We start from the raw sequence: 100,892 nt of genomic DNA on the forward strand, positions 1-100,892 counted from the left end.
ACGAGTGCCTCGGCCCGCTCGACGATCTTGGCGGCGAGCTCGTCGGCGACCGACCGCTCGACCACGACGCGGCGGCACGCGCTGCACTTCTGGCCCGAGAGGCCGAAGGCCGAGCGCACGATGCCGCTGGCCGCGTCGTCCAGGTCGGCCGAGGCGGCGACGACGGCGACGTTCTGGCCGCCCATCTCGGCGAGCACGGGGCGGGGCAGGCCGTTCGGGCGGGGCGTCTCGACGAGCTGCCAGCCGACGGCCGACGAGCCGGTGAAGGCGATGCCGTCGACGTCCGTGGCGGCGAGCGCCTTGCCGGTCTCGGGACCGCCGTGGACGACGTTGAGCACGCCGGCCGGCAGGTGCTCGGCCAGGATGCGGGCGATGACCCCGCTGGAGCGCGGCGTCTTGTCCGACGGCTTGAGCACGACGGTGTTGCCGGTGACCAGGGCGGCGCTGGTCATGCCGACCAGCAGGGCGGCCGGGAAGTTGAACGGGGAGATGACGCCGAACACGCCGACCGGCACCAGGACGTCGTAGTTCTTCTCGGTCTCGGTCGACGTCTGCTGCACGGCGTAGCCGTCGTTGTCGGCCATGAGCTGCGTGTAGTGCGCGATCATGTCGAGCACCTCCTGCACCTCGCCGACGGCCTCGAGCCGGGTCTTGCCGGTCTCGGCCGAGACGATCGCGGAGATCTCCGGCACCTGCCCGGCCAGCTCGTCGCGCGCGGCGAGCAGCAGCGCGTTGCGCTCGGCGTAGGGGGTGCGGCGCCAGCCCTTGGCCGCGGCCTTGGCGGCGGCGACCGCCCGGTCGACCAGCGCGGCGTCGGCCTCGTGGGCCCGGCCCACGACGACGTCCACGAGGCACGGGTCGCGGCGCTCGACGGGCGCGCCCTCGAGCAGCTCCTGACCGTCGACCACGTGCGGCTCGACCGGGGCGTCGCCCTGGCGCGCCGCGCTCAGCGCAGCCTCGAACCGACGCTCCGTGTCGGCGTCCCCGAGGGTGGACGAGGAGTAGTCGATCTTCTGGCTCATGGCGTTCCTTCCGGTCCGGCGGCGATGTGACCGCGGTCATGCCCGCGCATCGAATGGCGTTAACATACACAACTATCTTTTTCCTGCCCAGACCTTCGCCGAAGTTCTCGTCGCGGTGGTTTCGATCGTGTTTCGACGGCGTTTCCGGTCTCGGGTCTCGCGGACGTGTGGTACCGGTCACGGCGGCACGGCTTCCCCACGAATTCTGCGAAGGGGCTGGTCAACTAAAACGACATACTTGTATGTTTACGCCCACGCGGCTGGAGCAGCCGGTCGACAGGGAGGAACGGGCAACGTGGCGGACAAGCGGGTCGTCGTCGTCGGCGGCGGAGTGGCGGGACTGTTCACGGCGTGGGACCTGGTGCGGGCCGGCGGCGTCGAGGTGGACGTCCTGGAGATGTCGCACCCCGGCGACGGGTCGTCCGGCCGGTCCGTCGGCATGGTCGAGACCCAGTACTTCGAGCCTGCGGACGTCGCCGTGCGTGCCTACGGCCGCGAGGTCTACAGCGCCCTGGTCGCCGAGCACGAGCTCACGTTCACCCACGGCGGGTACCTGCGGCTGGGCCGCACGGACGCCGACCTCGAGCGCTTCCGCGAGAGCATCGAGACGCAGCGCGCGGTCGGCATCGAGGACGCCGTCGTGCTCACCCCCGACGAGCTCGCGAAGCGCTGGGGCCACCTGGTCGTGGACGACCTGTCCGGCGGCCTGTTCGGCGCCTGGGACGGCTACGTCGACGGCTACGAGGTGTGCCAGGTGCTGGCCCGCCTGGTGCGCGCCGCCGGCGGACGCGTGCACACCGGCACCCGCCTGCTGGGGGCCGAGCGCCCCGACGCGTGGCGGCTGGAGACCACGCGCGGCGTCTTCGAGGCCGACGTCGTGGTCAACGCGGCCGGCTCGTGGGCCGGCCCGGTCGGCGAGCTGCTCGGCGCACCGGTGGCGCTGACCCCGCAGCTGCACGGCGCGGTGACGGTCGAGCTCGCGCACGACGTGCCGTTCACGCCGTTCATCATGGACTACATCCCCGGCTCGGGCGTCGAGGGCGTGTACTTCCGCTCCGAGCGCGCCGACCAGCTCATCGCCGGCCTGCACACCGAGGAGGCCATCGCGCCGACGGTCGACCCCGACGTCGCGCTCGGCAGCCTGCCGATGCCCGAGGTCGAGCGGATCATCGAGCTGCTGCTCCCCCGCCTGCACAACGTCGACGACATGGCGATCGGACGCAGCTGGACCGGCACGTACCCCATGACGTCCACCCTGTCGCCGCTCACCGGTCCGCACCCGGACCAGCCCTCGGTCGTGTACGCGGCCGGCGGCGGCGGCAACGGCATCCAGCTCGGCCCCGCGATCGCCCGCCATGCGGCCGACGCGATCCTCGAGCGTCCGGCCCCGTTCGGCGAGCACGCGCTCGCCTGGCAGGTCACCGCGGGCGCGGCCATCTGAGCCGCGCCGCCCCCTGATCGGCGGGGCGCAGGTGCGACCGCAGTTCCCCGACTGCGCGAGCCCTGCGTCCCGCCTCCCCACCTCCCGGCGTCCCTCACCCGAGCCCGGCTCCCCCGAGATGTGGACGCAGAAGCACCACGATCGTCAGGATCGTGGTGCTTTCGCGTCCACATCTCGCCGGAGGCGACGCGCGGTGAGGCTCTGGTGCTCCCGGTGGGACTCGAACCCACACTGCGACGGGTTTAAGCCGTCCGCCTCTGCCGATTGGGCTACGGGAGCGCGCGCGTCAGCCTAGTCAGCCGACGGCGTGCCCGGGTCGCCGACGAGCTCGCGCAGCGCGGCCACGTGCCCGCGGTACGCCGTGCGACCGGCCGGTGTGAGCGACAGCCACGTGCGCACCCGGCCCTTGCCGGTGGGCTTGGAGACCTTCACGTAGCCGGCGTCCTGCAGCACCTTCACGTGCTTGCTGACCACCGAGTCGGCCGCACCGAGCATGTCGCGCACGGCGCCGAACTCGGCCGACGCCGTCGCGTCCAGGAAGGCGCAGATCTTGAGCCGGTTCGGGGCGTGGACGACCTCGTCGAACTGCGCCGTCACGCCTGCTCCCGGATCGACTGGCGCAGCGCCTCGTCGAAGCGACGGCCGAGCACGACGGTGACCGGCACGAGCAGGGCGGCGAGCACGTACATCGGCCACACCGTGTCGGTCAGCCGCGGGACGATCGTGGCGGCCAGGGCGACGACGAACACCGAGCCGCCCATCGCGTACGACCAGCGGCGTGCCGGACCGTCGACCAGGCCGGTGACCCACATCCCGGTGGCGCGCCGGTACGCCTGGATGAGGAGCAGCACGGCCCCCAGGAAGACCACGAGGACGAGCAGGTCGAGCAGCGGGCCGCCGAGCGTGAGGCCCACGACGTACGCGGCGAGCAGCAGGCCGAGCGTCAGGTGGTACCACCACGGCGAGACCAGCCGGTCGGCCGCGGCGGCGCGGGCGGCGGAGACGTCCTGGAGCGGGTCAATGTTTTCCATGTCGGAAACTCAATCATGTTCCAACATGGAAAGTCAATCGTCAGCCGACCACGACGTCGGCCGGCTCCTCCCCCGCACGCAGCCGCGCGAGCTGGCCGCGCACGACCCGCTCGATCCGCGGACGCATCGCGGACGTCATGCCGCCGACGTGCGGGCTCACCAGCACGCCGGGCGCGGTCCACAACGGGTGGCCGGACGGCAGCGGCTCGGGGTCCCAGACGTCGGAGGCGAACCGCAGGCGCCCGGCCTCCGCCACGATCGCGTCGGTGTCGGCCACCTTGCCGCGCGCGACGTTCACGACCAGCGCCCCGTCGGGCAGCGCGGCGAGGAAGCCGGCGTCGACGAGGTGGTGCGTCGCCTCCGAGTACGGCACCGCGACCACCACGACGTCCACGGTGGGCAGCAGCGTGTGCAGCTCGTCGGTGCCGTGGACGTGGACGCCGTCCTCGTCCCGGGCCCGCGAGGCGACGCGCACGAGCTCGCAGCCGAAGCCGTCCAGCCGCGCCGCCACCTGCGTGCCGATGCCGCCGTGGCCCAGCAGCATGACGCGACGGTCGATGAGGCTGGACGTGAACGCCTTGCGCCACTCGCCCCGCTCCTGCTGGCGGACGTGCGAGGGCAGCTCGCGCAGGGCCGCGAGGGTGAGCGCCACGGCCAGCTCGGCGGTCGACTCCTCGTGGACGCCCACCGCGTTCGCGACCCGGCCACCGTCGCCGATCGCGTCGGCCACGCCGTCGTAGCCCAGCGACTGCAGCTGCACGAGCCCGATCCGCGACACGTCCAGGCGGGTGAACGCGTTCCCACCCCCGAGGTCGTACGGCCACACCACGAGGTCGAGGTGCCCGTCGGGCTGGTCGGCCTCGCGCGGGTCCCACACCACCAGCTCGGTGCCGGGCTCGTCGGCCAGCGACGCCAGCCAGGTCTCCTCGGGGACGCTCACGCGCAGGTCCGTCGTCGGTCCAGTCATGCCCCTGATGATGCCCGGGCCGGCCGCGTGTCACACCGCGTGCCCCTCGTGCGTCATCACAGTAGGAGCAGGCGCCCGCCTGACCGCACCGAACGAGGAGCCACCATGAAGACCATGACCTGCCGCCAGCTCGGCGGCCCCTGCGACCTGGCGCACACGGGCGAGACGGCCGACGACGTCATCCACGCCCAGGACAAGCACCTGCGCGAGGCGGTCAAGGCCGGCGACGCCGCGCACGAGCCCGCCCGCGAGGACATGAAGGGGCGCTGGCGCCACCCGAAGAGGTCGCTCGGCTGGTACCGCGACATGAAGAAGGCGTTCGCCGAGCTGCCGGCGGACTGACCCGCTCAGCCCTGCGCGCGGCGTGCGTCCCGTCCGCCCGGGCCGCCGTCGCGGCGGGGCCGGACGGTGGCCAGCAGCGACGGCTCGGCCCGGAACTCGATCCGGGTGACGACGCCGTCGGCGATGTCGAAGTCGAACACCACGCGCGCCTGCCCGCGGTCCATCCACGCCGCGGCGGCCCGGTCCGCGGCGAAGACCGGCAGCGCGGCGTGCGCGGAGCCGTCGAAGAACGCCGACACCTGCTCGCGCCCGACGATGCTGGTGGGCGTGCCGAGCGCGGCGGCGGCCGCGTCGGCGCCCACCACGACGTCGGGCGCGAGCAGCGCGACGAGCCGGTCGAGGTGCCCGCCCTTGGCGGCGGACAGGAACGCGTCCACGACCTCCCACCGCGGCGGGACGGACGTCGGCGCTGGCTCCGCGAGCTTCGCCCGGGCCCGCGACGCGAGCTTGCGGGCCGCGGCCGGGGACGTGTCGAGGACGGCGGCGACGGTGGCGAAGTCGTGGCCGAAGCTGTCGTGCAGGACGAACGCCACCCGCTCGTTGGGCGAGAGCCGGTCCAGGACGACGGACAGCGCCTCCCCCACCGAGTCGGCCAGCACGACGTCCTCGACCGGGTCGTCACCGGTGTCGGGGCCGTCCACCGGCTCCTCGGGCACCGGCACCTTGGCCCGCAGCCGGTCCAGGCACAGCCGGGTCGTCACCGTCGTCAGCCAGGCCGGGAGGCTCCCGACCTCCTGGTCGGTGCCGTGCAGGCGCAGCCACGACTGCTGGACGACGTCCTCGGCCTCGACCCGGTCGTCGAGCATGCGGGCGGCCAGGCGCACCAGGCGCGGGCGCTCGGCCTCGAACGCCTCGGCGTCCGCCGCCCGCTCGCTCACGGCGTCACCCGGACGAGCTCGACCTCGTCGGTCAGCCCGGCGAACCAGGGCTCGGACTCCACGAACGCGACGAGCGCGTCCGCGTCCGGCCCGTGAAGCACGACGTCGGTCGACTCCTCCTGCAGCTGCCAGGACTGGATGACGCCGACGCCGGACGCGTTCATCGGCCCGCGCATCTCGCCGAACGCCGCCATGAGGGTCTCGTTGCCGGGGACGTGGTCGTAGGCCAGCTCGGCGCGGACGTGCCCGTGCAGGCGGGCGACGACCACGGCGCACCGCCCGAACGGCGTCCGCTCGCCCGTGCGCAGGTCCTCGACGTACGAGCCGCGCGGCGCCCACGAGTCGTCGAGCACGTCAGCGACCAGCTCGACGAACCGGGGGTCGGTGCAGCGCACCTCGATGTCGACCGCCTTCACCCGCTCGTGGCCGTCGAGCAGCGTGCCGCCGCCGACCACCTTCGCCTTGACGCCCTCGGCGGCGAGCTCGTCCTCGATCGGGTCCTCGTACCAGTCGTCGCGGTGGACGGGCTGCACCCGCGCGGGCAGGTGGATCCGGTGGGTCGGGCGCCGGCGGCCGATCACGGCTGGTCCAGCGGAAGGACGAACGACAGCGCGATGCCGTCGAGGATGTCGTGCTCGCTGATGACCACCTCGTCGGTCTGCAGCGGCAGGTGCGAGAGCACCGAGTCGAGCACCAGCGCGCCGCCGCCGATGACGTCCGCGCGGCCCGGGTGCATGAACGGCAGGTCCCGCCGCTCGGCCACCGACATCGACGCCAGCGCCAGGCAGGCGCTGGCCAGCTCGGCGACGGGGATGCGCGCGCCGTGCAGCGCCTCGCTGTCGTAGCGGGGCAGCTCGAGCGCGTGCGCGGCCACCGTCGTGATGGTGCCGGCGACGCCGATGAGCGTCGTGACCGGCGGGTACTTCTCCAGCTCGCGGCCGATCAGCCGGTCGCAGGCGTCCAGGCAGGTGCCGATCTCGGCCAGCGTGGGCGGGTCGGCGTGCAGGAACCGCTCGGTCATGCGCACCGAGCCGATGTCATAGGACTCGCCCACGTCCGGGCCGAGCGGCTTGTCGCCCAGGACGAGCTCGGTCGAGCCACCACCGATGTCGAGCACCGCGCGCGAGCCGGGCGGCAGGCCCCAGGTCGCGCCGACGTACGAGAAGCGCGACTCGCTCAGGCCGGAGATGACCTCCGGACGCACGCCGATGACCCGCTCGACCCGCTGGCCGAACTCGGCCGAGTTGGTGGCGTCACGCGTCGCGGACGTCGCGCAGAAGCGGATCTTCTCGACGCCGTGGTCGGCGATGATCACCGCGTACTCCCGCAGCGCCGCGAGGGTGCGCTCGATCGCCTCCTCGGCCAGGAAGCCGGTGCGGTCGACCCCCTGCCCGAGGCGGACGATGCGCATCTCGCGGGCGAGGTCGGTCTTGGTGCCGTCGATGTCGACGTCCGCCACGAGCAGGCGGATCGAGTTCGTGCCGCAGTCGATCGCGGCGACACGCTGGGCATCGAGCATGGGGGCGAGCCTAGCGAAGGACGGCGGGGCCGCCCGTCGTCAGTCCTCGAGCATCCGGCTCTCGTCGAACGGACGCTCGCCGGCCAGGACGGCGTCGAGCCGCTCGCGGTCGACGGTGTGGGTCCAGTGCCCGACGAGGACGGTGGCCACCGAGTTGCCGGCGAAGTTCGTCAGCGCCCGCGCCTCGGACATGAAGCGGTCGATGCCGACGATGAGGCCGACGCCCTCGACCAGCTCCGGGCGGTGGGAGTTGAGACCGCCGGCGAGCGTCGCCAGGCCCGCGCCGGTGACGCCCGCGGCGCCCTTGGACGCGATGATCATGAACACCAGCAGCGAGACCTGCTCGCCGATCGACAGCGGCTTGCCCAAGGCGTCCGCGACGAAGATCGACGCCATCGTCAGGTAGATCGCGGTGCCGTCGAGGTTGAACGAGTAGCCGGTCGGCACCACGATGCCGACGGTCGACTGCGCCACCCCGGCGTGCTCCATCTTGGCGATCACCCGCGGCAGGGCCGACTCCGACGACGACGTCGACAGGATGAGCAGGAACTCCCGGCCCAGGTACCTGAACAGCTTGAAGATGTTGACCCGCGTGACCACCCACAGCAGCGAGCCGAGCACGCCGAAGACGAACAGCACGCAGGTGACGTAGAAGCCGATCATCACCGTCGCGAGGCTCTTGAGCGCGTCCACGCCGGTCGCACCGACGACCGCGGCCATGGCGCCGAACGCACCGATCGGGGCCAGCCACATGATCATCGCCAGCACCCGGAAGACGACCTTCTGGATGTAGCCGATGCCGACGAGCACCGGCTGGCCGGTCTCGCCCATCGCCTGCAGGGCGAAGCCCACCAGCAGGGCCACGAGCAGCGTCTGGAGCACCTCGCCGGACGTCAGCGCCGACACGAGCGTGTCCGGGATGATGCCGAGCAGGAACTCCCACGTGGTCTCGTTCTCGGCCACCTGTTCCGAGCCCGTGGCGGCGAGCTCGTCGCTGAGCTGCAACCCCTCCCCGGGGTCGAGCAGGTTGCCGACGATCAGGCCGATGGCCAGCGCGAACGTCGACATGGTCACGAAGTAGGCCAGGGCCAGGCCGCCGACCTTGCCCACCTGCGCGGCGCTGGCCACCGAGCCGACGCCGAGCACGATCGTGCAGAAGATGACCGGCGCGATCATCATCTTGATCAGCGCCACGAACAGGTCACCGAGCGGCTTGAGCTCCTGGGCGAACTCGGGCGCCACGAAGCCGAGCGTCACGCCCGCCACGACGGCGACGATGACGGCGATGTACAGGTAGTGCGTGCGGTCCTTGCGCTCGGTGCGCGTGGACGAGGTCTCGGCCGCGGTCATGGATCCCCCCGGATCGGCGTGTGTGGTCCGCGCCCATGGTGGACCCCGTCGGGGGTGACCGCGACTCGGCTACTCCTGCGCGTCCGGCTCCTGCGGACCGCACGGGGTACCGGCCCACCAGTCGCCGAGCAGCGCGAGCGTCTCGTCGCCGAGCGGGTTCACGCCGGGGCCGACGGCCAGGCTGTGGCCGACGAGGACGTGCAGGCACTTCACCCGCGTGGGCATGCCCCCGGCGGAGATGTCCTTGATCTCGGGCACGTGGCCCAGCGCCTCGCGCTCGGCCAGGTAGGACGTGTGGGCGGCGGCGTAGGCGGCGGCCAGGTCGGCGTCCTCGGTGAGCCGCTCGCTCATCTCGCGCATGAGGCCGGACGCCTCGAGGGTGCCGATCTCGCCCGCGAGCCGGTCGCAGGTGACGTAGTACAGCGTCGGGAACGGCGTGCCGTCGGGCAGGCGCGGCTCGGTCTTGACGACGTTCGGGTGGCCCGAGGGGCAGCGCGACGCGATCTCGACGATGCCACGCGGCACGCGTCCGAGCTGGCCCTGGATGGCCTCGATGTCGGCGGGGTCGATGGTGGTCACGACTTCTTCTTCAGCACCTTGTCGGGGTCGGAGGGCACGGGGGCGTCCTGCTTCACGTCCTGCGGGGGGACGTCGGCCTGCTCGACCGACGCCCAGAGCCGGGCCTGCCAGCTGTCGGGGGTCTCGTCGGGCGCGTCGTCGAGCTCGGCGACCTCGCCCTGCACCTCGCCGTCGGCCCCGATGACCCGGTAGCCGACCTCGCCGGGCATGACCCAGCCGAAGCGCGCCCGGGCCTGCTGCTCGACGTACGCCGGGTCCTCCCACCGGGCCTCGTCGTCGCGCAGCCGGGCGATGTCGGCCTTGGTCGTGGCGATCTGCGCCTTGGTCGACTGGATCTCCTGGCGCTGCTGCCACCAGGCGTTCAGGCTCGTCACGTACGAGGCGACGAGCAGCAGCACGACCGCGAGCAGGATGATCGCGCGGGTCGTGAAGCGGGCCGGGCGGGCCGGCGCGAGGGCCGGCTCCGCCGCGGTCGTCGGGGCGGCCGACGGCCCCGTGCGCGACCGGGCCGGCCGACGGCTCCGCGAGGGGCCGCGACCGGGTCCACGGTTCGACGACGGGGCCACCGGACTCACCTCAGAGCGACAGCCTCGGGAACGCCGTCGCGCCGGCGTAGGACGCCGCCGTGCCGAGCAGCTCCTCGATGCGCAGCAGCTGGTTGTACTTGGCCACACGGTCCGAGCGGGCGGGCGCGCCGGTCTTGATCTGGCCGCAGTTGGTGGCGACGGCGAGGTCGGCGATGGTGACGTCCTCGGTCTCGCCCGAGCGGTGGCTCATCATCGACGTGAAGCCGTGACGGTGGGCCAGCTCGACGGCGTCAAGCGTCTCGGTGAGCGAGCCGATCTGGTTGACCTTGACGAGCAGCGCGTTGGCGGCACCCTCGTTGATGCCGCGGGCCAGGCGCTCGACGTTGGTGACGAACAGGTCGTCGCCGACGAGCTGCACGCGGTCACCCAGGCGGTCGGTGAGGTTCACCCAGCCGGCCCAGTCCTCCTCGTCCAGCGGGTCCTCGATCGAGACGATCGGGTAGGCATCGACGAGTCCGGCGTAGTACTCGGCCATCTCCTCGGACGTCTTGAGCGCGCCCTCGAAGGTGTAGCCGCCCTCGCCGTGGAACTCGCTGGAGGCGACGTCCATGGCCAGCGCGATGTCGGTGCCCAGCGTCAGGCCGGCCTTCTCGACCGCCTTGGCGATGAGGTCGAGCGCGGCACGGTTCGACGAGAGGTTCGGCGCGAAGCCGCCCTCGTCGCCCAGGCCGGTGGACAGGCCGTCGGCCTTCAGCACCGACTTGAGCGCGTGGTAGACCTCCGCGCCCTGGCGCAGCGCCTCGGCGAAGGAGTCGGCACCGATCGGCGCGATCATGAACTCCTGCACGTCGACGTTGGAGTCGGCGTGGGCACCACCGTTGAGGATGTTCATCATCGGCACGGGCAGGACGTGCGCGTTGGCACCGCCGACGTAGCGGAACAGCGGCAGTCCGGCCGACTCCGCGGCGGCCTGGGCGGTCGCGAGCGAGACGCCGAGGATCGCGTTGGCGCCGAGGTTGGCCTTGTTCGGCGTGCCGTCGATGTCGAGCATCGCCTGGTCGAGCGAGCGCTGGTCGTCGGCGTCGAAGCCGACGAGCGCCTCGTTGAGGGTGGCGTTGACGTTCTCGACCGCCTTCAGCACGCCCTTGCCCAGGTAGCGGGCGCCGGCGTCGCGCAGCTCCACGGCCTCGAACTGGCCGGTCGACGCGCCCGACGGCACCGCCGCACGTCCGATCGTCCCGTCGTCGAGGGCGACCTCGACCTCGACGGTGGGGTTGCCTCGCGAGTCGAGGATCTCGCGGGCGCCTACGGCCTCGATGCTTGCCACGTGCTTCTCCTGGGGGTCGTCCGTCGGATGCGGCCCCAGCCTAGTCCTGCCACCTCGTTCTCCGAAGATGCCGCACCGCAGGCGCCGCGCCTGCCAGGGTGTGCGCGTGACTCCCTCGTCCGAGACCGTGCCCGCGCGCCGGCGCGTGCGCCTGTCCACCGTCGTCGTCGGCCTGCTCGTGCTGGCCCTCGTCGCCGTCTCCACCGGCTGGTGGTGGACGAGCCGCGCAGCGGCCGAGGTCGACGGCGTGCGGCTGCTGCCGTCGTCGCTCGTGTGCGACGACGGGCCGGTCCCGTTCGTCCCTGCTGAGCGGGACGACGAGCGGGGCGACGTGCCCGACCACCTGCCGGCGTACGTCGTGCAGCTCGAACGGGCCGACCGTTGCATGCTGACGATGCTCGTGCGCAACGAGGGCGAGCACGCTGTCCGCGTGCACGACATGTCGTCCTACCTCTTGGAGAAGGACGAGAGCAGCCAGCTCGGGCTCCTGGTGGACCGGGAGTCGCTGTCCGAGACGGCCCGGGGCCTGAAGGTCGTCATCGACTCGACGCTCGAGCCCGGTGACTCCCGCTTCATCGGCCTCCCGCTGCGCAGGGCGGCGCAGCCGTGTCGCTGGGGCGAGTCGACGTCGTGGATGCCGCTCGGGACGCTCGACGTGTCGCGGAAGGGCCAGCACGCGACGGTGCGGTCGGAGGGCGACATCACGACGGACGTGACGACTGCCGACTTCCGCGAGTTCTGCTCCTAGGCCAGCAGGTCGCGGACGCGCGAGCGGAGCGTTCCCTCGGGGTCGACCCCGGACCGCCGCGCCTCGGCGACGAGCGCCAGCAGCCGTGAGCCCAGGTCGTCACCGCCGACGTCCGGGTCGCCGAGCCGGCCGAGCACGGTGTCGGCGTAGGCCAGCGCGGGCAGCGCCCGTGGGACGCCCTCGTCGGGACGCGTGCGCTGCTTCTGGGCGGCCTTGATCGCCTCCCAGTTCGCGTCGATCTCCTCGACGCTGCTCACCTGCGCGTCACCGAACACGTGCGGGTTGCGGCTGACCAGCTTGGCGGTGATGCCGTCGGCGACGTCGTCGAGGTCCCAGCCGGCCGACTCGGCGGCGATGCGCGCGTGGAACACCACCTGCATGAGCAGGTCGCCGAGCTCCTCGCGCAGGTGGTCGCGGTCGCCGTCCTCGATCGTCTCGAGGGTCTCGTACGTCTCCTCGAGCAGGAACCGGGCCAGGCCCTCGTGGGTCTGCTGCTGCGTCCAGGGGCACTCGCGGCGCAGCCGGTCCATGACGTGCACGAGGTCGAGCACGTGCGCGCCCGGGACGTCGTAGGAGCCGACCAGCAGGTCGTCGGCGTCGACGGGCTCAGTGGTCAGGAAGACGACGTCGTGGTCGAGGTGGGCGGGCCGGTCGGCCACCTGCCGCACCCGGACGCCGGACTGGCGCACGGCGGCGACGTGCGGCGCCGAGAGGTCGTCGGCCAGCACCTCGCGCGCGGTGCGCAGCAGGTCCCAGGCCTCCGCGGTCAGCAGCCCGGGCGGGACACGCGGACTCAGCTGCAGGACGGGCACGGCGTCACTCGCAGCCGGTGACGGCCGGACGGTCGACGTCGCCGGCCTGCACGGACAGCGCACCGGTCGAGCCGGCCACCTGCAACGACTCGTCCAGGCCGAGCCGCGGGTCGACCTCGACGTCGCGGGTCGCGAGCTCGTCGGCGACGATCTCGCGCCCCTGCTCGCGAGCGACCTCCGGCGAGCCGGCGGGGGCACCGAGCGCCTCGAGCGTGGCGTAGAGCCGTCCGTTCAGCTCGGCCGCCTCGATCACCGCCCGGGTGTCGGCGTCCGGCAGCGCCTCGGCGAGCGCCTCACGGTCGGCGACCGGGACGATCCAGGCCGAGCGCGGCACGACGACGTCGCGCTGCTCGGCCAGGTCGCGGGCGACGTCGAGCGTGACGCGGTCGGCGAGCGCCTGCTGACGCAGCGCGACCGGGTCGGGCGTCGCGCCCTGCAGCGAGGTCAGCTCGCAGTAGGCGCGGGCGGTCGCATCGACGTCGTCGAAGCCGAACCGCTGGCCGTCGACGACCGCTGCGGCACCCGGATGGACCTGGGTGCAGGCAGCGAGAAGCAGTGCAGCCGGCGCCAGGCGCGCGGCACGTCGTACCCCCATGCCGCCGATGCTACTCACGAGTCGGCGCGCGCGGCCCCTTCCTTGGCCAGACGGGTGTGGTGACGGCCGTAGAACAGGTAGATCGCCAGGCCGACGACGAGCCAGACCAGGAACCGCAGCCAGGTCTCGACGGCCAGGTTCGTCATGAGCGCCACGCAGGCCAGCGCCGAGAGCACCGGGACGACCGGGACCCACGGGGTGCGGAAGGGACGCTTGAGGTCGGGCTTGGTGCGGCGCAGGACCAGCACCGCGACCGAGACGACCAGGAACGCGAAGAGCGTGCCGATCGAGACCATCTCGGCGAGCGTGTGGATCGGCACGAACGCGGCCAGCGCCGCGACACCGACGACGATGATGACCGTCAGCCGGACCGGCGTGTGGAAGGTCGGGTGCAGCTGGCCGAGCGAGCGCGGCAGCAGGCCGTCGCGGGCCAGGGCGTAGCCGATGCGGCCCATCGCGACGAGCTCGACCAGGATCACCGAGGTGAGACCGGCGACGGCGGCGATGCCGATGAGGATGCCGGCCCAGCCGAGGCCGACCTGCTTGAAGGCGTCCGAGATGGGCGCGCCCTCGCTGAGGTCGGAGTACTTGACCATGCCGGTCAGGACGATGCAGACGCCGACGTAGAGCAGGGTGCAGATGGCCAGGGTGCCGAGCAGGCCGCGCGGCATGTCCTTCTCGGGCTTCTCGGTCTCCTCGCCCAGGTTGGCGACGGCCTCGAAGCCGCTGTACGCGAAGAAGACGACGGCGGCGGCCACCAGCACGCCGGTGACGCCGAACGCCGTGGCGTCCGCGCCGGTCACCCACTGCCACAGCGGCTGCTGCAGGCCCGACGCGCTCTCCTCGGGCTTGGTCGAGGGCGGGACGACCGGGTCCCAGTTGGCGGCCTTGACGAAGAACGCGCCGACGCCGATCACGAACAGGCAGACGGCCACCTTGATGACGACCAGGGCGTTGGTGACCCACTTGGACTCGCGGATGCCGACTGCGGCGACCACGCCCAGCACCACGACGATGAACACGGCCCCGAGGTTGACGACGGAGTCCTCCTCGCCGAAGAAGGCTGGCGGAAGGTTGAAGACGTCCTGCAGGTAGCCGGACCAGCCGCGCGCCACCACCGCGGCACCGAGCGCGAACTCCAGGATCAGGTCCCAGGCGATGACCCACGCGGCCAGCTCGCCGATCGTCGAGTAGGCGTACGTGTACGAGCTGCCGGCCGTGGGGACGGCGGCGGCCAGCTCGGCGTAGCAGATGGCAGCCAGCATCGCGACGACGCCGGCGACCAGGAACGCGATGGTGATGGCCGGGCCGGCGTTGTTCTTGGCCTGCACGCCGGTGAGCGTGAAGATGCCCGTGCCGATCACGATGCCGATGCCGAACCCGATGAGGTCGGACGTGCCCAGGCGGCGCGACAGACGGGGTCCCTCGGACTCCGACATGGGGCCGTCGTCGGAGTTCTGCTCGACGACGTCGTCGATGTCCTTGGTGCGGAACAAGCCCGAAAATGCCATGGCGCACAACGTACGGGCGGCTCGCCCCCGCGCAACTCGGGCGCGATGGGCCGAGCCGCCCGCCGCGTGCGGGTCAGGCCGGGGCGTCCTCGCGGACCGGGACGATGGTGTCGACGACCGTGCGCACCCACTCGAGCAGCGGCCCGTCGCGCAGCGGCTGGCCGCCGACCGCGGCGGTGCGCGGACGCGGGACGAGCGCGACCTGTCCGGCCTTCTTGTACAGGCTCTTGGGGTACACGCGGTTCAGCCGCAGCTGCATCGACTCGGGCAGGTCGAGGTTGGCGAAGCGGACGTTCGAGCCCGCCGACGTCACCTCGGTGATGCCGGCCTGGCGCAGCCGGACCCGCAGGCGCGCGACGTCCAGCAGCGTGCCGACCGACTCCGGCGGCTCGCCGTAGCGGTCGACCAGCTCCTCGCGCAGCGCCGTGACGTCGTCCTCGGTGCGGACGTCGGCCAGGCGCTTGTACATCTCCAGGCGCAGGCGCTCGCTGGGCACGTAGTCGTGCGGCAGGTGGGCCTCGATCGGCAGCTCGATCTTGACCTCGGGCTCGGGCTCGCCCTCGCCGCGGAACTCCGCGACGGCCTCGCCCACGAGCCGGATGTACAGGTCGAACCCGACGTCGGCGATGTGGCCGGACTGCTCGCCGCCGAGCAGGTTGCCGGCGCCGCGGATCTCCAGGTCCTTCATGGCCACGGCCATGCCGCCGCCCAGCTCGGAGTGCTGGGCGATGGTCGCCAGCCGGTCGTGCGCCGTCTCGCTGAGCGGCTTCTCCGGCGGGTACAGGAAGTAGGCGTAGGCGCGCTCGCGCGAGCGTCCGACGCGGCCGCGCAGCTGGTGCAGCTGGCTCAGGCCGAGGGTGTCGGCGCGCTCGATGATCATGGTGTTGGCGTTGGACACGTCCAGGCCCGACTCCACGATCGTGGTGCACACCAGCACGTCGTAGCGCTTCTCCCAGAAGTCGACCATGACCTGCTCGAGCTGGGTCTCGCTCATCTGGCCGTGCGCCGCGGCCACGCGGGCCTCGGGCACGAGCTCCTTGAGCCGCGCGACCGCCTTGTCGATGCTCTGCACCCGGTTGTGGATGAAGAACGCCTGGCCCTCGCGCAGCAGCTCGCGCCGGATGGCGGCGATGACCTGCCTGTCCTCGTACGGGCCGACGAAGCTCAGCACCGGGTGACGCTCCTCCGGCGGCGTGGCGATGGTCGACATCTCGCGGATGCCGGTCACCGCCATCTCCAGGGTGCGCGGGATCGGCGTGGCCGACATCGACAGCACGTCCACGGCGGCGCGCAGGTGCTTGAGCGCCTCCTTGTGCTCGACGCCGAAGCGCTGCTCCTCGTCGACGATGACCAGGCCCAGGTCCTTGATCTTCACGCCGGGCTGCAGCAGCCGGTGGGTGCCGACGACCATGTCGATCGACCCGTCCTCGAGCCCGGCCAGGACGGCCTTGGTGTCCTTCTCGGTCTGGAAGCGCGAGAGCGGCTTGACCGTGACCGGGAACTGGGCGAAGCGCTCGGCGAACGTGGCGTAGTGCTGCTGCACGAGCAGCGTCGTCGGGACGAGCAGGATGACCTGCTTGCCGTCCTGGATGGCCTTGAACGCCGCACGCACGGCGATCTCGGTCTTGCCGAAGCCGACGTCGCCGCAGACCAGGCGGTCCATCGGGACCTCCCGCTCCATGTCGCGCTTGACCTCCTCGATCGTCGACATCTGGTCGGGCGTCTCGACGTACGCGAAGGCGTCCTCGAGCTCACGCTGCCAGGGCGTGTCCGGCCCGAAGGCGTGCCCCTTCGTCGACTGGCGGGCGGCGTAGAGCTTGATGAGCTCGCCGGCGATCTGGCGGACGGCGCGGCGGGCCTTGTTCTTGCGGTTGGTCCAGTCCGAGCCGCCGAGCTTGTCCAGGCTGGGGCTCTCGCCGCCGACGTAGCGGCTGACCTGGTCGAGCTGGTCCATCGGGACGAACAGCCGGTCGCCGGGCTGGCCGCGCTTGCTCGGCGCGTACTCGATGACGAGGTACTCGCGGGCCGCGCCCTGCACCGTGCGGTTGACCAGCTCGACGTAGCGGCCGACGCCGTGCTGCTCGTGCACGACGTGGTCGCCGGGGCTCAGCTCGAGCGGGTCGACCTGCTTGCGCCGGCGGGTGGGCATCTTGCGCTCGGACCGCTCGACGGCGCGCTGGCTGACCAGGTCGTCGTAGGTGAGCACGACGAGGTCGAGCGCCTCCACGAGCAGGCCGTGGTCGAGGTCGCCGACCAGCACCTGCACGACGCCGGCCGGGGACTCGACGTCGGTGCTTCCGGGAAGGTCGTTCTCGGCGAGCCACTCGACGGTGCGCTGGGCCTGGCCGGGGCCGGGCACCACGACCAGCACCTGCTTCTTCTCCCCCAGCCAGCGACGGACGTCGTCGGCCACGGCGGGCAGGTCGCCGCGGTACACCGGGGCCTCCTGCACGGCGACCCGGCGGGTCTCCTCGTCCAGGTCGAGGCCGAACGGGCTCTGCGACCACCAGGCCAGGCCACGGGCCAGGACGTGGTCGCGGACGTCGTCGAGCTCGCGGAACGCCGCCGAGCCGAGGTCGATCGGCGACTCCGCACCCGTGGCGGCCGCGGCCCACGACGCCTGCAGGAACTCCTCGCTCGTGGCGACGAGGTCGGCGGCCCGGGCGCGGACGCGCTCGGGGTCGAGCACCAGCACGGTGGAGCCGTCGGGCAGCAGGTCGACCAGCAGCTCCATGTCGTCGACGAGCACGGGCGCGAGGGACTCCATGCCCTCGACGGCGTGGCCCTCGGCGATCTTGGTGAACAGCTCGGCCAGCGACGGGTGCGCCAGCGCCAGGCGGGCGGCGCGCTCCCGGACGTCGTCGGTCAGCAGCAGCTCGCGGCACGGCGGCGCCCACAGGCGTCCGACCTCCTCCAGCGTGCGCTGGTCGGCGACGGCGAACTGGCGGACCTCGTCGACCTCGTCGCCCCAGAACTCCACGCGGACCGGGTGGTCCTCGGTGGGCGGGAACACGTCGACGATGCCGCCGCGGACGGCGAACTCGCCGCGCCGCTCGACCAGGTCGACGCGGGTGTACGCGGCCGCCGACAGGTCGCGGACGACCTGTTCGAGCTCGGCCTGCTGCCCCTTGGCCAGCTCGACCGGCTGCAGGTCGGCCAGGCCGCGGGTCTGCGGCTGGAGCACCGAGCGCACCGGCGCGACGACGACCTGCACCTCCTCGCCCGGCTCGGGGTGGACCAGCCGGCGCAGCGCGGCCAGGCGGCGTCCGACGGTGTCGGAGCGGGGCGAGAGCCGCTCGTGCGGCAGCGTCTCCCAGGCCGGGAACGACACGACCGCGTGCTCGCCCAGCAGGCAGCGCAGCTCGACGGTCAGCTCGTCGGCCTCGCGGGCGGTGGCGGTGACAGCCAGGACGGGGCCGGCACCGGCCAGCGCGTCGACCAGGAACGGGCGGATGGCGGCGGGCGCCTGCACGACGAGCTGGGGCAGGCCCTCACGGCGGTCGGCGGCGGCGTGGCGCAGCGTCGGCTCGGCGGCCAGACGGGTGCGCAGGGAGGAGAGAGACATCTACCGGTTGAACGCGCTCTGGGTCTTTTCTAGTCCCTGGCTCACGAGGCTCTCGACCGCGTCGGCGGCCTCCTCCAGGTGCAGGTCGAGCTCCTTGCGCTCGACCGACGAGTACGGCTTGAGCACGAAGTCGTGGACCTCCTGGCGTCCCGGGGGGCGTCCGATGCCGCAGCGGATGCGGTGGAAGTCGCCGGTGCCCAGGGACTGCCGGATGCTCTTGAGGCCGTTGTGCCCGTTGTCGCCGCCGCCGAGCTTGACCCGCAGGGCGGCGAACGGGATGTCCAGCTCGTCGTGGATCACCACGACGTGGTCGGGCTCGACGCCGTAGAACGACGCGAGCGCCTTGACCGGGCCGCCGCTCTCGTTCATGTACGTGCGGCCACGACCGAGCACCACCCGCTCGCCGGCGAGGCGTCCTTCGACGACGTCGGTGCGGGTGGCCTTGTGCGCCTTGAACCGGCCGCCCATGCGGCCGGCCAGGACGTCGGCCACCAGGTAGCCGACGTTGTGACGCGTGGCGGCGTAGGCCGGCCCCGGGTTCCCGAGGCCGACCACCAACCAGGTCACTCGGACTCGGTGGACTCCGCCGGCGCCTCGTCCGCGTCCGCAGCGGCGTCGCTCTCGGGAGCGTCGTGCTCGATGCCGGCCTCGGCCTCGGCGTCGGCCAGCTCGGCCTCGACCTGGTCGGCCGTCGGGGCGGCGGTGACGTTGACGATCAGGGTCTCGGCGTCGGAGGCCAGCGTCGTGCCCGCGGGCAGCGCGACGTCCGAGGCGAGGATCTGCGCGCCGGCCTCGAGGCCCTCGACGGAGACCTCGACACCCTCGGGCAGGTGGGTGGCCTCGGCCTCGACCGAGAGCACGGTGGTCTCGTTGACGACGAGCGCGCCGGGGGCGGCCTCGCCGGTGACGGTCACGGGGACCTCGACGACGACCTTCTCGCCCTTCTTCACGAGCAGCAGGTCGACGTGCTCGAGGAAGCCCTTGAGCGGGTCGCGCTGGACCTGCTTGGGGATGGCCAGGTGGGACTCGGAGTCCAGGTCGATCGACAGCAGCGCGTTGGAGTTGCGCAGCGCGATCATGAGGTCGTGGCCCGGCAGGGTCACGTGCAGCGGGTCGGTGCCGTGGCCGTACAGGACGGCGGGAACCTTGTTCTCGCGACGGATGCGGCGGGCGGCGCCCTTGCCGAACTCGGTGCGGGCTTCGGCGGTCAGCTTGATCTCGGCCACGGGGATCTCCTCGTACGTGTCGGTGCTCGTACGCGCGTCAACACGTACTGCGGTCTGGTGCTTGTTCAGGTCTGCGGTCGCTCCGGACGCTCGACACGGCACTCAGCAGCGGAGCGCCCTGTCGATCACGACCCGCACAGGTGCGGGTCCTCGCCGAGGCAACCTGAGGATCCTATCCCACGGCGCCCCGGCGAGGCACATCGCCTAGCGGAACAGGCTGGTGACCGAGCCGTCCTCGAAGACGGCCGCGATGGCCTGGGCCAGCAGGGGCGCGATCGAGAGCACGGTGAGCTTGTCGAAGTGCTTGTCCTCGGGCAGCGGCAGCGTGTTGGTCACGATGACCTCGGTCGCCGGGCTGTTCTTGAGCCGGTCGACGGCCGGGCCGGAGAAGACCGCGTGCGTCGCGATGATGACGACGTCCTCGGCCCCGTCGGCCATGAGCGCCTCGGCGGCCTGCACGATCGTGCCACCGGTGTCGATGAGGTCGTCGACCAGGATGCAGGTGCGTCCGGCGACGTCGCCGACGACGCGGTTGGCCTTGGTCTCGTTCGGACGCGTGACGTCGCGGGTCTTGTGGATGAACGCCAGCGGGGCGCCGCCGAGGGCGTTGGCCCACTGCTCGGCGACCTTGATGCGTCCGGCGTCGGGCGAGACGACCGCGAACGGGCGCTGGCCGTACTTCTTCTTCACGTAGCGCGTGAGGATCGGCTTGGCCATGAGGTGGTCGACCGGGCCGTCGAAGTAGCCCTGGATCTGCGAGGTGTGCAGGTCGACGGCCATGAGCCGGTCGGCGCCGGCGGCCTGGAACAGGTCGGCCATGAGCCGCGCCGAGATGGGCTCACGGCCCAGGTGCTTCTTGTCCTGGCGCGCGTAGCCGTAGAACGGCTGGATGACGGTGATGCGCTTGGCCGAGGCGCGCTTGAGCGCGTCGACCATGATCAGCTGCTCCATGATCGCCTCGTTGATCGGAGCCGCGTGGCTCTGGATCACGAAGGCGTCGCAGCCGCGCACCGACTCGTCGAAGCGCACGTAGATCTCGCCGTTGGCGAAGTCGTAGGCGGTGGTCGGGACGAGGTCGACCTCGAGCAGGTTGGCGACCTCCTCGGCCAGCACCGGGTGGGTGCGACCGGAGAACAGCATCAGGTTCTTCGTCGGCGTTCTCTTCAGGCTACTCACCGGCGTTGTCCTCCAGGTTCGGTGCGGCGTTCAGCGCGGCGTCCGCCGCAGCGGACCCCGGCCGTCGGCGCGGGACCCACCCCCCAATGTTCCTCTGCCCGTTGTCGGGCACCGCCAGCGCCCCCGGCTCGACGTCCTGGCGGACGACCGTGCCGGCGCCGGTGTACGCGCCGTCGCCGATGCTGACCGGCGCGACGAAGACGTTGTGCGAGCCGGTGCGCACGTGGTGACCCACCTGGGTGCGGCTCTTGGTGACCCCGTCGTAGTTGGCGGTGATCGTGCCGGCGCCGATGTTGCTGGACTCGCCGACCTCGGTGTCGCCGACGTACGACAGGTGCGGCACCTTCGAGCCGGCGCCGATGCGGCTGTTCTTGGTCTCGACGAACGTGCCGATCTTGCCGCGCTCGCCGAGCTCGGTGCCCGGACGCAGGTAGGCGAACGGGCCGACGGTGGCACCGGCGCCGATCACGGCGTCCGAGCCGTGGGTGCGCTCGACCGTGGCGTCCTCGCCGACGACGACGTCGCGCAGCGTGGTGTCGGGGCCGACGGTGGCGCCGGACGCGACCCGGGTCGCGCCGTGCAGCTGCGTGCCCGGGAGCACGGTGACGTCGGGGGCCAGCTCGACGGTGACGTCGAGCCAGGTGGTGGCCGGGTCGACGATCGTGACGCCCTCGCGCATCCACCGCTCCGTGGTGCGGCGGTTCAGCTCGGCGCCCATGGCGGCCAGCTGGACCCGGTCGTTGACGCCCTCGACCTGCACCGGGTCGGCGAGCATGAACGCGCCGACGGTGCCGCCCTCGGCGACGGCGCCCGCGACGACGTCGGTCAGGTACAGCTCGCCCTGGGCGTTCTTGGCCTCCAGGCGGGGCAGCGCCCGGGCCAGGAAGACGGCGTCCAGAGCCAGGATGCCGCTGTTGACTTCGCGCACGAGGCGCTCGTCGTCGCTGGCGTCCTTGTGCTCGCGGATCGCGGTCACCGCGCCGGACGCGTCGCGCAGGATGCGTCCGTAGCCGGTGGGGTCGGGCACCTCGGCGGTGAGGATCGTGACCGCGCGGTCGTGCGCGTGGTGGTCGGTCAGCAGCTCGGCGAGCGTCTGCGGCTCGAGCAGCGGCACGTCGCCGTAGGTGACGAGCACGGTGCCGGTGACCTCGTCGGGCAGGGCGGCGAGCGCCTCGGCGACGGCGTGGCCGGTGCCGTTCTGCTCGTGCTGGACGACCACCTGGGCGTGCGGGGCGACCTGCTCGACGTGCGGGCCGACCTGCTCGCGGCCGTGGCCGACGACGACCACGGTGCGCGAGGCACCGGCCCCGGACAGTGCGTGCAGGGCGTGGGCGACCAGGCTGCGGCCACCGATCTCGTGCAGGACCTTGGCGGTGCGCGACTTCATGCGCGTGCCGGCCCCTGCAGCCAGGACGACGGCCGTGACGGCGTGACTCACCGGGCTCCTTCGGGGTTGACGGGCGGTTCGCTCCCCGGGCAGGAGTCGAACCTGCGTCGCTTGTCCTGATTCAAAGTCAGGCGGGCCCTGCCGGCAGACCAACCGGGGATCGGAGCCAGGCTACCGGACCTCGGCGGGGCGCCGTGCCACGCAGAACAGCCGCCGGAAGGGCAGGACGGTGCCCCACGGACGGCGGGGGTAGGCCGCGCGCAGCGCCGACTTGTACTCGCGCTCGAAGTCCGGACGCAGGTCGCCCGGCAGCGCCTGCAGCACCGGACGGGCGCCGGTGCCGCGGATCCAGTCGAAGACCGGGTCCTCCCCCGGCAGCACGTGCAGGTACGTCGTCTCCCACGCGTCCACCGCCCAGCCGAGGCCGGCGAACAGCTCGAACCACGCCGTCAGCTCGGTGCCGCGCGCCTCGTCCAGGCCCTGCGTGTGGGCCGCGTACGGCTCCCGGGCGGCGAGCTCGTGCAGCAGGCGGTGGCTCGGGGCGTCGAAGTTGCCGGGCACCTGCAGCGCGAACGTCCCGCCCGGGCGGACGTGCCCGGCCAGCCGCCCGACCACGGCGAGCGGCTCGGGGACCCACTGGAACAGGGCGTTGGACACGACGACGTCCGCGGGCCCGGACGGCTGCCAGGTCGCGACGTCTGCCTGCTCGTAGCGCGTGCGCGGGTCGGCGTCGTCGGCGCGTGCCCGGGCGATCATCTCGGCCGAGGAGTCGACGCCGAGCACCTGCGCCTCGGGCCAGCGGGCGCGCAGCACGGGTGACAGCTGTCCGGGGCCGCAGCCCAGGTCGACGACCGTCGCCGGGTCGGCGTCGACGCGGGCGAGCAGGTCGAGGAACGGCCGGCCGCGCTCGTCGGCGAAGGCCAGGTACGTCGCGGGGTCCCAGGTCATGGTCCGACCCTAGGCACGCAGGTATCTCGATGTCGAGATTCTTGACGGGTAGAGTGAGGTCCATGAGCGCCGAGCCGGACGAGGTCGACCGACTCGTCGCGGCCTGGACGCACGAGCGTCCCGACCTCGACGTGTCGCCCATGCAGGTGATGAGCCGCGTCGCGCGCCTCGCCCACCACCTCGACCGCGCCCGCCGCCAGGCCTTCGCCGAGCACGGGCTCGAGCCGTGGGAGTTCGACGTGCTCTCGGCGCTGCGCAAGGCCGGCGAGCCCTACGCCCTCTCCCCCGGACGCCTCGTGCAGGAGACGCTCGTGACGAGCGGCACCATGACCAACCGGGTCGACCGCCTGGCCACGCGCGGCTTCGTCGAGCGGCTGCCCGATCCCAGCGACCGGCGCGGCGTCCAGGTGCGGCTCACGCCGGCCGGACGCACCGCGGTCGACGGCGCGCTCACCGAGCTGGTCGAGCACGAGAAGGAGCTGCTGGCCGAGCTCGACGACGAGCACGCCGACGTCCTGGTCGACGCCCTGCGCGTCCTGGCCCGCCGCTTCGCCTGACCCTCACCCGAGCCCCGCTCCGCCGCGAAGTGTGACGCTTCGGACGTCCGATCGCGCGCGACCCCGTCCGAGGCGACACACATCCCGGCAGCGCGGGCGCGAGGTGAGGGACGCGGGTCAGTCCTCGAGCAGGGCGGCGGCGTCGAGCCAGGCCGCCTCGAGGTGCTCGCGCTCGGCGACCACCTCCGCGTGGTCCTTCGCGAGCTGCCCCAGCCGGTGCGCGTCCGTGGCGTGCTCGATCATCTGCGCCTCGAGCGTGGCCTCGCGCTCACCGACCTTCGCCAGCTGCCGCTCGATCCGCTCGACGTCCTTGCGGGCCTGGCGCTGCACCGCGCTGGACGTCGCCGGACGCGCGCTCGTGGAGGCGGCGGGAGCCGGCGCCGCGGCCAGCTCGCGCGAGAGCGAGCGCAGCCGCAGGTACTCCTCGACGCCGCCGGGGAGGTGGCGCAGCCCGCCGTCGATCACCGCGTACTGCTGGTCGGTGACGCGCTCGAGCAGGTAGCGGTCGTGCGAGACGACCAGCAGCGTGCCCGGCCAGGTGTCGAGCAGGTCCTCGATCGCGGCGAGCATGTCGGTGTCGAGGTCGTTGGTCGGCTCGTCGAGGATCAGCACGTTCGGCTCGTCGAGCAGGATCAGCAGCAGCTGCAGGCGGCGCTTCTGGCCGCCGGACAGGTCCTTGACCGGGGTCGAGAGCTGGGCGCTGGTGAACCCGAGCCGCTCCAGCAGTTGGCCGGGCGTCATCTCCTTGCCGCCGGCGACGTACGTGGCCCGCTGGCGCCCGACGACGTCGCTGACCCGGTCGTCGGCGATCTCGTCGAGCTCGGACAGCGCCTGGGTGAGCACCGCGATGCGGACGGTCTTGCCCCGCTTCACCCGGCCGGACGTCGGGGTCACGGCTCCCGTGACTGCACCCAGCAGCGTGCTCTTGCCCGCGCCGTTGACGCCGAGGATGCCGGTGCGCTCGCCCGGGCCGATGCGCCACTCGACGTCGCGCAGCACGACCTTGTCGCCGTAGGCCACGGACACGTCGAGCAGGTCCACGACGTCCTTGCCGAGGCGCGCGGTCGCCAGCTGCTGCAGCTCGACGGCGTCGCGCACCGGGGGCTCGCGCTCGATCAGCTCGTTGGCCGCGTCGATGCGGAACTTCGGCTTCGACGTGCGGGCCGGGGCGCCGCGGCGCAGCCAGGCGAGCTCCTTGCGCATGAGGTTCTGCCGCTTGGACTCGATCGCCGCCGCCTGCCGGTCGCGCTCGACGCGCTGCAGCACGTAGGCGGCGTACCCGCCCTCGAACGGCTCGACGATCCCGTCGTGCACCTCCCACGTGCCGGTGCAGACCTCGTCGAGGAACCACCGGTCGTGGGTGACGACCAGCAGGCCGCCCGCGGTCGGCGACCAGCGCCGCTTGAGGTGCTCGGCCAGCCAGGCCACGCCCTCGACGTCGAGGTGGTTGGTCGGCTCGTCGAGGAACAGGACGTCCCACTCACCGACCAGCAGCGCCGCCAGGGCGACGCGGCGGCGCTGGCCGCCGCTGAGCGTCCCGACCTCGGCGTCCCAGGGCAGGTCGGCCACGAGGCCGTCGATGACGTCGCGCACCCGGGCGTCGCCCGCCCACTCGTGCTCGACGGTGTCGCCGACGACGGTCCGGGCCACGGTGAGGTCGGCGTCGAGGACGTCCGCCTGGTCGAGGAAGCCGACGGTGACGTCACGACGGCGGGTGACCCGGCCCTCGTCCGGCTCCAGCCGGCCGGCGAGCAGGCGCATGAGCGTGGACTTGCCGTCGCCGTTGCGGCCGACCACGCCGACGCGGTCGCCCTCGTCCAGGCCGAGCGAGACGCTGTCGAGGACGCGCTTGGTCGGGAACTCCAGGCTCAGGTTCTCGGCGCCGAGAAGATGGGCCATCAGGCGGTACGGGTCCGGTTGGTCACGCCTAGACGATACGGGCGCCGGGCACGGGGCCGTGCGCCTGGACCACCTCGGTGACCGCGTCCGACCCCTCGAGGAAGGCCGCGAGGTCGGAGGCGTGCGCCTCGTCGGCGGCCAGGAACATGACGGTGGGACCGGATCCGGACACCATCGCGCCCAGGGCGCCGGCGCTGCGGCCGGCCCGCAGGGTCTCGCGCAGGCCCGGACGCAGCGAGAACGCCGCCCGCTCCAGGTCGTTGGACAAGGAGGCGCCGAGCGCCTCGGGGTCGCCGGCCCGCAGCGCGCTGAGGACGCTGGGCGACACCTCCGGCGTGCCGACCTCGTCGTCGTGACGCAGCCGGTCGAGCTCGCCGTAGACCGTCGGCGTGGAGAGTCCCTCGTCGCTGATCGCGAAGACCCAGTGGTAGGTGCCGCGGGCCAGGACGGGGCTGAGCACCTCGCCGTGGCCGCTGCCCATGGCCAGCCCGCCGGTCAGCGCGAACGGCACGTCGCTGCCCAGCGACGCGCCCAGCTCGACCAGCTCCGGACGGGTCAGCCCGGTGCCCCACAGGTCGTTGCAGGCGACCAGGGCGCCGGCCGCGTCGGCGGAGCCTCCGGCCATGCCGCCGGCGACCGGGATGGCCTTGCGGATGGCCAGGTGGACGCCCTCGTCGACCCCGGTCTCGTCGCGCAGCAGGCGCGCGGCGCGCACGGCCAGGTTGTCGCCGTCGAGCGGGACGCTGCCCTCGCGCTCGAGACCCTCGAAGTGCACCTGGACGTGCAGCTCGGCGTCGTCGCTGGGCCGCGCGGTGACCTCGTCGTAGAGGCTGACGGCCTGGTACACCGTGGCCAGCGAGTGGAATCCGTCCTCGCCGAGGGGTCCGACGGCGAGGCTCACGTTGATCTTGGCGGGCACGCGCACGGTCGTCGTCACCGTGACAACCTATCGGCGCCGCGCATCCGTGCACGCTGAGCCGACGCTCACCGGTCGACGTCCTGACCGCCGCCGAGGTCGGTGCAGTCGACGGCGGTCACGTCGTGCACCCGCAGGTAGGGGCGCGCTCCTTCGTCCCCGGCCAGGACGTCGAGCAGCGCGGACCAGTGGTCGCGGCCCAGCAGCACGGGGTGACCGGGCCGCCCCGCGAAGACCGCCCGGCGCAGCGAGGCGGTGCTCGCGCCGCGCACCACGCGGGCCACGGCCTCGGCCCGCTGGCCGGGCAGGTCGACCAGCGTGACGGCGACGGCCGCGGCCGGCGGAAGGGCGCGGAGGCCGACCGCGAGCGAGGCCGACTGGCCCCGCTGCCAGTCCGGCGCGACGACCACCCGGGCGCCGTCCGGCACGAGGGACCGCGCCTCCTCGGCCCCGGCGCCGAGCACGACGGTCACGTGCGGGCAGCCGCCCTCGGCCAGGGCGTCGTGGGCGAGCTGGAGCCACGGGCGTCCGGACGCGTCGCGGGCGAGCGCCTTCGGCCCGCCGAACCGGCGTCCGGCCCCCGCGGCGAGCACCAGACCCACGACGTCGGACATGCCGGCATCCTGCCCGCCGCCGGGCGACGACGCGAGACCTGGCGGCGACGCGCTTAGGGTGGCGGCATGCTCGACCTCGCGCACGACCTCGTCGCCTGGGTGGAGTCCGGCCGCCGGATCGCCGTCGCCACCCTCGTGGACGTCCAGGGCAGCGCCCCGCGCACCGTCGGCTCGTCCCTGGCCGTCGCCGACGACGGCGCCGTGCTGGGAAGCCTGTCCGGCGGGTGCGTCGACGGCGCGGTGCACGACCGCTGCCGCGAGCTGCTCGACGGCACCGCCGACCCCGGTGTCGAGGCCTACGACGGCGACGGCGGACTGGCCCCGGGCCTCACCTGCGGCGGCCGGGTGCAGGTGCTCGTCCAGCTGCTCGGACCGGACGCCGTCGAGCCGCTGCGCCGCGCGGCGGCCGGGCTCGAGGCGCGCCTGGAGCTGCGCCACGCCGGCCGCGTCGTGCACGTGGAGCACCGTCCCGCCGCCCCGCGCATGCTGCTGGCCGGGGCCACCGAGGAGGCGGCGGCGCTCTGCACGATCGCGAGCGCGGCCGGCTACCGCGTCACCGTCGTCGATCCCCGTCCCGTCTTCGCGACCAAGGAGCGCTTCCCCGGCGCCGCCGAGGTGGTCTGCGCGTGGCCCCAGGAGCACGTCGCCGACGCCGGGCTCGACGAGCGCGGCGTCGCCGTGCTGCTCGCCCACGACGAGCGTGTGGACGCCCCGTTCCTGGCCGCCGCGCTCGCACTGCCGATCGGGTTCGTCGGCGCCATGGGCTCGCGCCGGACGCACTCCCGCCGGGTCGACGCGCTGCGCGAGCTGGGCGTCGACGACGCCGCGCTCGAGCGCCTGCACTCCCCCGTCGGCCTGCGGCTGGGCGCCACGACGCCGTTCGACACCGCCGTGTCCGTCTACGCCGAGGTCGTCGCCTCGCGCAGCAGCGCCACCGGCCGTCCGCTGCGCGACGACACCGCACCGGTCCACGGAGCGGGCGCATGACCGAGGCCCCCGACCGCCGCTCGGAGCTGCTCGAACGGATCATCGACCACGTCGTCGAGCACGGCATCGACGGGCTGACCCTGCGCGGGCTCAGCCAGACGACCGGCTCCAACAACCGCATGCTGCTGTACTACTTCGGCTCGCGCGACCAGCTCATCGTCACCGCGCTGCAGCAGTCGACCCGCCGCTTCCCGAAGGTCATGGCGGTGCCGCAGCTCGTGGCCGACGCGTCCGTGCCGCTGTGCGAGCGCCTGGACGCCGCGTGGCGGTCGCTCGCGGCGCCGGAGAACCTGGCCTTCCACCGGCTGTTCTTCCAGGTCTTCGGGCTGGCGGCGTTCGACCCGGCGTCGTACCAGGGCTTCCTGGACGAGGTCGGCATGCAGTGGCTCGACGACCTCACCGTCTCGATCGAGCGCGAGGGCTTCGACCTGGACGCGGCGCGGCGCACCGCCGGTCAGGTGCTGTCGCTGTGGCGCGGCTTCCAGGTCGCCCTGCTGAGCGGCATCGATCCCGAGCGGGTCGACCGGGCCGCGTTCGACTCCCACCAGCGCCTCGTGCGCGAGGTGCCGGCCGCGCGCGACTAGCCGCGCGGGCGCGGGTGCGTCTCGCCGGCCTCGACCGCGAACGGCAGCCGGTTCTCGGCCGGCGGCATCGGGCACAGGTAGTGATCGGTGAACGCGCACGGCGGCAGGTAGGCCCGGTTCAGGTCGACCTCGACCCGGCCGTCGGCGTCCGCCTGCAGCTTGAGGAAGCGGAACTGGCGCGTGGCGCCGCCGTTGGTGGTGTCGGCGAACGGCACCAGCAGGCGTCCGTCGGGCTGGACGAGCGTGACCAGGCCGAGCTCGTGGCCGGCGACCGTCACGCGCACGACGCCACCGAACGTCTCGGTGGCCGCGTGCCCGTCGACGTGGTCGACGGCCAGCGCCGCGTCGGCCGCCTCCAGCACGCCGGTCGCGGCCCACGCCGGGTCCGGCGCGAAGGTGTCGATGCCGTCCAGGGTGGTGCGGGTGCTCGCGCGCGGGTCCCAGACGCGCAGCGCCAGCTCGCCGTCGCGCTCGATCGCGGTCAGCAGCAGGTCGCCGGCGGTGGCCTGCTCGCCCGGGGCGAGACGCAGCCGGCCGTCGGTGACGACGCCGACCTGCGCCTTCCAGGGGCCGTCGAGGCCGGGGACGTCGACGGGGTCGGCACCCATCCAGTGGGTGCCGGTCAGGGACGCCGTGCCGTGCGGTGCCAGCGCCGCCTGCTCGCGCTCGTCGTGCCAGCGCTGCCAGTCGGCCAGCCATGCGTCGTGCGTCATCGGGTCCCCTCCGGGGTGCGGCCCATCGCCACGGCGAGCCGGACGAAGGCGTCGAGGTCGAGCTGCTCGCCCCGCACCTGCGGCGACAGACCGGCGGCCACGAGGGCCTCCTCGGCCGCGGCGGGCGAACCGGCCACGCCGGCGAGTGCGGCACGCAGCGTCTTGCGGCGCTGGGCGAAGGCGGCGTCGACGACCGTGATCAGCCGGCGCCGCAGCTCCTCGGTCTCCCAGCCCGGGACGCTCGGCGGTTCGCGCCGGGTCCAGGCGACGAGGGCCGAATCGACGTTGGGCGCGGGCCAGAAGACGTTCCGTCCGATGTTGCCGGCCAGGTGCAGGTCGCCGTACCAGGCGGCCTTGACGCTCGGGACGCCGTAGGTGCGCGAGCCGGGGCCGGCCGCGAGCCGGTGCGCGACCTCGGCCTGCACCATCACCAGGCCGCGCTCGATCGACGGCAGCAGCTCCAGCAGGTGCAGCAGCACCGGCACCGAGACGTTGTAGGGCAGGTTGGCCACCAGCGCGGTGGGCGCCGGTCCGGGCAGCTCGGTGACGCGCAGGGCGTCCTGCAGCACGAGCGTGAACCGGTCGGCGGCCGCACCCGCGTGCTCCTCGACGGTGCGGGGCAGCCGCGTGGCGAGCACCTCGTCGACCTCGATGGCCACGACGCGGTCGGCGGTCTCGAGCAGACCGAGGGTCAGCGAGCCGAGGCCGGGCCCGACCTCCAGGACGACGTCCCGGTCACCGATGCCCGAGGTGCGCACGATGCGCCGCACCGTGTTGGGGTCGATGACGAAGTTCTGCCCACGCTGCTTGGTGGGACGCAGGCCGATCTCGTCGGCGAGCGTGCGGACGTCCGGGGCGGTGAGCAGGCGGACCTGCCTCACCTCCCCGGCGGACTCGCTCAGTGAACGCCGACCTTGGCCGCGCAGGACCACTGGCCCCAGCCGGAGCGCTCCTGCAGGATCTTGGCGTACTTGATCTGCACCTCACGGCTGTTCTCGTGCGGCAGGCCCGGGCCGCCGACGCTCTTCCACGTCGCCGCGCTGAACTGCAGGCCGCCGTAGTAGCCGTTGCCGGTGTTGATGTGCCAGTTGCCGCCGGACTCGCACTTGGCGATGCGGTCCCAGACGCTGTTGCCGCTCGGCGAGGACGACTCGGGCTTCTTGGTGCCGCGCTCCTCGACCTGGGTGACCGGCTCGCGCACGGTCTTGGTCGAGACGACGGTGCGGCTGCGCTTCTTGCCGTCGGCCAGGACGTAGCGGACCTGCTGGCGCGCCTTGCCGTCCTTGCCCTTGGTGACGACGTCGACCTCGCCCTCGAGGGCGTCGGGGTCCTTGCGGACGGTGGTCTCATGGTCGAGCGCGACGTTCTCGACGCGGTCCACGACCTCGATGTCGACGACGCGGACCCGGTCGCCGTCGGCGAGCGTGGCGTCGAGCGCGGGCTTGACCTCGTCCTCCTGGCCCGGACGCACGCCGGCGTCCTCGAGCACGTCGGCGACGGTCACGCCGGTGGAGGTGACCCGGCGGGCGTCGTCGCCCTGGCGGATCTCGACGGTCTTGGGGTTGCTGACCACGAGCTGCAGGCCGTCGAGCGGCACGCGGCTGTCCATGGAGCGCGAGACGTAGGCACCGGACTCGGGCTCGACGCCCAGGGCGGCGAGCGCCTCGTCGACGGTGTGCTCCCACGTGGTGACGGTCTTCTGCTGCCCGTCGACGGTCAGGGTGACCGGACGCGCGTAGCTGACCTCGACGGTGTCGCCGTCGGAGATCGAGGTGGCCTGGGCCGGGACGACGCGGTCGTCCAGTCCGACCTTGACGTCCTGGGCCTCCAGCACGGAGGAGACGTCGTCACCGAAGGTGCGGACGGTTTGCTCCTTGCCGTCGACCACCAGGGTCACGGTCTTGGAGAGGCCGGCGTAGGCGATGGTGCCACCGGCGACCACCAGCAGGACCGCCGTGTAGACGGCGATCATGGGCCAGGACAGTGCCTTGAATCGTCGAGCGAAAGCCACGCTTCTCCTCGCGTGTCGGGGGCAGACAACTTGTCCACCATAACCAGCGGTTGGTGGCAGGCCAAGCCGAGGAATCCCAGGTCACACCTGGAACGGCGGGCCGGACGGCTACCAGCGACCGCCGAACGCGGCGAACGTGTTGGCCTCGACCTGGGCGCACAGCTCGGTCAGGTCGGCCCCCCGGACGTCCGCCATGAGCCGCATCGTGTGCGGCACGAGGAAGGACGCGTTGAGCCGTCCGCGGTGCGGCTCGGGGGTCAGGAACGGGGCGTCGGTCTCGACCAGGACGCGGTCCGCCGGCGCCTGGGCCAGGGCCTCGCGCAGGTACGGCGCGTTCTTGAACGTCACCGTGCCGGCGAACGACAGGTGGGCCCCGCGCTCCACGCAGGCCCGCGCGAAGTCGGCGTCGCCGGAGAAGCAGTGCATCACCCAGCGCTCGGGGGCGCCGACCTCGTCGAGCACGGCGAGTACGTCGTCGTGGGCGTCGCGGTCGTGGATGACCAAGGTGCGGTCGTGCCGCTTCGCCATCTCCACGTGGGCCCGGAACGAGCGGTGCTGCGCCCCGCGACCGTCCGGCCCGGTGCGGAAGTAGTCGAGTCCCGTCTCCCCCACCGCACGCACGTGGTCGCCGGCGCCGGCGAGCTCGTCGATGACGGCCAGCGCCTCGTCCAGGCGTCCGTCGGCGTCGAGCCGGGCGGCGTCGTTGGGGTGGATGGCCACGGCGGCGACGAGCTCGGGGTGCTCGGCGGCCGCCTCGACCGCCCAGCGCGAGTCGTCGACGTCGCAGCCGACCTGCACGATGCGGGTGACGTTGACCGCCGCGGCGGCCTCGATCGCCTCACGCGTGCCGAGCCGGTGCCCGCCCTTGACCCGGACGTCCAGGTGGCAGTGGTTGTCGACCACGGGCGCCGGCAGCGGCTCGGGCGCCTCCGGCCAGAGCGCGCGGACGTCCTCGCTGCGCTCGCTCACGGGCGACCGCCCGTCGGAAGAGCACGGTACGGGCGACCACCCGTGAGTGCCTGGATGGCTCGCTCGCTGCACTCGCTCACGCGCGACCGCCCGTCGGAAGGGCACGGTACGGGCGACCGCCCGTGAGTGCCTGGATGGCTCGCTCGCTGCGCTCGCTCACGCCTGCGGAGCGTCCAGCTCCAGGCGCGGGAATAGCGCCGGGCCCTTGGTGACCGGCGTGCCGGCCGGCAGCTGGCCCCAGCGGGCGACGTCGTCGAGGCGCTGGTCGGCGAGCGGACCGAGCGGGCCCTCGGCGCCGAGCGACTCCCACAGCGCCGCGCACGCCTTCGGCATGACCGGGTTGAGCACGACGGCCAGCACGCGCAGCCCCTCGGCGGCGGTCGCCATGATCGTGGCCAGGCGATCGCGCTGCGCCTCGTCCTTGGCGACCTTCCAGGGCTCCTGCTCGGTGAGGTAGCCGTTCAGCTCGTCGACGATGCGCCACACGGCGGTCATCGCGTCCTGCGGGGCGACGGCGTCGATGGCCGCGTCGGCCTCGGCGACGGCCGCGGCCACGGTGTCGACGACCTTCTGCTCCGCGGCGGTCTGCTCGCCGGAGGCTGGCAGGGCGCCGTCGAAGTACTTGCCGATCATCGCCGCGACGCGCGAGGCGAGGTTGCCGAAGCCGTTGGCGAGCTCGGCGGTGTAGCGGGCGGCGATGTCCTCCCACGAGATCGAGCCGTCGGAGCCGAACGTCAGCGCTCGCGTGAAGTAGTAGCGGTAGGCGTCCGAGCCGAACGTGTCGACGAGCTCGGTCGGGTGGATGCCGTTGGCCTTGGACTTGCTCATCTTCTGCCCGCCGACCAGCAGCCAGCCGTGCGCGAAGACCTGCTGCGGCACGGGGAGCCCGGCGGCCATGAGCATCGCCGGCCAGATGACCGCGTGGAAGCGGACGATGTCCTTGCCCACGAGGTGGATGCTCGCCGGCCAGAGCTCCTCGAACCGCTCCTGGTCGACGCCGTAGCCGGCCGCGGTGAGGTAGTTCAGCAGCGCCTCGACCCACACGTACATGACGTGCTTGTCGTCCCACGGCACCTTGATGCCCCAGTCGAACGTCGAGCGCGAGATCGACAGGTCGCGCAGGCCGCGCTCGACGAACGACACGACCTCGTTGCGCGCCGACGCCGGCTGCACGAACTCGGGGTGCTCACGGTAGAGCTCGAGCAGCCGCTCGGCGTAGTCGGAGAGCCGGAAGAAGTAGTTCTCCTCGGTCATGTGCTCCAGGCGGCTGCCGTCGAGCGTCGAGACCTTGTGGCCCGCGTCGTCGCCCTCGCCGTCGGCGACGTACTCGTCGGCGACGAACTCCTCCGAGCCCACGCTGTAGTAGCCCGAGAACGAGCCCTTGTAGACGGCACCGGCCTCGTGCAGCGCGGACCAGAACGCCTTCGCGCCGGCCTCGTGGCGGGCCTCGGTGGTGCGGATGTAGTCGTCGTTGGCCGCGTCGATGGTGCGCAGCAGCGGCTTCCACTCGTTCTCGACGAGGCGGTCGACCCACTCCTGCGGGGACACGCCGTTCGCCTGCGCCTTGCGCAGCACCTTCTGGCCGTGCTCGTCGGTGCCGGTGAGGTACCAGACCCGCTCGCCGCGCTGGCGGTGCCAGCGCGTCAGCACGTCGCCGATCGTCGTGGTGTAGCCGTGTCCGATGTGCGGGGCGTCGTTGACGTAGTAGATCGGCGTCGTGACGTAGAAGGTCGAGTCGGACATGCCGCCCATCCTAGTGAGCGCCGCCCGCGCCGATCAGCGGTGGGCCGCGGCGTAGACGTCCTTCTTGCGGGCGCCGGTGCCCTCGGCGACCCGGGCGATGGCGTCCTTGCGGGTCAGCCCGCCGGACTCGGCCTCGCGGACGAGCTCGGCCAGCTCGTCGGCGGAGTACTCGCGCTGCTCGGCCACGGCGCCGGAGACCACCAGCGTGACCTCGCCGCGCACCCCGTGCTCGAGCCCGGCGCACCACTCGGCCAGCTCGCGCACGCCGCCGCGCCGGACCTCCTCGTAGGTCTTGGTCAGCTCGCGGCAGACCGCGGCCGGCCGGTCGTCGCCCCAGGCCGTCGCCATGTCGCGCAGCGTGGCCTCGGTGCGGTGCGGCGACTCGAAGAACACCATCGTCCGCGGCTCACCCGACAGCTCGGCCAGCCGTCGTCCGCGCTCGCCGGCCTTGCGCGGCAGGAAGCCCTCGAAGCAGAAGCGGTCGACCGGCAGGCCCGAGACGGCCAGCGCGGTCAGGACGGCCGACGGCCCGGGCACGGCGGTGACCGGGACGTCCGCCTCGACGGCGGCGGCGACCAGCCGGTACCCGGGGTCGGAGACGCTCGGCATGCCCGCGTCGGTGACGACCACGACGGTGGCGCCGGCCCGCAGCTCGTCCAGCAGCTCGGTGGTGCGCCGCTCCTCGTTGCCCTCGAAGTAGGACACGACCCGGCCGGACGGCTCGACGCCGAGCTCGCCGAGCAGGCGGCGCAGGCGGCGGGTGTCCTCGGCGGCGACCACGTCGGCCGAGGCGAGCACCTCGCCCAGGCGGCTCGAGGCGTCCGCGACGCGGCCGATGGGGGTTCCGGCGAGGATCAGCACCCCGCCATCCTCGCAGGTGGGAGCCACGAGGCGTCTGCCTAGGATCGGGCTCGTGCCCCGTCTGCCCGCCGTCGCGCGTGATCGCCACCTGCTCGGCTGGGCGGGACCGATCGGCCTCGCGGTGCTGGCGTTCGTGCTGCGCGTGTGGAACCTCGGGTACCCGAACCGGCTGCTGTTCGACGAGACCTACTACGCCAAGGACGCCTACTCGCTGCTGCACCACGGGTACGTGCGTGACTGGTCCGAGGACGTCAACGACGACTTCGCCCGCGGCGACTTCTCCGGCCTGCTCGACCTTCCGACGCAGATCGTCCACCCCGACGGCGGCAAGTGGATGATCGCGCTCGGCCAGTGGGTGTTCGGCACCGACTCGTTCGGCTGGCGCATCAGTGCCGCCGTCGCCGGCGCCGTGACGGTGCTGGTGCTGGCCCGGCTCGTGCTGCGGCTCACCGGCTCGCTCGTGGCGTCCTGGCTGGCCGGGCTGCTCCTGACGCTCGACGGCGTCCACTTCGTGCTCTCCCGCACCGCCTTGCTGGACGTCTTCCTGTGCCTGTGGGTGGTCGTCGCGGTGGCCTGCCTGGTCGCCGACCGCGACTGGATCGACGCCCGGCTCGACCGCTTCCACGCGTGGCGCCCGTGGCAGGTCGCCGCCGGCGTCAGCCTCGGGCTGGCCTGCTCGGTGAAGTGGAGCGGCGTGTACGTGCTCGCGGTCGCCGGCCTGGCGATCGTGCTGTGGGAGGTGCACGCCCGTCGCGCGGCCTGGCGCGCCGACCCGGGAGCCCTCCGGCGTCCCGGCCTGGTGCTCACCACCCTGCGGGTCGGCGCCCCGGCGTTCGTGACCCTCGTCGGGCTCGCGCTGGTCGTCTACGTGCTGAGCTGGACCGGCTGGCTCGTCCATCACGAGGCGTACGAGCTGCGGTTCGGGCGCGGCTACGGCGACACCCCGGCCTGGGGCTCGTACGTGGGCACCGACCCGGGCTCGTGGTGGGGCGAGACCTGGAACGCGCTGCGCTCGCTGTGGCACTTCCACGTCATGGCGTTCGACTTCCACACCGGTGACTACCTGGCCGGGCAGACCCATCCGTACCAGTCGCACCCGCTGGGCTGGCTCGTGCTCGAGCGCCCGGTCGGCGTGGACGCGCAGAACGACCTGCCCGCGGCCTCGTGCGGCGCCCCGGCAGACTCCTCGTGCATGCGCGAGGTGCTGGTGCTGGGCAACCCGCTGGTGTGGTGGTCCGGCGTCCTCGCCGTCGTCGGCTCGCTGCTCGCCTGGATGCGAACGCGCCGCTGGCCGTGGTCGCTGCCCGCCCTCGGCCTCGTCGCGACCTGGCTGCCCTGGTTCGCCAGCGCCGACCGGCCGATCTTCCTGTTCTACGCCGTCGTGATCCTGCCGTTCATGATCATCGCGGTCGCGCTGGTGGTCGACGGCCTGCGGCGCGCGCTGCACGGGCGCGCCCGCACGGCGCTGCACGTCGTGCTCGCGCTGTACGTCGTCGCGGTCGTCGTGCTGTTCGTGTACTTCCACCCGATCTGGACCGACGACCTCGTCTCGTACGACCAGTGGCGCGACCGGATGTGGTTCGGCCGCTGGATCTAGCCGCCTCCCCGGCGGCGGTGACCTGGCGTCCACGGACCCTCGTCCCGTGGGCGCTGCCTCACCGCCGAACGCCGGACGCCCAGGGATCCCGCGTGAGACGGTGAGCGCCCTCGCGACATGGGTGGTCGTGAGCACCCTCGTGGCAGGACGGAGCGGCATGATCCCGGACCCCGTCGCGGACGACCACGCCCTGGTGTCCCGCGCCCGGTCGGGCGACCGCGAGGCCTTCGGTGAGCTCTACGCCCGCCACGTGCGGCCGGTCTACTGGCAGGCGTACGGCGTCGTGGGCTCGGCCGCGGACGCCGAGGAGGTCGTCCAGGAGGTCTTCGTGGTCGCCTGGCGCCGGCTCGCCGACCTCCACCTCGTGGACGCGTCCGCGCTGCCGTGGCTGCTGGTCACGGCCAAGAACATCGGCCGCAACCACGCCCGGCGCGCGAGCCGTCGCCGGTGGGAGGCCTACGACGAGACGGCGGCCTCGGACGACGCCCCGCCCGACGAACAGGTCGCGACCGCCCTCGTGCTGGAGCGGGTGCGCGAGAGCCTCGCCGGCCTGTCCGACGTCGACCGCCGGCTGTTCGAGCTGTGCGTCCTCGGCGACCTCACCTACGCCCAGGCGGCCGACGAGCTGGGGCTCACCCACGGCGGCATCCGCAACCGCGTCTCGCGGCTGCGCGGCCGGCTGCGACGCGACACCGACGACCTGAGGGGGCTGGCATGAACCCGCGCGAGACCGACCGGCCCGGCCCGCCCGAGCTGGGCGACGACCGGGTCGCCGCGATGCGCGGCGCGATCGACCGGCGCATCGACGCCGAGGACCACGAGCGCTCGCGCCGCCGTCGCACCGCGATCCTCGCCGCGGCGGCCGCGGTCGTCGTCGGCACGAGTGCCGGCCTTGCTGTCGACGTCCTGCCCCCCACCACCGCCGGGGACGGCGACGCATTGAGCGCCGTGACGGCAGAGGGTTATTCGTACGAGGCCGCGCCACCCACCACACCGGCCGAGCTCGAGGCGCAGGCCTACGTCGACGCTCGGCCGGACCCCGACTTCTTCCCGGGCGACTGGGCCGTCCCGCTGAGCGAGGTCCGGGCCTCGGGGAACGCGCACCTGGACGTGCCCGACGCCGAGGCCACGGCGGACGACCTGCGGTCCTGGATGCCCGGCGCCGACGGTCGGGTCGAGCTCGCCTCGGTCGACCAGGACGGCGACGACACCACCGCGCTGCTGCGGCTGCGCTTCCCGGCCAGCGAGCTCGACACCGTGAGCGACCACCTGGCGTCGCTCGACGACGACTCGCTGGTCAGGGTGACCCAGCGCTCCGTGAAGACGGACGGTGGCGCGAAGGAGCAGTCGCTGTCCTCGCTGACGCCGAGGGCCGGACGAGTCGCGGACGCCGTGCTCTACGTCGTCCTGTCCACCCAGCGCGAGCCCGAGGAGCCGCAGCAGGCCGCCCTCGAGCGCGGGTCCGACGCGGTCGCGGCCGCCCTGCCATGGGTCGGCGGCGCGCTCGTCGGCGCGGTGGGCGTGCTGTGGGCCCGTCGTCCCCGCGGGCGCCGCTCGTAGCCCGAGTTGCCGCGGCTCCGGCCGGGCACCACGATCGCTGCGTGACGGTGCGCAGCGTGGGTGTCGAGGAAGAGCTGCTGCTGGTCGATCCGGGGACGCTGCGGCTCAAGGCCGTGTCGGACCGCGTGGTCGGCGGCGGCGACGAGCAGCTGGAGCAGGAGCTGTTCCTGACCCAGGTCGAGATCGCCAGCGACCCTTCGGCCGACCTCGACCGGGTCGTCGCCGACCTGAGCGCGCGGCGCGGGCGTGCGGCGAGGGCGGCCGCCGACGCGGGCGCGACGATCATGGCCGCCCCGACGCCCGTGCTGCCCGACCCGGACTCCGAGGTCACCCCGAAGGCCCGCTACCAGCGCATGATGGGCCGCTTCGGCGAGCTCGGACGCCGCGCGGTGGTGTGTGGCATGCACGTCCACGTCGACGTGCACAGCCCGGAGGAGGCGGTCGGCGTCGTCGACCGGCTGCGCCCGTGGCTGCCGGTCGTGCAGGCCGTCTCGACCAACTCCCCCTACAACGAGGGCGTCGACACCGGGTACGCGTCCTGGCGGGCCCAGGTGTGGGACGCCTGGCCGAGCGCCGGCCCCACCGAGCCGTTCGGCGACGTCGAGCACTACCGCTCGGCCGTGCAGCGGCTCGTGGCCTCCGGCGCCGCGATCGACGAGGGGATGATCTACCTCGACGCCCGCCTGGCCCGCGCGTACCCGACCGTCGAGGTGCGCGTCGCCGACGTCTGCACCGACCTCGGCACCACCGCGCTGGTCGCCGCCCTCATCCGGGCGCTCGTGACGACCGTGGCCGACGAGCACGCGGCCGACGTCCCAGTCGCGCCGTGGCGCGTCGACCTGCTCCGGGGCGCCCGCTGGCGGGCGAGCCGGCACGGCCTGGCCGACCGGCTCGTCCACCCGGCGAGCGGCGACCTGGTCCCCGCGTACGAGGCGGTCGAGGCGCTCGTCGCGCACGTCCTGCCCGCGCTGGAGTCCGCCGGCGACAGCCAGCGCGTGGCCCAGCGGCTGCACCACCTGCAGGAGCACGGGTCGGGAGCCCAGCGCCAGTGCCGGGTGGCCGGCGACGACACCGACCTCGACGCGGTCGTCCGCGACCTGCTCGAGCGCACCCGCGCGTCCTACGAGGGCTGACCCCGGCCGGGCTCCGCCGCGATGCGTGACGCGTCGGACGTCCGACGTCGCCCACCCCCGTCCGTCCCGACACGCATCGCGGCGGGCGCTGCGGGAACCGGCCGCGGCGGACGCTACGAGGGCAGCTCGTCGGCGTCGCAGACGAAGCGGTCGACCTCCTCGCCGCCGTCGCAGCGCAGCAGCACGACGTGCACCCGTCCTCCGGGCGCCGGATCGACCCGCCACGCCCCGCCGGCGGTCGTCCAGCGCTCCAGGCGGGCGGCAACGTCGTCGGCCATCGGCCTAGCGGTTGACGGCGGTCAGCAGCACGACCGCGTCGTCGAGCGCGAGCAGCGAGTGCCGCTGCGGCGGGACGACCACCATCTCGCCGACGCCGCCCTCCCACGCGTGCGGGCCGGCCACCAGGCGCACGCGTCCGGCCAGCACCTGCACGGTGCCCTCGTCGGGGCTGTTGTGCTCGGCCATCTCGGCGCCGGACCGCAGCGCGATGACGGTCTGCTTGAGCGCGTGGTTCTGCCCGCCGCGCACCGTGCGGGCCGCGCGCCCGCTGGACGCCTGCCGGGCCGCCTCCAGCTCGTCGCGGACGATGCCGGCCAGGTCGATCGACTCCATGCTCATGGCACCACCGTGGCACAGCGCGTGGGCCGCGCAAGGCAACGAAAAAGGGCCGCCTGTCGGCGGCCCTTCCGGTGGAGCATAGGAGATTCGAACTCCTGACCTCTTCGATGCGAACGAAGCGCGCTACCAACTGCGCCAATGCCCCTCGTGCGACGACCACTCTAGCAACCCCCGCCCCGGGGACGACAACCCGGGGGCGGTCACGCCGTGCGGACGCTCGCGCGCCGGGCACCGGCGGCCAGCAGCACCACCGAGAGCGCGACGGCCAGCACCCCCAGCGCGGCCTGCCCGGTGAGTCGTTCGTCCAGCACCAGCACGCCGAGCAGGCACGCGGTGACCGGCTCGGCCAGGGTGAGCGACGAGACCGTGGACGCCCGCAGCCCCGCCAGGCCGGCGACGAACAGGACGTACGCGACGGCCACCGTGACCAGGCCGAGCCAGGCGACCATCACGACTCCGGCGGCGGACGCGAGCGGGCTCAGGTCGACGAGCAGCAGGAACGGCAGGGCTCCCAGGGCGGCGAGCCCGAAGACGCCGCCGACGGTCACCGGCTGGGGCACGCCGGCGTCGAGCATCCGCTTGCTGGCCACGGCGTAGACGGCGTAGGACAGGCCCGCACCGACCGAGCCGATCAGGCCGGCCACCGACGTGCCTCCCCCGCCACCGTCCGCGCCGGCAAGCAGGCCCACGCCCAGCACGGCGACGAGCGTGGCCACGCCCCAGACGGCGGTCGGACGCCGGCGGGTGACCAGCCACTCCAGCACGCCGGTGAGCACGGGCGCGCTGCCCAGCGCGACGACGGTCCCGACGGCGACGCCGTTCTCGCTCGTGCCGAGGAAGAACGTGGGCTGGTAGGCCAGCATCCCGGCCGCGCCGGCCAGCATCGGGGGCCACAGCACGGCGGGGGCGACGCCGGGTCCGCCGTGACGTCGCAGGAACCACAGCGCGACCACACCGAGCACGAGCCCGCCGCAGACGATGCGGGCGAGCCCGACCGCGGACGGCGACGCGTCCGGGCCGAGGGCCTGCGCGGTGCCGGTGGTGCCGAAGCAGACCGCGGCCAGCAGGACGAGGACGAACGAGCGCACGTGCGCAGTCTGGCGCACCGCGTCCCGTCCACCACGCACCGCCACGGACGACGAAGGCCCCGGGAGGTTCTCCCGGGGCCTTCGGATGCTGAGGGGTGGTGGCTACTCGCCGACCGCGCGGCGCGGCGCCTCGACCTGCGTGCCGGACTCGTCGCGGCCGGGCAGGCGGACGTCCTCGCCCTCGACGTGGCCGGACGTCCAGGTGCCCGGCTCGCCGAAGTCGACGGTGCGGACGGTGCGGCCGGCGCGCGGCTTGGTGACGTAGGTGGGCAACGTGACCGGGAGCGGGTCCCACAAGCCGGAGCCGGCCGTGGCGCCGACCGGGACCGCGATCTGGATCTTCTGGTCCAGCGCGTCGACGGCCAGCGGCTCCTCGAGCATGACGTGCTTGCGGTGCGGGTCGTGCTCCTCGAGCTGGCCCGAGACGACGATCGTGTCCTCGCGGCCGTCGTCGGCCTCGGCGGTGGCGCGGCGCGGCAGGCGCAGCGACGGACGCGCGAGGCCCTGCTCGCCGCGCACCTGGACGCGGCAGGCGACCAGCCACGCGGCGATGAGGCCGGCGGGGATCGCCGGCGCCCACAGCGGGGCGACGGCGGCGGCGGTGAGCGCGCCGACCACCACGAGGGCGGTCAGCAGCGTGAACAGCACGCGGCGGCGACGGGTCGCGGCGACGCGGACCATCTCGGGAGTCGCGAGCTCACGCTCGGCAACGGGCGCCGGAGCGGTCTGGACGGTCACCTCGACCTCCACGTCGGCGGCGTCGGCCGAGCGGCGGTGCGGGATGACGCGGGTGAGCGAGGAGAACTTCTCGACCGTGCGGGTCTGGGAGGCCTCGTCGTAGCGGCGCAGCATGTACGGCACGACGAACGCCGCCCACAGGGCGACGATGAAGGCCAGGATGAAGCCGCTGCCGTAACTCACATGGACACGGTAGGACGTCGCGAGCGGCTCATCGGGCAGCGACGCGCGTGTGTCGCGGAGTTGCTCGTGTGACGGGTGTGACGAGAGAGGTCTCGGCCGGTCAGTGGCCGGCGTCGGGCTGCAGCCGGGCCAGCATCCCGCCAGGGACGTCCTCGGCCACGACCTGGAACAGCCAGTGGTCGCACCAGCGGCCGGCGATGTGCAGGTAGCGCTCGGCCAGCCCGATGCGGTCGAAGCCGAGCTTCTGCACCACGCGCAGCGAGGCCTCGTTCTCGGGCCGGATGGCGATCTCGACCCGGTGCAGCCCGACCGTGCCGATGAGGTGGTCGCACACCAGCGCGAGGGCCGTGGGGGTGATGCCGCGGCCCGCGTGGCTCTGCGCGACCCAGTACCCGACGCTGGCCCACCGCGCGGACCCCATGGTGATGCCGCTGACCGTCATCTGGCCGACCATCTCGCCGTCCCAGGTGACCACGAACGGCATCGAGTGCCCCTGGCGGGCGCGCCGGCGCAGGGTGCGGATCATCGAGCGGACGCTGAGGAAGCCGGGGCCGGACGCCTCGGGGAGCGTCGCCTCCCACGGTGTCAGCCACTCGCGGTTCGCGTCGTGCAGCCGGCGCCACTCGCCGGCGTCACGCACCCGCAGCGGGCGCAGCCCGACGCGTCCGTGCTGCAGCTCCGCGGGCCAGCCGGGACTCATTCCTCGCCCCGGACGTGGTCGCCGCCGTGGACCTGGTCCACGAGGTGCCCGACGACCGGCTCGAGCACCGCGAGCCCGTCGCGGACGCCGCCGCGGGAGCCGGGCAGGTTGACCACGACGGTGCGTCCGGCCACGCCGGCCAGCCCGCGCGACAGCATCGCGGTCGGGACGCCGTTCGCGACGCCGTAGGCCCGCAGCGCCTCGGCCACGCCCGGGAGCTCGAGGTCGAGCCGCTGCCGGGTCTCCTCCGGGGTGCGGTCGGTCGGGTTCACGCCCGTGCCGCCGGTGGTGAGGACGAGGGCCGGCGCGGCGGCGAGCACCGTGTCGAGCGCGCGCCCGAACGGCTCGCCGTCCGGGGCGACGACCGGGTCGGCGGTCTCGAAGCCCCAGCGGCGCAGCGCCTCGACCAGCAGCGGGCCGGTGGTGTCGGCGTACGTGCCGGCCGCCGCGCGGTTGCTGGCGACGACGACCGCGGCCCTCATCGGACGTCCTCGCGCCGCCAGTCGCCGCTCTTGCCGCCGGACTTCGCGACCACCTCGACGTCCGTGATGCGCGCGAGCTTGTCGACGGCCTTGACCATGTCGACGACGGTGAGCGCCGCGACGGACACCGACGTCAGGGCCTCCATCTCGACACCGGTGCGGTCGGCGGTGCGCACGGTCGCCTCGATGGTGACGCCCTCGTCGACGACCGCGAGGTCGACCTCGACGCCGCCGATCGCGAGCGGGTGGCACAGCGGGACGAGGTCCGGGGTGCGCTTGGCCGCCATGATGCCGGCGATGCGCGCGACGGCGAGCGCGTCGCCCTTCGGCACGCCCTCGCCGCGCAGCAGCGCGACGACCTCGGGCGTGGTCTGCACCATCCCGCGGGCCGTGGCCGTGCGGGCGGTGACCTGCTTGGCGGTGACGTCGACCATGCGCGCGGCGCCGGACTCGTCGACGTGGGTGAGACGCGGCTCGGTCATGGGCGACCGCCTCAGAACTGCCGGTCGAGCACGAGGGTGCGCACCGTGTCGCCGAGGTTGAGGGCGGTCTCGTCCTCCCCCACGACGATCAGCGCGTTGGCCTGGGCCAGCCCGCCGACCTGGTGCGACCCGCGGCCGCCGACCGGCGTGACCTTGGCGCCGCGGTGGGTGACCTCGAAGAAGCCGCGCACGTACTGGCGCTTGCCCGGCGGCGACGTGAGGTCGGACGCCAGCACGGCGTGCACCATCGGGCGGCGGTACGGGGTGAGCCCCATGAGCCGCCGGATGGCCGGCAGCACGAACACCTCGAACGAGACGTAGGCCGAGACGCCGTTGCCGGGCAGCGCGATGAGCGGCGTCTGCTCGTCGAAGACCCGGCCGAAGCCCTGCGGACGACCGGGCTGCATGGCGACCGGGTGGAACTGCATGTCGTCCATGCCGGTGAGCGCGGCCTTGACGACGTCGTGGTCGCCCTGGCTGATGCCGCCGGTCGTGACGACGAGGTCGGCGCGGACGAGCTGGTCCGACAGCAGCCGGCGGAACGCCTTCGGGTCGTCGTCGACCGAGCCGACCCGGTAGGCGATCGCCCCGGCGGCGCGGACGGCGGCGGCCAGCATGTGGCTGTTGCCGTCGTAGATCGAGTCGTGCTCGAGGTGCTGGCCGGCGTCGCGCAGCTCGTTGCCCGTGGAGATGATCACGACGCGCGGGCGCGGGCGCACCGGCACGCGTCCGGCGCCGAGCGAGGCCAGCAGGCCGATCTCGCGCGGACCCAGCACGGTGCCGGCGGGCAGGACGGTCTCGCCGTTCGTCACGTCGTCGCCGTGCCAGCGGACGTTGGCGCCCGACTCCAGGGCCTTGCCGATCGAGACGCGCTGCGTGCCGCGGTCGGTGAGCTCGTAGGGGACGACGGTGTCGGCACCGCGCGGGATCGCGGCGCCGGTCATGATCTTGGCCGCCGTGCCCGCGCTGATCGCGAACGGCTTGCCCGACCCGGCGGCGACCGACCCGACGACGGGCAGGACGACCGGCTCGTGCGCCGACGCGGACGTGATGTCCTCGGCACGCACGGCGTAGCCGTCCATCGCGGCGTTGTCGAAGCGCGGCAGGTCGTGGCCGGCGACGAAGTCCTCCACGAGCGGCAGGCCGAGCGAGTCGACCAGCGGCTGGTCGTACGGCTCGAGCGGGCCGGTGCCGCGCAGGATGAGCTCGAGGTGGTCCTCGACGGTCAGGACGCCGTCAGGGATGCTCGCGGGCCGCGGCCGCCTGCGGGGTCCGGCGTCGGCTCCCGCGGTCGCTGGCTGAGCGCCGCTGGAGGGCACGGCGCCGGTGGCTTCGTCGTCCGAGGACATGGTGGGCAGCCTAGTCGCCCGTGAGAACCTCGCCGTCGGCGACGCGCTCGGCCGACCCCGTGTCGGCCAGCTCGACGTCGCCCACGACGCGGACCCCGGACCCGAACGTCCAGTCGCCGTGCACGGTGAACGACCGCGCCTCGCGCAGCGACGGCACCTGCGGCAGGCGCTGCTCGAAGGCGTCGATCGTGCCGTAGTACGACTTCTCGAGCCGGACCAGCGGCACCTCGTCGACGGCCGCGCTGACGTGTCCGTCGTCGGCGACGTCGTAGACGTCCGAGCGCAGCAGGGCCAGGTCGTTGGTGGTCTTGACCGGCAGGAACCGCGAGCGCGGCACCTCGATCGCGGTGGCGCCGTCGAACACCTCGACGGCGGCGCCCATGGCGCTCTCGATCTGCACGACCTTGGGCGAGCTCGGGTCGCGCGGATCGACGTTCTTGACGTTGCGGATGAGCGGCAGGCCCATCACCCCGCCGCGCTCCTCGAGCCGGGCCTTGAGCGCCTGCAGGTCGAACCAGAGGTTGTTGGTGTGGAAGTAGCGGTGCCTCTGCATGTCGGCGGCGGCGTCGGCGTCCTGGTCGGGCGTCTGCGCGGTCTCACGCAGGACCAGGCGTCCATCGGCCTTGCGGACGACGAGGTGGCCGCCCTTGACGTCGGCCGGCGTGCGCAGGCACACCTCGGCGGCGTAGGGGGCGCCGGACGCGGCGAACCAGCCCATCATCGCCGGGTCGGGCGCGGCGCCGAGGTTGTCGGAGTTGGAGATCGTCGCGTAACGGAAGCCCTGATCGAGCAGGGTGTCCAGGACACCGGACGTGGCCAGCGCGGTGTAGAGGTCGCCGTGGCCCGGCGGGCACCAGGTGAGCGTCTCGTCGTCCCACTCGACCGGCGTGAGGTCGTCCTCGAGCAGCTTCGGCTCGCGGTTCTGCAGGAACTCCAGCGGCAGGTCGCCGACCGCCAGGTCGGGATAGCGCTCGAGCACCGCGCGGGTGTCGTCGCTGGTGCGGAAGCTGTTCATGAACACGAGCGGCAGGCGGACGCCGAGCTCCTCGCGCACGCCGCGCACCTGGGCGACGATCAGGTCCAGGAACGAGCGGCCCTCACGGACGTCCAGCAGGGACTTGGCGCGGTCCATGCCCATGGACGTGCCGAGGCCGCCGTTGAGCTTGATCACGGCGGTGACGTCGGCGGCCGCGCACTGGTCCTCGAGCGAGACCTCGAGGTCGGCGGCGCGGTCGACCCCGTCGAGCGGATCGACGTCCGCCTCGGGGATCATCCCGGTCTCCCCGGCCGCGAGCTTGCCGTAGAAGTCGGAGAACACGTCGATCGCCAGGTCCGCGATCCCCGCGTCCCGCATCTTGCGCTGAGCTGCCTCGAGTCCGTTCATCGCGAATCAGGCTAGCGTCGATCCCGTGGACAAGCAGGACGTAAGGGCCCAAACGCTTTCGCACCGGGCCGCCCGGAGCACGGCGGACCGGGCGGAGGCCGCCGAGGCGATCGCCGCGCACCTGCTGGCCGAGCCGGTCGTGGCGCGGGCGACGCAGGTCGCCGCCTACCTGTCGCTGCCGACCGAGCCGGGCACCGGGCCCCTGCTCGACGGGCTCGCCGCCCGCGGCACCGAGGTGCTGCTGCCGCAGAGCCGGCCCGACCGCTCGCTCGACTGGGTCGTCCACGTGCCCGGCGCCCCGTTGCTGCCCTCGGCGTTCGGCGTCCCCCAGCCGTCCGGGGAGCCGGTGGGGCCGGACGCGCTGGCGACCTGCGACGTCGTGCTGGTGCCGGCGCTGGCCGCCGACGTGCACGGACGCCGCCTGGGCCGCGGCGCCGGCTACTACGACCGGGCGCTGGCCGGGCTCGACGTGCCGCTGTGCGCGGTCGTGTTCACCGACGAGCTGCTCGACGAGGTGCCGGCCGAGCCGCACGACGTCCCCGTGCAGCTGGTCGCGACGCCCGACGGCGTCCACCGCGTCCTCTCCTGACGGGCCCACCCGAGCCGCGTCCCTCACCCGAGCCCCGCTCCGCCGCGATGTGTGTCGGAACGGACGGGGTCGGGCGCCCTGGGCGGTCCGTTTCGTCACACTTCGCGGCAGCGCGGGGGCGAGGTGAGGGTGCGGTCGCGGGGTGCGGGTCAGCGGCGCTCGCGGGCGGAGTCGCGGATCTCGCCGACCAGCTCCTCCAGGACGTCCTCGAGCATCACGACGCCCATGACGACGCCCTCGGGCGAGGCCACGCGGGCCATGTGCGCGCCGCGCGACTGCATCGTGCGCAGCGACTCGTACAGTCCCGAGCCGGCCGCCACGGTGGCCAGCGGACGCACCCACTTCTCGGGCACCGGCAGGTCGCGCGACGCCTCCCCCGCGTCCAGGACGTCCTTGATGTGCAGGTAGCCGACCAGGTCGCCACCGGCGTCGGCCACGGGGAACCGGGAGAAGCCGGTGCGGCCGCACGCGTCCTCGACGTCCGCCGGGGTCGCGGTGGGCGGGATCGTCACGAGCGTGTCGCTGGGCAGCAGCACCTGCTCCACGCGCCCCGCGGTGAAGTCGAGCGCGCCGGACACGAGGCCGTACTCGTCCTCGTCGAGCAGGCCCTCGCGGCGCGACTCCTCGACCAGGCCGGCGACCTCGTCGTGGCTGTAGGTGGACGCCACCTCGTCGCGCGGCTCGATGCCGACGAGCCGCAGGAACGCGTTGGCCAGGCCGTTGAGCGCCCACACGAAGGGGCGCAGCACGGCGACGAAGAACAGCATGACCGGGCCGAGCACGAGCGAGGCCCGCTCCGGGCCGACCAGCGCGAGGTTCTTGGGCACCATCTCGCCGTAGACGACGTGCAGGAAGACCACGAGCGACAGGGCGATGGTGAACGCGATCGGGTGCACCAGGCCGTGCGGGACGCCGAGCGCCTCGAACCCGGGCTCGATGAGGTGCGCGATGGCCGGCTCGCTCACGGCGCCCAGGCCGATCGAGCAGATCGTGATGCCGAGCTGGGCCGCTGCCATCGCGGACGTGACGTTCTCGACCGCCTTGAGCGCGAGCGCGGCCGGACGCGACCCGGCCGCGGCGCGCGGCTCGAGCTGGTCGCGACGGGCCGAGATGAGGGCGAACTCCGCGGCCACGAAGACCGCGTTGAGCACGAGCAGGACGAAGGTCAGCGACAGGCTGAAGACGGGGCTCATCGGTCCTCCCCCTCCTCGTCGTCCAGCGTTCGGGTGGTCAGCGAGACCCGGTCGATGCGGCGGCCCTCCATGCGGTCGACGGTGAGCGTGACCATGACCCGCCGGGTCACCCCGTCGGCGACACCGTCGAGCTCGACCTCGAGCACGTCGTCGCGCTCGGCCAGGCGGCCCAGCTGCTGGGTGACGTAGCCGGCGATGGTCTCGTACTCGTCGCTCTCGGGCACCGAGACGCCGGTCTGCTCGCGTACCTCGTCGGGGCGCAGCATGCCCGACAGCGTCCAGGCGCCGTCGCGGCGGTGCCGGCTCCGGGCGACCATCCGGTCGTGCTCGTCGGCGATGTCGCCGACGATCTCCTCGACCAGGTCCTCGAGCGTCACGACGCCGTCGTTGCCGCCGTACTCGTCGACGACGACGGCCATCTGCATGCCCGACTCGCGCAGGACGCTGAGCAGCGGGTCGAGCTCGATCGAGTCCGGCACCCGGGTGGCCGGCTCGGCGATCTCGGCCAGGCGCACGGTGCGCCGGCGGTCGGCGTCGATGCGGAAGGCGTCCTTGACGTGGACGACACCCAGGACGTCGTCGGGCGTGCGGCCGATGACCGGGAAGCGCGAGTGCCCGGTCTGGCGCGCGGCCTCGACCAGGTCGGCGGCGCTGTCGCGGTCCTCGAGGAAGTGGACGCGGACGCGCGGGGTGCGCACGTCGGCGGCGGTGCGGTCGCCGAAGGCGATGCTGCGGGCCACGAGCTGGGCCGTCGGGCTCTCGAGCGAGCCGTCGGCGGCCGACCGCAGCACGAGCGAGCGCAGCTCCAGCGGCGAGCGGGCCGAGCGCAGCTCCTCCTGCGGCTCGACGCCCATGCGGCGCAGGGTGGCGTTGGCGACGCCGTTGAGACCGCGGATCGGCCAGGCCATCGCCTTGGTGAACGCGCGCTGGGCCGCCTGGGTCGCGGACGCGGTGCGCATCGGCACGGCGAGCGCGAGGTTCTTGGGGATGAGCTCGCCCAGCAGCATCGTCACGAAGGTGCTGAGCGCCAGGGCGATCGCGTAGGACGCGGCGCTGAGCGCCCCGTCCTCGAGCCCGGCGTCGCCCAACGGACCGCGCACGAGCTGGCCGATGGCCGGCTCGGCCAGGTAGCCGATCGCCAGGTTGGTGATGGTGATGCCGAGCTGGGCGCCGCTGAGCTGGGTCGAGAGCGTCCGCAGGGCGGCGAGGGTGCCCGCGGCGCCGCGGTCGCCGGACTCGGCCGCCCGCTCGACGCTGGCGCGGTCGACGGTGACGAACGAGAACTCGGCGGCGACGAACACTCCGCAGGCGAGGACGAGCAGGAAGGCGAGGGCGAGCAGTAGCCACTCGGTCACGAGCGCAGGTCTCCTGGGGGTCGGGGCCGTGTGCCGCCAGAGTATCCTGGGCGCCGCAACCCCCGCCCGTTCCCCAGGAGACGTCCGTGCCCACGTACCAGTACCAGTGCACCGAGTGCGGCGAGGCCCTCGAGGTCCAGCAGAGCTTCAGCGACCCGTCCCTCACCGAGTGCCCGCGGTGCCAGGGCCGGCTGCGCAAGGTCTTCAACGCCGTCGGCGTGGTCTTCAAGGGCTCGGGCTTCTACAAGACCGACAGCCGTTCGTCGTCCTCGTCGTCGGACACGGGCTCGTCCACGAGCGCGTCGTCCGGCACCGGCTCGTCCAGCACCTTGTCGGACTCCGGGTCCGGCTCGAGCTCGAGCACGTCGTCCTCGGGCGGCTCCGCGGCCTGAGGCCTGTGGACGCGGGCGGACGCCGGAGGGTGCGCCGCTCGTAGCGTCGCGGCATGCGCCGCGTCTCACGTCTCGTCCTGCGTCACCGCCGGGTCCTCTCGGCCGTCTGCGTCGCCCTGGCCGTCTGGCTGGCGCTCACCGAGCTGGGCGCCGATCCGCCGGGCGACCGCGTGGTCGTGGCCGCGGACGACCTGCCCAGCGGCCACGTGCTGGCCCGCTCGGACCTGCGCACGTCCGTCGTCAGCCGCAGCCCGAGCCGGGCGCTCGACGCCGACGACCTCGTCGGCCGCACCGTCGCCGCCCCCATGCGGGCGGGCGAGCCGTTCACCGACGTCCGCCTGGCCGGTCCCGACCTGCTCGCGGCGCTCGGTGAGGGCACCGTGCTGGCCACCGTGCGCGTGGCCGACCCCGAGTCGCTGGCGGCGCTGGGCGTCGGCGACGACGCGGTCGTCGTGGCCAGCGACCCGCACGGCGAGGCCGGCTCGCGGGTGGTGACCCGCGAGGCCCGCGTCGTCTCGCTGCCGCCGCCGCGCGACGGGGCCGTCGTCGTCGGGCTCGGCGTCGACGAGGCGACCGCCCTGTCGATCAGCGCGGCGTCGTTGCGCGGCCCGCTGTCGCTGCTCGCCGTCGGGTGAGCGCCGCGCTAGCGTGAGCCGACCGTCCGACTCACGAGGGGGCACCCATGCTCAAGGGCTTCAAGGACTTCCTGTTCCGCGGCAACCTGGTCGACCTGGCCGTCGCGGTGGCCATCGGCACCGCGTTCACCGCGCTGGTGGCGGCGTTCACCGCGACCATCGTCAACCCGATCCTGGCCACGGTCGGCGGCAAGAAGGGCCCGGGCTGGTCGTACACGATCTTCGACGACAACCCCGACACGACGCTGCGCTTCGGCGACCTCATCGGCGCCATCATCACCTTCGCGATCACCGCGGCGGTGATCTACTTCGTGCTCGTCGTGCCCATGAAGAAGATCAACGAGCTGCGCGACCGGGGCAAGAAGGAGGAGGCGCCCGTCGAGGTGACTCCCGAGGACGTCGCGCTGCTGCGCGAGATCCGCGACCTGCTCGCCGGCCAGAACCCCGGCGGCGCCACCGGCTCGACCGGCAGCCACGCCGGCCCTCCGGCCTGACCTAGCCGCCGTGGTGGGGCGGGACGTCGCGGCGCAGCTCGTCGTCGCGCGAGCCCGTGCTGCGCTCGCCCCATCCCTCGGCCGTCTCGTCGCGCGTGGTCGACGGCTCCAGGTCGCCGAGCAGGGCGGCCGCGCGACGCAGCCGCTCGCGCCGCTCCTGCTCAGACGCGGACGAGGTCATCGAACCACTCGGGGACGGCCTTGGGGTGGCGCGGCTGCCAGCCGGTCGCAGCCTGGAACCGCTGCGAGCTGACCCGCTGCGAGCGCGAGAGCCACTCGATCTTGTGACCGACGCTGCGCTGCACGAGCCGGTGGTGCAGCACGCCCTCACGGCGTCCGACCGCGTGGGCGTAGGTGTCGGCCAGCTCGCCGCGGCGCAGCGGCTCGGCGCCGACGTTGTAGGTGCCCGCCGGCGCACCGAGCGCCGCGGCGGCGGCCGTGCCGACGTCCTCGGGGTGGACGACGTGGCACCAGGCCTCGCGCGCGCCGACGCCGACCGGCTTGCCCGAGCGGGCGCGCTTGAGCAGCCAGGCGCTGTGCGGGTCGGGGCCGACGATGAGCCCGAAGCGCAGCACGACGCCGTCGAGCCCGGCCAGGGTCGCGTTGCGCACGTGGGTCTCGGAGACGACGACCGGCTCGGAGAAGCGCGAGACCGCCGTCGGGCTGTCCTCGTCGACGATCTCCTCGCCGTGGTCGGCGTAGATGAAGCTGACGCTCTGCTGCACGAAGCGGCCGACCGACGCGCGGCACGCGGCCTGGGCGGCGATGCGGGTGCCGGCGACGCGCAGCCGGTCGTGGCTGCGGAACTGGGCGTAGCTGACCGAGGTGGCGCCGACCGGCACCTTGGTGGCGAAGTTGACGACCGCGTCGCAGCCGAGCATGCCGGCGGCCAGGGCGGTCTCGTCGTAGAGGTCGCCGAACCAGGGCTCGACGCCGAGCTCGGCCACGACCCGGGCGGCCTCGGCCGTGCGGACCAGGCCCACGACGTCGTGGCCGGCCTCCAGGAGCGCGGTGGCGGCCGATCGGCCCATGACCCCGTTCGCTCCGGTGAGGAACACCTTCACGCGATCTCCGTCCCCGCGGGACGTCGACGTCCCGACAGACCCGGCGATCCTAGCAACGGGCCCACCGCTCCCCCAAAGTCCCGGCGACCGGCCAGGGGTCCGGGGCCGCCGTCAGTCCGGCTGCAGGACGTTCTCGGAGCCGAGCTCGTCCACGAGCGGGACGACGTCGGCGATCGAGCTGAACACCTTCGACGGACGGAACGGGAAGCGCTCGACCTCGTGCGCACCGGTCGAGCCGCTGAGCACCAGGATCGTGCGCAGGCCCGCCTCCAGGCCGGACAGCACGTCGGTGTCCATGCGGTCGCCGATCATCACCGTGGTCTCCGAGTGCGCCTCGATGCGGTTCAGCGCGCTGCGCATCATGAGCGGGTTCGGCTTGCCCACGAAGTACGGCTCGACGCCGGTCGCCTTGGTGATGAGCGCCGCGACCGAGCCGGTGGCCGGCAGCGGCCCCGTCGGCGAGGGACCGGTCGGGTCGGGGTTGGTCGCGATGAAGCGGGCGCCGCCGGCGACGAGCTGGATGGCCCGGGTGATCGCCTCGAACGAGTAGGTGCGGGTCTCGCCCAGCACCACGTACTCGGGGTCCTTGGACGTCATGACGTAGCCGACGTTGTAGAGCGCGGTGGTGAGCCCGGCCTCGCCGATGACGTACGCGGTGCCGTCGGGACGCTGCTCGGCCAGGAACTGCGCGGTGGCCAGGGCGGACGTCCAGATCGCCGACTCCGGCACGACGATGCCCGCGGCGCGCAGCCGGGCGGCGAGGTCGCGCGGGGTGAAGATCGAGTTGTTGGTCAGCACGAGGAAGCGACGGCCGCTGGCGGTGAGCCGGCCGATGAAGTCGGCGGCACCGGGGATCGCGCGCTCCTCGTGGACGAGCACGCCGTCCATGTCGGTGAGCCACGACTCGATCGGCCTGGGAGAGGTCATGGGGTCATCCTCTCGCGAGACGGTGCGCGGAGAGGAACTCCCACACCGTCCGCGTCGTGTCGAGCTCGTCGGACATCTTGCCCGACGGCCCGCCGGCCGCCGCCCGGTCGCCACCGGGCCACTGGTGACCTCCGTCGGCGACGACGTACGCTTCGAGCCGGGCGGCGCACCCGGTCCAGGTGCGGTGCTCGATCGCGCCGCGCCGCTCGACCTGCGGCTGACGGTCGCACTCGTTGCGCGCCCGCCACCGGTCGAGCATGAGGTCGACGGGTGCGGTGGGGCCGATGACCGACTTGATGTTGCCGTCGTAGGTGATGACCGGGTCGCGCCTGCCGTGCACGTAGAGCAGCGGCGCGGGCTCGGCGCGCGGGCAGCGGCCGAGGTCGAACGGGGCCGAGACGCCGGCGTAGGCGGCGAACGGGCTGTCGTCCTGGCAGGAGAGCGCCTGGGCCAGGGCCGAGCCGTTGGAGAACCCGGCCACGTAGGTGCGGTCCTCGTCGACGCAGGCCACGTCGTCGGCCACGTGCTCGACGAGCTCCTCCACGAACGTGACGTCGTCGTCCGAGCCGGTCGCCGGCGTCTCCCAGCGCTGCGGGTCGCCACCGCCCTCGGGCGCGACGACGACGAAGCCCTCCTCGTCGGCCGTCGCCAGCACCTGCGTCGTGGCGACGACGTCCTGGGCGTCGCTGTCGAAGCCGTGCAGCAGGTAGACCACCGGACGCGGACGGTCCTCGGCCGCGCCCTCGGGGACGTGCAGCAGGTACTCGCGCTCGACGCCGCCGACCGTGACGCTCTCGCGCGTGGTGCCCGGGTCGACGTCCTCGCATGGTCCGGCCGCGGCGTCCGTCGGCCCGCAGGCGCTCAGCAGGGCGGCGGTCAGCAGGACGGGGAAGGCGACACGCATGCCTAGGGACCCTAGGTCAGGGGCTCGCGAGAAGCATCTCGCCGACGGCCGACAGCAGTGCCGGCGGGAGACCGAGCGTGCCCAGGTGGGCCATGCGGACGCCGGCGTCCATGTCACGGGTGGCGACGGCGTGGACGCGCTGCTTGACGTCGAACGGGATCTGCGCGCGGTCGAGCAGCTCGAAGACCCGCTCGGCGATCCGTTCGTCCCGCGGCTGCGGGTCCGGGCCGACCGACACGGTCAGCGGCTCGCCGACCGCGCACGGGCCGACGTCGACGACCTGGCCGGTGCCGAGCAGCCGGACGCGCCACGTGCGCTCGGCCGGCAGGCAGTGGGTGGCGCCGGTGGCGGGGCCGATCGTCAGGGTGCCCGAGGCCTGGTCCCAGACCAGCTCGGTGCGCACGACGCCGGACTCGTCCATGCCGTCGCCGCGGCCGTCGTCCTCGACCAGGACGAACCGGCCGTCGGCCCCCACGACCACGCCGACCTCGAGCGAGCCCGGGTTGCCGGTGGCGCCGGCCGCCGACGGGTCGGCGTCCAGCGGGACGATCGCGCCGGTGCGGGCCAGCACGGGGATGCTCCACAGGTCGCGGTGCAGGTCGAGCCGGCGGTCGCCGTCGTAGACCTGGCCGGTCAGGACGTCGACCCAGGTGCCCGGCGGCAGCCAGGCGGTCACTGACCCGAGCATCGTCTGGGTGTCGCGCGGGCGGGTGATCGGCGCGACGAGCAGCTCGCTGCCGAACAGGTAGCTGTTGCGCAGGTCGTAGGCGTCGTCGACGTCCGGGTGCTCCCAGTACAGCGGCTGCACGAGCGGCTCGCCCTCGCGCGCGGCGCGGTGGTTCATCGTGTGCAGGTACGGCAGCAGGCGGTGGCGGTGCCGCAGCCAGGTGGCCATGACCTGGCGGGCCTCGACGTTGAAGCGCCACGGCTCCTTGCTGTTGAACGGGTTGTTGCTGGAGTGCAGCCGGTTGATCGGGCTCAGCACGCCTAGCTGCACCCAGCGCGTCGCGAGCTCGTCGTCACGGCGTCCGCCGTAGTGGCCACCGACGTCGTGGCTCCACCAGCCGAAGCCGATGTTGGACGCCGTGGACGTGAAGTAGGGCTGGAAGTCCAGCGAGTCCCAGCTGATGACCGAGTCGCCGGAGAACCCGACCGGGTAGCGGTGGCTGCCCGGCCCGGCGTAGCGCGAGAACGTCAGCGGACGACGTCCGCCGCGGGCGTTGTCGAGGAAGTGGAGGTGGTTGAGCATCCACAGCGGGTCCAGGCCGGCGACGCGCGAGTAGGGCCCGGACTGCCAGTCGATCCACCAGAAGTCGACGCCCTCGTCCTCGAGCGGGCGGTGCAGCAGGTCGAAGTAGGCCCGCACGAACTCGCGGTCGGTGACGTCGAAGGCGACGGGCGCCCCGGCCTCGGGGTCGTGGCCGAGGGCCTGGGCGACGGCGACGTAGGCGTCCTCGTACTGGCGGACGCCGTCGGCGGGGTGGACGTTGAGCGTCACGTGCAGGCCCCGCGCGTGCAGGTCGTCGAGGAATCCCTGCGGGTCGGGGAAGAGCTCGCGGTTCCAGCTGTAGCCCGTCCAGCCGCTGCCGTGCACGGGGTCGACGTCGACGTGGTGCCAGTCCATGTCGAGCACGGCGACCGACAGCGGCACCCGCTCGGCCTCGAACCGGTCCACCAGCGCGCGGTACTCGTCGGCGGAGTAGGCGTAGTACCGGCTCCACCAGTTGCCCAGCGCGAACTTGGGCAGCAGGGGCTGGCCGCCGGACACGGCGTACAGCGCCTTGACCGCCTCGCGGTGGTCCAGCCCGTACGCGAACACGTAGACGTCCTGCCGGCTGCCGTCGCGCGGCTCGACCCAGCCGTCGTCGGTGAGCACCGGTGTCGTGGAGTCGTCGATGACCGCGTAGCCCCAGCGCGACACGACGCCGGGCTCGAGGTCGATCTCGCCGTCGGCCTTGTCGAGGGTGCGCGCGGTGCCGCCGAGGTCCGGCACGTCCTCGCCGTAGCGCCAGACCGAGTGGTAGTTGCTGACCCCGCCGCGCACCTGCACGCTCAGCCCGCTCGTGCTGAACGGCCGCTTGTCGTAGGTGAGGTGGAGCCGCGCGGTGACGATCTCCAGCACGTCCCCGTCGCGGACGTCGAACGCGGGCACCGGTTGCTCACGGTGCAGCGCGAACGCGCTCGCGCGGTCCTCGAACCGGCCGTCGGCGGCGTGCTCGAGGCGCACCAGCCCGTCGGTGAGGACGGTGATGCGGAACGTGTCGCCCTGGACGACCGCCCCAGGGGCGGCGACCGGGCTCGTCGGGATGCGGTGGACGTCGTGCTCGGCAGTCACGGTTCCACGTTCTCACGCCGACGCCCGCCGTTCACCCGGACTGCGTCACGCGCCCGGCCGCCGTGTGGAAGCATGGGCGCGCCCCGCACGCCCAGCCTCCAGGAGCAGCACGCCGCATGGTCCGTCTCGCCGTCGTCGTGCCCACCTACCAGGAGCGCGCCAACATCGTCCCGCTCATGGGCCGGCTCGCCCAGGTCGCGCGCGAGCACCCCGAGGACGCGGTGCGGGTGCTGGTGGTCGACGACTCCTCCCCCGACGGCACCGCCGCGCTCGTGCGGTCGATGGCCGGGGAGCTGGCCAGCGGCGGGCTGACCGTCGAGGTGCTCGAGCGGGCCGAGAAGAACGGGCTCGGCCGCGCCTACGTCGAGGGCATGCAGCACGTGCTGCGACGCGCCGACGTCGACGCGGTGCTGCAGATGGACGCCGACCTCTCGCACGACCCGCGGTACGTCCACGACTTCCTCGAGCACGCCCGCGCCGGTGCCGAGCTCGTCGTCGCGTCCCGCTACGTGCCCGGCGGCGCGACGCCGGACTGGGGCTGGCACCGCAAGGCGCTGAGCCGGGGCGGCAACTGGTACGCCCGGCTGCTGCTCGGCCGGGCCCTGTCGGACTACACCGGCGGCTTCAACCTGTACGCCGCCGACCTGCTGCGGCGCATGGACCTGGAGAGCGTCGGGTCGGCCGGCTACGCGTTCCAGATCGAGATGAAGACCCGGGCGCTGCGCCTGACCGACAAGGTCGTGCAGCTGCCGATCGTCTTCCTCGACCGCACCGAGGGGACGTCCAAGATCCCGCGCTCGACCCTGCTGACGTCCCTGCGCCTGGTCACGACGCTCGGCCTGCGCCGCCTGCTCGGCCGCTGAGCGCTGACGACCTGCTCCGGCCCGACGCCCGTGTGGGAGCATGGAGCCGCCCCGCCTCCGTAGCTCAGGGGATAGAGCACCGCTCTCCTAAAGCGGGTGTCGCAGGTTCGAATCCTGCCGGGGGCACCACGTTCTCCACGACCCGCGCTGCCGGTCAGTACCCGGTCGGCAGGCGCGGCGAGTACGACGCCTCCAGCTCCGACACGTCCTCGTCGGAGAGGTCCAGCTCGAGCGCGGCCACGGCATCCGCCAGGTGGTGGTCCTGGGTGGCGCCCACGATGGGCGCGTCGACGACCGGGTTGCGCAGCACCCACGCCAGGGCGACCTGCGCCATCGGGACGTCGTGCCGGGCCGCGACCGCCTGGACCGCGGCGACGATGGCGGCGTCGGCGTCCTGGTAGAGCCGCTGGCCGAAGGCGTCGGACTCCACGCGATCGGTCCTGGTGTCCCACGGACGAGCGAGCCGGCCACGCGCCAGCGGGCTCCACGGGATGGAGCCCATCCCCTGGTCGGCCAGCAGCGGGAACATCTCCCGCTCCTCCTCGCGCATGAGCAGGCTGTACTGGTCCTGCATCGACACGAACCGGGTCCATCCACCGAGGTCGGCGGCGTGTTGCATCTTCGCGAGCTGCCACGCGGCCATCGACGAGGCGCCGAGGTACCGGACCTTCCCGGCCTTCACGACGTCGTGGAGCACCTCCATGGTCTCCTCGACCGGCGTCGCGGGATCGAAACGGTGGATCTGGTACAGGTCGACGTAGTCGGTGCCGAGCCGGGCCAGGGACGCGTCGAGCTGCTCGAGGACGGCCTTGCGCGAGAGCCCGGAGCCGCCCGGCCCGTCGTGCATCACCCCGTGCACCTTGGTCGCCAGGACGACGTCCTCGCGCCGGGAGAAGCGGCTGATGGCCCGGCCCACGTACTCCTCGGACGACCCGCCGCTGTAGACGTTCGCGGTGTCCCAGAACGTGATGCCGAGCTCGACCGCCTGGCGGAAGAACCCGGCCGCCCGGTCCTCGTCGAGCACCCACGGGTGACCGCCTCGGGAGGCGTCCCCGAAGCTCATGCACCCCAGCGCGATCCGGCTGACCGTCAGGCCCGTCGAGCCCAGCTTCGTGTAGTCCATGGTCGTCATCGTCCTCTCGTCTCAGCCGGCGCGCTGCTCGGCAGCCGTGCGCAGGGCCCGCAGCACGTGCCGCACGGCCGGGACCTGCGACGTGTTGCGCCGGGTCAGGGCCAGCACGCGCCGGGGCGGCAGGTCGGCCACCGGCACGTCGACGACGCCCGCGTGACGGCTCGCGCTGAGGGCGAGCGCCGGCAGGGTCGCGACGGCCATGCCGCTGGCGACCAGGGCCTGCACCACCACGTAGTCGTCGGTGCTGTGCCGCACGTCCGGCGCGAAGCCCGCCCGCGCCGCTGCCCCCACCAGGTGCCGGCGACAGGTCGGGCACCCGGCCACCCACGCCTCGTCGGCCAGGTCCAGCAGGGTGACGTCCTCGCGGGACGCCCGCGGGTCGGCCCGCGGCAGGACGAGACGCACCGGGTCGTCCATCAGCCAGGCCGCGTCGACGTCGCCGCGCACGACGTCCTCCCCCGCGTGCTCGAACACGACCGCGACGTCGCACTCCCCCGCCGCCAGCGCCGCGCGGGCCTCGGGCGGCTCGAGCTGGTCCAGCCGCACGTCGACGCCGGGGAAGCGCCGGGCCATCACCGTCACCGCGTCGGCGGCAAGGGTCGCGCTCGCCGACGGGAACGCCGCGAGCCGCACCGTCCCGGCCCGTGCCTGCGCGTGCGCCTGCGCCTCGCGCGCGGCGTCGGCCAGCGACGCGGCGACGGCCTCGGCGTGCCGCAGCAGCGCGCGTCCCGCCTCCGTGATCTCGATGCCACGGCCGCGGCGCACGGCGAGCGGGACGCCCAGCGTCCGCTCGAGCCGGCGGACGTGCTGGCTGACCGCCGGCTGCGTCCAGCCCAGGGCCTGCGCCGCCGCGGTGAGCGATCCCGCGCGGCCGACCTCGCCGAACACCAGCAGCGAGCGCGGGTCGATCGACCGGCCGTCCGGGCCGCCGGGCGCGCCGCGTCCGGCCTCGGCCTGCTCGTCCATCCGGCACCTCCACACCGAAGCTCCGCTTGGGAGTCGTCCAAGAACTCTGGCATTGTGCCGCCCTCTCGCCCGGTCCGACCATGGAACGACCACTCCACGGACGACGAAGGACGGACGAGATGCGCACGATCGGGATGCTCGGCGGGATGAGCTGGGAGTCGACGGCGGAGTACTACCGGCTGGCCAACGAGCTGGTGCGCGAACGGCTGGGCGGCGTCCACTCGGCCCGGATCGTGCTCGACTCGCTCGACTTCGCCGACGTCGAGGTGCTGCAGGCCGACGGACGCTGGGACGAGGCCGGCCGGCTGCTCGCCGACCGTGCCCGGGCGGTCGTCGCCGCCGGCGCCGACGTCGTCGTGCTGTGCACCAACACGATGCACCTCGTGATCGAGGACGTCGAGCGCGCGGCCGGCGTGCCCGTGCTGCACATCGCCGACGCGGCTGCCGCGCGGATCCGGTCCGCCGGCCTCGACCGCGTCGGGCTCCTCGGCACCGCGTTCACGATGGAGCAGGACTTCTACCGCGACCGCATGGCCGGGCACGGGCTGGAGGTGCTCGTGCCCGAGGCCGACGACCGTGCGCTCGTCCACCGCGTCATCTACGAGGAGCTGGTCCGTGGCGTGGTGAGCGAGTCCTCGCGCGCGGAGTACCGCGCGGTCATCGAGCGGCTCGCGGAGCGTGGCGCCCGGGGCGTCGTGCTCGGCTGCACCGAGATCGAGCTGCTCGTCGGCGACGCCGACAGCCCGGTGCCGGTCTTCCCGACCACGCGGATCCACGTCGAGGCCGCGGTCGACCTGGCGCTCGCCGACGGCTGAGTCCCCGTCACCCCCAGGTCGCGGGGATCCGCCGGGACTCGACCCGCTCCTACCGTCGTGCCGACCGGCAGGCCGCCGGCCCCGCCCACGACCGTCCGGAAGATGCTCATGTCCCTGTTGTCACCGCGCCGCACCCTCGCGGCCGTCACCCTCGCCGCCGCCGTGTGCGCAGGCACGTTCGCACCGGCCCAGGCCGAGGAGACACCTGCTTCCTCGTCGCCCCCGCCGGCCATCGTGTCCGCGGCGGACGACGTGCCCCTGCCTCCGCAGCTCGAGGGCTACGAGCTCGCTCCCGACGCCAGCGGCTACAGCTGGGGAACGCGGGAGCAGGACTTCATCGCGTCGTGCCTCGGCGTGCCCTCTCCCGTCGGCGGCCACGCCCGGGTCGGGCAGTTCTACAAGGACGGCAGGACGCCGAAGGTCGGCGACCTGTTCTACGCCCGGCTCGACGTCTCGTACACCGGTTCGTCGTGCATGCCGCACACCGAGATCGGCGTGACGGAGTGGGTGAACCCGGTCGGCACGGACCTGTACGCCGACGACGGCGACTGGCAGATCCTCGGCGCGATCTACTCCAGCACCCGGGACCCGCAGTGGTCGAACGGTCCGTGGTGGATCAGCAACCCCGGCCCGCACGGTGGCACCAAGATCCAGAACTACGACAAGGCCACGCAGAAGGTCGTGAACTGGGAGCTCCGCCAGGGCGAGGTCCTCACGCTGTTCGTCCCCGTCCGGGCGCTGCGTCCGCTCATCGGTGCCGGCTCGGCCCGCCCGTGGTGCACCTGGCGCACCCAGGGCGACGGCCCGTGCCCGCGCACCCAGGCCGGTGACCACCTGCAGGTCGGCGTCCAGACCACCCACCGGTTCGGCGACTGGTACGCCCCGTACGTCGGCCTGTTCGCCAGCGGCTCGGTCTCCCCGACGCTCTCGGCTCGCGCCGCCACCACGTTCTCGGCCGGACGCGCCGGTGCGGTCACCGCGACGGTGAACGCCCAGGGTGCGGCGGCCGCCGGCACCGTCACCGTGCGCCGTGGTGCGAGCGTCGTCGGGTCGGCCCGCCTGTCCGCCGCGGGACGCAACAGCGTCCGCGTGCCCGTGCGGGCCCTGCCGGCCGGCGCCCAGTCGCTCACGGTCAGCTACAGCGGGTCCAGCACGGTGAAGGGACGCTCCACCACCCTGCGCGTGAACGTCGCCAAGGCACGCGCCTCGGTCGCCGCCAAGGCCGGGCGGATCCGCAAGGGCAAGGGCACCGTCGGCGCGACCGTGCGCGCCCCGGGCCTGCGGCCCACCGGCACCGTGGTCGTCCGCGCCGGCCGCAAGGTCGTCGGACGCGCGAAGGTCGGCGGCTCCGGCCGCGTCTCCGTGCGGGTGAAGGGCGTGCCGCGCGGCACCCGCAGGCTGACCGTCGCCTACGGCGGCAGCAGCCAGGTCGTCGGCCGCACGGTGACGCTGAAGGTCCGCGCCTCCTAGCCGTCGCCCGACCCCACGCGAGCCGGTCCGGACCACCTCGGTCCGGCCGGCTCGTCGTGTCCGGCCCGTCACGCCCGGTTCCGCGCCCACGGGCCCCGCGCGCGTGGGACGCTCTTCCCGACCGCCACCGGCCCGCACCGTCACCAGAAGGGACCCCAGCCCGTGACCACCGAGAGCCCGCGGATCGACGTCCTCGGTCCGCTGGAGGTCCGCGACGAGCACCGCCTCGTGGACGTGGGGCCGCGACGCAACCGCGAGGTCCTGGCCACCCTGCTCGTCCACGTCGGCGACGTCGTGTCGGTCGAGACCCTCATCGACGAGGTGTGGGGCGGGGCCGACGTCGCGCCCGGGTCCGTGCACGTCGTGGTCTCCCGGCTGCGCTCCCGGCTCGGCGCGAACCTGATCGAGACGCGCGCGCCCGGCTACCGGCTCTCCCCCGACCAGCACCGCACGGACGCCCAGGAGTTCGAGGCCCACCTGGCCGCGGCCCGCGACGCCGCTGACGCCGCGACGGCCCGTGACCGCATCCAGCAGGCGCTGTCGCTGTGGCGCGGCGACGCGTACGCCGACGTCCAGGTGCCGACGGTGCGCAGCGACGCCGAGCGCCTGCACCGGCTGCGGCTCGCCGCCCACCAGCGGCTGGCCGAGATCGACCTGTCGACCGGCCACCACGACGAGGTGGCGCGGCGGCTCGCCGTGCTCGTCGAGGCCTACCCGCTCGAGGAGGGTCTGCTCGTCCCGCTCATGCTCGCGCAGTACCGGTGCGGCCAGCAGGCCGAGGCGCTGGCCACGTACGAGCGGGCGCGTCGGGTGCTGGACGAGGAGCTCGGCCTGGAGCCGACGCCCGCCGTCCGGGAGATGCAGGGCCGCATCCTGCGCCACGACCCGTCCCTCGCCCCGGCGCCACCCTCGCCGACGTCCGGCCCGGTCGCCGGCGGATTCATCGGCCGCGCCGACGAGCTGAAGCGGCTGGACGACGCGCTGCGCCACGGCTGGACGACGACCGCCGGCGCTCCCGCCGTCGCCGCCGTGTTCGGCGAGGCCGGCATCGGCAAGACCCGCCTGGTCGAGGAGCTCGCCGACCGGGCCCGCGCCGAGGGCGTCGTCGTGGCCGTCGGACGCTGCCTGGAGAGCGAGGGCACGCCGCCGCTGTGGGCGTGGGAGCAGCTGCTGGCCGGCGTCGCCGCCCGGCTCGACCCGGCCGCCCGCGACGAGGCGCTCAGCGGCCGCGGGCACCTGGCCCGCCTGCTCGTGCCGACCGAGGGCGACGACCCGTCCGCGCTCGCCGGCGACGTCCCGGCGACCCGGCTGCACGACGCCGTCACCGCCTTCCTGGAGACCGTCGCCGCCGACCGCCCGGTGCTGCTCGTGCTCGAGGACGTCCACTGGGCCGACCCCGGCACGGTCGACCTGCTCGAGTACCTGGCCACCACCGCCCGCACCGGACGCCTGGCCGTGCTGCTGACCGTCCGTCGTCCGGACCTCGCCGACGCCGCGACCCGGCAGCTGACCGCCGCGCTGACGCGGGTCGGTGGCGCGGTCACCACCACGCTCGCCGGCATGGCGGTCGAGGAGGTGCGGGAGCTCGCGACGGGCAGCCTGGGCGCCGAGGTCTCACTCGCGACGGCCCGTACGCTGCGCGACCGCACCGACGGCAACCCCTTCTACGTCTCCGAGCTCGCCCGCCTGTACGGGGACGAGCGGCGCCGGACCGGTCGCGGCGACGCGCCCGTGCCCACCGGCGTGCAGGCCGTGATCGAGCGCCGGCTGCGGCACCTGCCACCCGGCGACGTGGACGTCCTGCAGGCCGCCGCCGTCGTCGGCCGCACGTTCGACCTGCTCGTGCTCGAGGACGTCAGCGCGGTCGGCCGCCTGGCCCTGCTCGAGACGATCGACCGCGGTGTGTCGGCCGGCGTGCTGACCGGCACCGACAGCGCGGTCGAGTTCCGCTTCGGCCACGCCCTCGTGCAGGAGGCGCTCATCGCGTCGGCCAGCCTGGCCCGCCGGGCCGCCGTGCACGCCGCGGTCGCGCAGTCGCTCGAGGCCCGCCACGGCGAGCAGCCGCACGCCGTCGCGGCCATCGCCCACCACTACGTGGCCGCCTACCCGCACGGCGATCCGGTCAAGGCGGTCGAGTACTCGTTGCGCGCCGCGTCCCTGGCCCAGCAGCGACTCGCGCTCGAGGACGCCGAGCGGCTCGTCCGGCGTGCTCTGCCGCTCGTCCAGGCGGTGCCGCCGGAGCAGGCCGTCGGCCTCGAGATCGCGCTGCGGGTCCGGCTGGGCACGCTGCTGACGCTGCGCCACGGCTACAACGGGCCCGGCGTCGCCGAGGAGCGCCGCCGGGTGCTCGCGCTCAGCGGTCCCGGTGTCGCCAGCGGCGACCTGTTCTCGGCCCACTGGGGCACCTGGGGCAACGCGCTCGTGTCCGGGCGCTTCGCGTCCGCGCGCAGCGCCGTGGACGTGATGCTGGAGACCGCCGACGCCACCGGCGACCCGATGCTCGCGCTCGCCGGGCACGTCGCCCGCGGGCAGACCGCCTGGCACGTCGGCGACCTGCACCGCGCCCGCCGTGACCTGGAGCGAGCGGTCGGTCTCGCCGACGACGCCACCGCGGCGTTCGACCTGGACCTCTGGCTGCAGCACCCGGGCATGCAGGCCCGCGTCTGGCTGGCCATGGTGCTCGCCCAGCAGGGCGACGTCGTGGCGTCCGACCGGGTCGCGCAGGACGCCCTGCGTCTGGCCGCCGGCGCCGACCACCCGTTCACGACCAGCTACGCCCACATCGTCGTCGGGCTGCGCGAGGTCCTGCTCGACCGGCCCGACGGGGCCGCGCGGCACGGCGGCCGCGCCATGGACGTCGCGGCCGAGAACGGCTTCCAGCAGCTGCAGGCGTTCGCGCTCGTCCCGCTGGGCTGGGGCCGCGGCCGCACGGGCGAGCCCGAGGCCGGGCTCGCCCAGCTCGCCGCCGCGATCGAGGCGTTCGGCGCGTTGCCGGACGGGCACATGTTCGGCCACCTCATGCTGAGGCTGTCGGCCGACCTGCACGCGGTCCTCGGCCACCACGACGAGGCGCTGCGGCTGACGGCCCAGGCCCTGGAGGAGTCGCGCCGCACCGGCGAGCGGTTCGACCTGGTCCGGCTGCACGCCCTGCGGGCCGGGCTCCTGCAGCCGCAGGACCCCACCGCCGCGGCGGCCGAGCGCGCCCTCGCCGACCACGCCGGGCCGGCGGACCCTCCCGCCTGACAGGTCCTCAGCAAGGTTCGTGAAAGCGCGCCCTCGCACAGTGGTGCCCCACCGCACCGGTGGCACGAGAGGACGCCCATGAGTCATTCCGCTGAGCAGCGCGACCCCGAGGTCTTCACGCTCGACCACCTCTTCGAGGGGGTGCCGGACCTCGTGGTCCCGACGTCCGTCGAGAGCCCCAGCACGGTGGACGAGCCCCCTGCGCCGGACGACCCCCTGGGGGACGCGACCGCCGCGCTTCCCGGGCCCTCCTGAGAGGAGGACCGATGTCCGACCCCGTCCTGCTCGTCCTCGCCCGGTCCCTCGGGGCCGGCGTCCTCGCGCTGGGTGCCCTGTCCGCGTGCACCGCGGACACCGACGCCGCGGCCGGACGTGCGAGCGTCCCGGCGACCGAGGCGCTCGAGTCCGACCTGCCCGACACGTGCGCCGACGGCTTCCCGTTCGCCCGGGAGCAGCCCGACCTCGGGACGTTGGAGAACGTCCCCGCCGACTGGCCCGAGCCACCCGTGCCCAGCACCCTGTGCGAGACCAGCACGACGCTCGACGACACCGTCGAGGTCGCGGGCTACGCGACCGATGCCGGCGAGGCCGCGATGCTCGACGCGTACGAGCAGGCCCTGACCGGGTACGACGTCGTCCGTGAGGACACGGGCGCCGGCGAGAAGCTGACCGCCACGTCGGCCGGCGGCACCGTCGAGGTCATGGCGCCGTCGCAGGGCACCTTCTCGGTGTTCTTCTCCCCCGCCGGCTGATCCGCCCGGCCGCGCAAGACCGATGAAAGGCCACTGAAAGCCCGCTCGCGTTGAGTGGGCACCACCGACCAGCACACCTCACAGGGAGCACGGACCATGAAGACCACGACGCTCGCGCGCCGCACCGTCGGCGCCACCCCGGCGCCCCAGATCGCGTGGCGACCGGAGCAGGCGGTGCTCGTCGTCGACCGCAGCGGCCGGGTGGTCGAGGCCGACGACGGTGCCCGCCGGCTGCTCGGCCCGCTGGGGCTGCGCCCGGACCTCGAGCCGACCGGCCGGGTCGCCTGCCTGGTCGGCGCGGTGTGGCGCCACTACGACGAGACGCACGCGCGGCTCGTCGCCCCGCAGCGCGCCGAGGCGTTCCAGGGACTCGTCGTGCGGGTCACGTTCCGCCGCACGACGGCCGGACGTCCCGAGGCGGTCATCGTCCTCAACCGCTCGGCCCGGTCCGAGGCGCTCGCCCGGCTCGCCGAGGAGAACGGCCTGACGCCGCGCGAGACCGAGGTCGTCGGCGCGGTGCTGACCGGCGGCTCGACCCGCGACCTCGCGGCGGCGCTGTCGCTGTCGCCGTACACCGTCCAGGACCACCTCAAGGCGGTCTTCGCCAAGTGCCAGGTGACCAGCCGGCTGCAGCTCACCGCGTTGGTGCTGGGTCACCTCGACGCCGCGCTCTGAGCCGGACGTCCGCCCGGACGACGACGGCCCGGACCCTGCTCGGCAGGGTCCGGGCCGTCGTGCGTGGTGGGTCAGACCGTGCGCATCCCGGCCTGCGTCTCGAACACGACGTCGGCCAGCTGGCCCAGCGGGGTCGCACCGTCCTGGCGCACCCACTCGAACAGGGCGCTGTCGAGCGCGGCCATGGCCGCGTGGGTCAGCACGCTCGCGCGCAGGTCGTCGCCCCCGTTGCGTCCGGCGACGACGGGGCGCAGCATCTCCTCCCACGCCAGGTGCTTCTCGAAGTGCGCCGCGCGCAGCGACGGGGCGCTCATGATGACGCGCATCATGGCCAGGCTGTAGCCCGGGTCCGCGTCCATGACGTCCAGCACCGGGTCCAGGCACCGGCGCAGCGAGGTCCAGAGGTCCTCGTCGGCCGGGCGCTGCTCGAGGGCGGCCCGGACGTGCGCGCCGAAGGCGATCGACCCGCTGACGAGCACGTCCTCCTTGGTGGCGAAGTAGCGGAAGAAGCTGCGCGGCGAGATGCCGGCGGCCGCGGCGATGTCCTCGGTCCGCGTCTCATCGAACCCGCGCTCGACGAAGAGGGCCAGCGCGGCGCGACGGACCTCGGCCCGCACCGCCTCGCGGGTGCGCTCGCGCAAGGTCTGACCGGGCTGCTGCTCCACGAGGTCGAGCGTACCGGGCTGCCGGACTTGGCAGTCTCTGCCAGACTAGGCTCACACTGTCAACGAGAGGACGCACCATGCAGCGACGCACGCTGGGCAGCCAGGGACTCGCCGTCTCCGAGGTCGGGTACGGCTCCATGGGGATCAACATGTTCTACGGCAGCAGCGACCACGACGAAGGCGTCCGCGCCATCCAGCGCGCCCACGACCTCGGCGTGACCCTGTTCGACACCGCCGAGCTGTACGGATGGGGCGAGAACGAGAAGCTCGTCGGCCGCGCGATCAAGGACTTCCGGGACGAGGTCGTCGTCGCCACCAAGTTCGGGTTCACGCGGGACTTCGGCCGCGACAGCCGCCCCGACCACGTGCGTGAGGTCGTCGAGAACAGCCTGCACAACCTCGACGTGGACGTCATCGACGTCGTCTACCAGCACCGGCTCGACCCGAGCGTGCCGATCGAGGACGTCGCCGGGACACTCAAGGAGCTGATCGACGAGGGCAAGGTCAAGCACTACGGCCTGTGCGAGGTCGGCCCCCGCACGATCGAGCGGGCCCACGCCGTGCACCCCGTGTCCGTCGTGCAGACCGAGTACTCGCTGTTCGCCCGCGAGGTCGAGACGATCTTCCCGACGCTCGACGAGCTGGGCATCGGGTTCGTGCCGTACTCCCCGCTGGCCCGCGGCTTCCTCGTAGGCTCGCCGCGTCCCGCCGCGGAGCACGAGGAGGACGACGCCCGCCGCAACCTGCCGTGGTGGCAGCCGGAGAACTTCGAGCACAACCGCGCCATCGTGGAGCGGCTGGCCACCATCGCCCAGGAGAAGGACGCGACCGTCCCGCAGCTCGCGCTCGCCTGGCTGCTCACCCGCGGCGAGCACGTCGTCCCGATCCCGGGCAGCCGCAGCCCGCAGCGGGTCGAGCAGAACGTCGCGGCGGCCACCCTCGACCTCACGGCCGACGATCTCGCGGCCATCGACGCGGCCCTGGGCGACGGCCCGCAGGGCGCCAGCACGGCGGAGGCCGCCAGCTGGGAGTGACCCGGACGCTCCGGACGACGACGGCCCGGACCCTGCTCGGCAGGGTCCGGGCCGTCTGTCGTAGCGGGTCAGACCTGGAAGTGGGCGACCGAGCCGCGCAGCTCGGCGGCCATGCGGGCGACCTCGTCGACCGCGGACTGGGTCTGGGCCAGCGCCTGGGTCGTGCCCGACGCGGCCTGGGAGACGCCGGCGATGTTGTCGGCGATCTGGCCCGACCCGGTCGAGGCCTCGGCCACGTTGCGGCTCATCTCGTTGGTCGTGGCCGTCTGCTCCTCGACCGCCGAGGCGATGGTCACCTGGTAGTCGTTGATCGAGGTGATGATCGACTCGATCTCGCTGATCGCCGAGACGGCGCCGCCGGTGTCGTTCTGGATCGTCTCGACCCGGCGGGCGATGTCCTCGGTCGCGCGGGCGGTCTCCTGAGCGAGCTCCTTGACCTCGTTGGCCACGACCGCGAAGCCCTTGCCGGCCTCACCGGCGCGGGCCGCCTCGATGGTGGCGTTCAGGGCCAGCAGGTTGGTCTGCTCGGCGATCGAGGTGATGACCTTGACGACGTTGCCGATCTCCTGGCTCGACTCGCCCAGCTTCGCGACCGTCTGGTTCGTCGCCTCGACCGTGCGGACGGCCTCGGACGCGACCCGGGCGGCCTCGTTGGCGGAGTGCGCGATCTCGCGGATCGAGGCCCCCATCTCGTCCGAGCCCGCCGAGACCGTCTGCACGTTGCGCGACACGTCCTCGGCCGCGCCCGAGACCAGGCCGGCCTGCACCGACGTCTCCTCCGCGCCCGCCGCGATCTGCTGCGAGGACGCCGACAGCTCCTCGGCCGCCGCCGCCAGCGCGTCCGAGGACGCCGTCACCGAGCCCATGAGGCCGCGCAGCGTCGCGGTGGCCTCGTCCAGGCTCGCGCTCATCTGACCGACCTCGTCGCGCGACGTCACGCCCGACGTCGCCGTCAGGTCACCCGCCGCCAACGACTCGGCCACCTTGCGCACCCGGCCCACGTTCGTGGCGATGCTCCGCGCGACCAGCAGGCCGATCACCAGGCACGCCGCCGCGCCGAGCAGCAGCACGAGGATGCCGGTGAAGCGCGCCTGCTCGTAGACGTCGCGGGCGTGCGCCGCGTCCTTGGCCGCCTGCGCGTCCTCGACCTCGGTGATCTCGGTCAGCGCCGCACCGATCTCCTTGGCGATCGGCACGCCGTACTCGTTGTTCGCCGCCGTCCAGCCGTCCAGGTCCTGGCGCTCGGCGAAGCGGGTCAGCCGCTCGTCGACCGTCGCGGTGTACTCCTGCATCGTCGCGCGCATCTGCTCGGCCTTGGCCTGGTCCGCGGCGGTGGGGCTGGTCTGCAGGTAGGCGTCGATCTGGTCGCTGAAGGTCTGCTGCAGGCCCTCGTACTCCTCGACGACGGCCTCGCGGTCGGGGCCGTCGCCGACCAGCAGGAGGTCGCGGATGCTCAGCGAGATGCTCTTGCGCGTCGCGTTCAGCTCGCCGAGCACCTTCACCGCCTGCACGTCCTGGACGTACATGCGCTCGCTCGTCTCGGCGCTGTCGGACAGCGCGTCGAGGCTGTAGACGCCCAGGACGGCCGCAGCCACGACGCCGGTCACGGCGGGCACGAGCACCTTGGTGCGCACCGGACGGCTCGACCACCAGCCGGCGAGTCCGCGGCCCCCGCTCCTGGGATCTCGGGTGCCGGGCTCGGACGGGGTGGTCTCGGACATGCGGTTTCCTCCTGAAACGATTCAGAGCCCGCCCCTCCTGGACGCAGCGCCGCCAGGCATCGGCGGGCCCGGCCCGGACCTGAGCGATGTGACAGGGCTCTCGCGGGGACGGCGCGGGGGTGGCTACGATCGGCGTCCGGCACGAGGAGGTCGAACCATGGGCGACAGGGAGACGATCCCGGTCCTGCAGGGGGTCGCAGGACCCGAGCGCGCCCGTCGCGCGCGGGCGTGGCGGCGCGTGGGCGTCGTCCTGCTGGGCCTCGTGGTGCTCGTCGCGTGCCTGGGCTGGCTGGGGCCGCGCGACACCAGCGGCTCCGCCGACGGGCCGGGACCGGCGCTGGAGCTGCAGCACCCGCTCGTGACCCGTGCCGGGCAGGACGCCGCCGTGGTGATCACCGTCGACTCCCCCGCGCCCGGCGCGTCGGTCGTGCTCGAGCTCGAGCCGGCCATGCTGGAGCGTCTCGGACTGGAGCTGATGTCGCCCGAGCCGTCGGCGCAGACCGGCGACGCCGACCGCGTGCGCCTCACGTTCGACGCCCCGCCGAGCGGTCCGCTCACCGTCAGCCTCTCCGGCCGCACGCCCACCGAGGCCCGCGCCGGACGGTTCTCGTACTCGGTGCGCGCGCCGGGCCCGGACGGCGTCACCGAGGTCGGCGGCCGGACGTGGGTGCTGCCGTGAAGCGTCCCGTCGTCAACAACGTCGCGGAGGAGCCCCGATGAGCATCGTGATCAGCGCGACCGTCGTCTTCGTCCTGGTGTGGCTGGTCGTGCGCATCGTGGGCAAGCGCGAGCTGAGCGAGCTGTCCGCCTTCGACTTCGTCATCCTCGTCGTCGTGGGCGACCTGGTCGCCGAGGGCGTCATCAGCGAGGACACGTCGGTGACCGGCGCGGTCGTCGCCGTCGCGACCATCGCCCTGCTCACGGTGGGCACGTCGTGGCTGTCGTGGAAGCTGCCGCGCCGGCGCTCGTTCTTCGAGGGCGTGCCGACCCTGCTGGTGCGGGACGGACGCATCATCCACGAGTCGCTGCGGATCGAGCGCCTCGACGAGGCCGACCTGCTCGCCGCCGCCCGCACGAACGGCATCGAGCACCTCGAGGACGTGAAGTGGGCCGTGCTCGAGCAGGACGGCTCGTTCTCGTTCTTCGCCGACGAGAAGCGCTCATGACGTCGCCGGCCGTCCGCCCCGCGACGCCCGACGACCACCCCGCCCTGGTGCAGGTGTGGCGCCGGGCCGTCGAGGCGACCCACGACTTCCTGAGCCCCGCGGACGTCGACTTCTACGAGCGGGCGGTCACGTCCTACCTGCCCCGCATGGCCGACCTGCGCGTGGTCGACGGACCGGACGGACGTCCCGCGGGGTTCGTCGCCCAGGACGACGGCGAGATCCACATGCTGTTCGTCGATCCCGCGGTCCACGGCCGGGGCCTGGGCACGCGGCTGCTCGACGCCGTCGCCGCGGACCAGCCGGTGCTGCGGCTGGACGTGAACGAGCAGAACGAGAGCGGCCGGCGCTTCTACGCCGCCCGTGGGTTCACCCAGGTCGGACGTTCGCCGCTGGACGGCGAAGGACGTCCGTTCCCCCTGCTGCACCTGCGCCGCGGCTGAGTCAGTCCTCGTCGACCTGGCCGAGCATCCGCTCGACCGCCTCCACCTGCTGGGCCGCGGGATAGCTCTCGGCGTCGAAGATCGACAGCGCGTTCAGGCCCTCGGTGAGGGCGGCGAGGCCGGTGCCGAGCTGCTCGTGCCGGGCGTCGTCCCAGTCCGGGCGCACGGCACGGGTGAGCCGGCCGAGCCGCGCCAGCAGCGCGCGGTTGCCGCGCAGGTGGTGCTCGGCGATGGTCGCGTCGGCGATCGCGGCGGCCAGGAAGCTCACCCACACGCGTGCCTCGTCCTCGCCGGAACGGGGCGCCGTCAGCAGCGTCACCGTCACCGCCCGCAGCGCCTCGCGGGGACTCGCCGCCTCGGCCTCGAGCGCGTCCAGCCGTGCGGCCGCACGCCGGAGCAGCAGCTCGCGGGCGTGCGCGACGAGGTCGCGCTTGGCCGGGAAGGTGTGGAACACCAGGCCGGTGGTGCAGCCGGCCCGCTCGGCGACCGCGCGCACCGTGAGGCCGGTGATGCCGCGCTCGGCCGCCACCGCCCACGTGGCCGCCGACAGGTCGGCGCGCTGCTTGTCGATGTCCCGCGTGCGTGCCACGTCGATCCTCCCTCGGGGTCTTCCGCCGCACCGTATCATCTGTTACGGTAACGCTCGATACGGAAAGACGGAGGACCGAGATGGACGACCCGACCCGCGCGCTCGCCGCGCAGACCCTGCGCCGCTGGGCGCTCGACGAGCAGCTCAAGACGCGCGTGATGTCGTCGCCCGAGCTCGCCGCGATCGCCACGACGGTGGCGCGGCGGTACACGGCCGGCGAGACGATCGCCGACGCGCTCGCGTCCGCTCGCCGCAGCCAGGCGTCCGGCCACCTGGCCAGCATCGAGTACACCGGCGAGAGCGTGCGGGACGCGGCCCTGGCCGACGCCGAGGCCCAGGTCTTCGTCGACCTCGTCACCGCGATGCGCGCCGACGGCGTGGTGGCGACGGTCTCGGGCGACCTGTCGCACGTCGGCCTGCTGCAGTCGCCCGAGCAGGCGCTCGCGAACGCCTCGATGATCGCCGCCGCGCTGGAGCCGCTGGGCACCGCCTTCATGATCTCGGCGGAGGGCTCGGACCGCACCGACGCGGTGCTGGACGTCTACGAGGCGCTGTCCGCCCGGCACGCGAACGTCGGCATCACGCTCCAGGCCCGGCTGCACCGCTCCCCCGCCGACCTCGACCGGCTGCTCGCCCTGCCCGGCCGCATCCGGCTGGTGAAGGGGGCGTTCCTCGAGGACGAGTCGGTCGCGCTGCGCCGCGACGACCCCGCCCTGGCCGACCGGTACGCCGAGCTGGCCCGCCGCATCGGCGAGGCCGGGCACCCGGTCGCGGTCGCCACCCACGACGAGGTGCTGCTGCGCCGGGTGCTGGACGCCCCGTCGCTGCCCGACGACACCGAGGTCGAGATGCTGCTCGGCCTGGGCACCGACCTGCTGGCGCGGCTGCGCGCCGAGGGGCGCACCACCCGCGAGTACTCGATCTTCGGGCGCGAGTGGTGGCTGTACGTGCTCAACCGCGTCGCCGAGCACCCCGAGCGCGTCGTCGCGGCCGTCGCCGACCTGGGCGCGTCCGCCGGCTAGCTCAGTCCGTCAGGAAGCGGCGGGCCACGGCCTCGCCCATGCGCAGGGCGCCGTCGACGTGCTGGAAGCCCAGCCCGGCGACGTCGCTGCTGGCGAACGCGATCGGCCCGACGTCCTCGCGCAGGTGCGCGCCGTAGCGGGTGAGGGAGCCGATGTCGAAGCTCGTCGCGTACGCGCCGGCCGTCCACTCCTCGTCCATCCACGGGCTCTCGTAGTACGCCACCGGCTCGAGCGCCTGCGGGCCGAAGTACGAGGCCACCGACTCCAGCACACGGCGGCGCCGCTCGTCGGCGTCCAGGGCCAGCACCTCGTCGGCGTGGACGTCGGACACGAACCCGACCAGCGTGCCGCGGGTCTCCCCCGCCACGTCCTCGTTGCTGTTGTCGTACGCCTCGTGGACGAGCTCGTACGGGCTGAACGCGGTGCCCGAGAGCCCGGCGTCGCGCCAGAACGGCGTCGCGTAGGTCAGGTGCAGCTTGAGCACGAGGCCGAACGACTGGTGCTGGCGCATCTGGCTGTGGATCGCCGGCAGCGCGGGCTCGAAGCCGATGCGCGAGACGTGCGTCGGCGGCAGGGCCAGCAGCACCCGGCGGGCCGCGAACGTCGCGTCGTCGGTCGAGACCGTCGCGCCCTCGGACGTCCACGCCACGTGCCGCACCGGCGACGAGAGCCGCACCGCGTCCCCGAGCCGCTCGGCCAGTGCGAGCGGGACGCCCTGCAGGCCGCCCACGACGCGGCGGTCGAGGATGAAGTCGGCGTCGACGAGGTGGCTGAAGCTGCCCGCCGAGGCGGCCATGAGCACGGCCGACAGCGCCGAGAACCCGTGCGTCGGCTTGGTCAGCATGGCCGGGCCGATGTACAGCCCGACGTTGTCGCGGGCCTCCTGGTCGTCGGTCTGCTGATCCAGCCACGTCGCGAACGAGATCCGGTCCAGGGCCTCGGCATCCGGGTGGTTCCACGGCTCGAGCGGGTCCATGAGGGACGCGAGCCGATCGAGCTCGGCGGTGAGCCGGTCGACCTCCGCGGCGGTCCGCTCGCTCACCGGGAACGCCTCGCCGGTGAAGGTGCGGCGCACGCCGTCGCGCCCGACGTACACCGACTCGCCCTCGCGGTGGCGCTCGTACGTCTTCAGCCCCAGCTCGTCCAGCATCGCCAGCAGGGCGGACTGGTCGGGCGAGACCCACTGGCCGCCGACCTCCAGGCGCACGCCGTCGACGTCCTGCGTCAGCAGGCGTCCGCCGACGCGGTCGCGGGCCTCGAGCACGACCACCGAGCGTCCGGCCTCCTGCAGCCGGACGGCCGCGGTCAGGCCGGTCGCGCCGGCGCCGACCACGACGACGTCGACCTGCTCCACGGCGCTCACGCGCCCGTGTAGGACATGACGTGCTTGATGCGCGTGTAGTCCTCCAGGCCGTACATGGACAGGTCCTTGCCGTAGCCGGAGTGCTTGAAGCCGCCGTGCGGCATCTCCGAGACGTACGGGATGTGGGTGTTGATCCACACGACGCCGAAGTCCAGGCCGCGCGACATGCGCATCGCGGTGCCGTGGTCCGTCGTCCAGACGCTCGATGCCAGGCCGTAGCGGACGTCGTTGGCCAGGCGCAGCGCCTCGGCCTCGTCGCCGAACTCCTGCACGGTGATGACCGGGCCGAAGATCTCGTCCTGCACCTGCTCGTCGTCCTGGCGCAGGCCGGCGAGCACGGTCGGCTCGTAGAAGTAGCCCTGGTCGCCCTGGCGGCGTCCGCCGGCCTCGACCGTGGCGTGGTCGGGCAGCCGGTCGACCATGCCGGCCACGCGGGCGAGCTGGTCGGCGTTGTTGACCGCGCCGTAGTAGGCGTCGGCGTCGTCCGGACGGCCGGTGCGCGTCGCCTTGGCCTGCTCGGCCAGCGCGGCCACGAAGTCGCGGTAGACGCCCTTCCCGGCGAGCACGCGGGTGGCCGCGGTGCAGTCCTGTCCGGCGTTGAAGTAGCCGGCCCCGGCGATGGCCTCGGCCGCCTTCTCGACGTCGGCGTCGTCGAACACCACGACCGGCGCCTTGCCGCCGAGCTCGAGGTGGACGCGCTTGAGGTCGGTGGCGGCCGCCCCGGCGACCTCCATGCCGGCGCGCACCGAGCCGGTGATGGCGACCATCTGCGGCGTGCGGTGCGCGACCAGCGCGCGGCCGGTGTCGCGGTCGCCGGTGACGACGTTGAGGACGCCCGGCGGCAGGAACTCCTGCGCGAGCTCTGCCATCAGCGTCGACGTCGCGGGCGTCGTGTCGGACGGCTTGAGCACGACGGTGTTGCCCGCGGCCAGGGCCGGGGCGATCTTCCAGACCATCATCGGCAGCGGGTAGTTCCAGGGCGTCACCTGGCCGATGACGCCGATCGGCTCGCGGCGCACGTAGGACGTGTGGTCGGCCAGGTACTCGCCGGCCGACTTGCCCTCCATGACGCGGCACGCGCCGGCGAAGAAGCGGAAGTGGTCGACCGTCGGCGGCATCTCCTCGCTCATCGTGATCGCGAGCGGCTTGCCGGTGTCGCGCGACTCGGCCGCGACGAACTCCTCGGCGCGCGCCTCGAGGGCGTCGGCGATCTTGAGCAGCGCGAGCATGCGCTCCTGCGGGGTCGTGCGGCCCCAGGTCTCGAAGGCTCGCTCGGCGGCGGCGTAGGCGCGGTCGACGTCCTCGGCGGCCGAGAGCGGCGCCTGCGCGTAGACCTGGCCGGTGCTGGGGTCGATCACGTCGTACGTGCGGCCGTCCGCGGCGGGGACGAGCCGGCCGTCGACGACGTTGGAGAAGGTGGTGTCGGTCACGCGGACAACGTACCCGAACCCACCGATTCCGTCGAGGATCGGCGGATGAACCTTCTGATACCGAAGCGTTTCGGGCAGATCACGGACGAGATCGTCAGTCCGAGGCTCAGGCCAGGTACAGCTTGCGCAGCCGCTCGGTGACGTCCCAGCGCGTACGGTCGCCCGCGTGCAGGCGCACCGCGACGCCCGGCCGCAGCGCGAGGCTGCTGCCGTCGTCGAAGGTGACGGTCGCGGCGCCGGCCAGCACGACGAACACCTCGTCGACCTCGGTGTCGTGGTCCGTGCCCGGACCGGCCTCCCACAGCCCGACCTCGGTGTGGCCGAGCTCGCCGAGCACGGTCGAGGACGTCGGCAGGGTGCCGCCGGCGTCGTCGCGCAGCAGCTCGTGCGCCTGCACGTCCGCCGCCAGCAGCCGCTCGTCCGCCTTGGTCGTCCCGGGCTCGCTCCGATCACTCACGAGCGGACCTCCGTGAAGAAGAAGGCACGATACGGACGCCCGCCCGTGACCCGCTGGATGGTTCGCTCGCTCCGCTCGCTCACGAGTCGAACCCTAGGCCGAGCCGGTCGAGCAGGCGGAGCCACAGGTTGCGCCGGCCGGTGCGGTCCTCGCGGCCCATCGCCCAGCTGGTGAGCGTGATGCCGATCCAGGCCAAGGGCTCGGGCGGGAAGGGCAGCGGACGCCGCCGCACCATCTCCAGCTCCGTCCGCTCGGTCCGGCGGCCGTCGAGCAGGTCCAGCACGACGTCCGCCGCGAACCGCGACGCGCCGACGCCGAGGCCGGTGAAGCCCGTGGCGTACGCGGTGCGTCCGCGGTGGGCGGTGCCGAAGAACGCGCAGAACCGGGTGGAGGTGTCGATGACGCCGGACCAGCGGTGCGTGAACCGCACGCCGCCCAGCTGCGGGAAGGTCTCGGCGAAGTGCCGGGCGAGCGTCTCGAACGTCGCGGTGCGGTCCTCGTGACCGGCGTCGATCGAGCGACCGAAGTGGTAGATCGCGTCGTAGCCGCCGAACAGGATCCGCCGGTCCGGGGTGATCCGGTAGTAGTGGAAGTGGTTGCCGGAGTCGGCGATGCCGAAGGCCGGGTCCCAGCCGATCGCCTCCAGCTGGGCGTCCGTGAGCGGCTCGGTGGCCAGCACGTAGTCGTAGACCGGCACCGTGCCCAGGCGGGTGCGGCGCAGGGGCCCGCGGAACGCGTTCGTCGCCACCACGACCCGGGCCGCGCGCACCGTGCCGGACGCGGTCGTCGCCTCGACCGCGCCACCGCGACGTGCCAGCCGGTCGATAGTGGTCTGCTCGACGATCGTGCCGCCGAGGCTCTCGACCGCGGCGGCCAGGCCCCAGGCGAGCCGGGCGGGATCGACCAGCGCGCACTCCTCGGGACCGTCGAGCCGTCCGGCCAGGTAGGTCGGCGAGTCGGCCAAGGCCCGCACGGCTTCGGCGTCCAGGAAGCCCGGCTCGTCCGGCTCCAGCCACGCGACCTCGTGCGGACGGGTCGCGACCGAGAGCTGTCCGCCGCGGACGAAGCCGCACTCGATGCCGTACCGCTCGACCGTCCGCTCGATCTCGTCGAGGTTGCGCACGCCCATCGCGTGCAGGGCGTCGTACTCGCCGGGCCAGCGCGTGCGCCCGTTCGCCTCGCCGTGGGTGATCGAGGCCTCGCAGAACCCGCCGTTGCGCCCGGTGGCGTGCTCGGCGACCCGGTCGCGCTCGACGAGCAGCACCCGGCGTCCGGGCTCGCGCTCGAGCGCGCGCAGGGCCGTCCACAGGCCGGTGAACCCGCCGCCGACGACCAGCAGGTCGACCGACACGTCCGCGGCCAGCGCCGGCCGTGGGTCGGGCCGGTCGGCGGTGTCGAGCCACAACGGACGCAGCACCGTCCCGGCGAGCGCGTCGGACCGGCCGGACGTCACGGTCACGCCGACGCCTCGGCCAGGGCCTCGCCGAGGCTGGCGATCGCCTCGCGCACCTGCTCGGCGGTCGTGGTCAGCGGCGGCACGAGGTGGATGCGGTTGGCGTTCGCCATGGGCAGCAGGCCGCGGCGCTTGCAGGCGGCCACCACCGCACCGACCCGGGCGGCGTCGAGCGGCTCGCGGGTCTGCGGGTCGGCGACCAGCTCGACGGCCCAGAACGCGCCGGTGCCGCGGGCCTCGCCGACCCAGGCGTGCTCGTCGGCGAGCGCGGCCAGGCCGGGCGCGAACACCTCGGCGCCCAGGGCGGCCGCGTGCTCGACGACGCGCTCGTCCTCCATCGTCCGGATCGTCGCGACGGCGGCCGCCGCGGCCAGCGGGTGCCCGGAGTAGGTGAGCCCGCCGGGGTAGACCCGCTCGTCGAAGGTCGCCGCGATCGCCGGGCTGATGGCCACGCCGCCCATCGGGACGTAGCCGGAGTTCACGCCCTTGGCGAAGGTGAGCAGGTCCGGGACGACGTCGTCGCGGTCGATGGCGAACCAGCGGCCGGCGCGGCCGAACCCGGCCATCACCTCGTCGGCGATCATGACGATGCCGAACCGGTCGCACAGCTCGCGCACCCCGGCCAGGTAGCCGGCCGGCGGCAGCATGATGCCCGCGGTGCCGGGGATCGACTCCAGCACGATGGCCCCGATCGTGGTCGGACCCTCCAGGACGATCGTCTGCTCGAGGTGCTCCAGCGCCCGCTCGCACTCCTCCGCCTCGGTCTGCGCGTGGAAGGCGCTGCGGTACAGGTACGGGCCGAAGAAGTGCACCGTGCCGGTCGAGGCGTGGTCGTTGTCGTGCCGGCGCCAGTCGCCGGTCACGTTGACCGCCAGCTGGGTGCCGCCGTGGTACGAGCGGTACGTCGAGAGCACCTTGTGGCGTCCGGTGTGCAGCCGGGCCATGCGGATGGCGTGCTCGTTGGCGTCCGCGCCGCCGTTGGTGAAGAACACCTTGTCCAGGTCGCCGGGCGTGTGCGAGGCGATGAGCCGCGCGGCCTCCGAACGCGCGGCGTTCGCGAACGCCGGCGCCACCGTGCACAGGTGCGCGGCCTGCTCCTGGATCGCCGCGACGACGCGCGGGTGCTGGTGGCCGAGGTTGGTGAACACCAGCTGGGACGTGAAGTCCAGGTAGCGGTCGCCCGCGCCGTCCCAGACGTGCGAGCCCTCGGCCTTGGTGACCACCATCGGCGTCAGGGCGCCCTGGGCGGACCAGGAGTGGAAGACGTGCGCGCGGTCCAGCTCGTACGTGCGCTCGGGCGTGAGGTCGACCAGCTCGGTCGTCGTCGGCTCAGACATTGCGCGGGAACCCCAGCTCGAGGCCGCCGGTGGGCCGGTTGGCCGGGTCGATCCAGCGGCTGGTGACGACCTTGCCGCGGGTGAAGAAGTGGACGCCCTCGACGCCGTGCGCGTGGGTGTCGCCGAACAGCGACTTCTTCCAGCCGCCGAAGGAGTAGTAGGCGACCGGCACCGGGACCGGCACGTTGACGCCGATCATGCCGACGGTCACGTCCGACTCGAACCGGCGGGCCGCTCCCCCGTCGTTGGTGAAGATCGCGGTGCCGTTGCCGTAGGGGTTGGCGTTGATGAGCGCGACGGCCTCGTCGTAGGTGTCGACGCGGACGACCGACAGCACGGGGCCGAAGATCTCCTCGGTGTAGACGTCCATCTCGGGCGTGACGTGGTCGAACAGGGTGGGGCCGAGGTAGAAGCCGCCCTCGGCGCCCCGGGCGGCGACGTCGCGTCCGTCGACGACGACCTTGGCGCCGGCCTGCTCGCCGGAGTCGATGAACGAGGCGACCTTGTCGCGGTGGGCCTGGGTGACGAGCGGACCCATGTCGGCCTCGCGCTCGGCGCCGGCCTCGGCGCTGCCGTCGCCGACCAGGATCGTCCGCGTGCGGTCGGCGATGCGGGCGACGAGCTCGTCGGCCACCTCGCCGACGGCCACCAGGACGCTGACCGCCATGCAGCGCTCGCCGGCGCTGCCGTAGCCGGCGTTGACCGCCGCGTCGGCGGCGACGTCCAGGTCGGCGTCGGGCAGCACCACCATGTGGTTCTTGGCGCCGCCGAGGGCCTGGACGCGCTTGCCGTGGCGCGACGCGGTCTCGTAGACGTACTCGGCGATCGGGGTGGAGCCCACGAAGCTGACCGCCTGGACGACCGGGCTCTCCAGCAGCGCGTCGACGGCGACCTTGTCGCCCTGCAGCACGGTGAAGACGCCGTCGGGCAGGCCGGCCTCCTTCCACAGCGCGGCCAGCCACAGCGACGCGGACGGGTCCTTCTCGCTCGGCTTCAGCACGACGGCGTTGCCGGCCGCGATGGCGACCGGGAAGAACCACATGGGCACCATCGCCGGGAAGTTGAACGGGCTGATGATGCCGACGACGCCGAGCGGCTCGCGGCGCGAGTGCACGTCGATGCCGGTCGAGACCTGCGGCGACTGCCCGCCCTTGAGCAGGTGCGAGATGCCGCACGCGAACTCCACGACCTCCTGGCCGCGGGCGATCTCGCCCAGCGCGTCGGAGTGGACCTTGCCGTGCTCGGCGGTGATGAGCGCCGCGAGCTCCTCCTTGCGGGCGTTCAGCAGCTCGCGGAAGGCGAAGACGACCTGGGTGCGCCGGGCCAGCGACGTCCGGCCCCACTCCGCGGCGGCGGCGTCCGCGGTGGCGATGACGTGCGCGGCGTCCTCGGCCGACGCGAGCGCGACGCGTCCGGTCACCTCGCCGGTCGCCGGGTTGGTCACGTCGGCGTAGCGGTCGCTCGTGCCGGCGAACGGCTCGCCCGCGGCCCAGTGCGCGATGGTGGTCGTCATGAGGGTCCTCCCTGTCGGTCTGGGACGATCCTCCCGGAAAGCCGCTCGCCGCGGTGCCGACGTTCCGTAGGATCTCGTGCGCGCGACCGACGCGGTGTCGGACGGAGGAGGTCGGATGCTCACGCTCAGCGACGTGCTGGCCATGTCGGCGGTGCGCAGCGCCGACCCGGCGGTGCTGGCCGCCGGCCACCTGGTCGACCGTCCGGTGCGCTGGGTGCACACCACCGAGCTGGCCGACATCGCCCCGCTGCTGCGCGGCGGCGACCTGGTGCTGACCACCGGTATCGCCCTGCCCGACCACGACGAGGCGCTGCGCGGGTTCGTCCGCAGCCTGGTCGACTCCGACGCCGTCGGCCTCATGGTCGAGCTCGGACGTCGCTGGTCGAGCCTGCCGCCGGCGCTGGTCGGAGCGTGCGACGAGCTCGGCCTGCCGCTCGTCGCGCTGCGCCGCGAGGTGCGCTTCGCCGCGATCACCCAGGCCGTCGGCGAGCGCCTGGTCGACGAGCAGCTCGAGGAGCTGCGCGAGTCCCAGCGCGTCCACGAGACCTTCACCGAGCTGAGCATCGCCGAGGCCGGCCCGGACGAGATCCTGGCCGCGGTCGAGCGGCTGGCCGGCGCGCCGGTCGTCCTGGAGAGCGCCCAGCACCGGGTCGTCGACTACCGGCCCGGCCCCGGCGCCTCGACCCACTTCCTGGACGACTGGGAACGCCGCTCGCGCACCGTGCGCAGCGACGAGCGGACGTTCTGGGACCCCAGCAACGGCTGGCTGGTCACCGGGCTGGGTCGCCGCGAGCGCGAGTGGGGCCGGCTGGTCATCGGGGCCACCGCCGAGCCCGCCGCCCGGCTGGTGACCGTCGCCGAGCGCGGCGCCGCCGCCCTGGCCATGCACCGCCTGCACGACCGCACCCGCGACAGCCGTGTGCGCCGGGCCCACCACGAGCTCGTCCTCGGGATGCTCGCCGGACCGCCCGACGCCGAGCTCGTCCGCCGGGCCGAGCTGGCCGGGCTGCCCGCCCGGCCGGGACACGTCGTGGGCCTCGCGCTGCGCCCGGCCGGGGACGAGCCGCTCAGCGGCCAGTCCGCGGCGCTCGACACGCTGGTCATGGCCTGCACGCGCGGCGTCCAGGCGATCGGCCTCCACGCGCTGGTCGCCGCGTTCGAGAGCGACGTGCGGCTGCTGGTGACGGTGCCGGCCCGGCAGGACCCCGAGCGGGCCGTCGACCGGCTGGTCGAGCACGTCCGCACCCGGGTGGCCCTGGTCGCCGCGGCCGGCACGCGCGTGCCGGACCTGCGGTCGGCCGACCGCACGCTGCGCGAGGCGATGCAGGTGATGGCGGCCGTCGCCGGCCGGCCCGGACGCGACCGTGGCGTGAACCGGCTGCACGACGTCCACCTGCGCGGCCTGCTCGTGCTGCTCCACGACGACGACCGCCTGCGCGCCTTCGCCGAGCGCGAGCTCGCCCCGGTCGAGCGGGCCGACGCCCGCGACGGCACCGACCTGATGGGCGTCCTGCGTGCGGTGCTCGAGCACTGGGGCAGCAAGGCGGCGGCCGCCGCGGCGCTGGGCGTCTCGCGTCCGGTGCTCTACGACCGCCTGGCCAAGCTCGAGCGCGTCCTGGACGCGTCCCTCACCGAGGCCGAGGTGCGCACCTCCCTGCACGCCGCGCTGCTGGCCACCGACCTGCAGCGCTCCCCCACGCGCTGAGTGTGACGTTTCGGGGGTGAGAACGACCGTTCCACCCCCGAAACGTCACACTCAGCGAGGACGGGACGGTCAGGAGCCGGCGAGCATGTCGCGCACCATCGGCGCGACCTTGGTGCCGTAGAGCTCGATGCCGTGCATGAGCTGCGGGTGCGGCACGGCGCCGTTGGAGTACTTCAGGTCGAAGCGGTCCGCGCCCAGCGCCTGCACCGTGCGGACGATCTTGCGCGCCACCGTCTCGGGCGAGCCGACGTACAGCGAGCCGTGCGGGCTGGCCTCCTGCTCGAACTGCAGGCGGGTCGGGGCGGGCCAGCCGCGCTGCGCACCGATGCGGGCGCGCTGGGCCTGGAAGTGCTCGTACAGCTCCTCGCGCGCCTGCTCGTCGGTGTCGGCGACGTAGCCGGGCGAGTGCACGGCGAGCGGCTTGGCCGGCTGGTCCATCTTCTGCAGCGCGTCGTGGAACAGGTCGACGTACGGCCGGAAGCGCACGGGGTCGCCGCCGATGATGGCCAGGAACAGGCCGAACCCGTAGCGAGCGGTGCGCACGACCGACTCGGGGCTGCCGCCCACGCCGATCCACGTGGTCAGCCCGTTCGCGGTGGGCGGGAAGACCGACTGGTCGGTCAGCGGCGGGCGCGTGGTGCCCGACCAGGTGATCGGCTGCTCCTTCACGGCCTCGGCGAACAGCGAGAGCTTGTCCTCGAACAGCTCCTCGTAGCGGTCCAGGTCGAAGCCGAACAGCGGGAAGGACTCGGTGAACGAGCCGCGCCCGAGCACGACCTCGGCGCGTCCGTCCGACAGCGCGTCGACGGTCGCGAACCGCTCGTAGACGCGGATGGGGTCGTCCGAGCTCAGCACCGTGACCGCCGAGCCGAGCCGGATGCGCTCGGTGCGTGCGGCGATCGCGGCCAGCACGGTCTCGGGCGAGGAGATCGCGAAGTCCTCGCGGTGGTGCTCGCCCAGGCCGATGAAGTCGAGCCCCACCTGGTCGGCGAGCACGGCCTCCTCGACGACGTCGCGGACGACCTGCGCCGGGTGCACGGGACGTCCGTCGAGGTCGACGGTGACGTCGCCGAAGGTGTCCAGACCGAGCTCGAGCTGCGCTGCCATGACCGCGTCCTCTACTAGTTGAAAGTTGTACGACCTAGCGTAGCGCGCCGTCTCCCGCGGCACCAGACCGCGCCGACGAGCGGGTCCCGCGCAGCGGCCCTACGGTGATCGCACCATGGTGAGGCTGCGACGAGTGACGTGCCAAGGACCCGGCTGGCACCGCGTGAAGCAGGGCCGCGGCTTCCGCTACCTGGACCAGGACGGCGGCCCGCTCGAGCCCGAGGACGTGGTGCGCTGCAAGAACCTGGTCATCCCGCCGGCCTGGAAGGACGTCTGGATCTGCCCGCACCCCAACGGCCACCTCCAGGCCGTGGGCACCGACGACGCCGGACGCCGCCAGTACCTGTACCACCCGGACTGGCGCACCAAGCGCGACCTGCAGAAGTTCGAGCGCATCGAGCTGTTCGCCGCAACGCTGGTCAGGCGCCGCGCGGCCACGCGCCGCGACCTGACCGCCGCCCCCGGCGAGGAGCTCGGCCGCACCCAGGTCGTCGCGGCCGCGTTCGCGCTGCTCGACCTGGGCATCTTCCGCATCGGGTCCGAGCGCTACACCGAGGAGAACGGCTCCTACGGGCTCACCACCATCGAGCGCGACCACGTCACCCCGCACGGGAGCACGGCGCTGGACTTCCACTACGTGGGCAAGTCCGGCCAGGACGTCGAGGTCACGGTGCGCGACAAGCGGGTCGTCGCGGTGCTGCGCGACCTGGTCGACCGCGACGACGACGACCCGCGCCTGCTGGTCTTCCGCGAGGACGACGCGTGGCACCACGTGGACGCGTCCGACGTGAACGCCTACGTCAAGGCGAAGCTCGGCGACGACCACACGGCCAAGGACTTCCGCACCTGGCGGGGCACGGTCATCGCGGCGCTCGCGCTGGCCGGCAGCCCGGCGAGCACCAAGACGGCCCGCAAGCGGGCGATCACCGCGGCGATGCGCGAGGTCTCCGACCACCTGGGCAACACGCCGGCCGTCGCCCGCTCGTCGTACGTCGACCCGCGCGTGGTCGACCTGTTCGAGGACGGCCAGACCGTCTCGCCCGACCACCGCCGGGTCTCCCCCGGCGGCGCGGTCGGCCGGGCGCTCGAGCGCGACGTGCTGGCCCTGCTGCAGAAGGCCTGAGGCGCTCCGGGAGCCGGCGTCGCGGTTCCCTACGATGACGCCATGGAGACCCTCTACGAGCTGATCGTCGTCCTGCACCTCGTCTCGTGGGCCATCGTCATCGGCGGCTGGCTCACCCACATGCGCACGCGCGTGGTGGTGCCCGGCATGTTCCACGGCGCCGCGTCGGCGCTGCTGACCGGCATCGTCCTGCTCGGCCTGTGGGAGAGCACGGACGCCCGTCCGTACGACGGCGACCCGAACCACGTGAAGCTCGGGGTCAAGCTCGTCATCGCGCTCGTGGTCACCGTGCTGGCGTTCGTCGGCCAGAAGCAGGCCAAGCAGGCCGGCGCGCAGCCGTCAGCGGGCCTCTTCCATGCCGTCGGTGCCCTCGCGCTCGTCAACGTCTTCATCGCCGTCCTGTGGTGACGGACGCCAGCGCCTGACGCTGTAGAGCAGCAGCGCCCACGCGGCGATCGCCGACACGGCCAGGCCGAGGCCCGTGCCCCAGCCCCCGGCGGGCAGGTGCGGGCCCAGGCCGATGCCCAGCACCTCGAGCTCAGGGATGCGCGGGTCGATCGTCCACACGACGGCCAGGGCCATGAGCCAGACGCCGCCCAGGAAGCTCAGCGCGATGCGCGGCCAGGTGGCGACGCCGTAGCGCGCGGCCTCGACCGCCTTCGTCTCGAGCGGGTCGAGCACCCGCGCCGCCCAGGTGTAGTGGCGCGAGAGCAGCGCGACGCCGGCGACGAGCACGATCGTGCCCGGACCGGGCAGGGGCATGAGCGGGATGCCGACGACCACGAGCAACCAGCCGAGCGTCAGCGACCCCGTGCGGGAGAACCACCTCTGTGCGCCGCCCGCTGCCATGCGTCCAAGCATGCCAGGCACCCCTGACGACCACACGGCTGCTGGAGTCGCCGAGGTTGGGGCGGGACGGTTGACTGTCCGCGTGAACAAGGCAGCCGCGCTCCACTCCCTCGCCGAGGACGCCCTCGGCATGCCCCTCCCCGTCCGCCTGCGCCTGTGGGACGGGAGCGTGGCGGGCCCGTCCGGCGCCCCGACCGTCGTCGTGTCCGACAAGCGCGCCCTGCGCCACGTCCTGCACTCCCCCGGCGAGCTCGGCGTCGCCCGCGCCTACGTGAAGGGCTGGCTGGACGTCGAGGGCGATCTGGGCGACGGCTTCCGGACGTTGTGGGCCGCCGTGCGTGACGCGCGTGCGGCCGACCCGCAGGCCGGTCAGGTGCGCATCACGCCGCGGCTCGCCGCGCGGGCCGCGTGGCTCGCGGTGCGGGTCGGCGCCGTCGGCCGTCGTCCCGAGGTGCCCGCCGCCGAGGCGCAGCTGAGCGGCGACCTGCACTCGCGCGAGCGCGACCGCGAGGCCATCTCGCACCACTACGACCTGTCCAACGACTTCTACGAGCTCGTGCTCGACCCGCAGATGACGTACTCGTCCGGCTTCCACCGCACGCCGGACGTCCCGCTCGAGCAGGCCCAGCGCGACAAGCTCGACCTGGTCTGCCGCAAGCTCGACCTCGGCCCGGGCAAGCGGCTGGTCGACATCGGCTGCGGGTGGGGCGCGCTGGCGCTGCACGCCGCCGAGCACTACGGCGTCCACGTCGTGGGCGTGACGCTGTCGTCCGAGCAGCGCGACTTCGTCCTGGCCCGGGCGGCCGAGCGGGGCCTGGCCGGGCGCGTCGACGTGAGCCTGCGCCACTTCCGCGACCTCAGCGGCGCCGGGGTCGGCGACGGCCAGATCGACGCGGTCGCGTCCCTGGAGATGGGCGAGCACGTCGGCGACGCCGAGTACGCCGAGTTCACCGCGGCCATCCACCGCTACCTGCGCCCCGGCGGCCGGGTGCTCATCCAGCAGATGTCGCGCAGCAACGGTCAGAAGGGTGACCGTCCCGGCGGTGGCCCGTTCATCGAGACCTACATCGCGCCCGACATGCACATGAAGCCGCTGTGGCGCACGCTCCAGATGATCAGCGAGCCGGGCCTCGAGATCCGCGACGTCCAGGCGCTGCGCGAGCACTACCCGCTCACCGTCGCCGGCTGGCTGCACAACCTCGAGTCGCACTGGGACGAGGCGGTCCGCGTGGCCGGCATCGAGAACGCCCGGGTCTGGCGGCTCTACCTGGTCGGCGGCGCGCTGGCCTTCGAGGAGAACCGCATGGGCGTCGACCAGGTGCTCGCGGTGAAGCCCGGTCCGGACGGCGCGAGCGCCTTCCCGCTCGTCCGCGACTGGGACGACGCGTGAGCCCGAACGACCTGTCGCAGACCGGTTGGGCGCTGCTCGCCGGGGCCGTCGCGGTCCTGCTGACGATGGCCCTCACGTACCTCTGGGCCCGGCGGACCGGCCTGCTCTCGGTGGTCGACACCGTGTGGGGCCTGGGGTTCGTGCCAGTCGCCGTCGCCGCCACGATCGTCTCGCTGGCCGGCGACGGGGACGCGCTGACGCGGTGGCTGCTGCTCGGGCTCACCACCGTGTGGGCGGTCCGGCTCGGCACCCACGTCCACCGACGCAACCACGGCAAGGGCGAGGACCCGCGCTACCAGGACGTCCTGGACCGCCACCCCGACCGCAGCTTCGGGCAGACCGCGGTGCGCAGCGTCCTCGGGCCGCAGGGGCTGGGCATGTACGTCGTCGCGGCGCCGCTCATGGTCGGCCCGCAGAACGAGGGCCACGTGACCTGGCTCGTCGTGCTCGGCGTCGTGGTGTGGGCGGTCGGCCTGTTCTTCGAGACGGTCGGCGACCGCCAGCTCGAGGTCTACAAGCGCGACCCGGCCAACCGGGGCCAGGTCATGGACACCGGGCTGTGGCGATACACCCGGCACCCGAACTACTTCGGCGACGCGTGCGTGTGGTGGGGCCTGGGCCTGCTGGCCGCCTCGTCGTGGCCGGGCGTCGTCGCCCTGATCGGCCCGGCGGTCATGACCTACTCGCTGGTCAACGTCACCGGGGCCAAGCTCAACGAGCAGGGTCAGCAGCGCAAGCCCGGCTGGGAGTCGTACGTGCGGCGGACGAGCTACTTCGTCCCGCTGCCCCCGCGCAAGGGCTGAGCGGGGCGCGACCCGTCAGGCGCTGACGAAGACGTGCGAGGCGGCGTCGTGGTCGATCTCGGCGGTCTCGCCCTGGCGGGCGACGGTGATGCCGCTGATCGTGCGCGAGACCAGGATGTCGTTGCCCGGCAGCGCTCCGACGCGGCGCAGCACCGACATGACCTCGGTGTCCTTCTGCAGCTCCTCGGCGATGCGGCGCACCACGACGCGCGACGGCTCGGTGGCACCGGCCACCTGCGGCAGCGGCAGGACGCCGTCGAGGAAGGAGTTGACCATGCCGTGCGGGTCGCCGAGCTCGGCCAGGCCGGGGATCGGGTTGCCGTAGGGCGACTCGGTGGGGTGCTCGAGCAGCTCAATGAGGCGACGCTCCACCTGCTCGGACATGACGTGCTCCCAGCGGCACGCCTCCTCGTGGACGTACTCGATCTCCAGACCGATGACGTCGGTCAGCAGGCGCTCGGCGAGCCGGTGCTTGCGCATGACCCGCGTGGCGAGCTGACGGCCGCGCTCGGACAGCTCCAGGTGGCGGTCGCCGCCCACCGTGAGCAGGCCGTCGCGCTCCATGCGCGCCACCGTCTGGGACACGGTCGGACCGCTCTGGTGCAGCCGCTCGGCGATGCGCGCGCGCAGCGGGACGATGCCCTCCTCCTCCAGCTCGAAGATGGTGCGGAGGTACATCTCGGTGGTGTCGATCAGGTCGCTCACGGACCCCATTGTGTCGCATCGGTGGGCGAGGACCCGAACCCGTCTCCGCGCCTCGTCTGGCGCCGGGGCACGGGACCGGCCAGAGTCGTGACGTGCCCTCCAGCGTCCTGTGGTTCCGCCGCGACCTGCGGCTCGGCGACAACCCCGCCCTCGTGGACGCGATCGCGGCCGCGGACGGTCGCGTCGTCCCGCTCTTCGTGCTCGACGACACCCTCTGGGGCCCGGCCGGGGACGTCCGGCGCGCGTACCTGGCGGCGTCCCTGCGCGACCTGTCCGAGCGCGTCGGCGGCCTGCACGTCGTGCACGGCGACCCGGTCGCCGAGGTGCCGCGCGTGGCCCGGGCCGCCGGCGCCGCGAGCGTCCACGTCGCCGCCGACTACGGCCCCTACGGCGCACGGCGCGACGAGGCCGTCGAGCGGGCGCTGGCCGACGACGGGGTCGCGCTCGTGCGCACCGGCTCGCCGTACGCCGTCGCCCCCGGCCGCCTGAGCACGAAGACCGGCACGCCGTTCAAGGTGTTCACCCCGTTCCACCGGGCCTGGACCGAGCACGGCTGGCGGGCTCCCGCGCCGGACGTGGACCCGGCCGCCGTCGACTGGCAGACCCCGCCGGGCCGGACGCACGCGATCCCCGACGCCCGCGTGCCCGACGGCACCGACCTGCCCGACGCCGGGGAGGACGCGGCCCGCCGGCACTGGCGCACCTGGCTGGACGCCCACGTCCGCGACTACGACGACACCCGCGACGTCCCGGCCCTCGAGCGGGGCACGTCGCGCATGTCGGTGCACCTGAAGTGGGGCGAGATCCACCCGCGGACGATGCTGGCCGACCTGGCGCCGCTGCGCTCCCGCGGCGCCGGCGCCTACACGCGCCAGCTGGCCTGGCGCGACTTCTACGCCGGCGTCCTGCACGAGCGTCCGGACTCGGCCCGCGACTACTACGACCGGCGCTTCGCGCACATGGAGTACGACGAGCCCGGCGGCGACCTGGACGCGTGGCGCGAGGGACGCACGGGCATCCCGATCGTGGACGCCGGCATGCGCCAGCTGCGGGCCGAGGGCTGGATGCACAACCGCGTCCGGATGATCACCGCCAGCTTCCTGGTCAAGGACCTGCACCTGGAGTGGCAGCACGGGGCCCGCCACTTCCTGGGTCACCTCGTCGACGGCGACCTGGCCAACAACCAGCACGGCTGGCAGTGGGTGGCCGGTTGCGGCACCGACGCCGCGCCCTATTTCCGGGTGATGAACCCGGTGTCGCAGGGCAAGAAGTTCGACCCCGACGGCGCGTACGTCCGCCGCTGGGTGCCCGAGCTCGCCGACGTCCCCCGCGGGTTCGTCCACGAGCCGTGGGAGATGCCCGAGCCGCCCGCGGACTACCCGCCCCCGCTGGTCGACCACGCCGCCGAGCGTCGGGAGGCGCTGGCCCGGCTGGCCGCCCTGCGCGACCGGTAGGTTCGCGCCATGGTGACGATCTCGGCTCAGTTCAACGGACCGGACGGCTCGGGCAACGGCGGCTACGTCAGCGGCCTGCTCGCCCAGGCGCACGCGACGGACCGGCCGGTCACGGCCACCCTGCGCGTCCCGCCACCGCTCGGCGCGCCGCTCACCTGGGAGCACGCCGAGGGCCACACCCGGCTGCTGACCCACGGCGGCACAGTCGTCGGCGAGGCGGCGGACGGTGAGTTCGTCCGCGACGTGCCGGCCGCCCCCACCGCCGAGCAGGTCGAGCAGGGGCTCGCCGCGTACCCCGGCTTCCGCCACCACCCGTTCGACCGCTGCTTCACCTGCGGCACCCAGCGCGGCGACGGCGACGGCCTGCGGCTGTTCACCGGACCGGTCGGCGACGACCGGGTGGCTGGCCCGTTCCACGCCCACGAGGCGTTCGCCGAGCCCGACGGCACGCTCGGCGCGCCGGTGGCCTGGGCGGCGCTCGACTGCCCGGGCGGATGGGCGGCCGACTTCTCCGAGCACGTCATGGTGCTGGGCCGCATGACCGCCCAGGTCGTCGAGCCGCTGGTCGCCGGCCGCACCTACGCGTCGGTCGGACGCCTCGCGGAGCGGTCCGGGCGCAAGTTCCTCACCGACACCGCGCTCTACGACGACGCCGGGACGCTCGTGGGTCGCGCCGAGCAGGTCTGGATCGAGGTCGACCCCGCCCGCTTCGCCTAGAGCTGCACGTCGCCGATGAGCGGCGACGTCGACGCCCGCCGGCGCACCACGACGTCCCGCTCCAGGGCGGCCAGCTCGGGGGCGGCCACCCCCGGACGCCGTCCGCCGAGCAGGCGCACCAGCAGCGGCGGCACCACGAGGGACGCGACGGCCACCAGCACGAGCCAGCCCGCGCGGCCGGCCACGTCCGTCAGGGCGTGGCCGACGGCGCCGGCCAGGCTGCCGCCGCCGACGTAGACCGTCGCCCAGAGCGCCGACCCGCACAGCGAGGCGCCCAGGAACCGGGGGTAGGGCAGGCCCGACGCACCCGCGGCGGCCGGGGTCAGCGTCCGCACGACCGGCACGAGCCGGGTGAGCACCACGGCCGCGGCCCCGTGCCGGCGCATCGTGGCCGTCGCCCGGTCCAGGTGCTGCACGCCCACGCGCTGCACGACGCGGGAGCGGCGCAGCCGGTCGCCGTGGCGGCGGCCGAGGACGTAGCCCACGTGGTCGCCCAGGCACGCGCCCACGGTCACGGCGGCACCGAGGGCCACCGCCGCCCAGCCCCCACCGGCCGTCGCGGCCAGCACGACGACGAACGTCTCCCCCGGCACCACCGCGCCGAGGCCGAGCCCGGACTCGGCGAACGCGGCCGCCAGGGCCAGGAGCAGGACCGTCAGCTCGTCCACCACGTCCCCAGGCTGCGCCGTTCCCGTGTCGGGGACGCCAACCCGCCGCGTCCCGCGGGTGAACGGACGTGCAGGCGTCCGCGGCCCGTGCTGGGGTGGAGGGCATGAGCACCGCCGACGTCGCCACCCGCACCGACCGCCGATCGCCGCGTCCGTGGCTCGTCCTGGTCGGCCTGCTCGCGGCCACCGCGGTCGTCGCCGCGCTCGGCGCGTGGGCCAACGCCGGCGAGACGACCGGCTGGTACCAGGACGCCGAGAAGCCGCCGTGGAACCCGCCGAGCTGGGTGTTCGGACCGGTCTGGACCGTGCTCTACGTCGCCATGGCCGTGGCCGCCTGGCTGGTCTGGCGTCGTGGCGGCGGGCTCGGGCTGTGGTGGACGCAGCTCGCGTTCAACCTGGCCTGGAGCCCGGTGTTCTTCGCGCTGCAGTGGCTGTGGCCCGGCCTCGTGGTCATCCTCGTGCTCGACGTCCTGGTCGCGCTGTGCGTGTGGCGGTTCCGCCGCTCGTCGGTGGCCGCGGCCTGGCTCATGGTCCCGTACCTGGCCTGGACGCTGTACGCCACGACGCTCAACGCGGCCATCGCCGTCCTGAACTGAGGGGCGGCGGACGCAGCGACGGGGACGACCTGAGGCCGTCCCCGTCGCTCGCCGGGCGCTCAGCCCTGGGCCTGCTGGTACACCGCCTGCACCACGCTGCCCAGGTAGGGGCCGAACATCCGGTCGCGCTGCGGACCGAGGTTGTACTTGAAGGAGTTGACCGAGGTCAGCGTGCCCAGCCCGGTCGTCTCGTCGTAGCCGCTGAACCACGGGCCGCCGGACGAGCCGCCGGTCATGTCGCAGACCAGGCCCTGGTCCTGGCTGCCGCCGTAGGTGTCCTGCGCGACGGTGCCGTGGCACCAGGCCAGCTCCTCGCCGTCGTAGGGCGCGGCCGCCGGGTAGCCGAACGCGTACGTGTAGGCGCCGCGCGCCAGGTTGAAGCCCACGCCCTGGGCGCCGACCGCGTCGGCCAGCGTCCGGCCGCCGGACGGGCCCACCACGGCGTAGCCGACGTCGTAGTCGAGGTCGCCCTGGTCGGCCCACTGCGTCGTCGTCAGCAGCTCGGTGGCGGCGAACTGCCCGTACGGGGCACTGCCCCGGTCGTAGGCCGGGACGAAGGTGAAGTTCGTGGCGAAGTCGCCGGGACCCTCGTTGAGGCAGTGCCCGGCGGTCTGCACGAGGCTCTCATTCGCCGCCTGCGTCGAGCTGCCCGAGCAGACGTAGTCGCTGCCGGCCAGCGTGAAGAACACCTTGCCGGTCGTGCGCGCCACGGTGCCGCCACCGGAGTACAGCCCGCCGTCGACATCGGCCTGGCGCTTCGGTCGCGGCGCCGCCGTGCGGCCGCCGACCACCGTCGGAGCGCCCTGGGCGACGGCCCGGTCGGACGAGTCGGACGCCTCGCGCCGGGCGGCGTCGCGCACCAGCACGTCCGCGTCCTGGGCCCGGCGCATCCGCTCCGGCGTCCAGTAGGTCCCGGCGCGCTCCTGCGCGGCGGTGCTGACGGCGGTGCGCTCGACCGGTGCGGATGCCGGGTCGGGCGCGGCCCCCGCGGCCGACGGGACGGCCAGGCCGGCGGCGACGAGCGCCCCCAGGCCGGCCATCGAGGCGATGCTGCGACGGATCATGGTTCCCCCTGGCTCGTGTGTCCCCTCGACGCTAGGCGCGTCCGGGCCCCAGGTGCAGTCTTGACTTCCGTCGCGGCAGTAGTTATTTCGGGCTATGCGACATGGCCCGGAACGGCCAGGCTCAGGGGGCGAGACGCACCCGGTCCCAGCCGCCGTCGCCGGGGGTGAAGACGAGCCGGTCGTGCAGCCGGCTCTCGCGGCCCTGCCAGAACTCGACCCGCTCCAGGGCGATGCGGTAGCCGCCCCAGTCGCCGGGCCGCGGCACCTCGCGACCCTCGAACGTCCGCTCGGCGTCGGCGACGAGGCGCTCGAGCTCGTCGCGTCCGGCCAGGACGTGCGACTGCGGCGAGGCGACCGCGCCGACCTGGGCGCCGCGAGGGCGGGAGGCGAAGTAGGCGTCCGAGGCCTCCGCCTCGAGCCGCTCGACCCGGCCCTCGATGCGCACCTGGCGCTGGAGCGGGTGCCAGAGCATGACGGCGGCGGCCCGCGGGTTGCGCTCGAGCTCCTCGCCCTTGCGGGAGGTGTAGCGGGTGAAGAACACCGCGCCCCGCTCGTCGAAGTCCTTGAGCAGCACGACGCGGGCCGAGGGGACGCCGTCGGGCGTGGCCGTCGCGACGGACATCGCGTTGGGCTCGGGCACGCCCGCGGTCATCGCCTCGTCCAGCCATCGCTGGAACAGCGCGACGGGGTCGTCCCCGGCGGCGTGCTCGTCGAGTCCCTCGCGGGCGTACTCGGTGCGCATCTGCGCGAGCCTGAGATCCACGGGGACACGGTACGACCGGGCAGGGCATGATGAGCCCATGACTGAAGTCCACCACGGCCTCGAGGGCGTGATCGCGTTCGAGAGCGAGATCGCCGAGCCCGACAAGGAAGGGTCTGCGCTGCGCTACCGCGGCGTCGACATCGACGACCTCGTCGGCCGCGTGCCGTTCGAGAAGATCTGGGGCCTGCTGGTCGACGGCGCCTACGAGCCCGGCCTGCCGCCCGCGGAGCCGTTCCCCATCCCCGTGCACTCGGGTGACATCCGCGCCGACGTGCAGAGCGCCATCGCGCTGACCGCGCCCGCATGGGGCATGAAGCAGCTGTACGACATCTCCGACGATCAGGCCCGCGACGACCTCGCCCGCACCGCCGTGATGGTGCTGTCGTACGTCGCCCAGGCCGCGCGCGGCGTGGGCCAGCCGTTCGTGCCGCAGAGCGAGATCGACAAGTGCTCGACGATCACCGAGCGCTTCCTGACCCGCTGGCGCGGCGAGGTGAACCCCGACCACGTCAAGGCGATCGACGCCTACTGGGTCTCGGCCGCCGAGCACGGCATGAACGCCTCGACGTTCACCGCCCGCGTCATCGCCTCCACCGGCGCGGACGCCGCGGCGGCCCTGTCGGGTGCCGTCGGCGCCATGTCCGGCCCGCTGCACGGCGGCGCCCCGGCGCGCGTGCTGACCATGATCGAGGAGGTCGAGCAGCTCGGCGACGCCCGCGCGTACGTCAAGAAGCTGCTCGACGGCGGCGAGCGCCTCATGGGCTTCGGCCACCGCGTCTACCGCGCCGAGGACCCCCGCGCCCGCACCCTGCGCCGCACGGCCAAGGAGCTCAACGCCCCGCGGGCCGAGGTCGCCGAGGCGCTCGAGCAGGCCGCCCTGGCCGAGCTGCGCGAGCGCCGTCCCGACCGCGTGCTGGAGACGAACGTGGAGTTCTGGGCGGCCATCGTCCTGGACTACGCGCAGATCCCGCCGCACATGTTCACGGCGATGTTCACCTCCGCCCGCACCGCCGGCTGGAGCGCGCACATCCTGGAGCAGAAGCGCACCGGACGCCTCATCCGTCCGTCGGCCGTCTACACCGGTCCCGCCTCGCGCGCGGCCGACGAGGTCGAGGGCTGGAACCCGGACTGGGCGCACGCCTGACCCGCTGAGCCACGACGGCCCCGGACCCGCGAGGGTGCCGGGGCCGTCGTGCGTCCGGGCTCAGGGAGCTACGCGTCCCAGGCGGCGAGGATGCGGTCGGCCGCGGTGGCCGCCGGCATGCGTCCGGCCAGCACCTCGGCCCGCACCTCGTCGCGGACCCGAGCCACCTCGGGGTCGTTGGCGAGCCGCTGCTCGAGCTCGTCGCGCACCAGCGCCCAGGCGAAGTCCAGCTGCTGCTGCGCCCGCTTGTCGCGCAGCCCGGCGATGCCGAGGAACTCGCGGTGGCGCAGCACGCGCTGCCAGACGGTGTCGATGTCGGTGCCCTCGACCGCCGAGCAGGTGAGCACCGGCGGCACCCAGCCCTGGCCACCGGCGTGGACGAGCCGCAGCGCGCCGGACAGCTCCTTGGCCGCGGCTCGCGCCTCGGTGACACGCTCGCCGTCGGCCTTGTTGACCGCGATGACGTCGGCGATCTCCAGGATGCCCTTCTTGATGCCCTGCAGCTGGTCGCCGGTGCGCGCGATGGTGAGGAACAGGAAGCTGTCGACCATCCCGGCGACCGTGATCTCGGACTGGCCCACGCCCACGGTCTCGACCAGCACCGCGTCGTAGCCGGCGGCCTCGAGCACGGTGATCGCCTGGGCCGTGGCCCGGGCGACGCCGCCGAGCGTCCCGGCGGTCGGGGACGGGCGGATGTACGCCTGCGAGTGCGCGGACAGACGGGCCATGCGGGTCTTGTCGCCAAGCACCGAGCCGCCGGTGCGGACGCTCGACGGGTCGACCGCGAGCACGCCGACCTTCTGGCCCCGCTCGACCAGGTGCATGCCGAGCGCCTCGATGAACGTCGACTTGCCCACGCCGGGCACGCCGGAGATGCCGACCCGCACCGCTCCCCCGGCGTCCGGCGTCAGGTCGGCGAGCAGGTCGCGGGCCAGGGCCCGGTGGTCGGCCCGGCGCGACTCAACGAGCGTGATCGCGCGCGACACCGCCGCCCGCTGGCCGGCACGGACGCCCGCGGCGAGCTCGGCGACGTCGATCGTCCGGGGCACGGGCTCAGTGCCCGAGCTGTGCGGCGAGCTTGTCGAGCAGGTCCAGGGCCGAGTCCGCGATGACCGAACCGGGCGGGAAGACCGCCGCCGCGCCCATCTCCAGCAGCGTCGGGACGTCGTCGGGCGGGATCACACCGCCGACGACGATCATGATCTCCGGCCGTCCCAGCTCGGCGAGCGCCTCCTTGAGCGCCGGCACGAGGGTCAGGTGCCCGGCCGCCAGCGACGAGACGCCCACGATGTCGACGTCGGCGTCGACCGCCTGCTGGGCGACCTCCTCCGGCGTGGAGAACAGCGGGCCCACGTCGACGGTGAAGCCCATGTCGGCGAACGCCGAGACGATGACCTTCTGCCCGCGGTCGTGCCCGTCCTGGCCCATCTTGGCCACCAGGATGCGCGGACGGCGTCCCTCGGCCTCCTCGAAGCGCTCGGTCTCCGCGATCACGGCCTCGACGTTGCCGGCGCCACCGGCCTCGGAGCGGTACACACCCGAGATCGTACGGATGACCGCCTGGTGACGTCCGTACACCTTCTCCAGCGCGTCGGAGATCTCGCCGACGGTCGCCTTGGCCCGCGCGGCGTCCACCGCGAGCGCCAGCAGGTTGCCGTCGAGCGAGCCGTCGCGGGACGCTCCCCGCTCGGCGCTGTTCGTCAGCGCCTCGAGCGTGCGGCGCACCTGGTCGCCGTCGCGCTCGGCCCGCAGCCGCTCGAGCTTCGCGACCTGGGAGGCGTAGACCGCCTTGTTGTCGACCTTGAGCACCTCGAGCGGGTCCTCGTCGGCCAGCCGGTAGGTGTTGACGCCGATGACCGCCTGCTGGCCGGAGTCGATGCGTGCCTGGGTGCGGGCCGCGGCCTCCTCGATGCGCATCTTGGGGATGCCGGCCTCGATGGCCTTGGACATGCCACCGGCCTTCTCCACCTCGAGGATGTGCGCCCACGCCCGGTTGGCCAGGTCGTGGGTGAGCTTCTCGACGTAGTACGAGCCGCCCCACGGGTCGATGACGTCGGTCGTGCCGGACTCCTGCTGCAGCAGCAGCTGGGTGTTGCGCGCGATGCGGGCGCTGAAGTCGGTCGGCAGGGCGATCGCCTCGTCCAGCGCGTTGGTGTGCAGCGACTGGGTGTGGCCCTGCGTCGCGGCCATCGCCTCGATCGCGGTGCGGCCGACGTTGTTGAACACGTCCTGCGCGGTGAGCGACCAGCCGGACGTCTGGCTGTGCGTCCGCAGGCTCAGGCTCTTGGGGTTCTTGGGGTCGAAGTCGCTCACCAGGCGCGCCCACAGGGCCCGGGCGGCGCGCAGCTTCGCGACCTCCATGAAGAAGTTCATGCCGATGGCCCAGAAGAAGCTGAGCCGCGGCGCGAACGCGTCGATGTCCAGGCCCACGTCGAGGCCGGCGCGGATGTAGTCGACGCCGTCGGCGAGCGTGTACGCCAGCTCGAGGTCGTTCGTCGCCCCGGCCTCCTGCATGTGGTACCCGGAGATCGAGATCGAGTTGAACCGCGGCATCCGCTGGGCGGTGAACGCGAAGATGTCGGAGATGATCCGCATCGACGGGGCCGGCGGGTAGATGTACGTGTTGCGGACCATGAACTCCTTGAGGATGTCGTTCTGGATGGTCCCGGCCAGCTGCTCGGGCTTCACGCCCTGCTCCTCGGCGGCCACGATGTAGAGCGCCAGCACCGGCAGCACGGCGCCGTTCATCGTCATCGAGACGCTCATCCGGTCCAGCGGGATGCCGTCGAACAGGGTGCGCGTGTCATAGATCGAGTCGATGGCCACGCCGGCCATGCCCACGTCGCCGACGACGCGGGGGTTGTCGGAGTCGTAGCCGCGGTGGGTCGCCAGGTCGAATGCGACCGACAGGCCCTTCTGGCCGGCCGCGAGGTTGCGGCGGTAGAACGCGTTGGACTCCTCGGCGGTGGAGAAGCCCGCGTACTGGCGGATCGTCCACGGCTGGGTCGTGTACATCGCCGGGTACGGCCCGCGCAGGAACGGGGTCAGGCCCGGGTAGGTGTCGAGCGCGTCCAGGCCCTCGACGTCCGCGGGCGTGTAGAGCCCCTTGACGTCGATGCCCTCGGGCGAGGCCCACGCCGGGTGCCCGGCGGTCGCCGCGGCGAGCGCCTCGGCGTCCGGGGTGACGGGCTGCTCGGGGACGAGCGGGAGTCCGGCGAAGCTCTTCGGGATGCTCATGCGAGTGCCTCTCGGGTGCGGCGCAGGAACGCCAGGGCGTCGAGCCCGGCGGCGGCGGAGTCGTCCAGCTCGGCCTCGACGGCGGCGGGCTTGCCGGCCAGGACGACGCGGGTCGCGCCGGCCTCGCGGAGCGCGGCGACCAGGTCGGCGCCCCACTCCCCGTACGCGGCGTCGGTGCCGGCCAGCACGGCGACCGGCGGGCGTCCGGCCTCGGCGTAGGCCCCGACCACCGCCTCGGCTCCGTCGGTGGCGCCGGCCACGATGACGTCGATGCCGCCGGCCGCCAGCAGGTTGCTGGCGAACGTCGCGCGAGCGGTGTGCTGGGCGATGGGCCCCATGGTGGCCAGGAAGACCGGCTGGCCGACCGGCTCGTCGCGCATCTGCTCGAACTCGGCGGCGTACCGGTGCGGCTGCGGCCGGGTGGACGCCGAGGGGCGCCGCTCGGGCAGCTCCTCGCGCAGGTTCGGGAACTCGCTGACGCCGGTGATCGGACGCTTGCGGCGGGCCACCAGCAGCGCCCGGTCCGAGACCGTCGTGCCGATGCGCTCGCGCAGCAGGTCGAGCGCGACCGGCACGCCGCCGGCGGCCTCGAGCTCGCCGAACAGGTCCCAGGCCGCGCGGGCCAGGTCGTCGGTCAGCTTCTCGATCGCGTACGACCCGCCGGCCGGGTCGGTCACCGCGCCGACGTGGGACTCCTCGATCAGCAGGCTGGACGTGTTGCGGGCGATGCGGCGGCTGAACGGCTCGGGCAGGCCCAGCCGCTCGTCGAACGGCAGGACGGTCACCGACTCCGCGCCACCGACGCCCGCCGCGAAGGCGGCGACCGTGGTGCGCAGCATGTTCACGTAGGGGTCGTACTTCGTCATCATCGGCCGCGACGTGACCGCGTGCTGCAGCATGCCGCGGTGCGCCTCGGCGATGCCGCTGAGCTCGGCCACACGCGCCCACAGCCGGCGGGCCGCGCGGAGCTTCGCGATGGTGAGCAGCTGCTCGTCGGTGGCGGCCAGGCGGAACTCCAGCAGCCCGGCGGCGGTGTCGGCGTCGTGCCCGGTCGTCGAGTCCGCGTCGGTGAGCAGACGCAGGTAGGCGACACCGGCGGCCAGCACGTAGGCCAGCTCCTGGACGTCCGACGCCCCCAGGTCGTGCGCGGCGGTGCCGTCGACGGCGATCGCGCGCACCCCGGCGCGCACGGCCAGCGAGGCGACCTCGTCCACGACGTCCAGCTCGGTCACGCCGTGACTGCGCAGCCGGTTCCCGATCGGGTCGGCGCCGAGCGACGTGCCGGCGGCCGCCTGCACGCCTTTGTCCGCGAGCACCGACACGAGTGCCTGGGCGGCGTCGACCGGCGCGGTGGGCGCGTCCAGCACCACGGGCGCGAGGTCGAGGAAGACCGGCTCGAGCACCTGCGCCAGGTCGCTCGGGGCGATCTCGCCGTCGCCGACCTGCAGCCACAGCGAGGTCACGCCGTTCTCGAGGTCGGTCACCACGTGCTCGGTCGTGGTGCGGGCATCGGGATCGGCGAAGCAGGCCCGGACGTCCCACGCGTCCTCGGGCGCCTTGACCCTCGCGCCGCGGGTGTAGGGCGCCTGGCCCGGCAGGCCCGGGTCGCCGAGGCGCTGGACGAGGTCGGCGGTCCCCAGCGGCGTCACGGCGATGCCGTCGAGCGTGGTGGTCGCGAGCCGGCCCCACACGTCCGCGTCCGGGGCGTCGTCCCCGAGGCGACCGGACTTGCGCAGCACCGCGGCCGTGGCCTTCTCCCACTCCTCGCGAGTGTGCTGGGCGCCCTCGGCGAGCGGGATCTCCAGGGCGTCGGCGTCGACGGGGGGTTCGGGGACCATAGCGGCATCGTACGGAGCGTCCCGCGGGTCGGCATGTGAGGTAGTGCACTGCCGGTCGCCTGCGAGAATGACGACGTGCAGATCCCCACCGAGCTCCTTCCCGCCGACGGCCGCTTCGGCTCCGGCCCCTCCAAGGTGCGTCCCGAGGCGCTCGCCGCGCTCGCGGCCACCGGGACCTCGTTCATGGGCACCTCCCACCGCCAGTCGCCCGTCCGCAGCGTCGTGGGCAGCATCCGCGCCGGACTGGCCGAGCTGTTCTCGCTGCCCGACGGCTACGAGGTCGTCCTGGGCGTCGGCGGCTCGCACGCGTTCTTCGACGCCGCGACCTTCGGGCTGGTGCGCGAGAAGGCACAGCACCTCGTGCACGGCGAGTTCACGCGCAAGTTCGCCACGGCGACCCAGCGCGCGCCCTTCCTGGCCGACCCGACGGTGCTCGAGTCGGACCCGTCGACCCACCCGGTGCCGGTCGCCGAGGCCGGCGTCGACGTCTACGCGTGGGCGCACAACGAGACCTCCACCGGCGTCATGGTGCCGGTGCAGCGCGTGACCGGGGCGGACGACGACGCCCTCGTGCTGGTCGACGCGACCTCGGGCGCCGGCGGTCTACCGGTCGACCTGACGCAGACGGACGTCTACTACTTCGCCCCGCAGAAGTCCTTCGCCTCCGACGGCGGGCTGTGGGTGGCGATCATGTCGCCGGCCGCGATCGAGCGGGCCGAGCAGCTGAAGGCGGACGGCCGCTACGTGCCAGGGTTCCTCGACCTGCCCACGGCGATCGACAACTCGCGCAAGGACCAGACCTACAACACGCCCGCGCTCGCGACGCTGTTCCTGCTCGACGACCAGGTGCGCTGGCTCAACGACCGCGGCGGGCTGGACTGGGCGGTCAGCCGCACGACCGAGTCGTCGACGATCCTCTACGACTGGGCCGAGCGCTCCGAGTTCGCGGCTCCGTTCGTGCCGGAGCCGTCCCAGCGCTCCCTGGTCGTGGGCACGATTGACCTCGACGGCGTCGACCAGAAGACGCTCACGGGGATCCTGCGGGAGAACGGCATCGTGGACGTCGACAGCTACCGCGGCCTGGGCCGCAACCAGCTGCGTGTCGCGATGTTCCCGGCGATCGAGCCCGACGACGTCCGCCGGGTGACCCACTGCCTGGACTGGGTGGCCGAGCGGCTCTGACCCCGCCCGACAACGACGAGAAGGGCCCACCACGGTGTCGTGGTGGGCCCTTCTCATGCGTGGGCGCGACATGCGTGCCCGTGAAATGGCTGCGAGGCCGCCCCGGTGTGTTGGGGCGGCCTCGCGCACTAGAAATTGTCCGGCGACGTCCTACTCTCCCACCCCCTCCCGGGGGCAGTACCATCGGCGCTGAGAGGCTTAACTTCCGGGTTCGGAATGTTACCGGGTGTTTCCCTCTCGCCATGGTCGCCGAAACTCTATGGAGATATCAAAACCATTCACCAACACACCGGGGTGTGTGGTGGGTGGTTCCCGTTCGTATCTCGGGAACCTCACAGTGGACGCGCAGATCGTTGTAGGTAACAAGCCCTCGGCCTATTAGTACCGGTCGGCTACACACATTGCTGTGCTTCCACCTCCGGCCTATCAACCCA

Annotated in this window: 101 protein-coding genes, 4 tRNA genes and 2 rRNA genes (1 of these 107 only partly in view); 37 read left to right on the forward strand and 70 right to left on the reverse strand. The window is 73.5% G+C overall.

Annotated features, from left to right (window positions below; translation table 11 throughout):
* A protein-coding gene (locus E0W78_RS09885) for an aldehyde dehydrogenase family protein (RefSeq protein WP_131403789.1) crosses the window boundary here: on the reverse strand, nt 1-1,022 show its 5' portion. Its footprint begins 523 nt before the window's first position; the window shows 1,022 of its 1,545 coding nt (coding positions 1-1,022); the start codon lies at nt 1,020-1,022; its stop codon lies beyond the left edge, outside the window.
* A 295-nt stretch (nt 1,023-1,317) separates the two neighbouring features.
* Here E0W78_RS09885 and E0W78_RS09890 point away from each other — a divergent pair, with 295 nt between their 5' ends.
* Entirely contained in the window at nt 1,318-2,463 is a 1,146-nt protein-coding gene (locus E0W78_RS09890; RefSeq protein ID WP_165570462.1) for an FAD-dependent oxidoreductase, read from the forward strand.
* A gap of 202 nt (nt 2,464-2,665) precedes the next feature.
* On the opposite strand, the gene E0W78_RS09895 is transcribed toward E0W78_RS09890, so the two are convergent.
* The 4 genes from E0W78_RS09895 to E0W78_RS09910 all read right to left on the reverse strand — a co-directional run bounded on the left by E0W78_RS09895 (nt 2,666) and on the right by E0W78_RS09910 (nt 4,461).
* Nucleotides 2,666-2,742, reverse strand: a tRNA-Leu gene (locus E0W78_RS09895).
* 12 nt (nt 2,743-2,754) lie between these two features.
* Complete coding sequence (locus tag E0W78_RS09900; protein ID WP_131403791.1) at nt 2,755-3,060, reverse strand: transcriptional regulator; 306 nt, start codon at nt 3,058-3,060, stop codon at nt 2,755-2,757.
* On the reverse strand, nt 3,057-3,494 hold the full coding sequence (locus tag E0W78_RS09905; RefSeq protein WP_131403792.1) for a hypothetical protein: 438 nt from the start codon (nt 3,492-3,494) through the stop codon (nt 3,057-3,059). Before E0W78_RS09905 ends, E0W78_RS09900 begins: the two co-directional genes overlap by 4 nt.
* 40 nt (nt 3,495-3,534) lie before the next feature.
* Entirely contained in the window at nt 3,535-4,461 is a 927-nt protein-coding gene (locus E0W78_RS09910; RefSeq protein WP_131403793.1) for an NAD(P)-dependent oxidoreductase, read from the reverse strand.
* A gap of 105 nt (nt 4,462-4,566) precedes the next feature.
* Here E0W78_RS09910 and E0W78_RS09915 point away from each other — a divergent pair, with 105 nt between their 5' ends.
* Nucleotides 4,567-4,803, forward strand: a complete 237-nt coding sequence (locus tag E0W78_RS09915) for a hypothetical protein (protein WP_131403794.1) — start codon at nt 4,567-4,569, stop codon at nt 4,801-4,803.
* Between the two features lie 5 nt (nt 4,804-4,808).
* Here E0W78_RS09915 and E0W78_RS09920 read toward each other — a convergent pair whose 3' ends face one another.
* From E0W78_RS09920 to eno, 7 genes are all read right to left on the reverse strand, one after another.
* Complete coding sequence (locus E0W78_RS09920; RefSeq protein ID WP_131403795.1) at nt 4,809-5,681, reverse strand: sigma-70 family RNA polymerase sigma factor; 873 nt, start codon at nt 5,679-5,681, stop codon at nt 4,809-4,811.
* A complete protein-coding gene (locus E0W78_RS09925; protein ID WP_131403796.1) occupies nt 5,678-6,262 on the reverse strand; it encodes a hypothetical protein in 585 nt (194 codons plus the stop codon). The genes E0W78_RS09920 and E0W78_RS09925 overlap by 4 nt, the downstream gene beginning before the upstream one ends.
* The gene (locus tag E0W78_RS09930; RefSeq protein ID WP_131403797.1) at nt 6,259-7,200 is read right to left on the reverse strand and encodes a Ppx/GppA phosphatase family protein; all 942 of its coding nucleotides are present in this window, start codon (nt 7,198-7,200) and stop codon (nt 6,259-6,261) included. Before E0W78_RS09930 ends, E0W78_RS09925 begins: the two co-directional genes overlap by 4 nt.
* Nucleotides 7,201-7,239: 39 nt before the next feature.
* Nucleotides 7,240-8,550 carry a cation:dicarboxylase symporter family transporter gene (locus E0W78_RS09935; RefSeq protein ID WP_131403798.1) on the reverse strand — a complete coding sequence of 437 codons (1,311 nt, stop codon included), beginning with the start codon at nt 8,548-8,550 and terminating at the stop codon, nt 7,240-7,242.
* A gap of 69 nt (nt 8,551-8,619) precedes the next feature.
* On the reverse strand, nt 8,620-9,129 hold the full coding sequence (locus tag E0W78_RS09940; RefSeq protein ID WP_131403799.1) for a DUF501 domain-containing protein: 510 nt from the start codon (nt 9,127-9,129) through the stop codon (nt 8,620-8,622).
* A complete protein-coding gene (locus tag E0W78_RS09945) occupies nt 9,126-9,695 on the reverse strand; it encodes a septum formation initiator family protein (protein WP_165570463.1) in 570 nt (189 codons plus the stop codon). Before E0W78_RS09945 ends, E0W78_RS09940 begins: the two co-directional genes overlap by 4 nt.
* 10 nt (nt 9,696-9,705) lie before the next feature.
* A complete protein-coding gene (gene eno, locus E0W78_RS09950; RefSeq protein WP_131403801.1) occupies nt 9,706-10,983 on the reverse strand; it encodes a phosphopyruvate hydratase in 1,278 nt (425 codons plus the stop codon).
* Nucleotides 10,984-11,089: 106 nt separating this feature from the next.
* Between eno and E0W78_RS09955 the strand changes: the two genes are divergently transcribed.
* On the forward strand, nt 11,090-11,731 hold the full coding sequence (locus E0W78_RS09955) for a hypothetical protein (protein WP_131403802.1): 642 nt from the start codon (nt 11,090-11,092) through the stop codon (nt 11,729-11,731).
* On the opposite strand, the gene E0W78_RS09960 is transcribed toward E0W78_RS09955, so the two are convergent.
* The 10 genes from E0W78_RS09960 to E0W78_RS10005 all read right to left on the reverse strand — a co-directional run bounded on the left by E0W78_RS09960 (nt 11,728) and on the right by E0W78_RS10005 (nt 22,951).
* Complete coding sequence (locus E0W78_RS09960; RefSeq protein WP_131403803.1) at nt 11,728-12,543, reverse strand: MazG family protein; 816 nt, start codon at nt 12,541-12,543, stop codon at nt 11,728-11,730. The two genes, E0W78_RS09955 and E0W78_RS09960, sit on opposite strands and share 4 nt — an antisense overlap.
* A 4-nt stretch (nt 12,544-12,547) precedes the next feature.
* On the reverse strand, nt 12,548-13,138 hold the full coding sequence (locus E0W78_RS09965; RefSeq protein ID WP_131403804.1) for a hypothetical protein: 591 nt from the start codon (nt 13,136-13,138) through the stop codon (nt 12,548-12,550).
* Between the two features lie 14 nt (nt 13,139-13,152).
* Nucleotides 13,153-14,649, reverse strand: coding sequence for an amino acid permease (locus tag E0W78_RS09970; RefSeq protein WP_131403805.1), 1,497 nt, complete (start codon nt 14,647-14,649; stop codon nt 13,153-13,155).
* Nucleotides 14,650-14,722: 73 nt separating this feature from the next.
* Nucleotides 14,723-18,214, reverse strand: a complete 3,492-nt coding sequence (mfd, locus tag E0W78_RS09975) for a transcription-repair coupling factor (RefSeq protein WP_131403806.1) — start codon at nt 18,212-18,214, stop codon at nt 14,723-14,725.
* Nucleotides 18,215-18,781: an aminoacyl-tRNA hydrolase gene (gene pth / locus E0W78_RS09980; protein WP_131403807.1), complete on the reverse strand. Its 567-nt coding sequence runs from the start codon at nt 18,779-18,781 to the stop codon at nt 18,215-18,217.
* Nucleotides 18,778-19,440, reverse strand: coding sequence for a 50S ribosomal protein L25/general stress protein Ctc (locus E0W78_RS09985; protein ID WP_131403808.1), 663 nt, complete (start codon nt 19,438-19,440; stop codon nt 18,778-18,780). The genes pth and E0W78_RS09985 overlap by 4 nt, the downstream gene beginning before the upstream one ends.
* 204 nt (nt 19,441-19,644) lie before the next feature.
* Nucleotides 19,645-20,616 (reverse strand): ribose-phosphate diphosphokinase, encoded by a 972-nt coding sequence (locus E0W78_RS09990; RefSeq protein ID WP_131403809.1) that lies wholly within the window; start codon nt 20,614-20,616, stop codon nt 19,645-19,647.
* Nucleotides 20,609-22,054 carry a bifunctional UDP-N-acetylglucosamine diphosphorylase/glucosamine-1-phosphate N-acetyltransferase GlmU gene (gene glmU / locus E0W78_RS09995; protein ID WP_131403810.1) on the reverse strand — a complete coding sequence of 482 codons (1,446 nt, stop codon included), beginning with the start codon at nt 22,052-22,054 and terminating at the stop codon, nt 20,609-20,611. The genes E0W78_RS09990 and glmU overlap by 8 nt, the downstream gene beginning before the upstream one ends.
* Before the next feature lie 30 nt (nt 22,055-22,084).
* Nucleotides 22,085-22,163, reverse strand: a tRNA-Gln gene (locus E0W78_RS10000).
* Nucleotides 22,164-22,174: 11 nt separating this feature from the next.
* On the reverse strand, nt 22,175-22,951 hold the full coding sequence (locus E0W78_RS10005) for a methyltransferase domain-containing protein (RefSeq protein WP_131403811.1): 777 nt from the start codon (nt 22,949-22,951) through the stop codon (nt 22,175-22,177).
* Between the two features lie 62 nt (nt 22,952-23,013).
* On the opposite strand from E0W78_RS10005, the gene E0W78_RS10010 reads away from it, so the two are divergent.
* Nucleotides 23,014-23,508: a MarR family transcriptional regulator gene (locus E0W78_RS10010; RefSeq protein WP_131403812.1), complete on the forward strand. Its 495-nt coding sequence runs from the start codon at nt 23,014-23,016 to the stop codon at nt 23,506-23,508.
* 117 nt (nt 23,509-23,625) lie between these two features.
* Here E0W78_RS10010 and E0W78_RS10015 read toward each other — a convergent pair whose 3' ends face one another.
* From E0W78_RS10015 to E0W78_RS10025, 3 genes are read right to left on the reverse strand one after another with little or no spacing between them, the layout of a single operon-like run.
* Nucleotides 23,626-25,407 carry an ABC-F family ATP-binding cassette domain-containing protein gene (locus E0W78_RS10015; protein WP_131403813.1) on the reverse strand — a complete coding sequence of 594 codons (1,782 nt, stop codon included), beginning with the start codon at nt 25,405-25,407 and terminating at the stop codon, nt 23,626-23,628.
* A gap of 28 nt (nt 25,408-25,435) precedes the next feature.
* Nucleotides 25,436-26,344 (reverse strand): 4-(cytidine 5'-diphospho)-2-C-methyl-D-erythritol kinase, encoded by a 909-nt coding sequence (locus tag E0W78_RS10020; RefSeq protein WP_131403814.1) that lies wholly within the window; start codon nt 26,342-26,344, stop codon nt 25,436-25,438.
* 47 nt (nt 26,345-26,391) lie between these two features.
* Complete coding sequence (locus E0W78_RS10025; protein ID WP_131403815.1) at nt 26,392-26,937, reverse strand: nucleotidyltransferase family protein; 546 nt, start codon at nt 26,935-26,937, stop codon at nt 26,392-26,394.
* A gap of 66 nt (nt 26,938-27,003) precedes the next feature.
* On the opposite strand from E0W78_RS10025, the gene E0W78_RS10030 reads away from it, so the two are divergent.
* The gene (locus E0W78_RS10030) at nt 27,004-27,924 is read left to right on the forward strand and encodes an XdhC family protein (protein WP_131403816.1); all 921 of its coding nucleotides are present in this window, start codon (nt 27,004-27,006) and stop codon (nt 27,922-27,924) included.
* The gene (locus E0W78_RS10035; protein WP_131403817.1) at nt 27,921-28,508 is read left to right on the forward strand and encodes a TetR/AcrR family transcriptional regulator; all 588 of its coding nucleotides are present in this window, start codon (nt 27,921-27,923) and stop codon (nt 28,506-28,508) included. The genes E0W78_RS10030 and E0W78_RS10035 overlap by 4 nt, the downstream gene beginning before the upstream one ends.
* On the opposite strand, the gene E0W78_RS10040 is transcribed toward E0W78_RS10035, so the two are convergent.
* The 6 genes from E0W78_RS10040 to rsmI form a co-directional block, all read right to left on the reverse strand.
* Entirely contained in the window at nt 28,505-29,221 is a 717-nt protein-coding gene (locus E0W78_RS10040; protein ID WP_131403818.1) for a DUF1684 domain-containing protein, read from the reverse strand. The two genes, E0W78_RS10035 and E0W78_RS10040, sit on opposite strands and share 4 nt — an antisense overlap.
* Nucleotides 29,218-30,102 (reverse strand): 16S rRNA (adenine(1518)-N(6)/adenine(1519)-N(6))-dimethyltransferase RsmA, encoded by an 885-nt coding sequence (rsmA, locus tag E0W78_RS10045; RefSeq protein WP_131403819.1) that lies wholly within the window; start codon nt 30,100-30,102, stop codon nt 29,218-29,220. Before rsmA ends, E0W78_RS10040 begins: the two co-directional genes overlap by 4 nt.
* Nucleotides 30,103-30,119: 17 nt before the next feature.
* Nucleotides 30,120-31,193: a resuscitation-promoting factor gene (locus tag E0W78_RS16965; protein ID WP_131403820.1), complete on the reverse strand. Its 1,074-nt coding sequence runs from the start codon at nt 31,191-31,193 to the stop codon at nt 30,120-30,122.
* Between the two features lie 147 nt (nt 31,194-31,340).
* Nucleotides 31,341-32,201, reverse strand: coding sequence for a TatD family hydrolase (locus E0W78_RS10055; RefSeq protein WP_131403821.1), 861 nt, complete (start codon nt 32,199-32,201; stop codon nt 31,341-31,343).
* A gap of 156 nt (nt 32,202-32,357) precedes the next feature.
* A complete protein-coding gene (metG, locus tag E0W78_RS10060; RefSeq protein ID WP_131403822.1) occupies nt 32,358-33,944 on the reverse strand; it encodes a methionine--tRNA ligase in 1,587 nt (528 codons plus the stop codon).
* Nucleotides 33,945-33,977: 33 nt separating this feature from the next.
* A complete protein-coding gene (gene rsmI / locus E0W78_RS10065) occupies nt 33,978-34,805 on the reverse strand; it encodes a 16S rRNA (cytidine(1402)-2'-O)-methyltransferase (protein ID WP_131403823.1) in 828 nt (275 codons plus the stop codon).
* 52 nt (nt 34,806-34,857) lie between these two features.
* Here rsmI and E0W78_RS10070 point away from each other — a divergent pair, with 52 nt between their 5' ends.
* The 4 genes from E0W78_RS10070 to E0W78_RS10085 all read left to right on the forward strand — a co-directional run bounded on the left by E0W78_RS10070 (nt 34,858) and on the right by E0W78_RS10085 (nt 39,095).
* Nucleotides 34,858-36,402 (forward strand): phospholipid carrier-dependent glycosyltransferase, encoded by a 1,545-nt coding sequence (locus E0W78_RS10070; RefSeq protein WP_165570464.1) that lies wholly within the window; start codon nt 34,858-34,860, stop codon nt 36,400-36,402.
* A 157-nt stretch (nt 36,403-36,559) separates the two neighbouring features.
* Nucleotides 36,560-37,120: a sigma-70 family RNA polymerase sigma factor gene (locus E0W78_RS10075; RefSeq protein ID WP_131403825.1), complete on the forward strand. Its 561-nt coding sequence runs from the start codon at nt 36,560-36,562 to the stop codon at nt 37,118-37,120.
* Nucleotides 37,117-37,962 carry a DUF4349 domain-containing protein gene (locus E0W78_RS10080; protein ID WP_131403826.1) on the forward strand — a complete coding sequence of 282 codons (846 nt, stop codon included), beginning with the start codon at nt 37,117-37,119 and terminating at the stop codon, nt 37,960-37,962. Before E0W78_RS10075 ends, E0W78_RS10080 begins: the two co-directional genes overlap by 4 nt.
* Before the next feature lie 41 nt (nt 37,963-38,003).
* Nucleotides 38,004-39,095: a glutamate--cysteine ligase gene (locus tag E0W78_RS10085; RefSeq protein ID WP_242686305.1), complete on the forward strand. Its 1,092-nt coding sequence runs from the start codon at nt 38,004-38,006 to the stop codon at nt 39,093-39,095.
* Nucleotides 39,096-39,208: 113 nt separating this feature from the next.
* On the opposite strand, the gene E0W78_RS16560 is transcribed toward E0W78_RS10085, so the two are convergent.
* The 10 genes from E0W78_RS16560 to E0W78_RS10130 all read right to left on the reverse strand — a co-directional run bounded on the left by E0W78_RS16560 (nt 39,209) and on the right by E0W78_RS10130 (nt 46,119).
* Nucleotides 39,209-39,373: a hypothetical protein gene (locus E0W78_RS16560; protein ID WP_165570465.1), complete on the reverse strand. Its 165-nt coding sequence runs from the start codon at nt 39,371-39,373 to the stop codon at nt 39,209-39,211.
* 4 nt (nt 39,374-39,377) lie between these two features.
* A complete protein-coding gene (locus tag E0W78_RS10090; RefSeq protein WP_242686306.1) occupies nt 39,378-39,713 on the reverse strand; it encodes a LuxR family transcriptional regulator in 336 nt (111 codons plus the stop codon).
* Nucleotides 39,714-39,785: 72 nt separating this feature from the next.
* A tRNA-Ala gene (locus E0W78_RS10095) sits at nt 39,786-39,858 on the reverse strand.
* A 55-nt stretch (nt 39,859-39,913) separates the two neighbouring features.
* Nucleotides 39,914-40,801 (reverse strand): EamA family transporter, encoded by an 888-nt coding sequence (locus E0W78_RS10100; RefSeq protein WP_131403828.1) that lies wholly within the window; start codon nt 40,799-40,801, stop codon nt 39,914-39,916.
* A gap of 102 nt (nt 40,802-40,903) precedes the next feature.
* Nucleotides 40,904-41,722 (reverse strand): hypothetical protein, encoded by an 819-nt coding sequence (locus tag E0W78_RS10105; protein WP_131403829.1) that lies wholly within the window; start codon nt 41,720-41,722, stop codon nt 40,904-40,906.
* A gap of 100 nt (nt 41,723-41,822) precedes the next feature.
* Complete coding sequence (locus tag E0W78_RS10110; RefSeq protein ID WP_131403830.1) at nt 41,823-42,422, reverse strand: GNAT family protein; 600 nt, start codon at nt 42,420-42,422, stop codon at nt 41,823-41,825.
* Nucleotides 42,419-42,904 carry a molybdopterin-binding protein gene (locus E0W78_RS10115; protein ID WP_131403831.1) on the reverse strand — a complete coding sequence of 162 codons (486 nt, stop codon included), beginning with the start codon at nt 42,902-42,904 and terminating at the stop codon, nt 42,419-42,421. The genes E0W78_RS10110 and E0W78_RS10115 overlap by 4 nt, the downstream gene beginning before the upstream one ends.
* Nucleotides 42,901-43,386 carry a cyclic pyranopterin monophosphate synthase MoaC gene (gene moaC, locus E0W78_RS10120; RefSeq protein ID WP_131403832.1) on the reverse strand — a complete coding sequence of 162 codons (486 nt, stop codon included), beginning with the start codon at nt 43,384-43,386 and terminating at the stop codon, nt 42,901-42,903. Before moaC ends, E0W78_RS10115 begins: the two co-directional genes overlap by 4 nt.
* 11 nt (nt 43,387-43,397) lie before the next feature.
* A complete protein-coding gene (gene glp, locus E0W78_RS10125; protein WP_131403833.1) occupies nt 43,398-44,735 on the reverse strand; it encodes a gephyrin-like molybdotransferase Glp in 1,338 nt (445 codons plus the stop codon).
* A gap of 10 nt (nt 44,736-44,745) precedes the next feature.
* Nucleotides 44,746-46,119, reverse strand: coding sequence for a UTP--glucose-1-phosphate uridylyltransferase (locus tag E0W78_RS10130; protein WP_131403834.1), 1,374 nt, complete (start codon nt 46,117-46,119; stop codon nt 44,746-44,748).
* A 25-nt stretch (nt 46,120-46,144) separates the two neighbouring features.
* Between E0W78_RS10130 and E0W78_RS10135 the strand changes: the two genes are divergently transcribed.
* Nucleotides 46,145-46,708: a 5-formyltetrahydrofolate cyclo-ligase gene (locus E0W78_RS10135; RefSeq protein WP_131403835.1), complete on the forward strand. Its 564-nt coding sequence runs from the start codon at nt 46,145-46,147 to the stop codon at nt 46,706-46,708.
* 149 nt (nt 46,709-46,857) lie between these two features.
* Here E0W78_RS10135 and E0W78_RS10140 read toward each other — a convergent pair whose 3' ends face one another.
* Entirely contained in the window at nt 46,858-47,901 is a 1,044-nt protein-coding gene (locus E0W78_RS10140) for a hemolysin family protein (protein WP_131403836.1), read from the reverse strand.
* Entirely contained in the window at nt 47,898-49,256 is a 1,359-nt protein-coding gene (locus E0W78_RS10145; RefSeq protein WP_131403837.1) for a hemolysin family protein, read from the reverse strand. Before E0W78_RS10145 ends, E0W78_RS10140 begins: the two co-directional genes overlap by 4 nt.
* 86 nt (nt 49,257-49,342) lie before the next feature.
* Here E0W78_RS10145 and E0W78_RS10150 point away from each other — a divergent pair, with 86 nt between their 5' ends.
* The 3 genes from E0W78_RS10150 to mscL are packed head-to-tail and all read left to right on the forward strand — an operon-like array spanning nt 49,343 to nt 50,777.
* Nucleotides 49,343-49,648 (forward strand): FmdB family zinc ribbon protein, encoded by a 306-nt coding sequence (locus tag E0W78_RS10150; protein ID WP_131403838.1) that lies wholly within the window; start codon nt 49,343-49,345, stop codon nt 49,646-49,648.
* 53 nt (nt 49,649-49,701) lie between these two features.
* Complete coding sequence (locus tag E0W78_RS10155) at nt 49,702-50,283, forward strand: SAF domain-containing protein (RefSeq protein ID WP_131403839.1); 582 nt, start codon at nt 49,702-49,704, stop codon at nt 50,281-50,283.
* Nucleotides 50,284-50,330: 47 nt separating this feature from the next.
* Nucleotides 50,331-50,777: a large conductance mechanosensitive channel protein MscL gene (mscL, locus tag E0W78_RS10160; protein ID WP_131403840.1), complete on the forward strand. Its 447-nt coding sequence runs from the start codon at nt 50,331-50,333 to the stop codon at nt 50,775-50,777.
* Between the two features lies 1 nt (nt 50,778).
* Here mscL and E0W78_RS10165 read toward each other — a convergent pair whose 3' ends face one another.
* From E0W78_RS10165 to E0W78_RS10185, 5 genes are all read right to left on the reverse strand, one after another.
* A complete protein-coding gene (locus tag E0W78_RS10165; RefSeq protein ID WP_131403841.1) occupies nt 50,779-50,958 on the reverse strand; it encodes a hypothetical protein in 180 nt (59 codons plus the stop codon).
* Nucleotides 50,939-51,841, reverse strand: a complete 903-nt coding sequence (locus tag E0W78_RS10170) for an NAD(P)-dependent oxidoreductase (RefSeq protein WP_131403842.1) — start codon at nt 51,839-51,841, stop codon at nt 50,939-50,941. The genes E0W78_RS10165 and E0W78_RS10170 overlap by 20 nt, the downstream gene beginning before the upstream one ends.
* A 111-nt stretch (nt 51,842-51,952) precedes the next feature.
* Complete coding sequence (locus tag E0W78_RS10175) at nt 51,953-52,768, reverse strand: HAD-IIA family hydrolase (protein ID WP_131403843.1); 816 nt, start codon at nt 52,766-52,768, stop codon at nt 51,953-51,955.
* 4 nt (nt 52,769-52,772) lie between these two features.
* Nucleotides 52,773-53,672: a PHB depolymerase family esterase gene (locus tag E0W78_RS10180; RefSeq protein ID WP_131403844.1), complete on the reverse strand. Its 900-nt coding sequence runs from the start codon at nt 53,670-53,672 to the stop codon at nt 52,773-52,775.
* Nucleotides 53,673-53,688: 16 nt separating this feature from the next.
* Nucleotides 53,689-56,007: a TIM-barrel domain-containing protein gene (locus E0W78_RS10185; protein WP_131403845.1), complete on the reverse strand. Its 2,319-nt coding sequence runs from the start codon at nt 56,005-56,007 to the stop codon at nt 53,689-53,691.
* Nucleotides 56,008-56,123: 116 nt separating this feature from the next.
* Here E0W78_RS10185 and E0W78_RS10190 point away from each other — a divergent pair, with 116 nt between their 5' ends.
* Both E0W78_RS10190 and E0W78_RS10195 read left to right on the forward strand, forming a co-directional pair.
* Nucleotides 56,124-56,870 carry a polyprenol monophosphomannose synthase gene (locus tag E0W78_RS10190; RefSeq protein ID WP_131403846.1) on the forward strand — a complete coding sequence of 249 codons (747 nt, stop codon included), beginning with the start codon at nt 56,124-56,126 and terminating at the stop codon, nt 56,868-56,870.
* Between the two features lie 53 nt (nt 56,871-56,923).
* Nucleotides 56,924-56,999: transfer RNA gene (locus tag E0W78_RS10195), tRNA-Arg, on the forward strand.
* 25 nt (nt 57,000-57,024) lie between these two features.
* Here the strand turns inward: E0W78_RS10195 and E0W78_RS10200 are convergent.
* Together E0W78_RS10200 and E0W78_RS10205 are read right to left on the reverse strand one after the other, a co-directional pair.
* Nucleotides 57,025-58,002: an aldo/keto reductase gene (locus tag E0W78_RS10200; RefSeq protein WP_347559438.1), complete on the reverse strand. Its 978-nt coding sequence runs from the start codon at nt 58,000-58,002 to the stop codon at nt 57,025-57,027.
* Between the two features lie 12 nt (nt 58,003-58,014).
* Entirely contained in the window at nt 58,015-58,968 is a 954-nt protein-coding gene (locus tag E0W78_RS10205) for a LysR family transcriptional regulator (RefSeq protein WP_242686307.1), read from the reverse strand.
* Nucleotides 58,969-59,087: 119 nt separating this feature from the next.
* Here E0W78_RS10205 and E0W78_RS10210 point away from each other — a divergent pair, with 119 nt between their 5' ends.
* From E0W78_RS10210 to E0W78_RS10230, 6 genes are all read left to right on the forward strand, one after another.
* Nucleotides 59,088-59,783, forward strand: coding sequence for an aspartate/glutamate racemase family protein (locus E0W78_RS10210; protein ID WP_131403847.1), 696 nt, complete (start codon nt 59,088-59,090; stop codon nt 59,781-59,783).
* A gap of 102 nt (nt 59,784-59,885) precedes the next feature.
* Nucleotides 59,886-61,253 (forward strand): Ig-like domain-containing protein, encoded by a 1,368-nt coding sequence (locus E0W78_RS10215; RefSeq protein ID WP_131403848.1) that lies wholly within the window; start codon nt 59,886-59,888, stop codon nt 61,251-61,253.
* A 162-nt stretch (nt 61,254-61,415) separates the two neighbouring features.
* Nucleotides 61,416-64,496: a BTAD domain-containing putative transcriptional regulator gene (locus E0W78_RS10220; RefSeq protein ID WP_131403849.1), complete on the forward strand. Its 3,081-nt coding sequence runs from the start codon at nt 61,416-61,418 to the stop codon at nt 64,494-64,496.
* A gap of 78 nt (nt 64,497-64,574) precedes the next feature.
* Nucleotides 64,575-64,751, forward strand: coding sequence for a hypothetical protein (locus E0W78_RS16565; RefSeq protein WP_165570466.1), 177 nt, complete (start codon nt 64,575-64,577; stop codon nt 64,749-64,751).
* A gap of 11 nt (nt 64,752-64,762) precedes the next feature.
* Nucleotides 64,763-65,248, forward strand: coding sequence for a hypothetical protein (locus E0W78_RS10225; RefSeq protein ID WP_131403850.1), 486 nt, complete (start codon nt 64,763-64,765; stop codon nt 65,246-65,248).
* 96 nt (nt 65,249-65,344) lie between these two features.
* Nucleotides 65,345-65,923: a helix-turn-helix transcriptional regulator gene (locus tag E0W78_RS10230; protein WP_131403851.1), complete on the forward strand. Its 579-nt coding sequence runs from the start codon at nt 65,345-65,347 to the stop codon at nt 65,921-65,923.
* A gap of 71 nt (nt 65,924-65,994) precedes the next feature.
* Here the strand turns inward: E0W78_RS10230 and E0W78_RS10235 are convergent, their stop codons facing one another.
* Complete coding sequence (locus E0W78_RS10235; RefSeq protein ID WP_131403852.1) at nt 65,995-66,588, reverse strand: TetR family transcriptional regulator; 594 nt, start codon at nt 66,586-66,588, stop codon at nt 65,995-65,997.
* Between the two features lie 77 nt (nt 66,589-66,665).
* Between E0W78_RS10235 and E0W78_RS10240 the strand changes: the two genes are divergently transcribed.
* Nucleotides 66,666-67,622 carry an aldo/keto reductase gene (locus tag E0W78_RS10240; RefSeq protein ID WP_131403853.1) on the forward strand — a complete coding sequence of 319 codons (957 nt, stop codon included), beginning with the start codon at nt 66,666-66,668 and terminating at the stop codon, nt 67,620-67,622.
* A gap of 68 nt (nt 67,623-67,690) precedes the next feature.
* Here E0W78_RS10240 and E0W78_RS10245 read toward each other — a convergent pair whose 3' ends face one another.
* A complete protein-coding gene (locus E0W78_RS10245) occupies nt 67,691-69,343 on the reverse strand; it encodes a methyl-accepting chemotaxis protein (protein ID WP_131403854.1) in 1,653 nt (550 codons plus the stop codon).
* Nucleotides 69,344-69,500: 157 nt separating this feature from the next.
* On the opposite strand from E0W78_RS10245, the gene E0W78_RS10250 reads away from it, so the two are divergent.
* From E0W78_RS10250 to E0W78_RS10260, 3 genes are read left to right on the forward strand one after another with little or no spacing between them, the layout of a single operon-like run.
* A complete protein-coding gene (locus E0W78_RS10250) occupies nt 69,501-70,022 on the forward strand; it encodes a hypothetical protein (protein ID WP_131403855.1) in 522 nt (173 codons plus the stop codon).
* Nucleotides 70,023-70,059: 37 nt separating this feature from the next.
* Complete coding sequence (locus tag E0W78_RS10255) at nt 70,060-70,509, forward strand: YetF domain-containing protein (RefSeq protein ID WP_131403856.1); 450 nt, start codon at nt 70,060-70,062, stop codon at nt 70,507-70,509.
* Complete coding sequence (locus E0W78_RS10260) at nt 70,506-70,949, forward strand: GNAT family N-acetyltransferase (protein ID WP_131403857.1); 444 nt, start codon at nt 70,506-70,508, stop codon at nt 70,947-70,949. Before E0W78_RS10255 ends, E0W78_RS10260 begins: the two co-directional genes overlap by 4 nt.
* A gap of 1 nt (nt 70,950) precedes the next feature.
* Here E0W78_RS10260 and E0W78_RS10265 read toward each other — a convergent pair whose 3' ends face one another.
* On the reverse strand, nt 70,951-71,538 hold the full coding sequence (locus E0W78_RS10265; RefSeq protein WP_165570467.1) for a TetR/AcrR family transcriptional regulator: 588 nt from the start codon (nt 71,536-71,538) through the stop codon (nt 70,951-70,953).
* Nucleotides 71,539-71,618: 80 nt separating this feature from the next.
* On the opposite strand from E0W78_RS10265, the gene E0W78_RS10270 reads away from it, so the two are divergent.
* Nucleotides 71,619-72,560: a proline dehydrogenase family protein gene (locus tag E0W78_RS10270; protein WP_131403859.1), complete on the forward strand. Its 942-nt coding sequence runs from the start codon at nt 71,619-71,621 to the stop codon at nt 72,558-72,560.
* 1 nt (nt 72,561) lies between these two features.
* On the opposite strand, the gene E0W78_RS10275 is transcribed toward E0W78_RS10270, so the two are convergent.
* From E0W78_RS10275 to E0W78_RS10300, 6 genes are all read right to left on the reverse strand, one after another.
* The gene (locus E0W78_RS10275; protein WP_242686308.1) at nt 72,562-73,923 is read right to left on the reverse strand and encodes an NAD(P)/FAD-dependent oxidoreductase; all 1,362 of its coding nucleotides are present in this window, start codon (nt 73,921-73,923) and stop codon (nt 72,562-72,564) included.
* A complete protein-coding gene (locus tag E0W78_RS10280) occupies nt 73,920-75,353 on the reverse strand; it encodes a gamma-aminobutyraldehyde dehydrogenase (RefSeq protein WP_131403860.1) in 1,434 nt (477 codons plus the stop codon). The genes E0W78_RS10275 and E0W78_RS10280 overlap by 4 nt, the downstream gene beginning before the upstream one ends.
* Nucleotides 75,354-75,459: 106 nt before the next feature.
* Nucleotides 75,460-75,810 carry a cupin domain-containing protein gene (locus E0W78_RS10285; RefSeq protein WP_242686309.1) on the reverse strand — a complete coding sequence of 117 codons (351 nt, stop codon included), beginning with the start codon at nt 75,808-75,810 and terminating at the stop codon, nt 75,460-75,462.
* A gap of 79 nt (nt 75,811-75,889) precedes the next feature.
* Nucleotides 75,890-77,269 (reverse strand): FAD-dependent oxidoreductase, encoded by a 1,380-nt coding sequence (locus E0W78_RS10290; RefSeq protein ID WP_131403861.1) that lies wholly within the window; start codon nt 77,267-77,269, stop codon nt 75,890-75,892.
* Nucleotides 77,266-78,600: an aspartate aminotransferase family protein gene (locus E0W78_RS10295; protein WP_131403862.1), complete on the reverse strand. Its 1,335-nt coding sequence runs from the start codon at nt 78,598-78,600 to the stop codon at nt 77,266-77,268. The genes E0W78_RS10290 and E0W78_RS10295 overlap by 4 nt, the downstream gene beginning before the upstream one ends.
* On the reverse strand, nt 78,593-80,113 hold the full coding sequence (locus E0W78_RS10300) for a CoA-acylating methylmalonate-semialdehyde dehydrogenase (protein ID WP_131403863.1): 1,521 nt from the start codon (nt 80,111-80,113) through the stop codon (nt 78,593-78,595). The genes E0W78_RS10295 and E0W78_RS10300 overlap by 8 nt, the downstream gene beginning before the upstream one ends.
* Nucleotides 80,114-80,228: 115 nt before the next feature.
* Between E0W78_RS10300 and E0W78_RS10305 the strand changes: the two genes are divergently transcribed.
* Nucleotides 80,229-81,818, forward strand: a complete 1,590-nt coding sequence (locus tag E0W78_RS10305) for a PucR family transcriptional regulator ligand-binding domain-containing protein (protein WP_131403864.1) — start codon at nt 80,229-80,231, stop codon at nt 81,816-81,818.
* A 69-nt stretch (nt 81,819-81,887) separates the two neighbouring features.
* On the opposite strand, the gene E0W78_RS10310 is transcribed toward E0W78_RS10305, so the two are convergent.
* A complete protein-coding gene (locus tag E0W78_RS10310; RefSeq protein ID WP_131403865.1) occupies nt 81,888-82,925 on the reverse strand; it encodes an LLM class flavin-dependent oxidoreductase in 1,038 nt (345 codons plus the stop codon).
* Between the two features lie 133 nt (nt 82,926-83,058).
* Here E0W78_RS10310 and E0W78_RS10315 point away from each other — a divergent pair, with 133 nt between their 5' ends.
* Together E0W78_RS10315 and E0W78_RS10320 are read left to right on the forward strand one after the other, a co-directional pair.
* On the forward strand, nt 83,059-84,048 hold the full coding sequence (locus tag E0W78_RS10315; RefSeq protein ID WP_165570468.1) for a DNA topoisomerase IB: 990 nt from the start codon (nt 83,059-83,061) through the stop codon (nt 84,046-84,048).
* A gap of 42 nt (nt 84,049-84,090) precedes the next feature.
* The gene (locus tag E0W78_RS10320; RefSeq protein WP_131403867.1) at nt 84,091-84,456 is read left to right on the forward strand and encodes a hypothetical protein; all 366 of its coding nucleotides are present in this window, start codon (nt 84,091-84,093) and stop codon (nt 84,454-84,456) included.
* On the opposite strand, the gene E0W78_RS10325 is transcribed toward E0W78_RS10320, so the two are convergent.
* Entirely contained in the window at nt 84,388-84,897 is a 510-nt protein-coding gene (locus E0W78_RS10325) for a PGPGW domain-containing protein (RefSeq protein ID WP_165570469.1), read from the reverse strand. The genes E0W78_RS10320 and E0W78_RS10325 overlap by 69 nt on opposite strands.
* Before the next feature lie 82 nt (nt 84,898-84,979).
* On the opposite strand from E0W78_RS10325, the gene E0W78_RS10330 reads away from it, so the two are divergent.
* On the forward strand, nt 84,980-86,287 hold the full coding sequence (locus E0W78_RS10330; protein ID WP_207392712.1) for a cyclopropane-fatty-acyl-phospholipid synthase family protein: 1,308 nt from the start codon (nt 84,980-84,982) through the stop codon (nt 86,285-86,287).
* On the forward strand, nt 86,284-87,090 hold the full coding sequence (locus E0W78_RS10335; protein ID WP_242686310.1) for a DUF1295 domain-containing protein: 807 nt from the start codon (nt 86,284-86,286) through the stop codon (nt 87,088-87,090). Before E0W78_RS10330 ends, E0W78_RS10335 begins: the two co-directional genes overlap by 4 nt.
* Nucleotides 87,091-87,105: 15 nt before the next feature.
* Here the strand turns inward: E0W78_RS10335 and E0W78_RS10340 are convergent, their stop codons facing one another.
* The gene (locus E0W78_RS10340; protein ID WP_131403870.1) at nt 87,106-87,795 is read right to left on the reverse strand and encodes a metal-dependent transcriptional regulator; all 690 of its coding nucleotides are present in this window, start codon (nt 87,793-87,795) and stop codon (nt 87,106-87,108) included.
* A gap of 92 nt (nt 87,796-87,887) precedes the next feature.
* On the opposite strand from E0W78_RS10340, the gene E0W78_RS10345 reads away from it, so the two are divergent.
* Nucleotides 87,888-89,249, forward strand: coding sequence for a deoxyribodipyrimidine photo-lyase (locus tag E0W78_RS10345; protein ID WP_131403871.1), 1,362 nt, complete (start codon nt 87,888-87,890; stop codon nt 89,247-89,249).
* Between the two features lie 9 nt (nt 89,250-89,258).
* The gene (locus E0W78_RS10350) at nt 89,259-89,966 is read left to right on the forward strand and encodes a hypothetical protein (protein WP_131403872.1); all 708 of its coding nucleotides are present in this window, start codon (nt 89,259-89,261) and stop codon (nt 89,964-89,966) included.
* Here the strand turns inward: E0W78_RS10350 and E0W78_RS10355 are convergent.
* A complete protein-coding gene (locus E0W78_RS10355) occupies nt 89,963-90,637 on the reverse strand; it encodes a DedA family protein (protein WP_165570470.1) in 675 nt (224 codons plus the stop codon). The genes E0W78_RS10350 and E0W78_RS10355 overlap by 4 nt on opposite strands.
* A gap of 101 nt (nt 90,638-90,738) precedes the next feature.
* Here E0W78_RS10355 and E0W78_RS10360 point away from each other — a divergent pair, with 101 nt between their 5' ends.
* Nucleotides 90,739-91,230 carry a TspO/MBR family protein gene (locus E0W78_RS10360; protein WP_131403874.1) on the forward strand — a complete coding sequence of 164 codons (492 nt, stop codon included), beginning with the start codon at nt 90,739-90,741 and terminating at the stop codon, nt 91,228-91,230.
* A 59-nt stretch (nt 91,231-91,289) separates the two neighbouring features.
* Here the strand turns inward: E0W78_RS10360 and E0W78_RS10365 are convergent, their stop codons facing one another.
* Entirely contained in the window at nt 91,290-92,294 is a 1,005-nt protein-coding gene (locus tag E0W78_RS10365) for a hypothetical protein (RefSeq protein ID WP_131403875.1), read from the reverse strand.
* A 121-nt stretch (nt 92,295-92,415) separates the two neighbouring features.
* Complete coding sequence (pdxH, locus tag E0W78_RS10370) at nt 92,416-93,057, reverse strand: pyridoxamine 5'-phosphate oxidase (RefSeq protein ID WP_165570471.1); 642 nt, start codon at nt 93,055-93,057, stop codon at nt 92,416-92,418.
* A 37-nt stretch (nt 93,058-93,094) separates the two neighbouring features.
* Between pdxH and E0W78_RS10375 the strand changes: the two genes are divergently transcribed.
* Nucleotides 93,095-94,201: a citrate synthase 2 gene (locus E0W78_RS10375; protein ID WP_131403877.1), complete on the forward strand. Its 1,107-nt coding sequence runs from the start codon at nt 93,095-93,097 to the stop codon at nt 94,199-94,201.
* Nucleotides 94,202-94,269: 68 nt separating this feature from the next.
* On the opposite strand, the gene meaB is transcribed toward E0W78_RS10375, so the two are convergent.
* The 3 genes from meaB to E0W78_RS10390 are packed head-to-tail and all read right to left on the reverse strand — an operon-like array spanning nt 94,270 to nt 99,276.
* The gene (gene meaB, locus E0W78_RS10380; protein WP_131403878.1) at nt 94,270-95,250 is read right to left on the reverse strand and encodes a methylmalonyl Co-A mutase-associated GTPase MeaB; all 981 of its coding nucleotides are present in this window, start codon (nt 95,248-95,250) and stop codon (nt 94,270-94,272) included.
* A gap of 4 nt (nt 95,251-95,254) precedes the next feature.
* Complete coding sequence (gene scpA, locus E0W78_RS10385) at nt 95,255-97,438, reverse strand: methylmalonyl-CoA mutase (protein ID WP_131403879.1); 2,184 nt, start codon at nt 97,436-97,438, stop codon at nt 95,255-95,257.
* The gene (locus tag E0W78_RS10390; protein ID WP_131403880.1) at nt 97,435-99,276 is read right to left on the reverse strand and encodes a methylmalonyl-CoA mutase family protein; all 1,842 of its coding nucleotides are present in this window, start codon (nt 99,274-99,276) and stop codon (nt 97,435-97,437) included. The genes scpA and E0W78_RS10390 overlap by 4 nt, the downstream gene beginning before the upstream one ends.
* Before the next feature lie 75 nt (nt 99,277-99,351).
* Between E0W78_RS10390 and serC the strand changes: the two genes are divergently transcribed.
* The gene (gene serC, locus E0W78_RS10395) at nt 99,352-100,458 is read left to right on the forward strand and encodes a phosphoserine transaminase (RefSeq protein ID WP_131403881.1); all 1,107 of its coding nucleotides are present in this window, start codon (nt 99,352-99,354) and stop codon (nt 100,456-100,458) included.
* Between the two features lie 137 nt (nt 100,459-100,595).
* Here the strand turns inward: serC and rrf are convergent.
* Together rrf and E0W78_RS10405 are read right to left on the reverse strand one after the other, a co-directional pair.
* Nucleotides 100,596-100,712: ribosomal RNA gene (gene rrf / locus E0W78_RS10400) — 5S ribosomal RNA — on the reverse strand.
* A gap of 104 nt (nt 100,713-100,816) precedes the next feature.
* A 23S ribosomal RNA gene (locus E0W78_RS10405) occupies nt 100,817-100,892 on the reverse strand; the annotation flags it as partial.

The organism is Aeromicrobium sp. IC_218 (assembly GCF_004336805.1).
Classification (GTDB): Bacteria; Actinomycetota; Actinomycetes; order Propionibacteriales; family Nocardioidaceae; genus Aeromicrobium.

Bases quoted from the DNA above. Each gene is read 5' to 3' on its own strand.
- mscL (WP_131403840.1), top strand. From the start codon at position 50,331: ATGCTCAAGGGCTTCAAGGACTTCCTGTTCCGCGGCAACCTGGTCGAC.
- E0W78_RS10140 (WP_131403836.1), bottom strand. From the start codon at position 47,901: ATGAGCCCCGTCTTCAGCCTGTCGCTGACCTTCGTCCTGCTCGTGCTC.
- E0W78_RS10310 (WP_131403865.1), bottom strand. From the start codon at position 82,925: ATGGCAGCGCAGCTCGAGCTCGGTCTGGACACCTTCGGCGACGTCACC.
- E0W78_RS10190 (WP_131403846.1), top strand. From the start codon at position 56,124: ATGGTCCGTCTCGCCGTCGTCGTGCCCACCTACCAGGAGCGCGCCAAC.
- E0W78_RS16965 (WP_131403820.1), bottom strand. From the start codon at position 31,193: ATGATCGCCGTCTACACGGCGGTCCTGCTGGTGGTCGCCGGTGGCACC.
- E0W78_RS10215 (WP_131403848.1), top strand. From the start codon at position 59,886: ATGCTCATGTCCCTGTTGTCACCGCGCCGCACCCTCGCGGCCGTCACC.
- E0W78_RS10175 (WP_131403843.1), bottom strand. From the start codon at position 52,768: ATGACCTCTCCCAGGCCGATCGAGTCGTGGCTCACCGACATGGACGGC.
- metG (WP_131403822.1), bottom strand. From the start codon at position 33,944: ATGTCCGACTCGACCTTCTACGTCACGACGCCGATCTACTACGTCAAC.
- E0W78_RS10180 (WP_131403844.1), bottom strand. From the start codon at position 53,672: ATGCGTGTCGCCTTCCCCGTCCTGCTGACCGCCGCCCTGCTGAGCGCC.
- E0W78_RS09965 (WP_131403804.1), bottom strand. From the start codon at position 13,138: ATGGGGGTACGACGTGCCGCGCGCCTGGCGCCGGCTGCACTGCTTCTC.
- E0W78_RS10040 (WP_131403818.1), bottom strand. From the start codon at position 29,221: ATGACGCACGACGCATGGCTGGCCGACTGGCAGCGCTGGCACGACGAG.
- E0W78_RS10230 (WP_131403851.1), top strand. From the start codon at position 65,345: ATGAAGACCACGACGCTCGCGCGCCGCACCGTCGGCGCCACCCCGGCG.
- scpA (WP_131403879.1), bottom strand. From the start codon at position 97,438: ATGAGCATCCCGAAGAGCTTCGCCGGACTCCCGCTCGTCCCCGAGCAG.
- E0W78_RS10015 (WP_131403813.1), bottom strand. From the start codon at position 25,407: ATGGCCCATCTTCTCGGCGCCGAGAACCTGAGCCTGGAGTTCCCGACC.
- E0W78_RS10115 (WP_131403831.1), bottom strand. From the start codon at position 42,904: ATGAGGGCCGCGGTCGTCGTCGCCAGCAACCGCGCGGCGGCCGGCACG.
- E0W78_RS10035 (WP_131403817.1), top strand. From the start codon at position 27,921: ATGACCGAGGCCCCCGACCGCCGCTCGGAGCTGCTCGAACGGATCATC.
- E0W78_RS09915 (WP_131403794.1), top strand. From the start codon at position 4,567: ATGAAGACCATGACCTGCCGCCAGCTCGGCGGCCCCTGCGACCTGGCG.
- E0W78_RS10110 (WP_131403830.1), bottom strand. From the start codon at position 42,422: ATGAGTCCCGGCTGGCCCGCGGAGCTGCAGCACGGACGCGTCGGGCTG.
- E0W78_RS10255 (WP_131403856.1), top strand. From the start codon at position 70,060: ATGAGCATCGTGATCAGCGCGACCGTCGTCTTCGTCCTGGTGTGGCTG.
- E0W78_RS10130 (WP_131403834.1), bottom strand. From the start codon at position 46,119: ATGAACGGACTCGAGGCAGCTCAGCGCAAGATGCGGGACGCGGGGATC.
- E0W78_RS10375 (WP_131403877.1), top strand. From the start codon at position 93,095: ATGACTGAAGTCCACCACGGCCTCGAGGGCGTGATCGCGTTCGAGAGC.
- E0W78_RS10225 (WP_131403850.1), top strand. From the start codon at position 64,763: ATGTCCGACCCCGTCCTGCTCGTCCTCGCCCGGTCCCTCGGGGCCGGC.
- E0W78_RS10295 (WP_131403862.1), bottom strand. From the start codon at position 78,600: ATGTCTGAGCCGACGACGACCGAGCTGGTCGACCTCACGCCCGAGCGC.
- E0W78_RS09905 (WP_131403792.1), bottom strand. From the start codon at position 3,494: ATGGAAAACATTGACCCGCTCCAGGACGTCTCCGCCGCCCGCGCCGCC.
- E0W78_RS10205 (WP_242686307.1), bottom strand. From the start codon at position 58,968: ATGGACGAGCAGGCCGAGGCCGGACGCGGCGCGCCCGGCGGCCCGGAC.
- E0W78_RS09910 (WP_131403793.1), bottom strand. From the start codon at position 4,461: ATGACTGGACCGACGACGGACCTGCGCGTGAGCGTCCCCGAGGAGACC.
- E0W78_RS09930 (WP_131403797.1), bottom strand. From the start codon at position 7,200: ATGCTCGATGCCCAGCGTGTCGCCGCGATCGACTGCGGCACGAACTCG.
- E0W78_RS10090 (WP_242686306.1), bottom strand. From the start codon at position 39,713: ATGAGCATGGAGTCGATCGACCTGGCCGGCATCGTCCGCGACGAGCTG.
- E0W78_RS10030 (WP_131403816.1), top strand. From the start codon at position 27,004: ATGCTCGACCTCGCGCACGACCTCGTCGCCTGGGTGGAGTCCGGCCGC.
- E0W78_RS10245 (WP_131403854.1), bottom strand. From the start codon at position 69,343: ATGTCCGAGACCACCCCGTCCGAGCCCGGCACCCGAGATCCCAGGAGC.
- E0W78_RS10270 (WP_131403859.1), top strand. From the start codon at position 71,619: ATGGACGACCCGACCCGCGCGCTCGCCGCGCAGACCCTGCGCCGCTGG.
- E0W78_RS10305 (WP_131403864.1), top strand. From the start codon at position 80,229: ATGCTCACGCTCAGCGACGTGCTGGCCATGTCGGCGGTGCGCAGCGCC.
- E0W78_RS10390 (WP_131403880.1), bottom strand. From the start codon at position 99,276: ATGGTCCCCGAACCCCCCGTCGACGCCGACGCCCTGGAGATCCCGCTC.
- E0W78_RS10300 (WP_131403863.1), bottom strand. From the start codon at position 80,113: ATGACGACCACCATCGCGCACTGGGCCGCGGGCGAGCCGTTCGCCGGC.
- E0W78_RS10080 (WP_131403826.1), top strand. From the start codon at position 37,117: ATGAACCCGCGCGAGACCGACCGGCCCGGCCCGCCCGAGCTGGGCGAC.
- E0W78_RS16560 (WP_165570465.1), bottom strand. From the start codon at position 39,373: ATGGCCGACGACGTTGCCGCCCGCCTGGAGCGCTGGACGACCGCCGGC.
- E0W78_RS10350 (WP_131403872.1), top strand. From the start codon at position 89,259: ATGGTGACGATCTCGGCTCAGTTCAACGGACCGGACGGCTCGGGCAAC.
- E0W78_RS10240 (WP_131403853.1), top strand. From the start codon at position 66,666: ATGCAGCGACGCACGCTGGGCAGCCAGGGACTCGCCGTCTCCGAGGTC.
- E0W78_RS10325 (WP_165570469.1), bottom strand. From the start codon at position 84,897: ATGGCAGCGGGCGGCGCACAGAGGTGGTTCTCCCGCACGGGGTCGCTG.
- E0W78_RS10200 (WP_347559438.1), bottom strand. From the start codon at position 58,002: ATGACGACCATGGACTACACGAAGCTGGGCTCGACGGGCCTGACGGTC.
- E0W78_RS10260 (WP_131403857.1), top strand. From the start codon at position 70,506: ATGACGTCGCCGGCCGTCCGCCCCGCGACGCCCGACGACCACCCCGCC.
- E0W78_RS10165 (WP_131403841.1), bottom strand. From the start codon at position 50,958: ATGACCTCGTCCGCGTCTGAGCAGGAGCGGCGCGAGCGGCTGCGTCGC.
- mfd (WP_131403806.1), bottom strand. From the start codon at position 18,214: ATGTCTCTCTCCTCCCTGCGCACCCGTCTGGCCGCCGAGCCGACGCTG.
- E0W78_RS10365 (WP_131403875.1), bottom strand. From the start codon at position 92,294: ATGATCCGTCGCAGCATCGCCTCGATGGCCGGCCTGGGGGCGCTCGTC.
- E0W78_RS10025 (WP_131403815.1), bottom strand. From the start codon at position 26,937: ATGTCCGACGTCGTGGGTCTGGTGCTCGCCGCGGGGGCCGGACGCCGG.
- moaC (WP_131403832.1), bottom strand. From the start codon at position 43,386: ATGACCGAGCCGCGTCTCACCCACGTCGACGAGTCCGGCGCCGCGCGC.
- E0W78_RS10320 (WP_131403867.1), top strand. From the start codon at position 84,091: ATGGAGACCCTCTACGAGCTGATCGTCGTCCTGCACCTCGTCTCGTGG.
- E0W78_RS10250 (WP_131403855.1), top strand. From the start codon at position 69,501: ATGGGCGACAGGGAGACGATCCCGGTCCTGCAGGGGGTCGCAGGACCC.
- glp (WP_131403833.1), bottom strand. From the start codon at position 44,735: ATGTCCTCGGACGACGAAGCCACCGGCGCCGTGCCCTCCAGCGGCGCT.
- E0W78_RS09970 (WP_131403805.1), bottom strand. From the start codon at position 14,649: ATGGCATTTTCGGGCTTGTTCCGCACCAAGGACATCGACGACGTCGTC.
- E0W78_RS10155 (WP_131403839.1), top strand. From the start codon at position 49,702: ATGCGCCGCGTCTCACGTCTCGTCCTGCGTCACCGCCGGGTCCTCTCG.
- E0W78_RS10010 (WP_131403812.1), top strand. From the start codon at position 23,014: ATGAGCGCCGAGCCGGACGAGGTCGACCGACTCGTCGCGGCCTGGACG.
- E0W78_RS10210 (WP_131403847.1), top strand. From the start codon at position 59,088: ATGCGCACGATCGGGATGCTCGGCGGGATGAGCTGGGAGTCGACGGCG.
- E0W78_RS10075 (WP_131403825.1), top strand. From the start codon at position 36,560: ATGATCCCGGACCCCGTCGCGGACGACCACGCCCTGGTGTCCCGCGCC.
- E0W78_RS10360 (WP_131403874.1), top strand. From the start codon at position 90,739: ATGAGCACCGCCGACGTCGCCACCCGCACCGACCGCCGATCGCCGCGT.
- E0W78_RS10005 (WP_131403811.1), bottom strand. From the start codon at position 22,951: ATGACCTGGGACCCCGCGACGTACCTGGCCTTCGCCGACGAGCGCGGC.
- E0W78_RS09935 (WP_131403798.1), bottom strand. From the start codon at position 8,550: ATGACCGCGGCCGAGACCTCGTCCACGCGCACCGAGCGCAAGGACCGC.
- E0W78_RS16565 (WP_165570466.1), top strand. From the start codon at position 64,575: ATGAGTCATTCCGCTGAGCAGCGCGACCCCGAGGTCTTCACGCTCGAC.